Below are 103,389 nucleotides of genomic sequence, written 5' to 3'. Positions count from 1 at the left end.
CTTGAAGGATCACGCGGTGGCCATCTCCTTTCCGGCTACGACACGCCGGTCACACCGGACGATCCGGCTGATACACCACCCTGCCGGACGCAACCGAATTCCTCGGGTGCCTTCGGGTACCCTATGAGGATTTCAGTCCGTTTGTGCGGCTATTCGGTGGACAGGAAGGGACCCCCTGGGGGGCTGCCCCCTCCCCCGGCCTAGCGGCCTAGCTCTCGGCATTCAGGCCCGTACCTCCCTGGTATCAGGGGTGGGGGTAAGGGGGCATCGGAAACGAATCATTCGGCCCTTGGCGTGGCAGCTAGGGGCCTTTTTCAGGCCAACGGCGGCGCGGAAGCCCGCCTAGCCACGGCCCGGCTGTGGCGTATAGGAAGGGGCAGGGATGCCACTAGAAGATCATGGCGAACGACTTGCCCAGTTGAGGCAGCTCAAGTCTGAAACCATCGAGCGATTCAATCAGGCGTCGCCCGGAGTCACGCCACAGTACGTCCGGGTGATTGCGGATCTCGCGCGGGAAATCGAGGAACTCGAAGAACCGGCCCGGCCTGCGTCGGATACGCCGTTGGATGAGTTCCGGCGGAGGGTCGACGCTCGCAGGGAAGGGCAAGGCATGGCACCGCGACAGCGAGACTCTCAAGCGAGCCTGCACGGTAGGTCCTCACTGGATTAGAAACAACGAACCCCCGACAGGCCCGAGCCTGCCGGGGGTTTAGCTGTTTGATCAGTGCCGGTGGAAGCCGCTGCACTCCTCGCACTGGTCCGGCTCGGTCATGTGGTGAACAGTATCCGTGTCGTGGAAGTGATCGCACAACGCGCAGGGTTCGAATATGTCGGCGTGCAATTCAAGCGTGAGCCACTCGGCTCGAAAATCGGGCCTGGTGTACAGCTCAGAGATGACCGCGCCACCCATCCATTCGTCGTCCTCGAATGTATCGGATGCTGCAAGAACCAGTCCGTGTTCGGCGATGTATTCCGACACTGGGTTGAACAAAGAGTGACGTGCCTTAACGAGCGGAGAACGGTAAACGTTCAGCCGGTCGGCGTGTGCTTCGGCAACTATGAAGCACGGACTCGCGATAATCGTCTTCATTCTTGGTCCTCCCCGTATCGTTCGGCGGTACGCACCGCATCCCACTCGGGATGCGGGTTTTGGGTCTGCGCTTCTTCCTCGGGCGTCGGCGGTCGGTTCAAATAGTCTGTTCGGAGCTGGCTCAAGTCGGCCTCCGGAATATCCAAAGCCTTGCTCATCGCATCTTCGGGGATGTGAATCCGCCACGACGGCGGGGCCATGCTGTGGATATACAGGCGAATCCCGGCGTTGAGTAGGAGTGTCCGGCGTTCCTCCTGGTCCATCCGTTCGTACGCCTGTGCGTAGGTCTCGCCGGTCGGCTCATCGATATATTGCGCCTCACGATGGGGGAGCGACTGGAGTATTTTCCGCTTCTCCACTAGCGCTGTCAGGCGCTCCATGTATTCATCGTGTCCACCTTCGTAGTCGTACAACCCGGTGTCGCGCTCGTCCCGGATTCCTGTCATCGCGCGGTCAACCGCTTGTAGCTCGTCGGTGTGGTCTTCGCCGGGTATGAACTTGCGTTCGGTTACCGGCAATGCGGCGAGTTCTTCGAATACCAGCGCATCCAACAGTTCTTGCACGGCAGATTCCGAGAAGGATGCTCCCTCGCATCGGGGCTTGCCGGTTTTGGGTACGCATCGGTAGTAGGAATATTTGCGGCCGTTCGGGTTCGAGGTAATTACGCGGTACAGCCGGTCTCCGCACCGTTCGCAATATACGACTCCGAGAAGGGGCGCGGCACCGTGCGACCGCTCCCTAGTGCGTGAGCGGTTCCGTAGCTTTTCCTGTATCTGGGTCCATTCTTCGTCCGAGAAGATGCCGGTAGGTGTGTATCGAATCGGCATCCCGTCCGAGCCGCGTGCAAGCCTGCGTTCTTTCTTGGATGCACCAATGAGCTTGTAACCCTGGGTCGCGGGCGAGCCAAGGATCTTTCCCACGCTGGATTGATTCCATACATCAGAAACCGGAGTCTTACGCTTGGCCCCCTCTTTGTGGTAGTACCGCGCGGGGGTCGGGAGGCCATCGGCGGTGAGCCGTGCCGCAATCTCCCACTGAGACTTACCGGCTAGGGTCATCTCACCCATGATCCGGACGGCTTTGGACGAGACCGGGTCAATCTCCAGAGTCTTACCGGCTCGCTCGTGTTCAACGATCCGGTACCCGTACGGTGGTTGCCCGCCGGACCACCGGTCCATCTTCCTCAGCGCGTTGTGTGAATCCTTCACGCGGGTCGACAGCGTTCCGGCCTCCAGCTCACCAAGGGCGGCAATGATCGTCGCCATTGCCTTTCCGAACGGGGTGGAAAGGTCGAACCCCTCGGTTGCCGACACCAGCGACTTCCCGTTTTCACCACACCAGTGGATGAGGTCCGCGAGGTCCTTGGACGACCGGACCAGACGGTCAAGCCTCCACACCACGATGACATCGAACTCGTGGCTTCGGTTCTTCAACCAGTTGCCCAGCTCCGGCCGGTCGAACGGTGAGTACTTGGTGGCGGATACGTCTAGGTCTACTGCGGTGCCCGCTTCGGACCATCCACGAGCAGTCAGGACGTTTCGACCGTGCTCAAGCTGACGCGTCGGTGACGTAGATTCGTCTGTCATGACTGATAGCCGCGCTACCAGCAAGGCGCGTAGTTGGGGTTCCATCCCGGTTCCTTCCCTGGTCAAGGGTGATTCTCATTGTAGAACCGAGTCGATCTGGTGGCGCATCGATTACCACCTGGCGCGCGGTGCGATCGCGGACCGGGCCAAGCAGGCGGTGGTGGAGCGGGCCGCCTCCTACGATCAGCGCTGGTCCGACCACGCGCCCGTCACGGTGCAGTACCGATGAGCCCGAAGACCTGGCGGCTGGTGTCCGCCCTCGGCGTCCTGGTGGTGGCGGTGGTCGCCGGGCTGCTGTTCGGCCGCGGGGACTCCGGCACGGACACGGCCGCGCCGACTACCGCGAAACCGGCCGCCACCTCTGCGCCCCGCCCCGCCGACAGTCCCGCCGCCACCCCGACCAAGGTCGCGGGCGTACCCGATCGCGCCTGGGCCACGCTCGCCGAGATCGATGCGGGCCGCTGGCCGGATTCGGCGAACTCGCCGGGCACCAAGGGTGGTGAGCGCTGGATGAACCGCGACGGCGACCTGCCGCGCACCGACAGCTCCGGCAGGCAGATCACCTATCAGGAGTGGGACGTCAATCCCAAGCAGCGCAACCGCTCCCGCGACGCCGAACGCATCGTCACCGGCAGCGACGGCTCGGCTTGGTACACCGGCGACCACTACGAGACCTTCACGAGGATGCGCTGATGACCCGCACGGTTCCGCTCTCGCAGTTCTTGGCCCGCGAAACGGCGCCGGAGGCGCCCGCCGCCCCGGCCGACGCCGTCGTCGGCGCGCTGCCGGTCGCCGCGCCGGAGCTGAGCGAGGTGCGTTACCGTGCGCCCACCGGGTACGTGGTGCGGGAATTGCGCGGGCCGAAGATGCGCGACACCGCGGGGGTCTTCGACGAATGGGCCGCCGCCTTCCAGTTCCCGTACTACTTCGGCGCGAACAAGGACGCGTTCGACGAATGCCTGCGCGACCTGGACGATTTCGTCGGCGACGCGGCCGGATACGTGGCGGTGATCCGTGATTCGGCGGATCTGCTCACCGAACAGCCAGACGAGCGCGGCTGGTTCACCGAAGCCATGCGCGACTGCGCGGACTACTGGCGCCGCCGCGACGTGCTGTTCCGCGTGGTCTGCCAGGGGCCCGCGGCCTCGCCGCATGTGGTGCCGCTGAGCCTGGACTGAGCCCTTCGCGACCGCGGCCGAGCTGGTCAGCATCCACGGCAGGCGGCGTGACCGGCTTCGCGCGCGACGACGCGCTGGGCGACCACGCCCTGGACGGTCGCCGCGAATGTCTACGCCCTCGCGCATGGGCCGAGAGGGCTCCGACTCCACTCCACGAGGCGACCCTGCACCGGTCCTGCTCCAAGCACTGGGAACTCGCCCGCCACCTCAGCCCAGCCGGCGCGCCAGATCCTCGCCCAGCAGCACGAAGACGTCCGTCGTGTGCTCGACCAGTTCGTCTCGCGTGAGCGGTAATTCGCCCTGGACCCAGCTGGTGAGGGTCTGGACGAGGCCGCCCACCAGGTAGGTGGCGCGGAAGTCGATGGCGGGATCGGGCTGCTCGTCGGTGATGCCGTAGAAGTCGATGCCCTCGGCGGCGACCATGCGTGCGAAGGCGCGGATGGTGTCGGTGGTGCGGGTGCGCAGTTCCGGCGTCGCCATGCCCGCGACGAGCGCGACCTTCGCCTTGCGCGGATCGTCGGTGAGCACGTGGATGCCCGCGGAGATGGCGGCGTGCGCCATGCCCCGGGAATCGGCGGGCGCGGTGCGCAGCGCGTCGACGATGGCGGCCGCCAGTTCCTCGGCGATCCGGTCGACCAGCCCGGCGAGCACCGCCTCCCGGCTGTCGAAACTCTCGTAGTAGTAGCGCTCGTTGAGTCCCGCCGCCGCGCACAGCCCGGAGACGGTGAGCTTGGGCAGGCCGTCGGTGCCGATGATGTCCAGCGCGGCGTCCAGCAGCGCGGTCCGGCGCTGCGCCTTGCGTTCGTCGGCGGAGATGCCGCCGTAGGTCCGCTGCGCTGTCACACCGACGATTCTGGCACGGTCTGAATTCTGGCATGGGGTGTTGCCAGAAAGAAGAATCTGGTGGATGCTGTTGCCAGATGATCCGAACCGGTCGCGACCGGCCCGTGAGCAGGGAGACAACGATGTCCGGATACTTCGCCGACGACTCCGTCGTGCGGCGCGTGATGCGCAAGCGGGCGGTGGGAGTCACCTACGGTCAGCGCGCGCTGGTCATAGGCACCGTGCATCCGCGCCTCTATGTCGGGACCGCCGAGAACACCGAACACCGGGCGACGCCATACACCCGGCTCGCGCTCACCGGAAAGCTCTTCGAAGCCGTCTTCCTCGGCACCAAAGAAGAAGCCGATCGGGCGTTGGCGTTCACCGCGAAGAAGCACGCGACGGTTCGCGGCGCGCTCCCGGAGGACGCCGGGCCGCACCACCCCGCGGGCACGCCGTACTCTGCGTTCGATCCGCACCTGATGTTCATGACCATGGCCTTCACCTTCGATTCCGCCGAGGTCATGCACGACTTGCTCGTTCGTCCGCTCACCGCGGGGGAGCGTGCGGGCCTGTACGGCGACTACGTCCGCTGGGCTGAGCTGTTCGGCATGCCGCGCGAGGCCGCGCCCGCCGATTACCCCGCCTTCCGTGCGTATTTCGACGCCTACCTCGGCTCGGACGAACTGTTCCTCACCGACGAGGCGAAGCTGGTGGGCTCCTACCTCGCCGGACAGCGCGTGCCCTATCCGCAGCGGATGCCCCTGCGGCATGTCACTTCGGCGTACTACCTGCTCATCCAGGGCAGCCTGCCGCCGAGGATCCGCGAGATGTACGGAATCCGCTGGGGCGCGGCCGAAGAACTCGCCTTCCGCACTCTGGCGCGCGGCGTGCGCACCGCCCACCTCGCGCCGCCGCTGGCGCCCCGTGTCCTGCGCGACAAGCTCGCCGGGCCCAGCGCGCCGCTGTACCGGCTGGTCTCCGACCGCGAACGCGCCCTCGCGCGCACCGGCCGGCCCAGCATGCCCGGTGTGGACACCCGGGCGCGGGCGGCACGGAAATCCGTTTGAACGGCATGGAAAGATCGGGGGCATGTCGAGCCCCGCACCAGCCCCGGCCGCCGAACGCAAGCAGCGCGTGCTGTCCGGGATCCAGCCCACCAGCTCCTCGTTCCACCTCGGCAATTACCTGGGGGCGCTGCAGTACTGGGTGACGATGCAGGACGACTACGACGCCCTCTATTTCATCCCCGACATGCACGCCATCACCGTGTCGCAGGACCCCAAGCAACTGCGCCAGCGCACCAAGGCGGCCGCTGCCCAGTTGCTGGCGCTGGGCATAGACCCGAAGAAGTCGACGCTGTTCGTGCAGAGCCAGGTGCCCGAACACGCGGAGCTGGCGTGGGTGCTCAGCTGCATCACCGGCTTCGGCGAGGCGAGCCGGATGACGCAGTTCAAGGACAAGTCCGCCAAGCAGGGCGCGGAGAACGCGACCGTCGGCCTGTTCACCTACCCGGTGCTGATGGCCGCCGACATCCTGCTCTACCGCCCGCACCAGGTGCCGGTCGGCGAGGATCAGCGCCAGCACCTCGAGCTCACGCGAAACCTGGCGCAGCGCTTCAACACCCGCTTCAAGAAGACCTTCGTGGTGCCCGAGCCGCACATTGTGAAGGGCACCGCCAAGATCTACGACCTGCAGGATCCGACCGCGAAGATGAGCAAGTCCGCGTCCACCGACGCGGGCCTGATCAACCTGCTCGACGATCCGAAGATCACGGCGAAGAAGATCCGCTCGGCGGTCACCGACACCGAGCGCGAGATCCGCTACGACCCGGAGGCCAAACCGGGCATCAGCAACCTTCTGGTGATCCTCAGCTCGCTGACCGGCACGCCGATCGTCACGCTCGAGCGGGATTACGCCGGTAAGGGCTACGGCGACCTGAAAGCCGATGTGGCCGACGCGCTGGTGGAATTTGTCACGCCTTTGCGCACGAAGGTGGAAGAGTATCTCGCGGATCAAGGCGAACTCGACCGCATCCTCGCCGCCGGGGCCGAGCGTGCGCGGGAGATCGCCGGCAACACTCTCGCACAGGTTTACGACCGGGTGGGTTTCCTGACCCGCTAGGCCGGGTACGACGCGTGCGGGGGCAGGCGTCGAAGGGGCGAGCGGGTGCAGGTGATCGACAACATCAAAGCGGCGGTCGAGCGGCGGGTGCAGGCCCGCCCGTGGCTGGATCACCTGGTCCGCGCCGGCGGGCGCTACCAGAGTCAGCGCGGTGACTACTACGCGGCGGGCATCACGTATTTCACCGTGCTCTCCCTGTTCCCGCTGCTCATGGTGGCCTTCGCGATCGCGGGTTTCGTGCTGGCCGGTAACCCCGAGCTGTTCCGGGAGTTGCAGGACAAGATCGTCGAGCTCATCCCGGGCGAGTTCGGCGATCAGGTCAACCAGCTCGTGGACCAGGCCGTCAGTTCTCGCGGCACGGTCGGCGTGCTGGGCCTGCTCGGCGGCCTCTACACCGGGCTCGGGTGGATGGCGAACCTGCGGGCCGCCCTCACCGAACAGTGGGAGCAGAAGACCGAGGACGGCAACTGGTTCGTCACCAAGCTCTCCGACCTCGGCGCGCTCCTCGGTCTCGGCGTGGCGTTCGTGGTGTCGTTCGGGCTCTCGGCGGTGGGCTCGAGCACCTTGGGCGCGCGGCTGCTCGTCTCCCTCGGACTGTCGGGCATGCCCGGCGCGCGCGTGCTGCTGACGGTGCTGTCCATCGTGCTCGCGGTGATCGCGACCTGGGCGGTGTTCGCGTGGATCATCGCGCGGCTGCCCCGCGAACCCGTCACGCTGGCCAGCGCCGCGAAGGCCGCGCTGCTGGCGGCGGTGGCGTTCGAGGTGTTCAAGTACCTCGCGTCGTTCTATTTGCAGACGGTGCTGCGCAGCCCGGCGGGCGCCACCTTCGGCTCCATCATCGGCCTGATGGTGTTCAGCTACATCACCTATCGGATCCTGCTGTTCGCGACGGCGTGGGCGGCGACGGCGTCGGACAACCTGCGCGCGGCCGAGGTCGAGCCGCCCCCGCCCGCCGTCATCCAGCCGCGCGTGGTGACGCAGGCGGCGTCGTTCGGTTCGGCGGCCACGTACTTCGGCGCGGGCGCATTGGCGGCGCTGGGGCTGGGCCTGTTCCGCCGCCGGCACTGACAGGCCGGAAGACTCGCCGAACTTCGTGGAACCGGAGCGCACCTCGCCGCGTCCTATATGTTGACGCGACATCACCGCTGGGTGCGGGTGTCGGGTCGGGGATCGCGACGCGATCCATCGTGGCGGCCGCCCGGTGCCCAGCGAGGGGTGGGCACCGGCGTCGCGTCAGCGCTTGCGCCGGTTGACCGAGCGCGCGCCCAGCAGGAGAACCAGGATCGCGATGATGCCGCCCACCACCAGCATGGTGCGCAGGCCCGCGTGCTCGCGCTCCCGCGGCGGGCCGGCCAGGATGTCGGCGGTGTCCTTCGGCGGGGGAGAGGCCAGCACCACGTCGGCCTCGGTGGGTGCGTCGGGCCCCGGCAGGGTCCCCACCGAGGTCGCCGCCGGGAGGGCAAAGGCGTAGTCGAGGAGGTCGGCGGCCTGGCGCCACGGGCGCGACGGCTCCACCTCGGCCTGCAACAGGGTGACCACCAGCCTGCGCCCGTCGCGCTGCGCGGCGGCCACGAAGGTCTGTCTGGCGTCGTCGGTGAACCCGGTCTTGCCGCCCAGCGCGCCCTCGTAGTTGTACAGCAGCTGGTTGTCGTTGCCGATGGGAAAACCCGGGTGGTCGGTGTCGTCGAGGATGGTGGGGTTCTTCGGATAGCCGGGGAAGTCGACCTGCTCGGTGCGGATCAGTTCGGCGAACAGCGGCAGGGTCATGGCGTCGCGGAACAGCACCGCCAGGTCGTAGGCCGAGGTGCTCATGCCGGGCCCGTCCAGTCCCGACGGGGTCGCGGCGCGGGTGTCCAGCGCCGACAGCGACTTCGCCCGCTCGTTCATCAGCCGCACGGTCGCCTCGTCGCCGCCGAGCTGCGCGGCGATCGCGTGCGCGGCGTCGTTGCCCGACGCCATGATCAGGGCCTGCATGAGCTGGCGATTCGTGTAGCGCCCGCCGGGGCCGATGCCCACCCGGGTGCCCTCCATATCGGCGTCGGCCTGGGTGCCGACGACCTCGGTATTCATATCGAGTTCCCGCAAGGCCACCGCCGCCAGCAGCACCTTGATCGTGCTCGCCGGGCGGTAGCGCCCGTGCGGGTCCTTGGCCGCGAGCACTTCGCCGGTGTCCAGATCGGCCACCAGCCACGCGGTCGCGGACAGGTCGCGCGGCGCGGACGGCGCGCCGTCGGGCAGCACCACGCCGCACTCGCCCATCCGCGGGCCGCCGATCGGCGTGGCCGGAACGGGCAGCGGACTCGGCGTCGGCTGCCCGGGGCGCGGCACCTCGGAGGAGTCGACCGGCGCGGGTGGCTGGGTGCGCTGCGGGCACGCGTCGGTGTTCGGCGTGGTGAACGGCGTCGTGGTGGTGGTCGACGGCGTCGCGAAGGCGGGCGCGGCGCCGCCGAGCACGGCGACGACGGCGAGCACGCTCGCGAGGCGGCGCGCCGTGCGGCGGTGCGTGGGCGGGATCGTCATCACCGGCGAGCCTAACGGGCGCGCCGTTGTATCACGCTGTGAGTCAAGCGATCTTGGTGTCGCGCAGCGCACGCAAGGGGGTGTCGTCGTCCATGGACTCGAAGAATCCGCCGATCACGTCCTCGATCTGGGCGATCGACTCCGCGCAGTACAGCACCGGTTGATAGTGGGTGATGTCGTAGACGGCGGTGCCCATCGCGACCACGTCCAGCGGGCGCAGCTCCGCGTGGCGGAACTCCTCGATCTCGCCGTAGGAGGACAGCAGGCCCGCGCCGTAGCAGCGGACCTCACCGCCCTCGCGCACCACACCGAACTCCAAGGAGAACCAGAAGACGTCGGCGAGGAACTTCAACGCCGTCTCCGTGGTGAGCCGGGTGACGGCGTTGCCCACCGTCTCGTAGAGGGCGGCGAAGCGCGGGCTGGCGATCTGGTTCGCGTGGCCCACAATCTCGTGGATGGCATCCGGCTCCGGGGTGTACAGCGGCGCGGAGTGGTGCCGGATGTATTGGGTGGAGTGGAACACCCGCTCGGCGAACGAACCGAAGAACTCGCGCAGCGGCACCAGGCCGGCGGCGGGCACGTAGCGGAAGCCGGTCAGCGGGGCCAGCGCCGCCGACACCTCGTCCAGCTGCGGGATGCGGTCGGCGGGCAGGGCGAGCCGCTCGGCGGCCGCCAGCACCTCGGCACACGCGTACTCGCGATGTTTGCGGGCGAGTTCGGCGGACGCGATGCGCCACACCCGCTGTTCGTCGTCGGTGTAGGCGATCCTCGGCGCGGGTTCGCCCGGCGTGTAGGCCAGCGCCATGGCGGCGATCGCGTTGCGGCGAGCGCGGTACGCGGAGTCGTGCACGCCGGGATGCTCGTCGCTCAGGTGCACCGTCACGTCGCCGTCGACGCGGCGGGTCACCGGCGAATACAACTGCGCCTCGGTGAACATACTTCGATGCAAGCACCGCCGGTCCGATTCGACAACGAAGGCGCGCCCAGCTGCGCAAACTGCCTAGCTGACCGGCCGGCTCCGGCCCTCATCCGGCGCCGTGGCCGGAAACCCGGGCACGGCCGCGCGAGTGCCGAGAACGCGATTTGCCGGACATGAGCCAGGGTCATGACGCAAGATGGCGAAAGCGTGAAGGAGGACGCATGCGAACCGTGCGGATCGATCTCGACCAGAAACTGCTGGCGGCCGCCGCCGCGATCATGGGGACGTCCACCAGCAACGCCACCGTGAACGAGGCGCTGCGCCGCATCGTCGTGCACGAGCGGCAGCTGCACCACATCGAGAAACTGGCCGCGGGCGCCCTGGTCGGGCTGCCCGCCCCGGTCATCGACGCCGACCGCTGACCGGCCTAGCGATCACGGTGTCGCGCAGCGGGTGTCGGACGGCAGGGTGAGCTCGACCAGGTAGTCGAGTACCGGTTCGTCCACGCAGGTGAGCCCCAGGAACGACACACCGTGCTGGGTGCCCTCCACGGTGATCAGCGGGGAGTCGAACGACCGGGCCAGCCGCACCCCGCCCTCGTACGGTGTGGCGGGATCGCCCGTCGAGGCGACGACCACGACCTTCGGCAGACCGGGCGTCTCGGGCACGTGCGGCTGCCAGTTGGGCGGCACCGGCCAGAACGCGCACTCGTCGAGCGCCTTGGTGTCGAACTCCGGGCCGGGATCGAAGATCGGCGCCGCCTCCCGGCCGCGGCGTTCCCGCGCGGCGGCCACGGCCCGGTCGGTGACGCGCGTGTCTTCCAGACAGCGCACCGCCTGGTACACATCCCAGCTCACGCCCTCGTCGTAGTCGTCGGACAGCGTGGTCACCCCGGCCATGCCCGTGGCGCCGCCGTCGCGCAACGTGGTGAGCGCCGCGGTGAGGTCGGGCCAGTAGAGCGGGGAGTACAGCGCGGCCGTCACGGCCGACGTCACGGTGGCGTAGTCGGCGAGGCCACGCGCGGGGTCGCGCAGGATCGGCCGCACCAGCGCCAGGTAGTTCTCGGTGGCGCGGGACGGGTCGGTGCCGAGCGGGCAGTCCGGCGCGCGGGCGCAGTCGGTGGCGTACTCCTCGAACGCGCGCTGGAACGCGGCGTTGCTCGCCACCGGGTCGTCGATGTCGGAGGCGGGGTCGATCGGGCCGTCGAGCACCATGGCGCGCACCCGGTCGGGGAACATCTGGGCGAAGGTGGAGCCGAGCCGGGTGCCGTAGGAGAAGCCCAGGTAAGTCAGCTTCTCGTCGCCCAGCACCGCGCGGATGACGTCGAAATCCCTGGCCACGTCGACGGTGCCGATATTGGCGAGCAGCGTGCGCCCGGACCCGTGCACGCAGGACATGGCGTAGTCCTCGCTCTCCTCCTCGAGCTGGTCGACCTCCCCGAACACCCAGGTGGAGCTCGCGCCGATCGCGTCCTCGCGCATCTGCTCCTCCGACCGGCACACCAGGCGCGGCGAGGAGGCGCCGACACCGCGCACGTCCACGCCGATCACGTCGAAGTGCCGCGGCAGCGGGGTGTCCTTCAGCGTGCTCGGCAGCGACAGCCCGGCGCCGCCGGGGCCGCCGGGATTGGTGAGCAGCGAGCCGAGGCGCGCGCCCTCGGCGGGCAGCCGCGAGATCGCGATGCGCGCGACCTCGCCGTCGGGGTCGGCGTAGTCGAGCGGGACGTCGATCCGCGCGCAGTCCAGACCCTCGGCCGACAGTCCCTCGCCGCCGGCGTAGTCGTCGCAGCTCTCCCACGTGACCTGCTGCGCGTAGAACCGGTCGAGCGTGGGCGCGGGCGGGGCGGCGGGTTCCGCGCCGCCGCACCCCGCGATCGCCAGCAGTAGCGCGGCAATCGCCGCGCCCCTCCCGCGCCGGCCGTCGATTCTCCTGCGCTCCAGCACCATTCGCCTCCCCGTGATCCGGCTCGCGACCAGTCTGCCCGATGGCCCCGTCGCGGCGCGCGCCGGTGGGTCGCGTTCGTCCGGTTCACCCGGCCTGTCGGTGGCCACTGGCATGATTCGGGGACCACACCGCACGCGAGGGGGACTGATGCCGGTATCGATCGCCGAGCTGCCCGTCGGCCAGCGTCCGAGGGAGCGGCTGCTCTCCCTCGGACCGCACGCGTTGAGCGACAGCGAGCTGCTCGCGTTGCTGTTGCGGCATGGGCGGCGCGGCACCAGCGCGCTGGACGTGGCCGCCGAACTGCTCGCCGAACACGGCGGTGTCGCGGGGCTGGCGGCGGCGCGCCCCGAGGAACTGTCGCGCTGGGCCGGGGTGGGTGTGGCCAAGGCGGCCGCCATCATCGCGGCCTTCCAGCTGGCCAGCCGGGCCGACAGCGTGCGCGACGCGCCGCCGCTGCTGTCCCGCTCCGCCGATGTGGCGCGGGTGGCGCGGCCCCTGTTCGCGGGCGCGCGGTCCGAACGGCTGCTGGTGCTGGTGTGCGATGCGGGAAACCGGGTGCGCCGCAGCGTCTTCGTGGCCGAGGGCGCGGTGGACCGGGTGGCGGTCCCGGTGCGGGAGATCCTCAACACCGTGCTGCGCCACGACGGCCGCGCCTTCGCCCTGGTGCACAACCACCCGTCCGGCGGTGCCGACCCGAGTCCGGCCGACCGGGCGGCCACCGCCCTGGTGCGCGCCGCGGCCGACACCGTGGGCCTGCGGTTCCTCGACCATGTCGTCGTCGCGGGCGCGCGGTGGTCGGTCGCCGACCCATACGACTGAGCGGCGTGAACGACGCAGGCCGCCCGCGTCTTTCGACGGGGCGGCCTGCGCGGGAACCGGGTGGGTCAGCGGGTGAAGAGCAGGGCCCGCTTGACTTCCTGGATGGCCTTGGTGACCTCGATGCCACGGGGGCACGCGTCGGTGCAGTTGAAGGTGGTGCGGCAGCGCCACACGCCCTCCATGTCGTTGAGGATGTCCAGGCGCTCCCTGGCGCCCTCGTCGCGGCTGTCGAAGATGAAGCGGTGCGCGTTCACGATCGCGGCCGGGCCGAAGTAGCTGCCGTCGGCCCAGTACACCGGGCACGAGGTGGTGCAGCAGGCGCACAGGATGCACTTGGTGGTGTCGTCGAACCGCGCGCGGTCGGACTGGCTCTGGATGCGCTCGCGGGTCGGTTCGTTGCCGGAGGTGATCAGGTACGGCTTCACCGCGCGGAACGCGTCGAAGAACGGCTCCATGTTCACCACGAGGTCCTTCTCCACGGGCAGGCCGCGGATCGGCTCGACGGTGACGGTGAGCTCCTTGTCGCCCTTGGGCAGCATGTCCTTCATCAGGAGCTTGCAGGCCAGCCGGTTCACACCGTTGATGCGCATCGCGTCCGACCCACACACGCCGTGTGCGCAGGACCGGCGGAAGGTGAGCGTGCCGTCCAGGTAGGACTTGATGTACATCAGCACGTTCAGGAACCGGTCGGTGGGCAGCACGGGCACCTGGAACGACTCCCAGTGCTGGCCCAGCTCGTCCTCCGGGTTGAACCGCGCGATCTTGACCGTGATCATGGTCGAGCCCTCGGGGACCGGTGCGGCCTTCTGGGGCGTTTCGGCAACGGCAGTCATCAGTACTTACGCTCCATCGGCTCGTAACGGGTCTGCACGACCGGCTTGTAGTCGAGGCGGATGTCGGAGTTGAGCTCCGGTCCCGTCTTGTACGCCATGGTGTGGCGCATGTAGTTGACGTCGTCGCGGTCCGGGTAGTCCTCGCGGGCGTGGCCGCCGCGCGATTCCTTCCGGTTCAGCGCGCCCGCCACCGTGACCTCCGCCAGCTCCAGCAGGAAGCCGAGCTCGACGGCCTCGAGCAGATCGCTGTTGTAGCGACGGCCCTTGTCCTGCACCGTGATCCGCGAGTACCGCTCCTTGAGCACGTGGATCTCGGTGAGCATCTCCTTGAGGCTGTCCTCGGTGCGGTACACACCGGCCTTGTCGTCCATCGCGGCCTGCAGCTCGGTGCGGATGTCGGCGACGCGCTCGTTGCCGTGATCCGACAGGATCAGCGCCAGCCAGTCCTGCACCATCCGCGCCGGGTTCTCCGGCATCTCCACGAACTCGGCGCGCTGCGCGTACTCGGCGGCGGCGATGCCCGCGCGGCGGCCGAACACGTTGATGTCGAGCAGCGAGTTGGTGCCGAGGCGGTTCGCGCCGTGCACCGACACGCACGCGCACTCGCCCGCGGCGTACAGACCGGGGACGATGTCGGTGTTGTTGCGCAGCACCTCACCGCGGATGCGGGTCGGGATGCCACCCATGACGTAGTGACAGGTCGGCATCACCGGCACCGGCTCCACCACCGGGTCCACGCCCAGGTAGGTGCGGGAGAACTCGGTGATGTCGGGCAGCTTCTCTTCGAGCACGTCCTCGCCGAGGTGGGTCACGTCGATGAGCACGTAGTCCTTGTTCGGACCGGCGCCGCGGCCCTCGCGCACCTCCTGGACCATCGAGCGGGCGACGATGTCGCGCGGCGCGAGGTCCTTGATGGTGGGGGCGTAGCGCTCCATGAACCGCTCGCCGTCGGCGTTGCGCAGGATGCCGCCCTCGCCGCGGACCGCCTCGGAGATGAGGATGCCCAGGCCGGCCAGGCCCGTCGGATGGAACTGGTGGAACTCCATGTCCTCGAGCGGCAGGCCCTTGCGGAACACGATGGCCATGCCGTCACCGGTCAGGGTGTGGGCGTTGGAGGTGGTCTTGTACATCCGGCCCGAGCCGCCCGTCGCGAAGACGATCGACTTGGCGTGGAAGACGTGCAGCTCACCGGTGGCCAGCTCGTAGGCGACCACGCCGGTGGCGACCGGACCGCGCTCGGTCTCGGTGAGCACCAGGTCCAGGACGTAGAACTCGTTGAAGAACTCCACGTCGTGCTTGACGCAGTTCTGGTACAGCGTCTGCAGGATCATGTGGCCGGTGCGGTCGGCGGCGTAGCACGCGCGCCGGACCGGGGCCTTGCCGTGGTCGCGGGTGTGGCCGCCGAAGCGCCGCTGGTCGATGCGGCCCTCGGGCGTGCGGTTGAACGGCAGACCCATCTTCTCCAGGTCGAGCACCGCGTCGATGGCCTCCTTGGCCATGATCTCGGCGGCGTCCTGGTCGACGATGTAGTCACCACCCTTGACGGTGTCGAAGGTGTGCCACTCCCAGTTGTCCTCTTCCACGTTCGCCAGCGCGGCGCACATGCCGCCCTGGGCCGCGCCGGTGTGGCTGCGGGTGGGGTAGAGCTTGGTCAGCACGGCGGTTCGCACCCGGGGACCCGCCTCGATCGCGGCGCGCATCCCCGCGCCGCCGGCACCGACGATCACGACGTCGTAGCGATGCTCTTGAATCGGTCGAGAGTCACTCATCGAGGTCGCCTGTTCCTAACTGATGTTGGGGTCGAAGGTGAAGATGACGTAGGTGCCGACGCCCATGACCAGGATCATCGAGATGACCAGCGCGGTCTTGAGCCAGAACCGGGTCGAGTCCTTGCGGGAGTAGTCATCGATGATGGTGCGCAGGCCGTTGCCGCCGTGCAGCTGGGCCAGCCACAGCATGGTGAGGTCCCAGATCTGCCAGAAGGGGCTGGCCCAGCGACCGGCCACGAAGGCGAAGTTGAGGCGCTTCACGCCGCCGTCGAGCAGCAGCATGATCGTCATGTGGCCGAGCACGAGCACGATCAGCAGCAGGCCGGAGAAGCGCATGAACAGCCACGCGTACTTCTCGAAGTTGTTATTGGACCTGGCGCGCGGAGTGCGGGGCAGATCCAGGCTGGCGGGCCGATCGTAGGACTTGCCGAGAACGGGTGCAGACATAGGGATCAGTGCTCCGTCAGCAGGTAGAAGAACATGCGGCCGATGGCGCCCGCGGCGACGACCGCGGTGATGGCGAGGACGATCCACAGCATCAGGCGCTGGTGGCGCGGGCCCTCGGACCAGAAGTCGACGAGGATCACGCGGACGCCGTTGAGCGCGTGGAACAGGACGGCGACGACCAGGCCCATCTCCATCAGCGCGACGACGGGGGTCTTGTAGACCTCGATGACCTGGTCGTACATGTCCGGACTGACGCGGACCAGCGCGGTGTCCAGAACGTGCACGAAAAGGAAGAAGAAGAGGGTGGCGCCGGTGATCCGGTGCAGGGCCCAGGACCACATTCCGGGGTCGCCTCGGTACAGCGTCTTCCGCTTCGGCTGGGCCGGAGCTTCGATCGTGGTCATAGAGTGCGGTGCCTCCAACGTCGTTGATGGACCCGGTGTCAGGTCCTGGGCCGACCGCATGGAGGTGGCGAATGCCCAGGTGGCTGTGCTGAGCTGTTCCATCGACCCGCCGCCGGGAACCTGAACCGATCTGTTGTGGACTCTAATCCCCTCGCATTCGCGGAACTAATTCGGCGTGCCGTGCGTTGCGCGACAATGGGCCGGGTTAGGTTTACCTTTCTCGACGCGAAAAGGGGCGTGCGGTGGGTTCCGCACGGCCCGGTGACGGTGCTGGCGCGGAAGGTGCGCGATGTCGGAAATTGATTGGAAAGACCTGCGCGACAACGCTATTCGTGTTATGCGCAATGCCTATGCTCCGTACTCGCGCTTCCCGGTGGGCGCCGCTGCTCTCACCGCGGAAGGCGCCATTGTGAGCGGGTGCAATGTGGAGAATGTCTCACTCGGATTAGGCCTCTGCGCCGAAACTGTACTCGTCGGTAACCTATTCGCGCGTGGTGGCGGGCGTCTGCTCGCGGTCTCCGTCAGCGATTCCCGCGGCGAAATCCTGATGCCCTGCGGCCGCTGTCGCCAGGTCCTCTACGAACACGGCGGACCCGGACTCCTCGTCGACCACCGGTCGGGCCCCACCACCCTGAGCGCACTGCTGCCCGACGCCTTCGGCCCCGACGACCTCGCCGCCGGGCAGCGGTAGGGCCTCAGCAGTCGGCTTCGAACGACTCGTCGATCTCGGCCTCGGTGGGCATCGCGACGGCGCCGACCGTGATGGGTGGTAGTCCCAGGTGCCGCATGATCTGAGCGATGCCATAGCCGAGGGTCGTGTTCTGCTCGGCCAGGCGGGTGGTGAAGATCGTGACCCGCCTGATGTCGCGGAGCACGGTCTCTTCGAAATCGGACACCGGGTGCTCGAGTTTCGTGAGGTGGCGGTCGAGGCCGGTGACGCGATGGTCGATGCCGAGGTAGCTCATGATTCCCTCTTGCTTCGAATGATGCCGCGAGGCTATCGGAAGGTTCCGACAGGAACCAGGGACGACGGAGTGTCGTGACAGACTTGCCGATGTGACGGCACTGGACGCGGTTTCGATCATCAGGGCCAAGCGTGACGGCGGGGAGCTGTCGGACGCGCAGATCGACTGGGTGGTGGACGCGTTCACCCGCGGCGCGGTGGCCGACGAGCAGATGGCGGCGCTGGCCATGGCGGTGGTGTGGCGGGGGATGTCGCGGCGCGAGACGGCCCGGTGGACGGCGGCCATGATCGCCTCGGGGCGGCGGATGGACTTCACCGATCTGCCGCGGCCGACGGTGGACAAGCATTCGACGGGCGGGGTGGGCGACAAGATCACCTTGCCGCTCGCGCCGCTGGTGGCGGCGTGCGGCGCGGCGGTGCCGCAGCTGTCCGGGCGCGGGCTCGGCCACACCGGCGGCACCCTGGACAAGCTGGAGTCCCTGGCGGGCTGGCGGGCCGACGTGCCGGTGGACCGGATGCGCGAGATCCTGGCCGACCCCGCGATCGGCGCGGTGGTGTGCGCGGCGGGCGCCGACCTCGCGCCCGCCGACAAGCGGCTCTACGCGCTGCGCGATGTGACCGGGACGGTCGAATCGATCCCGCTCATCGCCAGTTCGATCATGAGCAAGAAGATCGCCGAGGGCACGGCGGCGCTGGTGCTGGACGTGAAGGTGGGTGCGGGCGCGTTCATGAAGGACGCGGCCGCGGCGCGCGAACTGGCCGCCGCCATGGTCGATCTGGGCGCCGACGCGGGGGTGCGCACCGTCGCGCTGCTCACCGCGATGGACACCCCGCTCGGGCGCACCGCGGGCAACGCGCTCGAGGTGGCGGAGTCGGTGGAGGTGCTGGCCGGCGGCGGCCCGGCCGACGTCGTGGAGCTCACGCTCGCGCTGGCGCGGGAGATGGTGGCGCTGGCGGGCGTGGACGCCGACCCAGCGCGGGTGCTGGCCGACGGGCGCGCCATGGACCACTGGCGCGCGATGGTCCGGGCGCAGGGCGGCGATCCGGACGCACCGCTGCCGCGCGCCGAGCACACCGAGATCGTTCGCGCTTCCGCCGACGGTGTGGTCACCCGCCTCGACGCGATGGGCGTGGGCCTGGCGGCCTGGCGCCTCGGTGCCGGTCGCGCCCGCCAAGGCGACCCGGTGCAGGCCGGGGCGGGCGTCGAGATGCACGCCAAACCCGGCGATCCGGTCCGCGCGGGCGAACCGCTGCTCACCCTGCACACCGACACCCCGGGGGCCTTCGCGCCCGCGCTCGCCGCGCTGGAGGACGCGGTGGAGATCGGCGCCGTGGCGCCACCGCCCGCGCCGCTGATTCTCGACCGCATCGGCTGAGCGACCTGGGAACCACACGGCGGGCGGGCGTGCCACACGCACGCCCCGAGGAGGCGGCGGTCACTCGCACGGTGCGGAGGACGAAGGGGCCGCGGTGACCACGCCCGGATAGAAGTTCGGCCATTTCCGACGGGAGAACCGCGCGAACCGGGTGATCAATGAGGGCGTATTTCTTTGCATCGCAGTGTATTTCGCTGAATGCGCCCGATGCACCGCGCCACCCCGAGTGACTCGCCCGCGACGGATTCTGGACCGTTCGGTGGTGGTTCGGCAACGAGATGGTTGCCACGGGGAGAGTCCCCTGCCGATTCGGCGCGGCGCGGCTAACGTGTGGTCATGACAGGACCGATGCCCCTCACTCTCGCCTCGATCCGCCAGGCTCCCAAGGCGCTGCTGCACGACCACCTCGACGGTGGCCTGCGGCCCGCGACCGTGCTGGAGCTAGCCGCCGACTGCGGTTACGACGACCTACCCGCCGCCGACGAGGCCGCGCTGGCGGCGTGGTTCCGCGACGCCGCCGACAGCGGATCGCTGGAGCTCTACCTGGAGACCTTCGCCCACACCGTCGCCGTCATGCAGACGCCGGAGGGGCTGCGCCGGGTGGCGCGCGAATGCGCCGAGGACCTCGCCGCCGACGGTGTGGTCTACGCCGAGGTGCGCTTCGCGCCGGAACAGCACCTCGAGCGCGGGCTCACGCTGGACGAGGTGGTCGAGCACACCCTCGCCGGTTTCCGGGAGGGCGAGGCCGCCGCCGCGGCGGCAGGGCACCCGATCCTGGTGACCTGCCTGCTCACCGCCATGCGGCACGCCGCGCGCTCGCGCGAGATCGCCGAACTCGCGGTGCGCTGGCGCGACCGCGGCGTCGGCGGCTTCGACATCGCGGGCGCCGAGGCGGGCTTCCCGCCCAGCAGGCACTTGGACGCCTTCGAATACATGCGCGCCAGCAGCGCCCACTTCACCATCCACGCGGGGGAGGCGTTCGGGCTGCCGTCGATCCACGAGGCGCTGGCCTTCTGCGGCGCCGACCGCCTCGGCCACGGCGTGCGCATCACCGACGACATCGTGGTGCCCGGCGCGGTGGAGGATGCCCAGCTCGGCTTGGTCGCGAACTACGTGCGGGACATGCGGATCCCGCTGGAGCTGTGTCCGTCGTCGAACGTGCAGACCGGCGCGGTGCCCTCGCTGGACAAACATCCGTTCGACCTGCTGGCCCGGCTGCGCTTCCGCGTCACCGTCAACACCGACAACCGCCTGATGAGCGACACCTCCATGAGCGAGGAGATGCTCAAGCTGGTGGAGACCTTCGGGTACGGGTGGAGCGATCTGGAGCGTTTCACCATCAACGCGATGAAGTCGGCGTTCATCCCGTTCCCCGACCGGCTGCGCATCATCGACGACATCATCAAGCCGGGCTACGCCGTGCTGCTCGGCTGACCGGCCGGATTATCGTGGGATCTTGTGACGATTGTGCAGATCCCCGCCCGCTTCAACGGCCCGCCCGACTCCGGCAACGGAGGTTACGTGGCGGGCCGCGTCGCGGCAGCGCGAGACGAACCCGAGGTCACCGTGATGCTGCGCAGCCCGGTGCCGTTGGAGACGTCGCTGCGGTTACACGAGGGGCGACTTTTCGACGGTGAGCGCCTGATCGCGGAGTCGCGACCCGGCACGTTCGAGCGGGAGGCGCCGAAGCCGGTCGCGCTCGACGTCGCGAAACGCGCGGCGGGCACCTACGAGACCAACGACATGTTCGCGCACTGCTTCGTGTGCGGCGACGCCCGCCCCGACGGACTGCGCATCGAACCGGGACGCGTCGCCGAAGGTGTGGTGGCCTCGCCGTGGACCCCGGACGCCTCGCTGCCGGTGGACGCCACGCTGCTCTGGGCGGCGCTGGACTGCCCCGGCGGCTGGGCCGTGCCCGGGATGCTGGAGTCGCCCGCGCTGCTCGGGTCGATCACCGGCGCCGTCTACGCGCTGCCGGAGGTGGGGGAGACCTGCGTCGTGGTGGGCGAGAGTCACGGCACGCAGGGGCGTAAGCGCTACTCGTCGACCGCGGTGTACGGCGCGGACGAGCGGCTGCTGGGGCGCGCCGAGCACATCTGGATCCAGCTGCGCTGAAAAGCCTTGGGGCCGTGCGGAACACGGCCCCAAGGGGAATCGCTACTGCGGAGTGAGCCGCGCTTCGAAGGCGCGTTCCAGTTCCCGCCAGGACTGGGCCTCCGCCTGGAACGGCGGGTTCGGCGCCATCCGCGCCGGGTCCGGCTCCAGCAGGTAGGAGACGTACCAGCCGAGCGGGGTGGACTTGGCCAGCGCCACCTCCACACCGTCGTCCTCGGCGTAGTCGGCGGCGTCGGTGAACAGCTCGACCGCCAGGTCCAGCTGTTCGGTGTCCACCGCCTCGGGGCCCTCGGCCAAGTCGTCGGCGAGGCCGGGCAGCACGTAGACGTTCTCGTCGTCGACCTCGATCTCGAGCGAACCGTCCACGGCGGCGGTCTGCACCTCGCCGTAGGTGCTCACCCGGGCCAGGTCGTGGTCGTGATCGTCGGCCAGGTAGCGGGCCAGCGCGCGCTCGGAGGTGAACACCGTGATCTCGCCGTCGGAGCCGAGGAAGACCGGCTCGTCGTCGAGGTAGCAGCGCAGCGTGAAGAAGGTGCCGTCGGAGGTGATGATCTTGACGGGGTCGATGCCGACCTCGTGCCAGAACGACTCGTCCTCTTCCTCCTCGTCGTCCTCGTCCAGGTCGACGGGCTCGAACTCGTCCTCGTCGCTCTCGGCCGCGTCGTCGGCGTCGACCACGTTCTCCTCGGCCGCCAGCAGCTCGGCCTCGGCCACCGAGACGGCCGCCGCGTCCACCTCGGGCGTGGCGACCACGCCGTCGATGGCGTCGATGACGGCGTCCCAGTCCTTGGCGATGGCCGCGCCGATCTGGTCCCACAGCTCCTCGCCGTCCCGGCCGACGAACGCGCTCACCCCGCCGGGCAGCGCGCCGAGCACCGGATGCGAGCCGAAAAACTTGGTGACGACCTCCAGCTCGCACACCTCGCCGATATTGCGCACCATGCCGAGGGTGTCCTCGAGCTCGGCGATGGTGTCGACATCGGGATCGCCCGCCGCCAGCTCGGGCACGCCGATCAGGTCGAAGGTGAAGTTCTCCTCCGGCTCCAGCTCCACCGCCGACAGACCCACGACGACCTTCCACGCGGGGTGGTCGATCAGATCGTTGTCGGAGTCGGTCCGGATGAACGCGGCCAGCTCGGCGACGGTCTCGAAACCATAGAGCGAATCCTCGTGTCCGAGGAACGCCATCCACTCGTCGTCACCGTCGCGCCAGCGCGGTGCCCACAGGGTGACGAGATCGCCGTCGGTCAGGCCGAGCTCGATCGGGACGATGTCTCCAGAAGCCATGTGCGGAAGCCTATCGACCTTCCGCGTCGGGCACTATCCGGCCCCGCCGGGCGCGGTCTTCGCCTCCGGGGCGAACGACTCGTTCAGTGTCGCAACGACCTTCGAGCGCTGTGCGCCCGCGTCCTCGGAGGCCTGACGGCAGGCCCACACGATGAGCTGACTCACCTCGGCGGGCGCCATCGATGTGACCGACTCCGCCAAGGTCAGACCCACCAGCGCGCCCTCGCTGTTCACCTCGACGGTGACGGACTCGTCCTCGGTGGTGAACCGCCCGCGGACCTGCTTGAGCCCGAACAGCGCGGCCTCCAGGGCCTCCAGTTTCTGGGTCGCGTTCGCGACGAGCGCGTCCATCTCCGCACTCATGCCTGTGCCCTCCGCTCGCTCATACCGGCTTCATCCAGCTCGTCGGACCCGTATCCGCGTCGTCGATACGGTCCAGCTCGTCGACCGCCTGCTGCCGGGTGGGCAGCCCGAGCCGGTCCAGGATGTCGGCGGGCATCCCGGATTCGGCGAGGATCTCGCGGCGGCGGGCCCGCGCGGCGATCGCGGAGCGCTGCGTGAGGCGCAGGATCTCGTTCGCGAGAGCCTGTGCGCCGTAACGGTATTCGCTGCGCTCGAACTTGATCTCGACGGGCATGCCCTGGTCGGTGGCGCGCACCGCGATGGTGCCCGACCGGTTCTGGCTGACCGCGAGGGTGACGTTGGGGATCTGGCCGTTGGATTGTTCGGTCATGACGTCGGCCTGTAGAACCCGTAGAACTCCATACCCATGTTCTCCGTTCGGATGGAACTGACCGAGACCGGGTCGCCGGCCTCGACGAGCTGCCCGTTGCCGACGACCATGGCGACGTGGCCATCCCAGACGACCAGGTCGCCGGGCATCAGGTCACCCGGCGACACCTGTTGGTGGCCGATGTGCTGTTCCTGGGCCAGGCGCGGCAGTTCGACGCCCGCCTCGCCGTAGGCCCACTTGGTCAGGCCGGAGCAGTCGATGCCCTGGCCGGGGGTGTTGCCGCCCCACACGTACGGCGTGCCGACCGCGCTGAGCGCCTTCTCGACGGCGGTGGCGGCCTGTTCGTTCGGGGCCTCCACGACGCTGCCGTCGGGCAGCGTGACCTTGACGCCGTCCTTGGTGACGCCGGACGAGTTGTTGTCGCTCTTGAGTTTCGAGCTGGGGGAACTCTGGTTGCCGCTCGGGGTGCTGGTCTTGGACGCGCTCTGCACCGCCGTGCTGCCCACGGACGAGAGCAGTGAACCGGCCTGACCGACCATGCCCGTGAGGCCTTGCAGGCCCGAGTTGCCGAGGTTGGTGACCGCGCCGGGAAGCGAGGAGACCGCCGGCGTGGACGGTGCCGGGGTGAGCTGGTTCATCGAGGCCGTGTGGGTGTCCAGCTCGCTGCGCACCCGGCCGACCACGCCGAGGCCCTGGTTCAGGTGGTCGATGGCGCTGCCGACCAGGACCGTGAATCCGGCGGGCGTCGCGATGGTGGGCCCGAGCGCGGTCGCCTGGCTCACGAACGACTGCACGATGGTGTTCAGGTCCTTCTGGCCGGTCTCCACCTCGGCGGCGGCCGCGTCGACCACGGTGGCCATCTCGTTGCCGCGGTCGGAGATGGTGGCCGAGGAGGTCTGCACGCGTAGCGCCTTGGAGGTGGCCGAGTCGGCGGCGACGCCGTCCCACGCGGAGTTCATCTGGTTGATGCTGTTCTTGCCCAGCTGGTGCAACTGGTCGAGCACCGAGGAGGTGGAGGTGAGCGAGGCCGAGGGACCGTCGCTGGGCATCACGCCCGTCCCGAAGCTGCTCAACAGGTCCAGCAAGGGTTTGACGAGGAGGTTGACGTCGATCACGCCGATCACCCGTCCACGTCGGCGGAACGCAGGGCGGCCGCGTTGTTCAGGTCGGTCTCGGTGAGGACCGTCGCGGCGCCCGCCGCCGCCCCGCCCATGCTGGACAGCACCGCCGACAGCTGCGCGATCGAGGCCACGTGGCCGGCGTGCGCGGCCGAGTAGGCGGCCAGGAAATCCCCGCCGATGAGCCCCATGATCGGGCCGAGCAGCGCGGGAGAGGCGCCCGCGGCGTTCGCGGCGGCGCCGGCCATCTCACCGGCCATCGTCCCGGCGGTAGCGGCATAGGCGGCGATACCTTCGGTATCGGCCGAAAACTTCACCATTGTGCTTCCCCCATCTGTTCGTTCCCAGGCAGAGTACGTCATCCAACTGATTCGACGCGCGGCCTTCCCGTTCGGTTCCCTCGCATCGGAAAAATTCTGCGGTGGTCCGGCATCCGGCTCGCCGACGACCTTATCGTTCCCTCATGCGCACGCACACCGTGGACCATCCGCTCGCCGCCGCCCTGCTGACGACGATGCGCGACGCCCGCACACCGAATCCGGTCTTCCGCTCCGCCCTGCGCGACCTGACCGGCCTGCTCGTCTACGAGGCCTTGCGGGACGCCCCGATCACCCGCTACGAGATCGCCACCCCGGTCGCCGTGACCGAGGGTGTGCGCCTGGCGCAACCGCCGCTGCTGGTCCCGGTGCTGCGCGCCGGGCTCGGCATGGTGGACGCGGCGGCCGAACTCGTGCCCAACGCCCAGGTCGGCTTCGTCGGCATCGCCCGCGACGAGACCACCCACCAGCCCGTGCCGTACCTGGAGTCGCTGCCCGCCGACCTCGCGGGCATCCCCGTCTACGTGCTCGACCCGATGCTCGCCACGGGCGGCTCCATGCGCCACACGCTGGAACTGCTCGCGGCCCGCGGCGCCACCGACATCACCGCCGTCTGCGTGGTCGCCGCGCCGGAAGGCATTGCCGCGCTGGAGAACTCGGGGCTGCCGGTGCGCCTGGTGACGGCGGCCGTGGACGCGGGACTCAACGAGAACGCCTACATCGTGCCCGGACTGGGCGACGCGGGGGACCGTCAGTTCGGTCCGCGCTGAGTGCGCGCTACAGCGCCCGGCAGAACTCCGCGAGCGCCGAGAGGCGTTGGGCGGCGGCTCGTCTCGCCTCGGGGAGCGCCGCGTGGCCGTCGACCGGGACCACGACCTCCAGGTAGCACTTGAGCTTCGGTTCGGTGCCCGAGGGACGGATCACCACGCGCGAGGTGTCGCCCTCGAAGATCAGCGCGTCGGTGCGCATCCGGCCGCGCACGGTGAGCAGATCGGTGCACTTCATCGGCTCGCCCGCGATATCGGCGGGCGGGTCGGTACGCAGGCGGGCCACCACGGCGGCGGCCGCGTCGGCGTCGGCCAGGCGCAGGGAGACCTGGTCGCCCGCGTGCAGGCCGAACTCGACCGCGTAGTCGGCGAGGTCGTCGTGGAGCGTGCGGCCGCGCGCCTTCAGCCGGGCGACCAGGTCGACCGCCAGCACGGCGGCGGAGATGCCGTCCTTGTCGCGCACCGTCGCCGGATCGACGCAGTGGCCGATCGCTTCCTCATAGGCGTAGACCAGGCCGTCACCCGCGCGGGCCAGCCACTTGAACCCGGTCAGCGTCTCGGCATAGCGAGCGCCACGGGCAGGGGCCAGCTTCGATAGCAGTCGCGAGGACACGACTGTGGTCGCAACCAGCGAGTCCGGCGGCGCTGTGCGCAAGACATAGTCGCCGAGCAGGACGCCCGTATCGTCGCCCCGCAACATGCGCCAGCCGTCGGGGCCGCGCACACCGACCGCACAACGGTCCGCGTCGGGATCGAGGGCGATGGCGATATCCGCGTCCACCCGATCCGCAAGGGCCAGAAGCAGATCCGCCGCGCCCGGCTCCTCGGGATTCGGGAAAGCGACCGTCGGGAAGTCCGGGTCCGGCGCGAACTGCTCGTCCACCACGTGCACATCGGTGAACCCGGCCGCTACGAGCGCGCCCACCGCGAGCTCGCCGCCGACCCCGTGCAGCGGGGTGAGCGCGACACGGACCTCGGCCCGCTCGCCGGGACCACCGATCGCGGCGGGCAGTCCCGCCACGCGGTCGAGATAGCGCGCCGCGAGGCCGTCACCGGCGGGTTCGACCGGCGCGCGGTCGATCGGCTCGGCGACGGCCTCGATGCACCGCTCGATCTCGGTGTCGGCGGGCGCGATCAGCTGCGAGCCGCCGTCCAAGTACAGCTTGTAGCCGTTGTCGGCGGGCGGGTTGTGCGAGGCCGTGATCTGCACCCCCGCCACCGCGCCCAGCTCGCGCACCGCGAACGCCACCACCGGCGTGGGCAGCGGACGCGGCAGCAGCGTCACGTCGAAACCGGCCGCCGCGAAGATCTCCGCGGTGGCCGTGGCGAAATCGTGCGAACCGTGCCGGGCGTCGCGGCCCACCACCACGCGGCCACCGCCCAGGCAGCGCCCGCGCAGCCACTCGACCACACCGGCCGTCGCGCGCGACACGGTGGTGACGTTCATCCCGTCGGGGCCCTCGCGCAACGGGCCGCGCAGGCCCGCCGTCCCGAACCGCAGCATCTACAGCCGTTCCAGCACGCCGCGCAGCAGCTTGCCCAGGCGCGGCGCCGCCGCCTGGCCCTCGGCCAGCACCTCCGCGTGCGACAGGTGCTCACCCGTCACGCCCGCGGCCAGATTCGTCACCAGCGAGATGCCGAGCACCCGGGCGCCCAGCGCGCGGCACGCGATGGCCTCCAGCACCGTCGACATGCCGACCAGATCGGCGCCGACGGTGCGCAGCATGCGGATCTCGGCGGGCGTCTCGTACTGCGGACCGATGAGACCCGCGTACACACCCTCGGTCAAGCTCGGATCGACCTCGCGGGCCAGGGCGCGCAGCTCCGGATCCCAGGCGTCGACCAGGTCCACGAACGTCGCGCCGGTCAGCGGGGAGCGCGCCGTGAGGTTCAGGTGATCGTTGATCAGCACGGCCTCGCCGACCCGCAGGCCGGGACGGATACCGCCCGCCGCGTTCGTCAGCACCACGACCTCCGCGCCCGCGGCCACCGCTGCCGCCACCGGGTGCACCACCTGCGCGGGCTCGTAGCCCTCGTACAGGTGCTGGCGGCCCATCAGCAGCAGCACCGGGGTGGCGCCGACCGCGACCGAATGCACCACGCCCACATGGCCTTGCGCGCTCGGCGTCCCGAACCCGGGCAGCTCCGGCATCGGCACCGACGCGGTGGGCGCGCCGATCTCCGCCGCCGCCTCCTGCCACCCCGACCCCAGCACCACCGCGACCCGGTGACGCGGCACTCCAGTACGTTCGGCGATCGCCTCCGCGGCCTGTTCGGCAAGCATGCCGCCACACTACTGCGTTGGTGCCCCCGGCGGCTGCGTTGGTGCCCCCGGCGGCGGGTGGACGGCGATGGGCGGGGCAAGCCTCTGCGCACGGGTGACGCGGACGGTAGGGCGAGCCCGGGGGCGGGTGTGCCCGGTGTTTTTGGCGCGAGACGGCCGCGAACGGTCGGTCGTCGGGCTCCCTCCCCGGGGTGGCGGGGAGAGCGCGGATCTTGCGTTTTCGCAGCAGGTCGGGGCGCGTCCGGGGTTGCTGTGCCGAGGTGTTGCCGAGTGCCGCCCGGCCGGGGCTACCCGCGAGTAGGGGTTGGTCCGGCGGGGTTATACGCTGCACGCATGCCGTATCTGGATCGTCAGGGAGATGTGTTCGTGCTGCACCTCGGGAACGAGGGGCAGACCGACAGCGAGAACCGTTTCCACCCGGACTGGATCGACGAACTGCACGGGCTGCTCGACACCGTGGAGGCCTCCGAGGGGCCCGCGGCGCTGGTGACGACGGCGACCGGCAAGTTCTACAGCAACGGCCTCGACACCGACTGGCTGTTCGGCAACCTCGGCGAGATGCACGGCTACCTGGACAAGGTGCACTCGGTCTACACGCGGCTGCTGACCTTCCCGCTGCCCACCGTCGCCGCCGTCAACGGGCACGCGTTCGGCGCGGGCGCCATGCTCGCCACCTCGCACGACTTCCGCGTGATGCGCGCCGACCGCGGCTTCTGGTGCCTGCCGGAGGTGCACCTCGGGATGCCGTTCACCGTCGGCATGAACGCCCTGCTCACCCATCGCCTGAGCAACCAGGTGTGTGTGCAGGCCATGACCACCGGCCACCGCTTCCCGGCCGATCAGGCCATCGCGGCGGGCATCGTGGACGAGGCCGCCGACGCCGAGGCGTTGCTGCCCGCCGCCGTCGCGCGGGCCGCGGCACTGGTGGGCAACCGCAAGCCGAACCTGCCCATCATCAAGCGCGCGCTGCACGCCGACGCGCTCGCCGGACTCGCGGTGCCGACCAGCCCGGAGAACCTGGCGTTCGCCGTGGGCTGAGCCCGGCCACGCCCGCGCCGGGCGACACCGATGCGACGGGCGCGCGGCGCAGTGCCAGACTGTGTGCCATGCCACCACCGCGCAGCGGGCCACCGGAGACGAGCGGCGCGACGCGCGCCGTCCGCGCCGACGACGCCGCCGCGACCTCGGACGCCGCCGTGTGGGCGGCGCGTGACCGGCTCGTCGACCTGTCGCACGCCATCCACGCCGAACCGGAGCTGGCTTTCGAGGAGACGCGCAGCGTCGCCAAGACCATCGCGCCGCTGGCCGAACGCGGCTTCGAGATCGAGACCGGTGTCGCCGAGCTGCCCACGGCGTTTCGAGCACGCTTCGGCAGCGGCGCGCTGACCGTCGGGATCTGCGCCGAATACGACGCGCTGCCCGAGATCGGCCACGCCTGCGGGCACAACATCATCGCGGCGTCGGCGGTGGGCGCGGCGCTCGGCCTGGCCGAGGTGGCCGACGCGCTGGGACTCACCGTCGTGGTGCTGGGCACGCCCGCCGAGGAGAGCGGCGGCGGCAAGGTGCTCATGCTCGAGCGCGGCGCGTTCGACGACATCGCCATGGCGATGATGGTGCACCCCGGTCCCTACGACATCGCGGGCGCGCGATCGCTGGCGCTGGCCGATCTGGGCGTGGTCTTCCACGGGCGCGAGGCGCATGCCAGCGCGGCGCCGGAGATGGGCCGCAATGCGGGCGACGCCGTCACCGTCGCGCAGGTGGCGCTGGGTTTGCTGCGTCAACACCTCCAGCCCGGCCAGCAACTTCACGGTATAGTCGGCGACGGCGGCGTAGCCCCCAACATCGTGCCCGGCCGTGCGGAACTGCTCTACTACCTGCGCGCAGTCGACTCCGCGGCCCTCGACGATCTGATGCGACGCGCATCGGCTTGTTTCGAGGCGGGTGCGCTCGCGACCGGATGCACCCACGAAATCCGGACGCTGGCGCCCACATATACCGAGCTGACGCCCGATCCGGCACTACTGTGTGCCTATCGCGAGCAGATCGCCGGCCTGGGACGGGTGCCGATCGCACCGGAACTCGAGGCGCGGCGCCCGCTCGGCAGCACCGATATGGGCAACGTCACCAACGTCATCCCGGGCATCCATCCGGTCATCGGCATCGACGCCGGTGCAGCGGTGACGCATCAGCCCGAGTTCGCCGCGGCGAGCGTCAACGCCTCGGCGGATCGTGCGGTCATCGATGGGGCGATCGCGCTCGCGCGTACCGCCGTGGCCGTCGCCCGCGATGAAGAACACAGAGACAGGTTGTTGCAACGACTGCTCCAACGACAGGAGGACATTCGGTGAGCACTTCCGGCCGATCGGGGGCGCGAGGCATGGGCCCCGAGGCGTCGGCACGCGGTATCGCGGAGGGTCCCGCGAGCGCCGCGCTGTCGAACGCCTCGGCACGGGCGACGGGACCCAAGGCCGCGGCCTGTCTCGTCCCCGACGCTCCCGGCAGGGCCGACTCCGCGACGACGGCGCGCCGCCTGGTGGACGGCTGGCTGGTCGAGCACGCCGACGACCTGGTGCAGTGGCGCAGGCACATCCACGCCAACCCGGAACTGTCGCGCACCGAGTTCGCCACCACCGAGTTCGTCGCCACCTGGCTCACCAAGGCCGGCCTGAACCCGCAGCGCATGCCGGGCGGCACCGGCCTGATCTGCGATATCGGCCCGGAGGGTCCGCGCATCGGCCTGCGCGCCGATATGGACGCGCTGCCGTTGCAGGAGTTCACCGGGCTCAGCTTCGCCTCGACCGTGCCCGGCGTCTCGCACGCGTGCGGCCACGACGCGCACACCACCATCCTGCTCGGCACCGCGCTGGCGCTGGCGGAGGTGCCCGACCTGCCCGTCGGCGTGCGGCTGGTGTTCCAGCCCGCCGAGGAGGTCATGCCTGGCGGCGCCATCGATATGGTCGCCGCGGGTGCGATGGAGGGTGTGGAGCGGATCTTCGCGCTGCACTGCGATCCGCGCCTCGAGGTGGGCCGGGTGGGCGTGCGGGTCGGTGCGATCACCTCGGCCGCCGACACGGTGGAACTCGTGCTGGACTCGCCGGGCGGCCACACCTCGCGCCCGCACCTGACCAGCGATCTGGTGTACGCGATCGGCACCGTGATCACCGGGCTGCCCGGCTTGCTGAGTCGCCGCATCGACCCGCGCACCAGCACGGTGATGGTGTGGGGTGCGGTGTCGGCGGGCAAGGCGCCCAACGCGATTCCGCAGACCGGCATGCTCACCGGTACGGTGCGCACCGGCGATCACGCGACGTGGTCGCTGCTGGAGCCGATGGTGCACGAGATCGTCGACGGCCTGCTCGCCCCCACCGGCGTGCGCTACCAGCTCAACTACCGCCGCGGCGTGCCGCCGGTGGTCAACGACGAGCACTCGACCCGCGTGTTCGAGGACGCCATCCGCGCCCTCGGCCCCGACGCGCTGGCCGACACTCCGCAGTCCGGCGGCGGCGAGGACTTCTCCTGGTACCTGGAGGAGGTCCCCGGCGCCATGGCGCGCCTGGGCGTCTGGTCCGGCCACGGCGACCAGCTCGACCTGCACCAGCCGACTTTCGACATCGACGAACGCGCCCTCGCGGTAGGCGTACGAGTCCTGACGAACATCGTGCTGCAACAGCCGCCGCGCTAGCCGGTTTGCCGCTCCCCGGGCTCGTCCCGGGGAGCGCCCCTACCCCGAGAAGTTCCCCGGTCCCACGTTCCGGCTGTTGCGCGTGCGCAAACCGTGCACGTATTCCTCTGGCGCGCCTGCCTTTTCGGCGGCGTCGGCGATCACGCCGAGGTAGCGGGCCGAGGGGTGCCCGCCCTCGTAGGCGTCCAGGACGTAGAGCCAGGCCAGGCGGGGTTCGGTGCCGCTGCCGGGGCTGGGGGTGACGCGCAGGCGGATCTTCTTGTGGATGCCGAAATCCGAACCCTCCCAGCGGTCCAGACGCTGTTCGTCCTCGGGGGACACGTCGTAGAGCACCACGAACACGCGCGAGCCCGGGTCCTCGACGACCGTGGCCAGCGGCCCTTCCCACCCGATGTCGTCGCCGGCGAAGGTGAGTCGCCAGCCCTCCAGCCATCCGGTCCCGTTCATGGGGGAGTGCGGGCAGCGCTCGAGCATCTGGGACGGATCCATGTTGGACCCGTAGGCGGCGTAGATCGGCACGTGCAAGAGCGTAGCCAATAACCGCGCGGGATCTTCCGTATCCCGCCCATATGACGCCGTGTTCGCCGGGCACGGTGCGGCTCACGACGCCGCGACCACTAACGTTGTGCCCGGTACCGGAGATCCCGGTCGACAGCCCGAGCGGAGGTATCCATGACCCGCATTGCGATCATCGGCGGCGGACCGGCCGGTTACGAAGCGGCTCTCGTCGCGGCCCAGCACGGCGCGGAGGTGACGCTGATCGACCGCGACGGCATCGGTGGCGCGTGTGTGCTGTGGGACTGCGTCCCCTCCAAGACCTTCATCGCCTCGACCGGAGTGCGCACGGATCTGCGCCGGGCCAAGGATCTGGGCATCACGCTCGACCCGAGCCAGGCCGCGGTGCGGCTGCCCGAGGTGAACGCCCGCGTGAAGGCGCTGGCGCTGGCCCAGTCCTCCGACATCCGGTCCAAGCTGCAGTCGGCCGGGGTGACGGTGGTGTCGGGCCGGGCCGAGTTCACCGGCGCCGCGCAGGGCCGTGGCCCGCACCGCCTGCTGGTGCGCGCCGATGGCGGCGCGGAACGCGAGCGGGTGCTCGAGGCCGAGGTGGTGCTGATCGCGACGGGCGCGAGCCCGCGGGTGCTGCCGGGCGCGGAGCCCGACGGTGAGCGCATCCTGACCTGGCGCCAGCTCTACGACCTGCGCGAACTGCCGGAGACCCTGGTGGTGGTCGGTTCCGGTGTCACGGGCGCCGAATTCGTCTCGGCCTACACGGAATTGGGCGTGCGGGTGAAGCTGGTGTCCAGCCGCGACCGGGTGCTGCCCGGCGAGGACGCCGACGCGGCGCTGGTGCTGGAGGAGGCGCTGGCCGAGCGCGGCGTGGAACTGGTCAAGCACGCGCGCGCCGACGCGGTGGAGCGCACCGCCGAGGGCATCGTGGTGAAACTGTCCGACGGCCGCACGGTGAGCGGCACGCACGCGCTGATGACGGTCGGCTCCACTCCCAATACGAGTGATCTCGGTCTCGCGGAAGTGGGCATCGAACTCGACCGCGGCGGCTATCTGCGGGTGGACCGCGTCTCGCGCACTTCGGTGTCGGGCGTCTACGCCGCGGGCGACTGCACGGGCCTGCTGCCGCTGGCCTCGGTGGCCGCCATGCAGGGCCGCATCGCGATGTATCACGCGCTGGGCGAGGGCGTGAGCCCGATCCGTCTGAAGACGGTGGCCTCGGCGGTGTTCACCCGCCCGGAGATCGCGACCGTCGGCGTGAGCCAGACCGCGATCGACAACGGTGAGGTGCCCGCGCGCACTGTCATGCTGCCGCTGAACACCAATCCGCGGGCCAAGATGTCGGGGCTGCGGCGCGGCTTCGTCAAGATCTTCTGCCGCCCCGCGACCGGCGTGGTGATCGGTGGTGTGGTGGTCGCGCCGATCGCCTCGGAGCTGATCCTGCCCATCGCGCTGGCGGTGCAGAACAACCTCACGGTCAACGACTTGGCGCAGACGTTCTCGGTGTACCCGTCGCTGACCGGATCGGTGACCGAGGCGGCGCGCCTGCTCATGCGCCACGACGACCTCGATTGAGTGATGTTGCCTGCACGGGGATTTCACCGCGTTGCCCCGGGGGCGTAGTTGTGGTTGACTCCCCGGCAGAGATGCGATCGGCGGGCGGTCGCGTGTACTGGTGTGGGGGATGTTTTCTTTCCCGAACCGGACAGCGGACGACCCAGGGTCGTCCGGCGATCGAGTGCCGTCTCGCAGGGACAGGCTGAGTGTGACCGCCACGGTCGCACCCGGGAAGGAATTGGCGGAAAAGTGAAACATCGTAAGCCGAGTCGGGCGCAGCGAGCGATGGCTAGCACCTCGTTGCCACTGGCCGCAGCGGCCGCGGTGGCGACGCTGCTGGCGGCGCCGGCGGGGGCGGTTCCGAACGATCCGACCACGCCGACCACTCCCGCTCCGGCCCAGCCGGGCACCGGCGAGAGTGACGAGAACACCCCGGGTGACGAGCGCGAGCGGCCCGGACAGGGCGGGCAGAACAACCCGACCCCGAGCCAGCCGGGAGTGAGCACCCCGGACCCCAACCAGGTCATGCCGGAGCAGCCGCAGGATCCGCGACTGGCCACGCCGACGCAGCCGGGTGTCACCCCGCCGCGCGTCGCGCCGCTGCCGGTACCGGGCCAGCCGGCCGCGAACACCGAGAACGAGGGCGCCGAGCCCACGCCGGTGCAGCCGGGCACCACCTCGCCGGACGCGCCGGAGGGCGGGCAGGCCGAGAACCCGGACGCCCCCGCCGCGGGTGCCGACGAGGACGACGAGGCGAGCGCCGCGCAGCCGGAGCAGCCGTCGGGCGCCGACACTCTGGTACAGGAGCCGCGCTGGGAGGCCCCGCGCCACGAGGCCGCCCCCGCCGCGCCGGTCGTCGAGATGACCGGTCCGCACCAGGAGATCGGCGCGAGCGTCGACGGCGGCACACTGCTGCCGGGCCACGTCGCCAACACCCACCACTTCAGCAACGAAGCGGGCTACGTCGGCACCATCGGCTACAGCACCCCCACCGGTCGCGGTGAGGCGGGCGTCTCGGTCGAGTTCGTCGACGTCAACACCATCAAGGTCGCCAGCTTCACCGGTGGCGAGGGCCTGCCCGACAACCAGAGCTCCTTCGTGGTCGACACCACCCAGGTGAATCTGGCGAAGGCCGCGGTCGAGCAGTGGATCGCCCAGCAGCCGGGCGGAGCGGCCGCGCTGGAGGCCGCCTCGCAGGTTAAACTGCCGACGATCGTGCCCGCGGGTGATCTGGCGCCGCAGACGGTCAACGTCGCTGGTGTGACCACCCAGTGGGGTGGTTCGTTCCAGTACTGAGATGAGCTGTCGGCGGGTGGGGCGGTCGTTCGCGACCGCCCCACCCGTGTGTTCAGGGGAAAGGATTGGCAGTGGGCTCCGAGGACGACGCCAGGGACAAAGACGCCGGGTCGGCGTTCGGCCCGCCGGTGAACGACTTCGGGCCGCCGGTGCGCGATTTCGGCGGTCCCGAGTTGGGCGAGGCCGGTGCGCAGTGGCCCGGTGATCACCCGGAGGTGGGCTGGCGTCCCGCCGACGGTGGCGCTCCGCCGGTGCCCCCGCCTCCGCCGCAGTACCGCGCGCCCGAGACCACGGTCTTCCCCGACAATCCACCGCCGCGACCGGCACCGCCGCCCGCGCCCGAGGCGGACAACGCCACCGACGCCACGGTGCGCTACTCCACGGGCACGCCCCCGCCTCCGACGCCCCCGGCCGGTGGTGGTTCGGAGCGCTGGTGGAGCCCCACCGATTCGGGCGACGTACCGAAGCCGCCCGCGGAGTCGCGTGCCGCCGGCTCCGGTCTCTCCTGGGTCGACGACCCGATCGCCAAGCGTCTCGCGCCGAGCGCGCCCGTCGCGCCGCCGAGCAGCGGGTCGAACGGCAATATGCGCTGGATCGTGACCGGTGTGGCGGCCGCGCTGGCCGTGGTGATCGCGCTCGTCGTGATCGTGGTCGCCCTCGGCGGCGGTGACGACGAGCCGGGCGACGCCACGGCCGCGCCCCCGCCCCCGTCGACCACCGCGGCTGCGCTGAGCTGCCCCGCCAGCCGGGAGGGCAACGTCGTGGTCGGCAACGGCAAGGGCGGCACCAGCAACGGGCCGGACGCGATCTTGGGCTTCCAGTATGCGTTCTACGTGGACCGCAGTGGTGAGCGGGTGCGCCAGTTCGTGGCTCCGGACGGGCGTTTCTCCCCGGCCGCCGAGATCCAGAAGGCGATCGACGAGAGCATCCCGCAGGGCACCACGCACTGCCTGCGCATCACGGAGACCGCGCCCGACACCTACGACGTCGCGCTCACCCAGCACAACCCCGACGGCATCACCACGGTGTACCCGCAGATCGTGACCACGGTGACCAGGGACGGACAGACGCTGCTCACCGCCATTCTCACCAAGAGCGCCAGCTAGTCTCATATCGTGGGAATGTAATTTCATATCGTGGTCACACTGTGCGACAGTGGGGTATCGCTGACCGAGGCGTACCCCCGGAGGTTTCCCATGTCGCCGACCCTGCCGCCGCTGGCGGGCAAACTCGCCACGCTGAAGAGCTCGGCGATCCGCGACCTGCTGAAGCTGACCACCCGCGCCGAGGTGGTCAGCCTGGCGGGCGGGCTGCCCGATGCGGCGCTCATGCCGCGCGAGCGCATCGCCGCGGCCGCCGACGCGGCGCTCGCCGGGGCCGGGTGCCTCCAGTACACCGAGTCGCCCGGCTGGGGTCCGCTGCGCGACGTGCTGGCCGCCCGCGAATCCGCGCGGCTCGGGCGGCCGGTGCCGGTCTCGGAGGTGTTCGTCACGCACGGGTCGCAGCAGGCGCTCTCGCTGCTCGCCGAGGTGCTGCTCGATCCCGGCGCGCTGGCCGTGGTGGAGGACCCGGCGTATGTCGGTGCGCTGCAAGTGTTCCGGGCGGCGGGCGCGCGGATCGTCGCGGTGCCGCTGGACGGTGAGGGCATGCGCGTGGACGCGCTGCGCGAGCTGCTGGCGCGTGGGGAACGTCCCGCGGTGGTTCACACGGTGAGCAATTTCCACAACCCGGGCGGGGTCACCATGAGCCCGCGCCGCCGCCGCGAACTCGCGGAACTGGCTGTCGCCCATGGTTTCTGGGTGATCGAGGACGACCCGTACGGCGAGCTGTGGTTCGACGAACCCACACCGGAACCGGTGGCGATGTTCTCGCCCACCGTGATTCGCCTCTCCAGCGTGTCCAAGATCCTCGCGCCCACCCTGCGCGTGGGCTGGATGGTGGCGCCCGATGCGGTGTGCCGCGCGGTCGAGTTGCTGAAACAGGGTGCGGACCTGTGCGGTTCGGCGCTCACCCAGCAGATCGCCACCGAATTGCTCTCGGACGACGCGTGGTTGAGCGCGCACGTCGATCGCGTGCGCGCCGCCTACGGCGAGCGGGCCAAGGCGCTCGTGCACGCGGTGCGCACCCGTTTCGGCGACCGGATCACCTGCACCGACGCCACCGGCGGCATGTTCGTGTGGGCCGACTTCACCGACGGCACCGATACCGGCGCCCTGCTGCCCCGAGCGCTGGAGGCGGGCGTCGCGTTCGTGCCCGGTTCGGCGTTCGCGGTCGGCGAGGGCTACCGGCACTCGCTGCGCATGTGCTTCACGACCTCCGACGCACAGACGCTGGAGACGGCGATCGACCGCCTCGCCCAGGCGCACGCGGGGTAGCGCGGTCCCAGCGGTCCATACGCCTCGGCGCTGGACGAATCAGCGGCACGTGCCTGGACTCGGCGGTTCGCGCGTGGGTTGGGTGGTGGCAGGCACCTGGGTTGAGCGGTCGGCGCGTGGGTTGAGCGGTAGGCGTGTGGGTTGGGCGGCAGCGGCTGTGGGTTGGGCGGCGCGCACTCCAGGTTGGGCGGAAGGCGCGTGCGTTGGGCGGCGGGCGTGTGGGTTGAGCGGCAGGCACGTGAGTTGGGCCGCAGGCGCTTGGGTTGAGCGGCGCGCACTCCGGGTTCGGCGGCAGGCGCTCGGACAGCGCAACGCGTCCGCGGATCGGCCGCTTGAACGCCGGTGCGCGGCGAGTGCGGCCGCACGCCGTCTCGGCCCTGCGCTCAGTCCACCCAGTCGTACGTGCGCTCCACCGCCTTGTTCCACGCCGCGATGCGGCGCGCGCGGTCCTCGGCCGCCATGGTCGGCCGCCACGTGGTGTCGGCGGCCCAGTTGGCGCGGATCTCGTCGGTGCTCGGCCAGTAGCCCACGGCCAGGCCCGCGGCGTAGGCGGCGCCGAGTGCGGTGGTCTCGGTGACGACCGGGCGCACCACGGGCACGTCGAGCACGTCGGACTGGAACTGCATGAGCAGGTCGTTGCCGGTCATGCCGCCGTCCACCTTCAGCGTGGTCAGTTCCAGGTCCAGGTGCTGGGATTCGGCGTCGGCGCGCATCGCGTCCACCACCTCCAGGGTCTGGAAGGCGGTGGATTCCAGCACGGCGCGGGCCAGGTGCGCGCGGTTGACGAAACGGGTGAGCCCCGCGATGACGCCGCGCGCGTCCGGGCGCCAGCGCGGCGCGAACAGCCCGGAGAAGGCGGGCACGATATAGGCGCCGCCGTTGTCCTCGACGCTGCGGGCGAGCGGTTCGATCTCGTCGGCGGAGGCGATGATGCCCAGGTTGTCGCGCAACCATTGCACCAGCGAGCCGGTCACCGCGATGGAGCCTTCCAGCGCGTACACCGCGGGCTGGTCGCCGAGCCGATAGCAGACGGTGGTGAGCAGGCCGTGCTTGCTGAACACCGGCGTGGTGCCGGTGTTGAGCAGCATGAAATTGCCTGTGCCGTACGTGTTCTTGGCCTCGCCGGGCAACAGGCAGGCCTGCCCGAAGGTGGCGGCCTGTTGATCGCCGAGGATGCCGGCCACCGGAACGCCCGCCAGCGGGCCGGAGGTGATCTCCCCGTACACCTCGGAGGAACTGCGGATCTCGGGGAGCATCGCCTCCGGGATGCCGAACTCGGCGCAGATCCGCGGATCCCAGCTCGAGGTGCGCAGATCCATCAGCATGGTGCGCGAGGCGTTGGTGACGTCGGTGACGTGCAGGCCGGTGAGGTTCCACAGCACCCACGAGTCGATGGTGCCGAAGCACAGTTCCCCGGCCTCGGCCCGTTCCCGCGAGCCGGGCACGTGATCGAGGATCCACCGCAGCTTGGGGCCCGCGAAGTAGGTGGACAGCGGCAGTCCGGTGCGGTCGGCGTAGCGGGTGGGGCCGTGCTCGCCGCCGAGTTCGCCGACGAGCCGGTCGGTGCGGGTGTCCTGCCAGACGATGGCGTTGTGGATCGGCTCGCCGGTCGCGCGCTCCCACACCACGGTGGTCTCGCGCTGGTTGGTGATGCCGACGGCGGCGATGTCGGCCGCGCTCAGCGACTGCCGGCCGAGCACCTCGCCGAGGACGAGTTCGGTGTTGCGCCAGAGGGTTTCGGGGTCGTGCTCGACCCAGCCGGGCTTCGGGAAGAGCTGCTCGTGTTCGCGCTGGGCCACCCCGATCACGCGGCCGCCCTGGTCGAAGACGATGCACCTGCTCGATGTCGTGCCCTGATCGATGGCGGCCACATAGCGACGCATTGCAGCAGGTTACTAAACGCCGCCCCGACCGTGGGCCGCATCGCGCGCGGTGACCACCGCGACACACCTGGACCCGCCGACGGGGACGAGACCCGGCGGTTCGCATAGCCTGTAACCCGAGCACGTGCCAGGCGATACCCGCGACATGAGGGCGCTGGGTGTGGAGGTGTCGAGCATGACCAAGAAACCGGATTCGCAGTTCCTCGGCCCCGAGCAGCGGCGCGCGGCCTGGGAACGGCTCGGCAAGGAGCACTTCGACGTGCTCGTCATAGGCGGCGGCGTGGTGGGCGCCGGTGTCGCGCTGGACGCGGCGACCCGTGGCCTGTCGGTGGCCCTGGTGGAGGCGCGCGATCTCGCGTCGGGCACCTCGAGCAGGTCGTCGAAGATGTTCCACGGCGGCCTGCGCTACCTCGAACAGCTGGAGTTCGGGCTGGTCCGCGAGGCCCTGCGCGAACGGGAGCTGGCGCTCTCGACGCTCTCGCCGCACCTGGTGAAACCGCTGCGGTTCCTCTACCCGCTCACCCGCCGGGTCTGGGAGCGGCCGTACGTGGCCTCGGGCCTGGTGCTCTACGACACCATGGGCGGCGCGAAATCCGTTCCGGGACAGCATCATCTGACCAGGGCGGGCGCGCTGCGACTGGCGCCCGGCATGCGCAGGGATTCGCTGGTCGGCGGCGTGAGCTACTACGACACCGTGGTCGACGACGCCCGCCACACCATGACGGTGGCGCGCACGGCCGCCCACTACGGCGCGGTGATCCGCACGTCCACGCAGGTCGTGGGATTCCTGCGGGAGGCCGACCGCATCGTGGGCGCCAAGCTGCGCGACAGCGAGGACGGTCGTTCGGGCGAGGTGCGCGCGCACGTGGTGATCAACGCGACCGGTGTGTGGACCGACGAGGTGCAGGCGCTCTCGCACAATCGCGGCCGCTTCCACGTGCGCGCGTCCAAGGGCGTGCACATCGTGGTGCCGCGCGACCGGATCGTCAGCGACGCCGCGATCATCCTGCGTACCGCGACGTCGGTCCTGTTCGTCATCCCGTGGGGCGCGCACTGGATCGTCGGGACCACCGACACCGACTGGAACCTCGACCTCGCGCACCCGGCCGCCACCAAAGCCGATATCGACTACCTGCTGGAACGGGTGAACGAGGTGCTGGTCACCCCGCTCACCCCCGCCGACATCACCGGCGTGTACGCGGGGCTGCGGCCGCTGCTGGCGGGGGAGAGCGATTCGACCTCGAAGCTCTCGCGGGAGCACGCCGTCGCGCGGATCGCGCCCGGCTTGGTCGCCATCGCGGGCGGCAAGTACACCACCTACCGGGTGATGGCCTACGACGCCGTCGATGAAGCGGCGCAGGACATTCCGGCGCGGGTGTCGCCGTCGATCACCGAGAAGGTGCCGCTGCTCGGCGCGGACGGGTACTTCGCGCTGGTGAACCAGACCGTGCAGCTGGCCGAGTCCTACGGCGTGCACCCGTACCGCGTGAAGCATCTGCTGGACCGCTACGGCTCGCTCATCGACGAGGTGATGGCGATGGCGCAGGGCAAACCCGAACTGCTGCAACCGATCACCGACGCGCCGTCCTACCTCCAGGTGGAGGCGGTGTACGCGGCGGCGGCCGAGGGCGCGCTGCACCTGGACGACATCCTGGCCCGGCGCACCCGCATCTCCATCGAGTACTCGCACCGGGGTGCGGACTGCGCCGAACAGGTGGCGCGGCTGGTCGCCCCGGTGCTCGGCTGGGACGAGGCCGAGATCGACCGCGAGATCAGCACCTACCGCGCCCGCGTGGACGCCGAGATCCGCTCCCAGACCCAGCCTGACGACGCCTCCGCCGACGCCCTGCGCGTGGCGGCACCGGAACCCCGCCCCGAGATTCTGGAGCCGGTGCCCGCCGACGGGTAGGGGCGCGCTGGCCCACGCGGTGTGATGGGCTACGGACACGTCGGAGAGAGGCTGTCACCGCGCTCCCCGGCGGTCCAATGCTGTGTTGTCCTGTGCGCCAACGTAATGCCTCACATTGATGTGAAAGTCGAGTCGGGATCCTGAGATCGGCTCGCGCGGCGGGGATCATGAGGTGGCCGGAGCGGTCTGGAAGGCGTGGAATTCGGCGGCGTTGTGGGCGGAGAAGATTCGCACCTCGTCCCCGTGGTCGCGGACGAGTTCGCGTAGGCGGTGCTGGTTTGCGCGGCGCGGGCCCGGCAGGGTTTCCACGCCGCGCTCGAACAGGGTGATGCCGAGGGGCTGGCGCGGGGTGGGGAGCAGTTGTCCGGGGTGGAAGTAGGCGTCGCCCGCGTTGAACAGCCAGCCCGCACCGGTGTCGACGGCGATGCCCGTGTGCCCGCGCGTGTGGCCGGCGAGCGGGACCAGCAGCACACCGGGCAGGCTCTCGAGGTCGCGCACGGCCTCGAATCCGAACCATTCGGTGCCGGTGTCGGCGTAGGAACGCCAGCGCGGCCCGTGCTCGAATTGTGCCGCGCGGTAACGGAATCGCTCCTGCGCGGTGTGCGCGCCCTGGAACGCGCGCAGTTCCTCGTCGTAGACGTGCACGGTGGCGCGCGGGAAGTCGGCCAGCCCGCCCGCGTGGTCGAGGTCGAGGTGGGTGAGCACGATGTCGCGCACGTCCTCGCGGCGGTAGCCCAGCGCTTCGATCTGCCGCACGAGGGTGCGGTCCGGGTCCAGCACGGGCCTGGTCAGCGTCACGAACCGGCGGCCGAGCCAGTCCGCCGGACGGTGCACGCTCTGCTCGCCCATGCCCGTCTCGAGCAGCGCGAGCCGGTCGTCGAATTCGAGAAGCAGGCAGTGGCACACCATTGCGGCCCGCCGCAGCAGACCGGGCGCGCCGTCGAGCAGGCCGCCGCCGAAGGGACGCATGGTGCCGCCGTCGAGATGATGGATACGCATCAGGGCTGCTCGCTTTCCAAGGTGGTGCGCAGGTGTTCGGCGACGACCCGCAACGGTGTGAGATCGCGCTGGGTCCTGGCCAGCAGCAGCGCGCCTTCGATCATGCTGAGCGCGAGCACGGACAGGGCATCGGCGCGGGCGGCCTCGATGCCCTTGCGGCGCACGAACTCCGCGATCGCCAGGCGCCAGGATTCGAATCCCTCGGCGCACGCCTGCCGGATGGGTTCGCTCGCCGACGAGGCGTCCAGTGCGACGGTGGCCAGCGGGCAGCCGCGCTGGAAGTCGGAGGCGCGCAGGTTCTCGGCCAGCGCCTCGACCACCGCGTCGGTGTCGCCCGCGGCGAGCGCGTCGGCCAGCAGGTCGCGCAACTGTTCGCTCGATCTGGCGAGCGCTTCGGCGGCGAGTTGTTCCTTGCCGCCGGGGAAGTGGAAGTAGAGCGAGCCCTTGGGCGCGCCGCCGGCGCTGACCAGTTGGTTCAGTCCGGTGGCGTGATAGCCCTGGGTGTGGAAGAGGTCGGCGGCGGCGTCGATGAACCGCTGCCGCGAGTCGGTACGAGGAGGCACCGGCCCACCGTACCTCGGATTATGACGACCGGTCTAGTTATCGTGCGGGCTGGTGCCCGACGATGATCCCCGGCCTGGGCGATTCCGGCGTGCCCGCGTAGGGCGGCTGATGCAGGAGCAGATAGCTGAAGGCGAGAGTCGCCGCCGTCGCGGTCAGTGCCGCGCACACGCGCGCCGCAACCGCGAACCGGGGACGCGGGCGCGCCGCCGCCGGGCTCGTCATCGTCGCTGCTCCTGTCGGGTGATCATCGTTCCGCCGCTCAGCCTGTCGTCCCGCGGCGCGCGATTGTTAGCAACTGATCGGCAACTGGCAGTGCGACCGCCCGCACGCAGAGATTTCCGGCCGTCGTGCACGATCGGCGACGGCGTGAACGAGAAACGCGCGCAACAGCTTCGGCGGGCGAACCTCGTGGATCCGGCCGAGGCGGCGGACGTCAGCGGCTGGGGGTTCGGCTGGCTGGACTGGCGCGTGACGGAGGAACGCCCGCCATGGGGCTTCGCGCGTCTGCTGCCGGCCCGGCTGAGTGGGGTGCGCTCGGTGCTGGATCTCGACACCGGCGGGGGTGAGGTCGTCGCCGCGGCTGCGACGCTGCCGGGAGGTATACGGCAGGCGCACCCTGACGTCGCTGTCAGGGTGCGCCCGGTTGGAGTGAGTAACGACTTGTCAGCCGGGCTGGTCGGTGATCGCGCGCACCTGCTGTTCGTACTCGGTGCGGACCTTCGCGTCGGCCGGGTGCAGGGCGCGGTCGCCGTCGAAGAGGCGGCGGACGAGGTGGACGGCGCGTTCGGGTGCGGCGGCCAGGGCGATGTCGAGCGGGGCGAGATAGTTGGGCACGGCGGTCTCGGCGGCGCGGGTCTGGCAGGTGCGCAGGATGGCGGCGGCCACGTCCTCGGGGTCGACGGTGGGCAGGCCCTTGCCGAGCGTCAGCCCCGACGAGAGCCGGGTGCGCACGGCCGAGGGCAGCACGCAGCTCACGCTCACCCCGCCGCCCGCGAATTCCAGGCGCGTGGCGGCCGAGAGCCCCACGGCCGCGAACTTGCTCGCGTTGTAGACGGCGAGGCCGGGGATCGGGACCTTGCCCGCCAGCGACGCGACGTTCACGATGTGCCCGAATCCGCGCTGGAGCATCCCCGGCGCGACGGCGCGCATCCCGTGGATGAGCCCCCACACGTTGATGTCCACGGTCGCGCGACCGACCGCGTCGGGCTCGTCCAGGAACGCGCCCGCCGGCATCACGCCCGCGTTATTGACCAGCACGTCCACCCGCCCGAGGTCGGCGACCACCGCGTCCCAGCGCTCGCGCTCGCGCACGTCGAGGGCGTAGGCGCGCCCGCCGATCGCGGCGGCCGCGGTCTCGGCGGCGGCGGCGTCCACGTCGGCGATCGCCACCGCGGCGCCCGCGTTCGCGAAGCGCTCGGCGGTGGCGAAGCCGATGCCGCGCCCGCCGCCGGTGATCAGCACGGTGGCCGCGCGCAGGTCGATATCGGGATAACCGTGACCGAGGATTCTCACGCGAACACTCCTTGTTCGAGGGCGCGGCGGGTGCTGCGCAGACTGTGGCGGAAGGTGTCGCGCGCGCGACGGCCGTCCATGAAGTTGGGGCCCATCACCGCGAGATCCTCGGCGGTCGCGCCGAGCACGAGGGTGCGCACGCCCGCCGCGCGCAGCACGGTGAGTTCCTGGTCGAGCCGGGCGCTCATACGGTCGCGCAGTTGGCGTTCCAGGAAGTGGCCGGGGCCGGTGGCGGGGACGGGTTCGGTCGAGGCCATCGGCACCAGCACCACGACCTCGTCGAGTCCGGCCGTGGCGAGCAGGTCGGCCGAGGCGGTGGAGCCCGCGCCGCCGTCCACGTAGTGCCGGTCGCCGATCCGGACGGGCGGGAACCAGCCGGGGATCGCCCACGACGCGCGCAGGGCCGCGCCGAGGGTCGCGGGCGGCGCCCAGGACGCGCCGAACGGCACCCGTTCGCCGGACGCGTTGTCCATGCTCACGAGCCAGGTCGCCGGATGCGGCACCCACTCCCGCCCGGGGTTCAGCGCTTCGGCGAGCCGCTGCAACCAGCTCGCGTCACCGCGGCCGGTCGGCAGCAGCCCGCTGCCCGCGGTGAGCACCCGCTGCGCCGAGCCGGCTCCGCGCAGGCTCAGGAGGGGAGACGCGGGCCAGGGGCGCGGCAGCGGCGGGAAGCGGCCTGGTGCGTCGCGCAGGTGCGCGAGCAGCGAGGGACGCGTGGTGCGGCCTTCCTGCATCGCGACGAGTTCGTCCACGGAGATTCCGCTGCCGAGCATGGTGACCAGCTCCGCGCCCGCCGAGGTGCCCAGCAGCACCTCGGCCTCGCGCGGATCCCAGTCGAGCACGTCGCGCACGGCGGCCAGCGCCGCCACGATCCACGCCGCGCCCACCGTGCCGCCGCAGCCGATGGCGAGACCACGCCGCTGTGGCCCATTCTTGTTACCCATGGTTCCGCACACTAGCAGAATTCAAATTCTCCCGGTATTTGAAATCTGGCGGTACGTAGAATGTCCGGCATGGCACGACTGACCAGGTCGCAGAGTCAGGCCCGCACCCGGGCCGACCTGCTCGCGACCGCCCGCGACCTGTTCCTCGCCGAGGGCTACGCCAAAACCTCCATGGAGCGCGTCGCCGAGGAGGCCGGCTACTCCAAGGGCGCGGTCTACTCCAACTTCCGCACCAAGAAGGAGCTGTGCCTCGAGGTGCTCGCGCTCATCCACGCCACCAAGTTCGCCGAGGTGACCGACCTGCTCGCCGGGTCCGACGACCTCGAGGCCCGGCTCGCCCGCTTCCAGTCCTGGGCCGAGCGGACGCTGGGCGACGTGGGCTGGACCATGCTCGAATTCGAGTTCGCCACCGTCGCGCGCGACGATCCGGAGCTGCGGGCCGCGCTGGTCTCGGCGCTGGACGTGGTGCGCGGCACGGTCGCGGCCCAATTGCAGACGCTCGCGGACGATCTCGGCCTGTCGTTGCCCCTGTCGCCCGAGGATGCCGCGGCCACGGTGCTGAGTCTCGGGCTCGGCGTCGGCATCCAGCGCGCGATCGACCCCACCGTGTCGGCGCGGGTGGTCACCGACGCGGTGCGGTTGCTGTTGAGCGCGGTGCGCGAACCGGCGCGCTGAGTCAGGGCGTGAAGTGCAGCGTCCACTCGCCGCGATAGTGCAGGCGGGTGACGTGCCCCGGCGGCACATCGATCCGCCAGAACGACTTCGGCGGCGAGTCCAGCGTCACCAGCAGCGCCGCCCGGACCACCGCGGGGTGGGTGACGGCGACGGTGGACATGCCCTCGGAGGCGATCTCGGCCATCCAGTACCTGGTCCGCTCGATCAGCTCGGTCACCGATTCGCCGCCGTGGCCCTTGTAGGACGGGTCGGTGAGCCACCGGTAGAGCTCGTCCTGCGGCACCGTCATCAGGTCGCCGCCCCGCCACGCGCCCGCGTCCAGATCGCGCAGCCGGGCGTCGCGCTCACCCGTCAGCCCCAGCTGCGCGGCGGTCTCGACGGCGCGGCGCTCCGGTCCGGTGAGGACGCGGGCGGCGCCGAGGGGAGCGCACGACGAGAGGGCGCGCCGGCCCGCCTCCGTGAGGGACTCGTCGACCGGGAACCGTGCCTTGCGCGTCGCCTCGGTCATGCCATGGCTGACCAGATCGAGTCTGAGCACCTTCCGCACGCAGGGAAGCGTACGACGCTGCGCGGGCCGAAGGATGGAATTCCGCAGGTGAACAGGGCTGTGCGGGGTGCGGTGTCGGTGGGCGGGTGCACACTGATCCCATGCCCTCGTTCACCACCGCCGAGTTCTCCCGCGCGACGCGCGAGTGGTTCGACGGTGCGTTCCCGGCCCCCACCTCGGCCCAGCTGGGGGCGTGGCGGGCCATCGCGGCGGGGGAGCACACCCTGGTGGTGGCTCCGACCGGGTCGGGCAAGACGCTCTCGGCGTTCCTGTGGGCGATCGACCGGCTCGCCGCGCGGAGTCCGGAGGAGATCGCCGACGGCACCACCGTGCTGTATGTGTCGCCCCTGAAGGCGCTGGCCGTGGACGTGGAACGCAATCTGCGCGCGCCGCTGGTGGGAGTCACACAGACGGCCAAGCGCCTGGGTCTCGAACCGCCCGAGATCACCGTGGGTGTGCGGTCGGGCGACACCGGTCCGGCCGAGCGCCGCGCCATGCAGCGCAAGCCGCCCGACATCCTCATCACCACGCCCGAATCGCTGTTCCTGCTGCTCACCTCGGCCGCGCGGAAGACCTTGCGCACGGTGCGCACCGTGATCGTCGACGAGGTGCACGCCATCGCGGGGTCCAAACGCGGGTCGCACCTGGCGCTCTCGCTGGCCCGGCTGGACGGGCTCACCGAGCGGCCCGCCCAGCGCGTCGGGCTCTCGGCCACCGTGCGGCCGCCGGAGGAGGTGGGCCGGTTCCTGGTGGGGCGCGCACCGATCACCATCGTGTCGCCGCCCGCGCCCAAGACCTTCGACCTGTCGGTGCGCGTGCCGGTGCCCGATATGACCGAGCCCGGCGAGTCCGACCAGCCCGGCTCGATCTGGCCGCACGTGGACGAGGCCATCGTCGATCTGGTGCTGGCGCACCGGTCCTCGATCGTGTTCGCGAACTCGCGCCGGCTCGCCGAGCGGCTCACCGCCCGGCTCAACGAGGAGTACGCCACCCGCCTGGAAACCGACCCCGAGCCGCGCGGCCCGGTCGCGCCGCCCGCGCAGCTCGGTTCCACCACCGAGGTGAATCGCGGGGCCGAGCAGTTGCTGGCTCGCGCGCACCACGGGTCGGTGAGCAAGGAGCAGCGCGCCGTCATCGAGGACGATCTCAAGAGCGGGCGGCTGCGGTGTGTGGTCGCCACCAGCAGTCTCGAGCTCGGCATCGATATGGGCGCGGTGGATCTGGTGGTGCAGGTCGAGGCGCCGCCGTCGGTGGCGAGCGGGTTGCAGCGGATCGGGCGCGCCGGGCACCAGGTCGGCGAGATCTCGCGCGGGGTGCTGTTCCCGAAGCATCGCACCGACGTGATCCACTGCGCGGTGGCGGCGCAGCGGATGGTGTCGGGGCAGATCGAGGAGTTGCGAATTCCCGCGCACCCGTTGGACATTCTGGCCCAGCAGACGGTGGCGGCCTGCGCGCTGGAACCCCTCGACGTCGACGCCTGGTTCACCGTGGTGCGCGGCACGGGCAGTTACGCGGAACTGCCGCGCTCGGCGTACGAATCGGTGCTGGATCTGCTGGCGGGGCGCTACCCGTCCGACGAGTTCGCCGAGCTGCGTCCCCGGCTCGTCTGGGACCGCGACGCGGGCACCCTCACTGGACGCCCCGGCGCGCAGCGGCTGGCCGTCACCTCGGGCGGCGCGATCCCCGACCGCGGCATGTTCGCGGTGTACATGGTGGGCGAACGGCAGTCGCGGGTGGGCGAACTCGACGAGGAGATGGTGTACGAGTCGCGTGTCGGCGACGTGTTCGCTTTGGGCGCGACGAGTTGGCGCATCGAGGAGATCACCTTCGACCGGGTGCTCGTCACCCCGGCGTTCGGACAGCCCGGCCGATTGCCCTTCTGGCACGGGGACGGTCTCGGCCGCCCGGCCGAATTGGGCGCCGCGCTGGGGGAATTCGTGCGGGTGGCGGGGCGGGAGTCGGCGGCGTTCGCGGCGGAGCTGGAGCGCGGCGGAAGTGCGCGGGAGGCAACGGATTCCGGTGGGGTTGAAGAACTGCGGTCCGCCGGTGTTCGGCAGGGTCGGTCGGCGAGTGCTGCTGGGGGCGTGCGCGGTGGGGGCGGGCAGGCGGAGACTGGCGTCAGTGCGGGTGCGGGTGATGCCGGTGGTGCGGGCCGGCCGCCTGGCAAGTCTGGAAAGCGAAGTGGTGCAGGGGGTTCCGCCAAGGGGCTGGCCGGAATCGTCGCGCGGGCGGGGCTGGATGGGAACGCGACCGCGAATCTGGTGACGTTGCTGGAGGATCAGCGCGCCGCGACCGGGCAGCTGCCCACGGATCGGACGCTGCTGGTGGAGCGGTTCCGCGATGAGCTGGGGGATTGGCGGCTGGTGCTGCACTCGCCGTACGGGTTGCCGGTGCACGCGCCGTGGGCGCTGGCGGTGGGGTCGCGGTTGCGGGAACGGTTCGGGGTGGACGCCGCGCCGACCGCCTCCGACGACGGGATCGTGGTGCGCCTGCCCGACACCACCGACGACCCGCCCGGCGCCGAACTGTTCGTCTTCGAGCCCGACGAGATCGACGACGTGGTCACCGAACAGGTCGGCGGCTCCGCGCTGTTCGCGTCGCGGTTCCGGGAGTGCGCGGCGCGGGCGTTGCTGTTGCCGCGCCGCGATCCGGGCAAGCGCGCCCCGCTGTGGCAGCAGCGGCAGCGGTCGGCGCAGCTGCTGGATGTGGCGCGCAAGTTCCCCGACTTCCCGATCCTGCTGGAGACGGTCCGCGAATGCCTGCGCGACGTCTACGACCTGCCGAGCCTGCGCGATCTGCTGGGCCGGGTGGCGCGGCGGCAGGTGCGACTGATCGAAGTGGAGACCGCCACGCCGTCGCCGTTCGCCGGCGCCCTGCTCTTCGACTACATCGGCCAGTTCATGTACGAGGGCGACAGTCCGCTGGCCGAGCGCCGCGCCGCCGCCCTCTCCCTGGACTCGAGCCTGCTCGCCGAACTCCTGGGTCGCGTGGAACTGCGCGAACTGCTCGACCCCGCGGTGCTGGACCAGACCGAACGCGAACTCCAGCGCCTCACCCCCGAACGCCACGCCCGCGACGCCGAAGGTCTGGCCGACCTGCTGCGCCTGCTCGGGCCGCTGACGCCGGAGGAGGCCGCGGCCCGCTGCGTCGTGTCGGGTGCGGCCGCGTGGGCCGACGAAGACCACGCCGGGGTTCAGGTTCATCCTGAATCCGGCTCCGCGACAGGGGAATCCGCGAGGGCGGCTGGTTTTGCCGAGCGGGCCGCTCTCGACGCGGCGCACGAGTGGTTCGCGGAACTGGCGAAAGCGAAACGCGCGCTGGAGGTTTCATTCGCCGGGCGCGCCTGGTGGGCGGCGGTGGAGGACGCGTCGCGATTGCGGGATGCGCTCGGCGTGCCGCTGCCGATCGGCACGCCCGCCGCGTTCATCGAGCCGGTGGCCGATCCACTCGGTGACCTGGTGGGCCGATACGCGCGCACGCACGGGCCGTTCACCACCGAGGCGGTGGCGGCGCGGTTCGGGATCGGGCCCGCCGTGGCGGCGACCGCGTTGCTCCGGTTGGTGGCCGAGAAACGCGTCGTGGAGGGCGAATTCACGCCCGGCACGAGCGGTGGGGAGTGGTGCGACGCGCAGGTGCTGCGCCGGTTGCGCCGCCGGTCGCTGGCCGCCGCGCGGCATGAAGTGGAGCCGGTGCCGACGGCGGCGCTGGGCCGGTTCCTGCCCGCCTGGCAGCACGTCGGGACCGGCGAACTGCGCGGCGTGGACGGTGTCGCGGCCGTGGTGGAACAGCTCGCGGGCGTGCCGATTCCGGCGTCGGCCTGGGAGTCGCTGGTGCTGCCCGCGCGGGTCACCGACTACAGCCCCGCCATGCTGGACGAACTCACCGCGACGGGCGAGGTGCTGTGGTCGGGGCACGGGGCGATCACCGCGAAGGACGGGTGGATCGCGCTGCACCTGGCCGACCAGGCCGGGTTCACCCTCCCGCCGCCCGACGAGATCGAACTCTCCGAAACTCACCTGCGCCTGCTGGAGGCGCTGGGCGCCTCGCTCGCGCCGAGCGCCGAAACGGCAAGTCTTCCACCGGTTCTGCACGGCGGCGGCGCGTACTTCTTCCGTCAGCTGTCCGACGCCACCGGCGTGCTGGACGACACCGCCGTGGCCGCCGCGCTATGGGAACTGGTGTGGGCCGGTGTGGTGTCCGGCGACACGTTCGCCCCGGTGCGCGCGCTGCTGTCCGGAACGGCGCGCACCACCACCGCGCACCGCTCACCGCGCCGCACCCCGCGCGGACGCGCGTACCTGCCGCGCCCGAGCATGCCGACCCGCACCGGACCGCCCGCCGTCGCGGGCCGCTGGTCGCTGCTGCCGGACCGCGTCGCCGACAACACGATTCGCGCCCACGCCACCGCCGACACCCTGCTCGAACGCTACGGCGTGCTCACCAGGGGGTCGGTGCAGAGCGAGGGTGTGGCGGGCGGTTTCGCGCTCATATATCGCGTGCTCACCGAGTTCGAGGACCGGGGCCGTTGTCGCCGTGGGTATTTCATCGACTCACTCGGCGGCGCGCAATTCTCCACCACCGATGTGGTCGACCGGTTGCGCTCCTTCGACGACCGCGCCGACGCGCACCGCGCCCCGAAAGCGGTGGCGCTGGCGGCGTGCGATCCGGCCAACCCCTACGGCGCGGCCCTGCCCTGGCCCAAGGGCGACGCCGAGGGCGGGCACCGCCCGGGGCGCAAGGCGGGCGCGCTGGTCGTCCTGGTGGACGGCGACCTGGCGCTGTACCTGGAGCGCGGCGGCAAGACCCTGCTCACCTTCACCGAGGACCCCGACGTGCGCACCGCGGCCGCCGCCGCATTGGCCGGGCTGGTGCGCCACCGCAAGGTGGATTCGCTGGTGATCGATCGCGTCGACGGAGAATCCGTGCATGGCAACACCTTCGCCACATTCCTCACCGAGGCGGGGTTCGCGGCGACACCGCGTGGGTTGCGTTTGCGCAGGCAGGTGTGAGCGGGATGGCGGGGCACGCGAAAGGGGTGAGTGGTGCCCGAAGGTGACACCGTATTCCTGACCGCCGATCGGCTGCGGCTCGCGCTGGCCGGGAAGACGTTGGTGCGCAGTGATTTCCGGGTGCCGAAGTACGCCACGGTGGATCTGGCCGGTGATCTGGTGGAGGAGGTGGGCAGTTACGGCAAGCACCTGTTCATCCGCACCTCCACCGCCAGCATTCATACCCACTTGAAGATGGAGGGCGAGTGGCGCACGTACTGCACCGGGGAGCGCTGGACCAGGCCGCGCGTCACCGCCCGGGTGGTGCTGGGCACCGATGACACCGAGGCCGTCGGCTTCTCGCTCGGCACCGTGGAGGTGCTGCGCCGCGCCGACGAGCACACGGCGGTCGATCACCTCGGCCCGGATCTGCTGGGCCCGAATTGGGATGCGGCCGAGGCGGTCCGGCGGCTGTCGGCCCATCCGGCGCAACCCATCGGCCTGGCCCTGCTCGACCAGCGCAACCTGGCCGGCATCGGCAACATCTACCGCAGCGAGATCTGTTTCCTGCGCAAGGTCCACCCCGCCACCCCCGTCGAGCGGGTCCCGGATCTATTGGCGCTCACGGAGGAAGCCCACCGCGTGCTCAGCAAGGCCGCCCACCAGCCCCCGTGGCGCCCGCTCGTGTACGGCCGCCAGCGCCGCCCCTGCCAACGCTGCGGCACCCGCATCCAGGTCCGCCCCCTCGGCGACACCACCCCGCCCTCGGACCGCATCACCCAACGCGAACGCGGCATCTACTTCTGCCCCCGCTGCCAACCGGAACCGCAGTAGAAGCACTACGGCAGCGAGCCTGGCAGCTTCGGCCCGAACGGTGGACGAGTGCGGCGGCTCGTCTCCCTACGCCGCGCACTCGGCCGACCGGCGTGCGAGCATCCGTTCCACGAACACGCGGATCTCCGCACCGTTCCATAGACGAAACTACGGTCCGGCGGGGATCACAGCGACTGGATGCCCTTGAGGACGGCGCGGAGCATGTCCATCTGCTGGGAGCCGGCGGCGGGGGTGGGGTCGGGATCGCGGTGGTCGAGGACGCCGTCGTCGATGAGGTCGCCCACGAGGATCTTGGTGGCGGTGAGGGGCAGGCCGAGGCGGGCGGAGATCTCGGCGACGGACTGCGGCGTGCGGCTGAGGCGGACGATCTCGGCGTACTCGGGTTCGGTGCGCCGCAGCGCGCGCGACCCCGAATGCGCCACCAGCGTGAGCATGTTCAACTCGTGGCGGACGCCGCCGGACCGGCCGCGCGTGACCGCGTAGAGGCGGACGAGGGGGCCGGCCTCCTCGTCGAACCAGGACTCACGCTCCTCGCTCATGGCCTCGGGAAGCCGGACCCGTCGAGCGAGTGTGGTCGCGGATCGACCGAGAGGTGGGCGCCGACGCGCTGCACCGTCTGGTTCATCTCGTAGGCGACCATGCCCATATTGGCGGTCTCCGCGGTGAGCAGCGCCAGGCACGCGTTATCGCCCGCCGCGGTGATGAACAGCACGGCGCGGTCCAGTTCCACCACGGTCTGGCAGACGCCACCCGCCTCGAAGTGGTTGCCCGCGCTGCGCGCGACCCCGTGCAGGGTGGAGGCCATGGCGCAGAACCGTTCGGCGTCGGCCCGGTCCATGGCCGAGCCGTGGCCGAGCAGCAGGCCGTCGGTGGAGAGCACGACGGCGTAGCGAACGTCGGGCAGCCGTTCGATGAGGTCGTCGAGCAGCCAGTCGAGACTACGGGGCTTGGAGGTCGTCACCGGCGCCTTCCTGCGGGTTGTGTTCGGTTTCGGTCGGATTCACGTCCACGCGCTTGCGGCGGCCCTGGCGGGTGCCGATCTCGATGGCCGCCATGAGATCCCGGGCCTGCTCGGCCGTGCGCCCCCGCACGCCACCGGGCGCGGTATAGCTCGAGCCGGGTCCGGCCGTCGGGGTCACCGGCACCGCCGGGCCGAACGCGCCACTGCCGCCGATGTTTCCGGCGCGGTGGCGCACCCAGCCCGATTGCGCGGTGGTCTCCCCGGGCTGCGCCAACGTCCAGCCGTCGTCGGTCGTCGCGGCGCCGGAGGGGGCGTCGAGTTGTGCCGGGCCGGATTCGTGATCGGCTGCCGGCGCACCGGAATCCGGGCCGTCGTCCGTCGCGTCCGGGTCGGCGAGCGCCCAGCCGGACCGGAACCCGTCGGCGGCGCCGGTGCCCGGGGCCGACGCGCTGCGCGCCGAATCACTCCCGGCAGGGGCGGATTCACCGACAGCGCGGGCCTCTCGCCCGACCGTGCCAGCCGGATCAGCGGATTCGTGCTCCGGGGTGGTCGTGTTGCCCGTGCCAGCCGGATCGGCGAACCTGCGCGTTGGGGCGATCGCGTCGCCGATGTTCGCTGGATCAGCGGACCCGAGCGCCGAGGCGGCCGTGTTACCGGTGTCAGCCGGATCGGCGGATTCGCGCGTCGCGTTGGTGCCGGAACGCGCCGGCTCACCCTCGTTGCCGGCGTCTACTCCGGATCCGGCTACAGCACCGTGGCTTTCACCCTCGGCTCCGCTGTGTGTCTCGGACCCGTCCGGTCGGCCGGTGGTCGCGCCGGGCAGGTCGAGGGTGCCGCCGCCGTGGACCGCCGAGGCGGCATCCGTGGTCGAAGCGCCCGATGCGAGCTGGTCGTCCACCTGCGCGGTCTGACGACCGGCGGTCGACGTGGATTCGCCCGTTACCGCCGCGCCGGCCGACGGCCCCGACCCTTCCGAGCCGGCGTCGTCAGCACCGGATACGGAATCGCCCTCGCGGGCCGGAGTGGCCTTCGGATCAGACTCGGCGGCAGACGATTTCGCGTTCCTCCGGGGCAGTGCGGGTCGCGCATCGCCCATCGCGGTGTCCTGGTCGGTCGGCTCGGCCGAGGTACCCGGAGTCGGGGGGATCTGGGCGACCGACTCGATCGACGCGCCTCGGTCCTCCGAACTCACCGAGCCCTGCGCGGTCGAATCACCGGCGACGGTCGGCGCGTTGGAACCCGAATCTGCCTTCGGCGCAGACGTTTCCGCATACGCCGCCCCGTACGGTGCGGGCTCCGCCCCCGGCGCACCCTGCCGACGACGGCGGGGCAGTGCGGGCCGCCCGTCCGACGGCGGCGCGGCCTCGACGCGCACTTCGGTCCGCGGCTCCGCGACCGCCGTCGCGGTCCCCGCACCCGACCCCGGACCGTAGCCTCCCGCACCGCCGGGCGGCGTGAGCGGTTCGTCGGGCGTCGACTCGGTGGTGAGCAGCGCCGTCGGCACCAGCACGATCGCCTTCACCCCGCCGTAGTCGGACTCGGTGAGCCGCACCGAGATCCCGTGCCGCACAGCGAGTTTCGCGACCACGAACAGCCCGAGGCGCGCGTCGCCCGACAGGGTCGCGACGCTGAAGTCCGGCGGGTCACCCAGCAGGGCGTTGCGTTCGGCCAGCTCGGCCTCCGACATGCCGAGCCCCTGGTCGATGATCTCCAGCGCGATCCCCTTGCCGACCGGGACACCCGCCACTTCGACCCGCGACTCCGGCGGGGAGAACGCGGTGGCGTTGTCGGTGAGCTCGGCGATGAGGTGGATGAGGTCGGTCACGGCGACGCCGGAGACGCGCACGTCGGGCAGCTTGCCGGTGTGAATCCTGGTGTAGTCCAAGCTTTCCGCCACCGCGCTGCGCACCACGTCGATCAGCGGCACCGGGTTGCGGTAGCGCCTGCCGGGCTGTTCGCCGCCGAGGATGACGAGGTTCTCCGCGTTGCGCCGGGCGCGGGTGGCCAGGTGGTCGAGCTGGAACAGCAGGTCCAGTCGCTCCGGGTTCTCCTCCTGACGCTCGGCCTTGTCCAGCAGCACCAGCTGGCGATGCACCATCACCTGGCTGCGGTGCGCGATATTGAGGAACACCGACGCCACACCCGCGCGGGTCTTGGACTCCGCCACCGCCGCCGCGACGGCCGCGCGGTGGGCGCGGTTGAACGCGTCGGCGACCTGCCCGATCTCGTCGCGCCCGAATTCGAGGCGCGCGATCTCGACGTCCCCCTCGGCCGCGCCGCCCTCACCGAGCTTGCGGATGGTCTCGGGCAGTTGTTCGTCGGCCAGCTCGAGGGTGTCGCGGCGCAGCTTCTGCATGCGGCCGACGAAGCGGTTGGCCAGCAGCAGTGCCGCCAGGAACGCCAGCAGCGCGATCAGCAGCACCACGGCACCGCCCCACAGCGCTTCGCGCTCCAACTCGGCGCCCTCGGCCGCGGCGATCCGGTGCTGGTCGCGGCTCTGGTCCTCCCACAGCTTCAGCAGTTCGGACCGCACGGTGGTGGCGGCCTGCTGCCACTCGGCCGCGCCGAGGGGCAGCGGCTCGGTCTCGGTGCTCTGCGTGGTGCGCGACTGCCTGCCCGCACCCGAGGTGTCGTCGGACTCGACGTCGATGCCGCGCAGCATGATCGCGTCCTCCATCGCGACCAGCTGTCCCCACGCCGGGCTCGCGAGGGTGGCCTGCAACTGTTCCTGCCGGGCGCCGACGAGCACCGATCGCGCGTAGGCGATCTCGCCGCGGCTGTCGCCGATATAGCCGTCGAACTGGACGCGCTCGGCCTCGGTGAAACCGTCGGTGAGCAGCGCGGCCGCGCCGAGCGTGCTGGCGCGCGAGATCGCCTCGGCGGCGCGCAGCGGGTGCATGGCCTTGTACAGCTCGACGGCGAGGTCGGCGTCGGGCGCGACGCCGGAGGCCATCAGCGTGATGTGCACCAGCGTGTCGACGGTCTCGCTGAACAGGGCGAACACCTGGTCGGCGGGCACGGCGCCGCCGTCGATCCCCCCGCGCAGGGCGGGCAACTGGGCGTATTGCGTTTGGTAGCCGACGATTTCGGCTTCCAGATCGGGGCGCAGCGCGGCGGCGACGTCGCCGCGGGCAGTGAGCGCGGCCAGCGCGCGGTCGGTGTTCTGCCGGATCACGGGCAGCGCCGCCGTGGCCTCGGGGTCGCCGGCGAGGTGCAGGACGGTGGCGCGCCGCTCGTCCTGGACGGCCTCCACCATGCGGATGGCCGGGGTGGTGGTGGCGCCCGCCATCTCGGCCCAGTCCTTGGCGGTGCGGCTGTCGGTCACCGACTGCCACGCGGTGACGACGCCGATGGACATGAGCGCGAGGCTGGGGATGAGAACGATCGCCAGCAATCGGGTGCGCACGCCCAGTGGCGCGCGCAGCAATGCCCGTATCCCACCTTCCCGTGCGCCGCTCGGTAATAGCCGTTGGATTCTCTTGCTGATCACCGAAGATCTTGCCTACTTCTGGGCATTGCTGCCCCCCTTGCGAATAACGGCCGGGAAAGGCCGACGACGGCGCCGCACCGGTCGTCGGAAAGCCACCCTAGCCAGTGGAAGATCAGCCACGCAATACAACGGGAACGGTCGCCGACCGGCGGGAAACCGCCGCGGCACCATAGAGCCCCGTATGCACGAGTTATTCGCGTGTGCTACCGAAACCGGAAACAGGTTCCGGTTCGCGCGGCACCGGTTCCGGGTGTTTCGCGTGATTCCAGCGCGGCCGTCGGGGGTCGGCCCGGGCCCGGGGAGTGGTCGCGGTCACAGCGATGTCACATCCTGCGCAGTGAGTGCCCAGTTGGTCTCGTCGAAACAGTGCACATTGCGCAAGTTCAAATCCAACTATTGTTCATCTCGCTTACTCGGGACAGGATATCGGCACCAGATGCTCAACGATGTCGGGCGCCCACCGGCGCCGGAATCCAGGAGTGACCGATGACCGAACTCGCCGACCGCGATCTGAGCACCGCGCCCTACGACCTCGCCGACCGCTACCGCGTCGGCTCGGGCACCGTCGTGCTCACCGGCGTGCAGGCGATCGCCCGCCAGCTGGTGGAACAGCACGTGCGCGACCTGCGCGCCGGACGGCGCGTCGGCACCTTCGTGTCCGGCTACCAGGGCAGCCCGCTGGGCGGGGTGGACCGGATGCTGTCGGGGATGCCGAAGGTGCTCGCCGAACACGACATCTCCTTCGTGCCCGGCCTGAACGAGGAATTGGCCGCCACCTCGGTGTGGGGAAGCCAAGGCCGGCTCCCCGCGGGCAATTCGACGCACGACGGCGTGGTCGGCGTGTGGTACGGCAAGGGGCCCGGCCTGGACCGGGCGACCGACGCGCTACGGCACGCGAACATGTACGGCGCCAACGCGGGTGGCGGGGTGCTGCTGCTGGTGGGTGACGATCCCGCGTCGAAGTCCTCGACCGTGCCCGCGGTGAGCGAACGGTCGCTGGCCGCGATGAACATCCCGGTCCTGTTCCCGCGCAACGCCCGCGAGATCATCACCATGGGTCTGCACGGTGTCGCGCTGTCGCGGGCCTCGGGGTGCCTGGTGGCGCTGAAGATCGTGGCCGATGTCGCCGACGGCGCCTGGACCGTGGACGGTTCGGTCGGCGAATTCGACATCGTGGTGCCCGAGATCGAATGGGAGGGAAAGCCGTTCGTCTACCGGCAGCGTCCGATGGCCGCACCGACGGACAGCGTGATCGCCGAGGCCGACCTCTACGGGCCGCGCTGGGAGCTGGTCAAGGCCTACAGCACCCGCAACGAACTCGACGTGATCGAGGTCGATCCGCCGCGCGCGGTGGTGGGCGTCGCCGCCACCGGCACCACCTTCGACGCGGTGCGCCAGGCGCTCACCGACCTCGGGGTGACCGACGACGACCTGATGCGCGCGGGTGTCCGGCTGTTGCGCATCGGCATGCCGTATCCCATTGCCCCGGACTGTGTCCGGCGTTTCGCGCAGGGGCTCGAGCGGCTCGTCGTGGTGGAGGACAAGACCGCGTTCGTGGAAACGCAGATCCGCGAAATCCTTTACGGCACCGCCGACGCGCCCGCCATCCTGGGTAAGCGGGACGCGCGCGGGCGCGAATTGTTCAGCCCGAACGGTGAACTCACCTCCGGCCGGATCGCGGCACCGCTGCGCCGCGTGCTCGGCGATTACCTGGAATTGAAACGCCCGCTGCCGCAACCATTGTCGCTGTCGGTGCTGTCCACGAAACGGGCCGCGTATTTCTGTAGCGGATGCCCTCACAACCGGTCGACCGCCGTGCCGGAGGGTTCGCTCGCGGGCGGCGGCATCGGCTGCCACACCATGGTGACGATGTCGGGACGCACCGACAGCGCCGTCACCGGGCTGACCCAGATGGGCGGCGAGGGCGCGCAGTGGATCGGGCAGGCGCCGTTCACCGACGTGCCGCACCTGTTCCAGAACATCGGCGACGGAACGTATTTCCACTCCGGGCAGCTCGCGGTGCAGGCGTGCGTCGCGGCCGGGGTGAACATCACCTTCAAACTCCTGCACAACGACGTGGTCGCCATGACCGGCGCGCAGGACGCCGAAGGCGCGATCGGCGTGCCGAAGCTGACCCACAAACTGCATCTCGAAGGGGTGCGGCGGATCGTGGTCTGCGCCGACGAGCCCGGCCGCTACCGCAAGCGCGATCTGGCCCCCGGCACGCTGCTGTGGCACCGCGACCGGCTCGACGAGGCGCAGCGCATGCTGCGCGAGATCCCCGGCGTGACCGTGCTCATCTACGACCAGCACTGCGCGGCCGACGCGCGGCGCCAGCGCAAGCGCGGCACCCTGCCCACGCGGCGCACCCGGGTGGTCATCAACGAGGCCGTGTGCGAGGGGTGCGGCGACTGCGGTGTGAAGTCGAACTGCCTGTCGGTACAGCCGGTGGAGACCGAGTTCGGGCGCAAGACCCGCATCGACCAGACCTCCTGCAACACCGATTACAGCTGCTTGGACGGCGACTGCCCGTCGTTCGTCACGGTGGAACTGCCCGAGCAGCCGCGCAAGCGCAAGAGCGCCCGCCGCGCCGAGCCGCCGCGCCTGCCCGAACTCGCGCTCGCGCCGCCGACCGGCACGCAGAACGTCTTCCTCGCCGGCATCGGCGGCACCGGCATCGTGACGGTGAACCAGGTGCTGGCCACCGCCGCCATGCGCGCCGGGTACGAGGTGGCGAGCCTGGACCAGATCGGGTTGAGCCAGAAGGCCGGTCCGGTGGTGTCGCACCTGCGGTTCGCCGGGGGTGCGCTCGAACCCGCGAACCGGCTCGCGCCCGCCTCGGCGGACTGCGTGATCGCGTTCGACCTGCTCGCCGCCACCGACAACAAGAACCTCGCCTATGGCAACGCGGACTCGACCATCGCGGTGGCGTCCACCAGCCGCACCCCGACGGGCGCGATGGTCTACGACAAGTCGGTGGCGCACCCCGACGAGTCGCTGCTGCTGGCGCGGCTGGCGAAGGTGTCGCGCTCGCTGCACTCCTTCGACGCGCTCGCCGCGGCCGAGACGCTGTTCGGCAACACCGCCGCCGCCAACCTGATGCTGGTCGGCGCGGCCTACCAGGTGGGCGGGCTGCGGCTGCCCGCCTCGGCGATCGAGGAGGCCATCGAGATCAACGGTGTCGCCGTGGCGGCCAATATCGAGGCGTTCCGCTGGGGACGGCTGGCGATCGCGCGGCCCGAGGAGTTCGCGGCGGCCACCCGTCCTGAGCGGCCGGAGCCGACGCCGATTCCGTTGCCCGCGAACCTGTTCGACGGACTCACCGCCACGGGCGAGACCCGACGGCTGGTCGAGCTGCGCGCGGCGGAACTGGTCGGCTACCAGAACGCGGCCGTCGCGCGGGAATACGTGCGCACCGTGCAGCGGGTGTGGGAGGCCGAGCGCGCGGTGACCGAGCGCACCGAGTTCAGCGAGCAGGTGGCGCGCGGGCTCTACAAGTTCACCGCCTACAAGGACGAGTACGAGGTGGCGCGCCGGCTCACCGACCCGGCCTTCCTGGCCGAGGTGGCGGCGCAGGTGCCCGACGGCGCCAACCTCACCTACCGTCTGCACCCGCCGGTGCTGCGGGCGATGGGGCGCACCAAGAAGATCGGCATGGCGCCGCGCAGCCACTTCACGCTGCGGCTGCTGGCGATGGGGAAGCGCCTGCGCGGCACCAAGTTCGACCCCTTCGGCTACGCCCACGTGCGCCGCGTGGAGCGAGAACTGCTGTCCCACTACACCGCGACGATCGAGGATCTGGCCGCGCGTCTCGACACCGCCGGGTACGACCGGGCCGTCGAGGTGGCCGGGCTGCCCGACATGGTGCGCGGGTACGAGGACGTGAAGCTCGCCAACGTGGCGCAGTACCGGGATCGCCTGCGCGAGTTGGGAATCGACCCGCCCGCCTGCTGACCTCAGGACCCGGCTCGGGATCGTGACGCCGCCGAGCCGAGCAAGGAAACGGCCCGGACCTGCATGGTCCGGGCCGTTTCGGGTTGGGTGGGAAGTGCCGCGTCGGCACCCTCAGCGTGCGGTGGCGCGCTCCCTGCGGCGCAATGTGCGCGCGTAGTCCTCGAAGCGGGCCTTGGCGATGACCGAGCGGTCCTCGGTGCGCAGGACGATGCCCTCGGGGTGGCCGCCCGCGGACTGGTCGAGGCCGCAGCGGGTGACCGGCAGGCGGTCGGCCAGCAGTTCGTGGGTCGCCGCGACGTCGCGGGGGAGGTCGGCGGCGTCCACGGTGAACAGCCGGGGCGTGAGTTCGAGGCCCGCCTGTTCCGCGGCCGCGGCGAGGCGGGTTTCGTCCAGGAACGGCTGCCCGCCGGCGTCGCGCCACGCGGAGATGTCGGCGAGCAGGCGGCGCAGCACCGATGCGTAGTCGGCCAGCTCGACCACGTCGAACAGCCGGTAGCCGATCGCCCGGGTGCCGGTGTATTGCTTGCTCGCCGCAGTGACCTTGCCGCCGTACAACTCCAGGTAGTACACGCGCACGAGGTCACCGGCCGGGGCCGCCGCATCGGCGAAGTCCCGAAGCGCCGCAACGATGCCTTGCGCTGAGTTGCTGTCCCGCCTCTCCGCGTATAAGGCGGCTGCGCCAGGTGTGGGGTGACTCGAGCTGCCGTCTCTCGGAGGGAAGTGGGTTGGGTCAGCCCGCCCCCGATGAGTTACCCATGTTCTCTCGAGATCACGGGGGAGTCGGCGATCCAGTTCGTTTGGTCGCCCCCCCCGAATCGGCCGTGCGCACATCGAAATTCGCCAACCCATCGTCGGCGATTCCCGAAATCCGGGTTCACCGAAATCCTCTCGGACGGAGCCGAAGCGCGCACGTGCGGTCCGGCGACGGCTGCGTCCGGCCTCGAGCGGGCCGACGATTACCGCCGTTCGGTGGCCGAGTTGCCGGTCGGCTCGCGCGCGGCCCGTCGGACGGCGACGTTCGGGCGCTCATCGACGGGTACGCCGACGCCGTAGATCGCTCCTTGGCCGACGGCCTGACCACGGCATACGGACCGAAACCGCCCGAGAGCGAGCATGACTCAACAAGGTGACGAGAACCGCGCCGGTGTTGTCCTTACGCAGGGGTTTTCACCTGCGGAGCGACCTCCGGGTTCAGCGGCCGAGTTCCCCGTCCGTCGACTCGCGCGTGGTGCGCGGGCGGTTGGGGCTGCTGAAGGTGGGGCGGAAGTCGATGTCCGCGGCGGGGGTGGGGTATTGCTCGGCGGCAGCGGGCACGTGGCTGAAAAGGCTCGGCTGACTGTCGTTCATCTCGATACTCCTTTTGTTCCTTAGAGCATTCGTTCGTGAGCGCGGGGGGCGTCCACGGCCGGAGCGGGTGCTCGACGGGCTGGACGCGGCCGTACCGTTCGGGTTTCGGGGGGTGGCAGGCGGCTCGAATTCGCGACGGTCGGTATCAATCTTTCGTGAGTTGCCGAGAACCACAGTACACGTCCGCGTGCGGTTGGGCCCGGCAAATCTCACGCGGACCCACCGCCCGCGCGCGTACGGCAGCCCGGCGCGGGGCGGACCGGCGGCCGGCGACCGTGCGACGCCCGCGCGTGATCGCCGGCACCCGCTCGGCCGCCGCTGCCGGGCGACCATGCCACGTCCGCGCGTGATCGCCCCCGCATCGCTCGGACGCCGCTGCCGAGCGCCGGTGAATCCGCCTCGGCGCCAAACCAATTAGCGTTGCTCAGTTCCTGAAACGGGCGCGCGGGTCCCCGCGATGTGAGGAGTATCTTTTGCCGGTGCGGCCCCTGGAGGTGGGCATGTTCGACGCGGCAGCGATCGCCGGGTATCTCGCGGCGGCGCTCGGGGGAGCGGGATCCCGGTGGGTGGACGAGAATCTGGATCGGGCGTTCGGCGCGCTCACCGAACTGGTCACCGCGAAGCTCGGGGGCCGGGCGGTCGCCGACCTCGCGCGCAACACCGACAGCGTCAGCGCGCGGGCGCGGGTCGCCGCGGCGCTCGAGGAAGCGGCCGAGGACGATCCGGATTTCGCCCGTGACATCTCCGAATTGCGCACCCGGCTGGACGAATTGACCGGCCAGGTCACGATCGAGGGGCAGAACACCTTCGGGCAGCTCGTCATCGGTTCGGGTACCAATGTCGGCCGCGACAACACCGTCACGACCATCACCACGAACGGTGCCCCGCATCCCGACGATTTCAGCGCGGCCCCGATGTGGACCAAAGCCTGCCTCTGGGTAGGCGGTTTCATCGCCGCGGTCGGCTGGTTCATAGGGTTCGCCGCGATCTCCACCCAGAGCTCGCACCAGGACTTCACCAGCGGTTTCGTGGTCTTCGCGATCGGCGGCGTGGTGATGGCCGTCGGTGAACTCGGCGCTCGGACGACTCGCCGCTGAGGATCGGGGCGGTCGGCCGGTCATGCGGTCGGCCGGTCGGGGCGACGATGCCGGTGCCGAGAGCCCCTCGGGCACAAGCAATCGACGAGGGGAATGCTCTTTCGAGGTTCGCGGTTCGCGGTTAGCAGCGCACCCCCTCTCACCCCGCGCGGCGCAACTCGTCCACGTACCGATGCGCCTCGCGCGCGATATCGCGCCAGAGCGCCAGGGTCGCGTCGCGGTCGGGGCGGGGCGGGAACTCGATCCATTCGCGCATGGTGCGTTTGCCCATCACCACGCGACGGGCGACGCCGGATGCCACCAGTTCCTCCGTGCGCTCGCGGGGAAGCTTGGCGATGAGTTCGCCCTCGAATCCCAGGAACGCGAAGATCTTTCCACCGACGCGCAGGCCGGGGCTGCGGAACATGGTGCCGGTGGCGACTTCCGGATCGTCCGCGAAGTCCGCGGCGATCCGGTCCAGCAAATCGACATGGGGCACGTCATCTCGGGCGGGCACGGCGTTCACCTCTCTCGGGTAGGACGCGTTCGAGCGCGTCGACGGAACCGCTGACCGTCAGCCCTTCGGCCTGGGCCTTGCGCACCGAGATCTGCCCGGTGAACAGCCGGATCAATACCTGCGGCGGGGCGGTAACGGTGGCGTCGGGCTGCCGGTCGGTCGAGCAGGGGCGCACGTCGACGCGGCCGCCGCCCGCGAGGACATCGCACCCGTCGGACAGATCGCCCAGCCGGACCGTGACCGGGGGTTCGTCCGGGGCCCCGTCGCGGGCGAAATGGCGTAGCGGCAGGGCGAACCAGTGCACCCGGAACTCGTCGTCCTCGGGCGGCGTGGCCATGAGCGGCGCGCCCCACCTGGTCAGCTCGCCGACCACGCCGCCCAGGTCCCGGCCGCGCGCGGTGAGGCGGATCAGCGTCGCCGCGACCGGCGGCGGTTCCTCGGTGCGCACGAGCAGACCGGTCGCCTCCATCTCGCGGAGCCGGTCGGCGAGCAGATTGCTGGCGATGCCGGGCAGGCCGCGCCGCAGATCGGCGAAACGGCACGGGCCCTGGGTGAGCAGTTCCCGCACGATCAACAGGGTCCACCGGTCCCCGACCAGGTCCAGGGCGCGGGCCATCGAGCAGTACTGGTTGTACGAACGCACCCTCCGAGTCTAGCAAGTTGGTTGAGAAAATCTACCAATAGGTTTAAATTCTAAACTATCAACCGGACGGCGAGATCCGAGGAGAAGGTCATGGCTGTTGTCAGCGAGCACGCACCCGAGGTGTTGCGGGACTACTACGACGTCCTGACGGGCGGCATCGAAAAGTACGGCGACGGTGCGCAACTCGCGCCGTTGCTCATCGGTGACCTCGTCTTCGAGGGACCGATCGCCGGGACGGTGGCGGGTGTGGAGCCGTTCCTGCGAGGAGTGAAGGGATTCATCGCGAACGTCGAGAGGATCGACCTGCTCCAGGAAGTCCTCACCCACGACGGCGCCGCGACCCTCTACGACGCGCACATGCCGGGCGGCCCGACCCGCCTCGCCGAGTTCTTCACTTTCGAGGGCGGCCGGATCGCGCGGCTGCGCCTTCAGTACGACCCGGCCGACTATTTGGCCAAGGGTGGCGCCTGACTTTCTGGAAGGCAGGCGCATCGTGGAGGACGGAACGGTCCGGGATCCGCTGGCCGCGTCGGGCCGATTCGCCGAGTTCTGGGCCCGCCGGCACGACGCCGCTGGGTGGCGGATCGGCACGGGGCAAACCTCGATGAGCGCCGGCTGAACGATCGGGATGCCGGGCGCGAGCGGCGGTTGTTCCTTTCGGCGGTTCCGGTATTCCCGCGCGGAGCGGTCCCGGGTGACCGGCTGGTTAGTGTAGCCTAAGCTTGCCTGAGGCTCAATTCGAGAGCGGCGGTTGTTTGTCACAGCGCAGCGCGCTTGTCCCGTAGTCGCGATTGGCTATGCTCGGATGGCCAGTTAGTGCACCCTAATTTTTTAGGGTGCACTAATCAGGTGATGGTCCTGATCTGCGAGAGGCGTTCTGATGGTGGTTACTCGTCCCGAGGCGAGTACGGAGATTGATCTCCGGGCGGACATCGGTGCGGTCCTGGGGATTGCGCCCGACGCCGTGGACCCCGAGGGCGACCTGATCGGACAGGGCCTGGACTCGCTGCGCATGATGCGGCTGGTGGGCCGTTGGCGCAGCCTCGGTTACGACATCGATCTGGCGCGCCTGTCGGCCGCGCCGACCCTCGCCGCCTGGGCGGCGCTGCTGGCCGAGCGCCGGATCGCCGAAAGCGACGCCGCCGCAGTCGAATTCGACGACGCCGACCTGGCCGCCGCGTTCCCGGTCGCGACCACCCAGCACGCCTACTGGACCGGACGCTCCCGCGACCACGGTCTGGGTGGCGGCGCGGCGCACCTCTACGTCGAATTCGACGGCCCGGCCCTCGATCCCGAGCGTTTCCGCGCGGCCGTGACCGCGCTGCTGGAGCGCCACCCGATGCTGCGCGTCCGCCCGCCGCACGACAGCACCCAGGTCGCCGAAGCCGGTGCGGTGAGTGTGCACGATCTGCGCGAACAGTCGCCCACGGCGGTCGCCGAGGCCCTCGAAGAGCGCCGTCAGCGGGGCACCGACCGCAGCCTGCCGGTCGAGGACAGCGCCGTGCTGCGCGCCGAGCTGACCCTGTTGCCCGAAGGTCGCGGACGGGTCCATCTGGCCGTCGACATGACCGCCGCCGACGCCATGAGCTACCGCGTGCTGGTGGACGACCTGGCCCGGCTCTACCTGGGCGAGCACCTGCCGGAGCTGGGCGTCACCTTCCCGGCGCTCTCGGCCGAACGCCGTGCGCGCGAGGCCGATGTGGCCTGGTGGAAGGCCCGGATCGCCGATCTGCCCGGCCCGCCCGAACTTCCCGTGAACGCAGCGGCCGCCGACGCCGCGCCCGCGATCCTGCGCCTGCACCACCTGATCGACGCCGACGCCCGGCAGCGCCTGGAAGAGGGCGCCCGCCGGCGCGGCGTGACGCCCGCCGCCGCGATGGCGGCCGCGTTCGCCGAGGCGGTGGGCGCGTTCTCGGCCAGCAGCCGCTTCCACCTCACGGTGCCGCTGTTCGACCGCGACGCGGTGACCCCCGACGTGGACGAGGTCGTCGGCACCTTCACCTCCACGATCGTGGTGGACGTGGACCTCGCCGAGGAGCAGCCGCTGGCCGAGCGCGCGAGCGGGATGCGCGCCGCCATGCACGAGGCGGCCGGTCGCGGCACCGCCGGTGGCCTGGATGTGCTGCGCGAACTCGGCGAACCGGTGGTGTCGCCGGTGGTGTTCACCAGCGCGCTCGGGCTCGGCGAACTGTTCTCGCCGGTGGTGGCCGAGGTGCTGGGAGAGCCGTCCTGGATCGTCTCGCAGGCCCCGCAGATGCTGCTCGACGCGAAGGTCGTCGAGGTGTCCGGCGGTTTGCTGGTCAACTGGGGCGTGCGCACGCCCGACCTGGCGCCCAAGACCGCGCGGTCGATGTTCGACTACTACGTGCGCCTGCTGGACCTGCTCGTGGCGGGCGAATGGGACACCCCCGCGCCCGGTCCGCAGAGCGTGACGGCGCCGGTGTACCACTTCGAGTCCCGGCCGATGGATGTCGACCGCGACGCCGTGGTGGCCCACGGCTGGCTGAACCACCCGAAGTCGGCCTACTGGGGCATGCTCAACAGCAGTGTGGCCGACGTCCAGGAGCTGATCCGGGAGGCGGGCGCCGATCCGGACCCGCGCTTCGGCATGCGCATCGGGTACTTCGAAGGCGAACCGCAGTTCCTCTTCGAGCTCTACAACCCCGCGACCAGTGACCTGGCCGAACCGGGCACCGGGTACGTGCACGAGCCGGGTGACATCGGCATGCACCTGCTGGTCGCCAGCACCGATCGACGGCTCCCGGCTTTCACCGGGAACGTGATGCTGCACATCATGCGGACCGCGTTCTTCGAACTCGGCGCCGAGCGCGTCGTGGTCGAACCGGATGTGCGCAACCTGGACGTGCAGGCGCTCAACGCCGCCGTCGGCTTCGTGGTCGCCGGGGACTACCCGGTGGCGGACAAGGTGGCTCGACTCAGCTACTGCACCCGCGCGAATTTCATTCGCGTGACGGACAACGGGCGCTCGCTCGCAACCGTCGATCAGCGTTCCGATTCCTGAGAAGGCAGCGTTTTGAGTAGTACCGAGGCCAACGCCCGTTCGTTCTGGCAGATCTACAACGCCAGAATCGCGAAGAAGATCCTGTCCGAGTTCTGCCACGAGCGTTTCGTGCATCCCGCCGAACTGTCGCCCGGCCTGTTCGTGGTGTATTCCGACGACGGCCGCACCGAGTACCGATTCCGCGCCGAGATCCTCGCGCTGGACAGCTGGAGCATCGATGAATCGTCGCTGCGGCGGATCCGCGACGGTGTGGAACTGCGCGTCGACTCCCTCGCCCTGATCGTCGATCTCGCGGGCTCCCTGGGCATTCCGGCGGAGTCGCTGCCGGAATATCTCGAGGAATTCACCAACACCCTGACCATCAGCACCAACCGCTCGGACGCGCGGCGGATCGCGGCGGCCGAACTGGCCGAAGCCGATTTCCAGACGATCGAGCGCACGATGACCGAGGGTCACCCCTGCATCGTCGCCAACGCCGGGCGGCTCGGTTTCAGCGCCGACGACGTGGAGCGCTACGCCCCCGAATCGGGCGGGCGGTTCCCGCTCACCTGGGTGGCGGTCCTGCGCGAGAACACCGAGTTCGCCGCCGTGTCGGGCGTCGACTACGACAGCCTGGTGCGCGGCGAACTGGGCGCGGACACGCTCGCCGGTTTCGACGCCGTGCTCACCGAACGCGGCCTGGACCCGGCGGCCTACTACTACATGCCGGTGCACCCCTGGCAGTGGGTGCACAAGATCGCGCGCATCTACGCCGTCGACATCGCCGAGCGCAAGATCGTGAAGGTCGGCGACGCGCCGGACCTGTACCAGCCGCAGCAGTCCATCCGGACCCTGTTCAACGTGTCGAATCCGGCCCGCCACTACGTGAAGATGGCGCTGTCGATCGTGAACATGGGCTTCACCCGGGGCATGTCGGCCGACTACATGCGCACCACCCCGCTGATCAACGACTGGGTCCGCAGCCAGGTGAGCGGGGACCCGTACCTGAAGTCGCTGGGCTTCGAGCTGATCTACGAGGTCGCGGCGATCGGCTACCGCAGCACCACCTACAACGCCCTCACCCAGCCGGGTTCGGAGTACCGCAAGCTGCTCTCGGCGCTGTGGCGCGAGAGCCCGGTGCCGCGTGTGGCCGAGCACGAGCAGCTCACCACGATGGCGGCACTGCTGCACGTCGACCATCTCGGCACGCCGCTGGTCGAGGCGATCATCCGCCGCTCGGGCCTGCCCGCCGGGGAATGGCTGGCCCGTTATCTGCGCTGCTATCTCCAGCCGATCATGTACCTGCTGTACAAGTATGAGTTCAAATTCTCCCCGCACGGCGAGAATCTGATCCTGGTGCTCGACGGCGGCGTCCCGGTGCGCGGCATCCTGAAGGACATCGGCGAAGAGGTCTCCATTTTCGCCGCGCCGGACGGCATTCCGGACACCTGCCGCCGCGCGGTGACCGAAGAGGCCGACGAGATCCGCAACATGGGCGTGCTCTCGGACGTGTTCGACGATTACCTGCGCCACCTCGCGCTGATCCTGCACGCGCGCGGATTGCTCGCCGACGCCGACTTCTGGTCGGTCGTCGCGCGCGCCGTCGTGGAATTCCAGGAGCAGCACCCCGATATGTCGGAAAAATTCCGGAAATGGGACCTGTTCGCGCCGACCTTCAAAGCCATTCACATGAATCGCCTTCAGCTGTCCAACAACCGGCGCATGGTGAACCTCGGTGACTCCTACTCGACCTTGGTCGACGCCGACCACGAACTGGTGAATCCGATCGCGGCCCATCGCCCCGCGCCCGCGCGGGCGCGCGCCGAGGAGGTGGCGGTCTCGTGACCACCGCCGGACTGGAGGTCATCCGGGACGCCCAGGGCGTCCCGCACATCGTCGCGGATTCGGCCGAGGGCGCGCTGTTCGGGCAGGGGTACGCGAGCGGCGTCGACCGCGCCTGGCAGCTGGAGTTCCTGCGCCTGCGGGCCGAGGGACGCACCGCCGAGGTGTTCGGCGTCGACGGCGTGGGCTGGGACGAGTTCGTCCGCCGCGCGCAGCTGGACCGCGCCGCCCGCCGCGTCCACGACGCGTCCTCGGAGCGCACGCGGCGATTGCTGGCCGCCTTCGCCGAGGGGGTCAGCGCCACGGTGGAGACCGCCGACGCGCTCGAGCTGACCGAGTTCGGGCACCGCCCGACGCCGTGGCAACCGTGGACCCCGATCTCGGTGTTCCTGTTGCACCACATCCTCTTCGGGCGTTTCACCACGAAGCTGTGGCGGCTGCACGCCGCCCGCGCGCTCGGCCCCGACGCGCTGCGCCAGTTCGACTGCGAAGGCGTCGACGTCGCGCTGCCGACCGTGCCCGACTACCCCGACGACGCGTTCCTCACCGACCTGCTGGCCCAGTTCACCGGGACGGGCACCGAGACGCCCGGCGAATCGTTCGGCGAACCGCTGTCGGGCAGCAACGCGTGGGGCGTCGCGTCGGCGCGCACCGCGACCGGTGCGCCGCTGATCGCGGGCGACCCGCACCGCTTCCTGGAGCTGCCCGGCATCTACCAGCAGATCCACCTGGCCTGCCCCGAATTCGACGTGGTCGGCTTCTCCTTCGCGGGCGTGGCCGGGGTGCCGCACTTCTGCCACGCGGGCACGGTCGCCTGGGGCATCACCAACGCGATGGCCGACTATCAGGACCTCTACGTCGAACGGTTGACCCGCTCGGGCGACGGCGTGCTCGTCGAATCGGCCGAGGGCGTGGGCCCCGCAGAGGTCCGGCGCGAGCGGATCCTGGTGCGCGACGGGGACCCGGTCGAGCTCGAGATCGTCGTCACCGGCAACGGCCCCGTGCTGTTCGGCGGGCCGGAGGCCGCGTTCGCGGTGAGCCTGCGCTCGCCCATGCTGAACGACCCCGAGGTCACCTTCGACGCCGCGCTGGACGTGCTGTTCGCCAAGACGGTGGGCGATGTCGAGCAGGCCATGGCGGGGTGGGTCGAACCGGTCAACCGGATCGTCATCGGCGACACCAGCGGCCGGGTGACCCACCACGTGGTCGGCAAGATCCCGGTGCGGGCGCACGAGAACTACTGGCTGCCAGTGCCGGGCTGGGACGCGCGCTACCGGTGGCGCGGTTACGTCACGCCGTCGGTGCACGACGACGGGTTCGACGCGAGCGTGCCGGGCTACTCGGTGATCGCCAACCAGCGCATCCCCGATTCGCTTCCGCTGCAACCGGTCACCACCGAATGCGCGGCCGCCGCGCGCGGCGCGCGGATCGGCGCGCTGCTCGACGCCGATTCCGCCGTCACCGTGGACGCGTGCGAGCGCATCCACGGCGACGTCGCCAACGAACAGGCCGACGTGCTCGTCGGGCGGCTGCCCGCGCTCACCGGCCTGAGCCCGGCCGCCGAGGAACTGCGCCGCGCGCTGCTCGCCTGGCACGGCGAGATGCGGGCCGACAGCACCGACGCGTACGCGTTCGCCGAGGTGCGCACCCGCCTGGTCCGCGCCATCGCCCGCCACGAAGCGCTCGCGGGCCTGTCCGAGCCGCACCTGTTCTCGCCGGTGCTCAACCCGTGGTTCGTGGTGGAGACGCGCCTGGCCGCGGCGCTGGATTCGGTGCTGCGCCTGGCGCCCGAAGTCGGCGTGGACATCGAGCGGCTGCTCACCGAGGCCCTCGAGGCGGTCGCCGCGCACCTCGCCGAGCAGGAGACGGTCCCGACCTGGGGCAGCGTCCACGTGCTCACTCCGCTGCACGGCCTGGATCTGGCCGGCCTCTCGCCGAAGCTGCCCGAGCTGTCCGCGCGGATCCGGCCGGACCGGCTGCCGCTGGGCGGTGACGCCGAATGCGTCTTCGCGAACGGCAGCGCCGTCGGGTTCTCGCACGCGTGCAGCCTGGGTTCGGCCGCCCGCTACGTCTGGGATCTGGCCGACCGCGACGCGAGCCGCTGGATCGTGCCGCTGGGCGTCAGTGGCGATCCGCGCTCGCCCTGGTTCCAGGACCAGGCGCCGCGGTGGGCGCGCGGGGAACTCGTGCCCCTCGTGAGCGACTGGGCGCGCCTGCGCGAATCCGGCCACCCCCGTGCGGTTTTCGAGCGGGCCTCCGGGTCCGCGGGCTACCGGCTCGCTCGCACGGGATCCGCGCACGACCCGGCGCGAGGAGAGACGTGACGGTCTCGACGCCGGGGTAGCCACGCCCGATCGCCGCGGGCCGACCACCTCGGCCGAAACAAGTTCGTTCTCGATGCAATCCGACGTAATAGTGGGGCTTTCCGTGTCACATGAATCCACCTCCCCCTGGGGAAGGCCATCCAAGTTCGCCGACCCGGGCGACGGCTGGACGGCCGCAGGCAGCGGACTGGCGCAGCTGGCCGCCGCGGTCTCCGACCATCGCCACCACAGGGCGCCGCTGCCGCCCGGCGATCCCGCCGAGGTGCTCACCGTGGTCGCGGAGGCGCTGGGGCCCGAGCGCATCCCGGACAGCGGTCTCGGCGAACCGGCCGCGCTGGCGCGCCTGGCCGATCTGATCGCCGCCTACGGCCTGGACCTGACCCACACGCTGTGCGCGGCGCATTTGCAGCCGCCGCCGCTGACCGTGGCCGTGGTGGCCGACGCGCTCGCCAGCGCCACCAACGCCTCGCTGGACACCTATGACTCCGGCCCCGCAACCCTGGCCATCGAGAAGTGGGCCGTCAGCGCGCTGGCCCGGCTGGCCGGCCTGCCCGAGTCCGCCGGCGGCGTGTTCGGGCCGGGCGGGTCCTACTCGAACCTGCTGGCGATGCTGATCGCCCGCGACTACAGCGCCGCGCAGCTCGGCATCGACATCCGGCAGAACGGCGTGAGCGCCCTGCCCCGGCCCGTGGTGCTCTGCTCGCGGGTGGCGCACTTCTCGGTGCACCGCGCGTGCGCCGCGCTGGGCCTGGGTGAGGCGGCGGCGATCCCGGTGCCGGTCGACTCCGAGCACCGGATGATCCCGGAGGCCCTCGAGCAGATCCTCACCGAGCTCGCCGAGAGCCACACCCCCGTCGCGGTGGTCGCGACCGCGGGCACCACCGACTTCGGCTCGGTCGACCCGCTGCCCGAGATCGCCGAGATCACCGCCCGGCACAATGTGTGGTTCCACGTCGACGCCGCCTACGGCTTCGGTTCGCTGTTCTCCGACAACCTGGCCGGACTGCTGACGGGCATCGAGCGCGCCGACTCGGTCACCCTGGACCTGCACAAGGTCGGCTGGCAGCCCGCCGCCGCCAGCGTGCTGCTGCTCGCCGACCAGGAGCGCTTCGCCTCGCTGAGCCGCTCGGTCGCCTACCTGAACCCCGACGACGACGTGGAGGCCGGTTTCGGCGGCCTGCTCGGCCAGACCTTGCAGACCACCCGCCGCCCCGACGTGCTGAAAGTGGCCGCGACCTTCCTGGCCTACGGCCGCGAGGGCCTGGGCGAGATGCTCGACACCTGCCACGAGCTGGCCCGCTTCGCCGAGCGCCGCATCGGCACCGAGCTCCAGCTGGAGCTGGTCGCGCCGGTCACCATGACCACGGTGGTGTTCCGCTACCGCTGCGAGGACCTGGACCTGGACCAGGTGAACGCCGAACTGCGCCGCCGCCTGATCAGCTCCGGCAAGGCCCTGATCGGACGCACCCAGGTGCGCATCCACGGCGAGGGTGAACCGCGCACCTGCCTGAAGCTCACCTTGCTCAACCCCGAATCCAGTGAGCAAGATATCGATTCGCTGTTCGACGAACTGCTGCGCGTGGGCCTGGAAGTGGAGTCCGAAGGCCTGAACACCGAGCGCGACGAGATGGTGAAGATCCATGAGTGAAGTCCAGAAGGTCGACATCCTGGCGATCGGGTGCGGCCCGTTCAATATCGGCCTGGCGGCCATGGCCTCGACGGTCGAGGACGTCGAGGTGTTGGTGGTCGACTCGGTCGAGGAGTTCCGCTGGCACCCCGGCCTGATGTTCGACGAGGCCAAGCTCCAGGTCAGCTTCCTGTCCGACCTGGTCTCGCTGGTGGACCCGACGCATCCGATGTCGTTCCTGGCCTACCTGGCCGACGTCGACCGCCTGTACCCGTTCCTGGTGCGCGAGGACTTCTTCCCGACCCGGCGCGAGTACGAGGCGTACCTGCTGTGGGCGGTCGGCAAGCTCACCTCGCTGCGGTTCTCCACGACCGTCGAGGCGGTCCGGTGGGACGAGGCCGCCGGGCACTTCGAGGTGTCGGTGACCAGCGGCGGCGAGGCGTCGGTGATCCACGCCGGCCACGTCGTGGTGGGTGTGGGCACCGAGCCCGCGATCCCGGCGGCGCTGTCCACCGACTCGCCCGCGCTGGTGCACAGCTCGCAGTACCTGTTCCAGCAGGAGGCCGCGCACCGCGCCGACGCGGTCACCGTCATCGGGTCCGGCCAGTCGGGCGCGGAGATCGTCATCGACCTGCTCGAGGCGAACCTGCGCGGCGGCCCGGCCGTGCGGTGGTGGACCCGCACGCCGTGGTTCGCGCCGCTGGACTTCACCAAGCTGTCGCTGGAGATGACCACGCCCGCGTACATGGACTACTTCCACAGCCTGCCGGAGGAGACCCGCGACCGGGTGCGCGCGGGCCACTGGCAGTTCCACAAGGGCATCTCCTCCGACACCCTGGAGCGGCTGCACGACCTGCTCTACCGCCGTCAGCTGCTGGAGAAGCTCCCGCCGGTGCAACTGCGCAACGGCGTCGCGGTCGAGGGCCTCGACACCCTCGGTGACGGCAGGCTGCGCATCCGCGGCAAGCACCTCGACACCGGCGCGCGCCTCGCGCACACCGCGGATCTCGTCATCGCGGCCACCGGCTACCGGCCGCGCAAGACCGACTTCCTGGCCCCGGTCGCCGACCGGCTGCGCCGGGATTCGCGCGGGCGCCCGGTGGTCGAGGCGAATCACGCCGTGGCCGCCGACGAGGCGCTGTCCGGCCGGATCTTCGTGGCCAACGCCGAGGCGCACGCCGTCGGCGTCTCGGCGCCGAACCTCGACATCGGCGCGGTCCGCAACGCCAAGATCCTCAACTCCGTGCTCGGCCGCGAGGTGTACCGGTTGCCGCGCAACACGGCCTTCACCAGCTTCGGCGTGACGGACGAGGAGATCGTCAAGTAGAGCGCAGCCCGCTCACCCGTGACCACGCACCTCCGGTGGTGCACCTGCCGGGCCAGTCCCGGCAGCAGACAACAAGGAGTACCTATGTCCGACGACCACATTCGCGACGCGCTGAACAGCATCCTGGAAGAAGACCTCGACCTCTCGCTCACCGACGTCTCCCGGTCCTCGCTGCTCGTCGAGGACCTGGGCATCGACTCGGTGGCCTTCGCCATCGGCGTGGTCGCCATCGAGGAGCGGCTCGGCGTGCAGCTGACCGAGAAGGAGATGTCGGAGGCCGCTTCGGTGGGTGATCTGGAAGACCTCATCCGCGCGAAGGCGACCGTCACCGGGTAGTTCCGCCGGACCCGATGCCGATGTCGCGACAGTGACATCGGCGTCGTCGCGTCGGCACCCGCGTGCCCGAGTCTTGCGAATCGAGTTTGCCTGACAACGTAATTCGCGGGGCCGGGGCCGGGGCTCGCGGGAATTCGCCGGGCACCGCCATGCGGTCGACGCCGTGCTTGTGAGAGCCCTTACATACCGGAGGCCGGGCGGACCTGAGGCTTGATCACCGAAGCGCGGCTAATTAGGATTGACTGGCCTAACTTACGCGGCTACCGGGTGCGGGTGATCTCGACGAGTTCGCTCCCCGGTAGCTCGCACGGGCGGGCTCGGCGGATGTCGCGGGTGGTCGCCAGGTGGCGGACCTCGTCCCCGGCCGGTTCTGTTTCTACTGGTCAATGAAGGTTGCCATGTCAAAACTCATCAAGGTCGCTGTCGTTTCGATTCTGGCCGCCCTGCTCGGCCTGGGCGTGGCCCAGCCCGCCTCGGCGGACGTGCTGATCCGCGATGCGAAGGCCGCCGATCTCTACATCCGCGACGATGTCCCCTCGCTGCAGCAGCTCGAGCGGATGTACGCCGCGTTCTACAACCCCAACGTCTCCATCAACGACAAGGTGGCGGTCACCCTCGGCGGTGAGAAGGCCCGTCCGATCGTCGAGCAGAACATGTCGTTCAGCCAGGCCTACGACTTCTTCTCCATCCAGGGCCGTGCCGTCGGGCCGGTCAATATCAACGGCGACTCGCTCAGCGTGGTGGGCGAGGGCCTGATCGCCGGCTTCCCGGCCACCTCGGCGACCTTCTACCTGCAGCGCGAGGGCGGTCTGTGGAAGTTCGACTTCAAGAAGTTCTGCGAGAACGTCGCCTGCGCGGGCAACCCGCAGTTCGACTACTGAGCCGACCCACGGCCCGCGGCCGGAAGTGAATCTCGACCGCGGTCACCGGTTCTCTCCGATCGGGTGGTTCGCACGCCTCCACGGGTGTGCGGGCCACCCGATCGTCGTTCCGGCGGTCGCGGCGGGTTTTTCCTCACACTCGAGCCTCTTGCTCCCCGGTCGGGATGGTCTATGCTCGACGGGTGCGGTTAGTGCACCCTAACTTCCGGGTGCGCCGACCCGCGATCACGATCCGCGCGCAGGGCGGACCCCGCCCGTGGACGACCGGATTCGGAGACCGCCGAACGGCCCTCGGCGTGGGTCGTCGACCGTGCCGCCGTCCGGCGGCCGGTACGACCGGCCCCCACCCTCCACGGCTAGGAGAAGCATGAACGTACTGACCGACGCGCAGCGCGAGCTGATGCGGCAGCGGCTCGCCGACGCGGGCCTCGCGGCCGGCCGGGGCGCGACCGCCGAGCGGGCGCGCCCGGAGCAGTCGGACGGCGGCATGGGCATCGCCGAGCGCCGGATGTGGAAGATCTACGAGCTGGACCCCGATTCCATCTCGCACAACTACGGCGTGCTGCTGGAGTTCGACGACTCCTACACCCTCGACGAGGTCGTCGCCGCCTATGAGCGGCTGGTGAACGCCTCGGAGGTGCTCAGCTCGGTCGTCACCGTCGGCGACGACGGCGTGGCGCGGCGCGAGCCGAGGCGCTGGGACGGGCGCTGGGTCGTGCCGGGCCGGGTGTGGGAGTGGGGCTCGATGCCCGAGTCCGAACCGAACACCGAGGGCCGGTCGTTCGAGGAGATCGTGCGGGCCGCCGCCGTGGCGCTGTCGACGGCGTCGTTCCGGCTGCGGGAGGACCCGCCGATCCGCGCGCGGGCCTACGCGGGCGAGAACGGCGGCGTGTCCATGGTTCTCGTGCTGCACCACCTGGCCGGTGACGAGACCGCGCTGCCCCCGATCCTCAGCAAGCTGGTGGCGCGCCCCGGCGCGGCCGAGGCCCCCGCGCCCCAGGCCCCGCCGCGCCCGGTCGCCACGCTGGACCGCGCGGTGCAGCACGCGGTGCGCACCTGGGCGGCCGAAGGCATTCGCTATCCGCTCTCGGGCGAGCTGCCCACCACCACTCCAGAGGAGAGCTGGTTCTCGGTGATGGGGGAGGGGCCCGGCGCCTACCTCACCCACCCGATCGAGCGGGCCGGGGTCACCGCGCTGGCCGGCGTCGCCCGCGAGATCGGCGCGACGCCCAACGCGCTGTTCATCGTCGTGTCCGCGCTGAGCATCGCCGCGCTGACCGGCGCCGACGACTATGTGCTGCTGGTGCCCGCCGACAACCGGCAGCCCGGCGAGGCGGCCGACAAGGTCGGCTACTGCGGCAACGTGGTGCCGATGCGCTTCACCTTCGATCCGGCGGCGAGCACGAAAGACGCGCTGCGCGAAGCGGTGTCGACGGTCTACGGCGCGATGGAGTTCTCCTCGGTCGACTACGGGCCGATCCTCACCGCGCTGCGCGGCGGCGGCGGGCGCTTCCCGGTGGCCGAGGTGATGGCGCTGGTGAAGAACACCCCGCTGCGCGGTGTGCCGATCCCGGAGGGCGCGCGGGTGAGCTGCGAGACCGTCTTCAAGGGCGTCGTGCACTACCCGCTGGCGCTGGCGTTCGAGATCACCGAGGACGACCAGGTGCGCCTCGAGGTCGAGTACCGGACCGACGTCCTGGACGACGCCTACGCGCGCCGCGCCGCGGCGGTGGTGACCGACCTCGTCGTGCGGGTGCCCGCGGCGCTGGACCGGCCGCTGCGAGACCTGTTCGGGGATGTCCGCGCGGCGGCGAGCGCCTGAGTCGTCGCGGGGCTGCCCGGGCCGTGCCGGGCCCAGGTTTCAGCATGTTAGGCTAGGCAAGCCTAGCCTAAGTATCAGGTTTTGATCCGAGGAGTCACGTGTTTTCGAAAGACCAGCTACGTGCTGATGTCGCGGCCTTGCTGGGTGTTCCCGGTGATTCCATTGGCGACAGTGACGATCTGGTCCGCCTGGGCCTGCACTCCATGCTGCTGATGAAACTGTCCGGCACGTGGCGTCGCCAGGGCTACCGGGTGCAGAGTTCGCAGCTGGCGCTGGAGCCGACGATCGAGGCGTGGGCCGCCCTGCTGGGCGCGGGCTCCGCGCCCGCCGAGTCCGCTCCGTCCCCGTCCCCGTCCCCGGCCCCGGCTCCGGCCGAATCCGACCCTGCCGACCCTGCCGCCGAGGCCGAGGACGAGGAATTCGCGCTGGCCACCATGCAGCACGCCTACTGGGTCGGACGTCAGTCCGGGCAGGCCCTCGGTGGCGTGGCGGCGCACCTGTACGTCGAGTTCGACGGCGCGGGCGCCGATCCCGATCGCCTGGAACGCGCCGTCGCGCAGGTTGTTTCGCGCCACGACCAGCTGCGCTCCGCCTTCGGCGAGGCGGGCAAACAGCGCATCCTGGCCCAGCCGCCGGAGTCCTTCTTCCGCGTGGTGGACCTGCGCGAGGCCGCCGACGCCGACGCCGAACTCGAGACCATGCGCGACCGCATGAGCCACCAGCTCCTCGACGTGGCCGCGGGCCGGGTGGTCGAGTTCGTGCTCACCCTGCTGCCCGAGGGCAAGCACCGCCTGCACCTGGACGTCGACATGCTCGCCGCTGACGCCATGAGCTACCGGCGCATCCTGGACGACCTGGCCGCCGCCTACGAATCCGACGGCGCCCTGCCGCCGGTCGGCTACAGCTTCCGGCAGTACCTGGCCGAGCGCGGCGACCGGATCCCGGCCGACGAGCACGAGGCCGCCCGGCGGTGGTGGACCGAGAAGTTGCCGAGCCTGCCCGAGACCGCCGAACTGCCGACCATCGCGGAGGCCCGCCGCGCCGACCCGTCGCGCAGCGTGCGCTTCCACCACCGGCTCGAGCCCGAGGACAAGACCCGCCTGTACGCGCTGGCCCACGGCCACGGCCTCACCCCGGCGGTGACGCTGGCCTCGGTGTTCTCCGAGGTGATCGCGCGCTGGTCGGCGCGCCAGCGCTTCCTGCTGAACCTGCCGCTGTTCAACCGGGAGCCGGTGCACGACGAGATCGACCAGGTGGTCGGCGATTTCACCAACTCGGTGCTGGTCGACGTCGACGCCCGCGCGAGCGAATCGCTGGTCGCGCGCGCCCGCCGCCTCCAGCGCGAACTGCACAGCTGCGCCGCGCACGCCACCTACGAGGGCCTGGACGTGCTGCGCGATCTGGGCAAGCTGCGCGGGTCGGCGGTCACGCCGTCGGTGGTGTTCACCTCCGGCCTGGGCCTGGGCGAGCTGTTCTCCGAACGCGTGACGCGCCTGTTCGGCAGCCCGGTGTGGATTCTGTCGCAGGGCCCGCAGGTCGATCTGGACGCCCAGGTGGCCGAGGTCGGCGGCGGACTGCTGGTGAACTGGGACACCCGCCGCGACGCGCTGCCCGCGGGCGTCATGGCGTCGATGTTCGCCGAGTTCCGTGCCCTGCTCGACAGCCTGCTGGCGCCCGAGGCCGACTGGAATGCCCCGCTGTCCATTGCGTTGCCCGCCGAGCAGCGCGCCGCGCGGGAGGCCGCCGAGACCACCTCGGCGTCCATCGCGCCGCGCACCTTGCACGCGGAGTTCTTCGAGCGCGCGGCCCGGCACCCCGAGCGCGTCGCGCTCGTAACCTCGCAGGGCGAGGAACTGACCTACGGCGCGGTCGCCGAACAGGCGCTCTCGCTGGCGAATTCGCTGATCACCGCGGGTGTGAACACCGGCGACACCGTCGCCGTGATCGTGCCCAAGGGCCACCGCCAGGTGATCTCGGTGCTCGGCGTGCTCGCCGCGGGCGCGGTGTACCTGCCGGTCGGCACCGATCAGCCGGTCGCGCGCCGCGACCGCATCCTCTCCCGCGGCCTGGTGCGCGCCGTGGTCACCGGCGCGGATGTCGAGGTGCCCGAAGGCATCTCGCGGATCGTCTTCGAGGAGTCGATCAGCGGTCCGCGCGCCGACCAGGCCGTGGTGCCCGATCCCGACGCGCTGGCCTACGTGCTGTTCACCTCCGGTTCCACCGGTGAACCCAAGGGTGTAGAGGTCAGCCATCGCGCGGCCGCCAACACCCTCGACGCCATCGCCGAGGAATTCGGCCTGACCGCCGAGGACCGCACCATCGGCCTCTCGGCGCTGGAGTTCGACCTCTCGGTGTTCGACATGTTCAGCCCGCTCGCACTCGGCGGCGCGCTGGTCTGCATCGACGCCGACAAGGTGCGCGACGCCGCCGCCTGGGCCGAACTCGTGGCGGCGCACCGGATTTCGGTGCTCAACTGCGCGCCCGGCCTGATCGGCATGCTGCTCGACGCGGCCTCGGCCGACCAGCTGCGCAGCCTGCGGGTGGTGATCACCGGCGGCGACCGCGTGGACGCGGGCATGGCCGCCCGCATGCGGGCCCGGGTCCCCGGACTGCGCTTCGCCGGTCTGGGCGGCACCACCGAGACCGCGATCCACTCCACCGTGTACGAGGTCACCGACGAGTTCCCCGCCGAGTGGACCGCCGTGCCGTACGGGCGCCCGCTCTCGGGCGTGCGCTGCCGCGTGGTGAACGAGCGCGGCGAGGACGCCCCCGACTGGGTCACCGGCGAGCTGTGGATCGGCGGCGTCAGCGTGGCCGACGGCTACCGCGGCGATCCCGAGCGCACCGCCGACCGGTTCGTCACCGCGCAGGGCACCCGCTGGTACCGCACCGGCGATCTGGCCCGCTACCTGCCGGGCGGCACCATCGACTTCCTCGGTCGCGCCGACCACCAGGTGAAGATCCGCGGCTACCGCGTCGAACTGGGTGAGGTGGAGGCCGCGGCCAAGACCCGGCCCGAGGTCGGCGAGGCGGTGGCGGCGGTCGTCGCCGGACGGCTGAGCCTGGCCGTGGTCGGCGCCGAGGCGGGCCGGGTGGTCGACACCGTCGCGGTGGCCGCCGCCCTGGCCGAACTGCTGCCGGAGTACATGGTGCCCGACGTGCTGCACTTCCTGGAGCAGGTGCCGCTCACCAGCAACGGCAAGATCGACCGCGCCGCCATCCGCGCGGTGCTGGAGCGGGAAGCCGAGGGCCGCACCGTCGCCGAGTACGTGGCGCCGGAGACCGCGCTGGAGGCGGCGATCGCCTACATCGCCGCCCAGGTGCTCGGCATCGACCGGATCGGGGTGACCACCGACTTCTTCGACGCGGGCGCCAACTCGATCCTGGCCACCACGTTCGTCGCGAACGTGCGCGGCCTGCTCGCCATCGACGGCGTGGGCGTGACCGACGTGTTCAGCGCGAAGACGGTGCGGGGCTTCGCGGCCCGGCTCGTCGAGCGCGAGGAGGTGCCCGGCCAGCTCACCCAGGTGGCGCGAATCCTGTTGGAGGTCGCCGGAGTTCCCGATCCGTCGGCCGACCTGGCCGCGGCGCGAGCCTGATCGGGCAAGGAACGAACCAGTGCCGTCACTAGAGGACCTTCAGGCCGCGATGCGGGCCCGGCTCAGCGATGCCGGCATCGCGGCCGCGCCGGGCGTCACGGCCCGGCGCGATCCGGGCCGGGCGCCGCTGTCGTTCGCGCAGCGCGCCGTGTGGGCGTACCAGGTCCAGGCGCCGGACAGCTCGGCCCACAACCTCTGCCTCGCTTTCACTTTCACCGGTGCGGTGGACGAGGACGCGCTGCGGCGCGCCTTCCTCGCGCTGGTCCGCAAGCATGAGGTGCTGCGCACGACCTATCACGCCGACGCCGACGGCACGCCGTATCAGCGCATCCACGACGACCTTCCGCCGCGCGTGACCGCGCTGGACCTGCGCGGCGAAGCCGACGCCGACGCGCGCTTGCGCGCGGTGATGGCCGCCGCGGGCACCGAACCGTTCGACTTGGTGACCGAGTCCTCGCTGCGGTTGACCTTCGTGGAATTGCCGCCCGACGACGCGGGACAGCCCAGGACGGCCGTGGTGATGGCGTTGCAGCACATCGCCTGGGACGGCATGACGCTGCCCGTCCTCTCTCGCGATCTGGAGAGCGCCTACGTGCGCGCGAAAGAAGCGCCGGGCTCCGAACTCGACTTCACGCCGCTGTCGTTGCAGATCGCGGATTTCGCGGAGTGGGAACAGAATCGGTTCGCCGACCGCGACCACGCCGACGACATCCGTTTCTGGGAGCGGCAATTCGAGGGCGTCGAACCGCTGCGCCTGCCTTACGACCGGCAGCCCGCCACGGTCTCCGAACGCGGCGCCCGCTCGGATCGCACGCTGAGCGCGGCGGCCGACAAGAACCTGCGCGCGCTGAGCACCGCGCTGCGCACGCCGGCGTTCTCGGTGTTCCTCGCCGCGTACTACCGCACCCTGCGGCAGCTCACCGGTCAGCGCGACATCGTCATCGGCACCGCGGTCGCCAACCGCGAGGAATCCGGAATGGGTTCGCTGATCGGCAATTTCAGCAACGCGATCGCGTTGCGCGTGGGCGCCGACACCGACTCCTTCGCCGATCTGGTCGCCCACGTGCGCGCCGTCACCGACACCGCGTTCGGCCACCGGAACCACCCCTACGACCACATCGCCGAGGCGGCGCGGCGCGTCCAGGGTGGCGCGCGGCCGTACGAATCGCTGGTGCTGTTCCTCGAACAGAAGATCGACGGACCCCAGCTGCCCGGCTGCACCACCACCTGGGAACTCGCGGAGAAGGGCTACGCCCTGCTCCCTTTGACCGTGGAGGCGTTCCTGCACGCCGACCACACCGATGTGCAGATCGCCTATCAGGTCGATCTTTTCGACGAGCAGTCCGTCGCGCGCATCCACGAGGAACTCGACCGGGTCCTCGCGAACGCGTCGGCGGACCGGCCGGATCAGAGGGCTCACCAGTGACAGACACTTCCTACGACGACGTGCTCGCCAAGGCGTTCGACGACCGCGTGGTCGCCTGGACCGAACAGGCCGAGCTGGACAAGAAGTTCCCGCGCGCACTGCTCGAACATCTCGGCGCCGCCGGGGTTTTCGCGCGCAAGTGGGAGGACCGCAAGCTCACCGATCTCGGGCACCACTTCGCGCTGGCCCACCAGCTGGGCGCGCTCGGCTCGGCGGCCATCGGCGTCGGTGTGAGCCTGCACGATTCGGCCATCGCGATCCTGCGCCGCTTCGGGCGCAACGACTTCCTGCGCGAGCTGGCCGAGCAGGCCATCGCCACGGAGAAGGTGCTGTGCATCGGCGCCTCCGAGGAGTCGGGCGGCTCGGATCTGCAGAACGCGCGGACCATGATCGAGCCCGAGGGCGACGGCTACCGGGTGGTGGGGCACAAGAAGTTCGTCTCGCTCTCGCCGATCGCGGACTACATCTTCGTCGTCGGCCGTAGCGCCACCAGCGGCTCGTCGGGCGATGCGGGCAACGTCGCGCTGGCCGCGGTGCCCATCTCACAGGTCCAGGTCGGCACCCCCTACGAGAAGCTGGGCGCGGGTCCGCTGGACACCGCCCCGGTGACCATCGATACCTGGATCCCCGAGGAAGCGCTCATCGCGCGCCCGGCGACCGGCCTGGCCGTGATCAGCTGGGGCCTTGCCCACGAGCGCTATTCGGTGGCGGGCCAGATCGCCGCGGCCTGCGAGGTGATGCTCGGCGTCAGCCTGGCCCGGATGTACGACCGTGTCCAGTTCGGCAAGCGCCTCTACGACCACCAGGCCCTGCGCCTGCGCGTCGCGGATCTGCAAGCGCGCGTCGACCTGCTGCGCTACGCACTGAAAGGCGTTGCCGCCGAAGGCCGTATCAACCTGCGCACGGCCGCCTCGCTGAAAGCTTCCGCCGCGAGCCTGGGCGAGGAGGTCGCCTCGGAGTGCCTGCACATCTTCGGCGGCATCGGCTACCTGCAGACCGGCCTGCCGCTGGAACGCTGGTACCGCGATATGAAACTGGCCCGCGTCGGCGGCGGCACCGACGAGGTGCTGTGGGAGCTGGTGGCGGCGGCCATGAAGCCCGACAACGAGCGCTACGCGCAGATGTTCGCGAAGGTGGAACAGTCATGAGCACCCCGGTGAATACCGAAACCACGTCCGCCGTCACGGAATTGACGCCCTCGGACCACACCTACCTGCACCTGGACACCAAGAGCCGTCCGATGCACTGGTCGATGGCGCTGGAGCTGGCGGCCGACGGCCCGCACCTGTCCGTCGCCGACGTGCGCGAGCGAGTGCGCGAGCGCAGCGAGCTGTTCGACCTGTTCCGCATGGGCATCCGCGACGGCCGCTGGCGGGAGCCGCAGGTGGTGCTGGCCGAAAAGGTCGACGTGGAACGGCATCTCACGGCCGTCGAGTACGCGGACGGGGCCGATCTGCGCGCGCGGGTCGCCGCGCTGCTGGAGACGCCGTTGCCCCGGCCCGAACCGCTGTGGCACATCACCATGTTCACCCCGCGCGGTGACGGCGCGCAGTTCTTCCTGCTGCGCGTGCACCACGCCGTGTCCGACGGCATCGCGGGCGCCGCGTTCGCCGCGCTGCTGGCCGACGGCACTCCCGAAGAGCTCACGGAATTCGAGCGATTCGCGACCACGCCGCGTTTCCGCAGCCCGGAAGTCGAGCCGGAGGTGCTGAAAGAGGCGAAGGCCGCGTTCAACGAGCAGTGGGCGGCGGGCCGCAAGGGCCGCGGCTGGCCCAAGCTCACCAAGTCCGGCAAGCGCGAGTACGCCCTGTACAGCGCGTCCACTCGCGAGCTGCGCCGCGCCGCCAAGCGCAACGGCGCCACCGTGCACGAATTCCTGCTGGCCGCGATCGGCCGCACCGTGAGCATCGCGCCGCCCGCCGCGTCGAACCAGGCCGAGGTCATCCGGGTCACGCTGCCCGTCACCAACGATCCGGCCTTCCGCCACACCGGCAACGCGGTCGTGGTCACGCCGCTCAACCTGCTGGGCAACGAGACCGACCTGGCCCGCCACGTCGACCGGTGCCGCACGCAGCTGGCCACCATCGACAAGCGCCGCCCGGAACTCACGACGGCCGCTCCCGCCACCGCGCCCGGCCTGCCGTGGGCCGTGCGGCGGGCGATCGCGGCCGCCGGCCTGGCGCATATGAGCCCCGATATCCATATCGGTATCAATCCCGGATTCTCGCGGATTCGTTCCGTGCTCGGAAAGCCGATCGCGGAATTGACGCCGCTGTCGCCGCTGGCGGGTTATTCGCTCTCGGTGACCGCGCTGATCCTGGGCAACAAGACGTCGTTCGGCATCGTGATCGACCCCGCCGCACTGCCGGCAGGATACACCGACATCTTTGTGGAGCATTTCGACCGGGTGCTTCGCGAAGCAGGTACATCGGAATAAATCCGGCCGCATCCCGGCGTCCCGGAAAGTAATTCCGGAAACACAACCCATTCGACGCCGGGGTGTCCTCTGCGCAGAAGCGCCGTGCGGGAAGAGATGGAAACCCCAATGAGCAGAATTACCGAGTTGCTTTTCGAGCAGCCTGCTTCCGAGGTGAACGGCCTGTGGAGCGGTGTGGACGCGTCGGATCTGACGTTCCGGTCCTGGGATCAGGTGCGCGCGACGGCACGCCGGGTCGCGGGCGGTCTGGCCGAGGCCGGGGTGCAGCCAGGCGATTCCGTCGCCATTCTCGCGGGCACCCCGGGTGACGTGGCCGTCACCGTCCAGGCCACCTGGATGCGCGGCGCGGCCTTCACGATGCTGCATCAGCCCACCCCGCGCACGAATCTCGAGACCTGGGTGGCGGATACGCGCGCGGTGATCGAGATGCTGGGCGCCCGCGTGGTGGTGGTCGGCGCGCCGTTCACCGAGGCCGTGCAGGGTGTGGATATCGGCGTGCCTTTCGTCTCGATCGACGAATTGACCGCTCGCACCGAGGAATTGGCGCACGTTCCCACCGCCGAGGACGACGTCGCCGTCCTGCAGCTCACCTCCGGCACCACCGGCGTGCCGAAGGCCGTCGCGATCACCTACGCGAACCTGCACCAGAACCAGCTGGCCATGGTCGCCGCCGCCGGATTCCGCGCCGACGACGTGGTCGTCAGCTGGCTGCCGCTCTATCACGACATGGGCATGATCGGCACCTTCATGACCCCGCTGTTCGCCGGGGCCACCACGGTGATGATCACCCCGCTCGGCTTCCTCCAGAATCCGCTCTCCTGGGCCGAACTCATCACGCGCTTCGGTGGAACATTCACCGCCGCACCGAATTTCGCCTACGCCGTGCTCGCCCGCCGCCTGCGCCGCGCCGCCGACGGGGCCTACGACCTGTCGACCATGCGGGTCGCGGTCAACGGCGCGGAGGCCATCGACGAGTCCACGCTGCTCGAATTCCTCGGCGAGGCTTCGCGTTTCGGCTTCAAGGCCGAAGCGTTGATGCCCGCCTACGGCATGGCGGAGACCACGCTGGCGGTGTCGTTCACCGCCGCCGCCGAGCGCTACACGGTGGACGTCATCGACGCCGACTCGGCCGAGGCCGACAGCGTCGTGCGCCGCGACGAGGTGACGCGCCCGCGCACCCTCCTGCGGCTCGGCGTCCCGGTGCCCGGCCTCGAACTGAAGATCGCCGACGACAACGGCGACACCCTGCCCGCCGACCGCGTGGGCAACATCCTGGTGCGCGGCGACGCCGTCACCAGGCGCTACCTCGGCCCCGAGGGGTACGTCTCGGCGCTCGACGCCGAGGGCTGGCTGTCCACCGGCGACCTCGGCTACGTCGTCGACGGCACCGGCGAGGTGGTGGTGACCGGCCGCAAGAAGGACGTCATCATCGTCGCGGGCCGCAACATCTCGCCGACCGTGGTGGAGCGCGCGGCGGTCGGCGTCTCCGGTGTGCGTCCCGGCAGCGTCGCGGCGCTGGCCGTCCGGTTGCCCAGCATGGCGCGCGAGGGCATCGCCGTGATCGCCGAATCCGATTTCGCGGCCGACGCCGACGAGAGCGAGCGCATCCGCAAGGAAGTGGCCCGCGCGGTCTACGCCGACGTGGGCATCGCGCCCGCCGTGGTCACGATCGTGCACAAGGGCGCGCTGCCCAAGACGCCGTCGGGCAAGCTGCGCCGGTCCTCGGCGGCGAGCCTGATCCCCGCCTGATATCGCGCGATCGCGCTCGGCTTAGGATCGACTGTCCTAACCTGCCGCACGGAGCGTCGCTCCGTCGTGTGGTGTGGCACCCCGACCCGTAACCCAGGATTTCCTTCATGATCAGCGTTCGCGGCGTTACCAAACGCTTCGGTGAGAACGTCGCCGTAGACGATGTCAGCTTCGAGGCCGAGGCGGGCTCGATCACCTACCTGCTCGGGCCCAACGGCGCGGGCAAGACCACGGTCATGCGCATGATCGCCGGTCTCACCCGCCCCACCTCCGGCGCGATCGCGATCAACGACAAGGGGCTGCTGGAGTTCCGCGACACGATCCGCGAGATCGGGTTCAGCCTCGGCGCGTTCTCCCGCAACCCCAAGCACACCGCCGAACAGCACCTGCTCTGGCAGGCGCGCCTGGGCGGTGTGCCCGCCGCGAACGTCGGTCGGGTGCTCGAGCGCGTCGGGCTCGCGGCGGTCGCGCGCCGCTCGGTCGGCAGGTTCTCCTACGGCATGTTGCAGCGGCTGGGCATCGCCTCGGCCCTGCTCGGTGATCCGCGCACCCTGGTGCTGGACGAGCCGGCCAACGGTCTCGACGTCGAGGGCACGCTCTGGTTGCGCGAGCTGGTCGTCGGCCTGGCCGCCGAGGGCAAGTGCCTGCTGGTGGCCTCGCACAATCTCACCGAAGTAGAGATCACGGGTGACCGGATCGTCGTCATGGGCAAGGGAAAAGTGCTGTCCGATACGAGCAAGGACGAACTGGTGGCCAAGGGGACCGGTCCCCGGCGGTTGGAGTCGGCCTACGTCGACCTCACCCGCGGCAGCGTCGAATACGCCGCGGGCGGGGGTGAGCGCTGATGCTCGCCACCTATCTCGCGCGGTCCGTGCGCAGCGAGCTCACGAAGCTCTCCTGGCGGAACTCGTTCTGGTACACCGTGGTTCCGCTGGCGATCCTGATCCCGGTGCTGATCAACTTCGGCATCGCGAAGGCCACCCAGGAGCAGGCGTTCAACGGCTCCGGCGGCATGGAGACCAATAACTCCACCTACTGGATCCTCATCTTCGCCACCTTCATCCTGATGTCGGGCGGCGTCACGTCGCTGTGCGCGGAGTTCAAGGACAAGACGGTCGAGACGGCGTTCGGCATCCAGGCGCGGCGCTGGCTGCTGCCGGTGTCGAAGCTGATCGTGTTCGGCGCGATCTCCGGTGTGACCTCGCTGCTCACCACGTTCATCCTGGTCGGCGGATTCCCGCGCCTGTTCCCGGACGTGTGGGGCAAGGTCGACGCGTTCTCGTCGGTGGGCGTGCGCCTGCTGATCTGCGTGCCGATCTTCACGATGCTGATCTGCGCGCTCGGCCTGGGGCTCTCGGCGCTGCTGCCCAAACCGGGCCTGGTGGTCATGATCGTGCTGCTGTGGAAGTTCGGCGTCGAAGTGTTCGTCACCTTCGTGCCCGGCGACCTCGGCATCATGCTCCAGCGGCTGTCCCCGTTCAAGAACGGAGAACTCGGGGTGGGCCAGATGTCGACCATCAAGACCCTGTTCGGCGGGCCGACCGGCTCGCTGCTCTACTTCGCGGCGCTGTGCCTGGCGATCTTCGTGATCGGGACGGTGCGGTTGTCGACAGGGGATACGAAGACCGACTAGCGCGGATCAGGTTTCGCCGAGGAAGTCCGGGTTCGCCAGTCCGGCGCGGTAGGCGATCACGACGAGCTGGGCGCGGTCGCGGGCGTGCAGCTTGGTCATCGCGCGGCTGACGTGGGTGCGGACGGTGCCGTTGCTCACGACCCAGCGGCGGGCGATGTCCTCGTTGGAAAGCCCTGCGCGACAAGGGCGACCGCTTCGCGTTCGCGTTCGGTGAGCGATCGGGTCGCGGGCCTGCTCGCCGAGGCCGGACCGTTGGCGGGGCCGAATCGCGTGATCAGCCGCTGCACCAACTTCGGTGTGAGCAGGGCGTCGCCCTGCGCCACCGTGTGGATGGCGTCCACGAGCGCGTCCGCCGAGGCATGTTTGACGAGGAACCCGCTGGCGCCCGCGCTGAGCGCCTCGTACACGTACTCGTCGAGCAGACGGGTTCGTTCCACGGCGGTGAGCCCGTTGTCGGCCTCCCCGACGACGGTGATGCCATCCTCGAGATCGAGCACCGTGCGGAATCCGGTCCGCACGAGGTGCTGGTCGTCCACGACGAGCACGGTGATCACGACCGCGCGCCTCGCGCGTCGCGGGGGTACGCCCACTCGGCGACCACCTCGAATCCGGGTCGGTCGGCGCGGAATCCGGCGCGCAGTGACCCGCCGATCGTCTCCACCATCGCGCTGATCGCGGCGGTCTGGTTGTCGGTGGCCAAACCATGGGGCCGCGTCCGCCCTTCGACCGCAACTCCCGTCCGGGAACGGACCCGGGTGAGTCGGGTGTAGGGGTCGGGTGAGCGCCTCCGGTTCGCGGCACATGTCGCGGGCCGGAGGCGTTTCGCCGTGGTCCACATCCGTGACCGAACCTCCGGCCACCGCAACGCCCGAATCAGCGGGGGCTCACCGACTGGAGCCTCACCGGCATGCCGAGGATCCGGGGCTCCTCAGTACCGCTCGCCGTCCCGTAGCTCCCGCAGCGCGGCGTTCACTCGGCCGGCGTCGATCGGCTCGTTGGCGATCCGGCGGCGAACCTCCGTGAGCAGGTCCGGCCGACCTCCGAACGCCGGCCGCCGGTGCCCTACGGCGGCCGATCGGACCCGTCGGTCGTGCGTCGGGTCCACCGGCACGATCCGTGCGACGACCTCGCCGCGCTCGATGATGTCGACAGTCTCACCGGACTCGACCAACGCCTTCGCCCGCGCGGCGTGGTGTGCGAGCTCCCCGATCGGAATGGCCGTCATGGATCAAGCGTGTCATACAGTGCGGCCCATCCCGGCTCAATTATCGAACGGCGTCGCGGTCGATCACCCGCCCTTTCGCCGACCGCTCGAGCTCGGGCCCAGCACTCGCCGATCGTGTACCAATTTTCCAAGCCGACCCGCATCGCGCGCGGCAATACTCACGACCATGGCTATCGACAGGATCGCTCCGAAACTGGTCGTCAGCGACGCCGCCGCGGCGATCGAGTACTACACCACCGTCTTCGACGCCACCGTCCTCGAACGCCACAACGATTCCGGCCGTGTGGTCTTCGCCGAACTCGCCCTACCCGACGGCCCGACGTTCCAACTCAAGGACTCCGACGAATACGACCGCGACCCCCACCAACTCGGCAGCCCTGGCCTCCTCCTCACTCTCACCACCGACACCCCCGATACCCTCGCCGCCCGCATGACCACCGCCGGTGGCCACACCGTCTTCCCCGTCGCCGACCAGCCCTACGGCGCCCGCCAAGGCCGCATCCGCGACCCCTTCGGCCACGAATGGATCGTGGGCACAGCGATTCCCGCGGAGTCCGACTGACCCGGTTCGATCGTTGCTCACGCTCGTCCGGGTACCTACTGAATCAGTATCGATGTTCTGATTCAGGAGGTGTGGGCATGACTGGCGAGCTGTCGATCGGCGACCGCATCGATCGCGCCCGCGCCGCCGCCGGACTGAGTCAGCGCGAGATGGCCGCCAGGACCGGTATCACCCAGCCGACGCTGTCGCGGACCATCGCCGGCGATCGCGTGGCGAAGATGAACGAACTCGTCGCCATCGCGCACGCCACGGGTGTGCTCCTGCGCGAACTCACCGGAACCTCCGCCGTGGCCGGGGAGGTGCAGTGCGCGGCGCGCGCCGCGAACGGGTCCGCGATGGATTCCATGTACGAGCAGATGCTGCGTTTCCTGGAACTCGACGCCTATCTCGATGAACAAGGCATCCCGGTGGCCGAATGACCGCCGAATCGGAGGGCCGCGACGCAGCGGAGCGGTTCCGCGCGCGGCACCATCTCGGTGCGCAGCCGCTCGGTGACCTGGTCACGCTGATCTAGCAGACGGTGGGCGCCGATGTCGTGATCCTCGACACCGAACCGGACCAGCACGGTATGACCATGCGTCGTGGACCTCGGGGGCGAGTATTCATCGCGGTGGCGCGGACCCGGCACCCGATGCGGCAACGCAGCACCCTCGCCCACGAACTCGCCCACGTCGTGTTCGCGGATTGGTCGGCCGCGCCCATCGTCGATTCCGCGAGCCCGACGGAGATCAGGGCCAACGTCTTCGCTCGGCATCTGTTGATCCCGCCGGCTGGTCTCGCGGACCTCATCGATGGCCGAGCCGTCGACCTGGCGGTGCTGTCGAAGGTCGTCCAGTGGTTCCAGGTCTCACCCAAGATCGCAGCGATCGCCTTGGAGCAGTCGGGTCATATCGACCCGACCACCAAGACACGGTTCATGAGCGAAACCGCACCGCGGCTGGCCACGAGATTCGGCTGGTCGGACCAATACCAGGCCATGCAACGGGAATCCGACCAGCGGCGCGCCCCGCAGCGCTTGCTGGCGCGGGCCATCGCCGGGTGGATGCGAAACACGGTCTCGATCCAGACGATCGCCACGCTCCGGGGCCTCGATGTCGCCTCCGTCGAACGGGAATTGACCGCAGCGGGCCTCACTCCGCGGACACTCGTCCCGGAGTGGAGCGACCCCGACGACCTACCCGACGCCGACCTCGACCTCCACGAACTCGAAGACGCCGATCTGGGTGACGGCGGCGAAGTATGAACGCCAGACCCGTCATAGATGCCGGGCCCGCGTTGAACTTCTTGGCCACCAATAGGCAACGCCAGCTGATCAAGGTGCTGGGCAAGCTCAGCACCCCGGAGACGGTGGAGGCCGAGGTGCTTCGGAAAGCCCGAGTCGATCCTCGCTTCAAGGGCGTGGAGTTGATCTGGTCGAAGCTGACGCCGAACTGGATCGAGATCTCGGCGAACGCGCACGCCGTCGCAGCCGCCGAGCGCACAGGCGCGGCGGTCACCGTCGTCATCGATGTTCACGCCGGTGCCGTCATGGCCACGGCGGAAGCGCAACGACTCGAACGTCTCCGGGCGCAGGGGCGCTCGGTGGGCGGTCTGCGGGTCGTCAATACGGTCGGCATCCTGCGGCGAGCGGCCTCCGAGGGCTTCATCGAGAGCCGCGGCGAGATGCGGACCATCGACGAGCGGTTGCGCGAATGCGACGACGGCCTGCTCCCACTCGACCGGACGTCGCTACTCGCCCCTGGCCTGTGGAGCCGGCCCACCGGCACGAGAATCTGAAGGGTGCCAAAGATTTTCGTGCCGCACCCGGGGGCATCGACGCTACGCTCGGAACATGTCTGGGGGCCGGGTCGCAACTGTCACGCCGATCGGTCCGCGTCCGGGATTCGTCTCGAAGGAGCGGGTGGTTGCCGCCTTTGCCGGGGCTCCCGTGCTGGATGACCGGAAGTTCCGAGTGGATACTCGCGGCTTGTTCGAGGATGGGGAGTGCGACCCGTTCGGGCGGGCACGTGCGGCGGGGCGCGACGGGGAACCCGATGACAGGTAGGTCATCGCTCGGGAATCTCCGGGCGGACGCCGGGCCTGTCGACCTTCATTCTCCGAGCCCGCCACATCAGAGGTGGCTTCCGTCGTATCGGGGTCAGTCGTGGGAGCCGTTCTCGGGCAACGACTTCCGTGCCGCATGGTGTTTGTGCGAGACCGTGTACTCGTCGCGGCGGGCGAGCATGGCGGCGAGCATGAAGAGGAGCATGAGGATGTGGCCGCCCATCATCAGGCCCATCTCATCGAGGTGTCCGGTCCACAGGGGCGGGAACAGGACGACGAAGCCGGCGGACATGGCCAGGCACATCTCCACGATCGGGCGGGCCCGGTGCCCGCGGAACCACATCCAGGCCGCCATGGTGACCGACATGCTGGCGGCCATCAGCAGGCTGTCGATCTCCGGCCGGTCCGGGAGGCCGCCGGTCGCGAGTTCGAGGGCCGGTAGGACGAGCAGCATCCCGACCGTCATGGCCAGCACCATTTCCAGGTAGTGCCACGCGAACCGTGCGAACGGGCCGGTCATGCGTTGCCGTCGGGGGTTCGCGTGAGCCATCGTCCCGCCCGGCGTCCGTTCGGTCTCGTCGCCGACCATCACATGTGCCCTCCGCTCGGTCATACCGCACCTCCCACTTAAGTCGAACAGCAGTGTTCGAGTTCAATGATGCTACGGTAACTCGTACACCGGTGTTCGACAAGAGTGAAGGCGAGGGCGAATGTCCGCACGGGCGGGTCAGATCAGCAGACCGCAGGCGCCGAATCAGCGCGCCGACGCGCGCCGCAACCGCGAGGCGATCCTCGACGCCGCCATCACCTGCCTCGGCCGCGATCCGGACACCAGCGTCGCGGCGATCGCCCGGGAGGCGCGGGTCGGCCGGGTCACCCTGTACGGGCATTTCCCGACCAGGGCCGACCTGGTGGACGCCGCGCTGGTCGCCGCCCTCGAACAGGGCGACGCCGCCCTCACCGGCGTGGACCTGTCCGGTGACCCGCAGCGGGCGCTGGAACGGCTGATCGAGTCGAGCTGGCAGCTCGTCGAACGCTCACGCGCCCTGCTCGTCGCCGCGCAGAAGACGTTGCCGCCCGGCCGAATTCGCGCCCTGCACGCCAAACCGGCCGAACGCGTCCTCGGCCTGCTCATCCGCGGCCAAGCCGAGGGCGTGTTCCGCACCGACCTCCCCGCCACCTGGCTGGTCGGCACCCTGCACAGCGTCATGCACGGCGCGGCCGAGGAAGTCAACGCCGGCCGCGTCGCGAGTGCCGACGCCGCGCACTACATCACCGCCACGGTCCTGCCGGCCTTCAGCGCCGCCGCGCGCGGCTGAGCGCGTTCACCGCCGTATGACGGCGACAGCGACTCCTGGGACCGCCGGACGGTCTCCGGATCGATCTCCTGGATCTGGAGGACGACACCGTCCGGGTCGGTGATGCGGATGCTGCGGGGTCACCGAGGCGCTGTCCACCCACACCGAGGTCGCGTTCGCCGCGACCACCACGGGCGCGACCAACGTGCTCGCCCTCAACGAGCCGGCCCGCCCCTACTACCCCGCGCGTGACGCGGTCCACGCATACGAAAAACGGCCCGGAACAAGTGTTCCGGGCCGCTTTCCCTAGTAGCGGGGACAGGATTTGAACCTGCGACCTCTGGGTTATGAGCCCAGCGAGCTACCGAGCTGCTCCACCCCGCGTCGGTAAGTACAACCCTACACAGGGGGCGGAGGAAGTTCCTAATCGCCTGGTCAGGGGCGGTTTCAGGTGAACTTGATGCCCTGGGCCAGGGGGAGGTCGGGGGAGTAGTTGACGGTGTTGGTGGCGCGGCGCATGTATGCCTTCCAGGAGTCGGAGCCGGATTCGCGGCCGCCGCCGGTGTGCTTCTCGCCGCCGAACGCGCCGCCGATCTCGGCGCCGGAGGTGCCGATATTGACGTTGGCGATCCCGCAGTCGGATCCGTCGGCGGCGAGGAAGCGCTCGGCTTCGCGCTGGTCGGCGGTGAAGATCGCGGACGAGAGTCCCTGGGGGACGCCGTTGTGCAGGGCGATGGCGTGGTCGAAATCGCGGTAGGTGAGCACGTAGAGGATGGGGGCGAAGGTCTCGTCGCGCACGACGCCGGTCTGGGTGGGCATGCGCACGATGGCCGGGCGCACGTAGAAAGCGTTGTCGCCGTGGACATCCACGCGCTCGCCGCCGCAGACGAGTTCACCACCGTCGGAGAGCGCACGGTCCAGCGCGGAACGCATGGCGGTGTAGGCGGATTCGTTGATCAGCGGTCCCACCAGCATGCCTTCGTGCAGCGGATTGCCCACGGGCAGTTGGCCGTACGCGTTCTCCAGTTGGCGCAGCAGCGGGCCGACGATGTCGGCGTGCGCGATCAACCGGCGCAGCGTGGTGCACCGCTGCCCGGCGGTGCCGGCGGCCGCGAACACGATTGCGCGCGAGGCCAATTCCAGATCGGCGGTGGGCGTCACGATGGCCCCGTTGTTCCCGCCGAGCTCGAGCAGACATCGCCCGAACCGCGCCGCCACCTTCGGCGCGACGGTCCGGCCCATCCGCACCGATCCGGTGGCGCTGAGCAGCGCGACGCGTTCGTCGTCGACGAGCCGGGCGCCCACCTCGGCGCCGCCCTGAATCAGTTGGTGCACTTCGGGATCCGCGCCCACATCGACGGCCGCCCGCCGCAGCAGGGAGTGACACGCCAACGCCGTCAGCGGCGTCGTCTCCGACGGCTTCCACACCACCGTGTCGCCACACACCAGCGCGATGGCGGTGTTCCACGCCCACACGGCCACGGGGAAGTTGAACGCGGAGATCACGCCGACTACGCCGAGCGGATGCCACGTCTCCATGAGCCGGTGACCGGGCCGCTCGGAGGGCATCGTGCGCCCGTACAACTGCCGCGAGAGGCCGATGGCGAACTCGCAGACGTCGATCATCTCCTGCACCTCGCCGACGGCCTCGGGCCCGATCTTGCCCGCCTCCAGCGTGACCAGCTCGCCCAGTTCGGTCTTGTGCGCGGTGAGCAGTTCGGCGAGCCTGCGCACCACGGCGGCCCGCACGGGCGCGGGCACGGTGCGCCAGCCACGGAACGCCTCGGCAGCGCGGCCGATCGCGGCGTCCGCGTCGGCGGGCATGGTGGCGGGGAGGGTGGTGAGCAAGCCGCCGGTGATCGGGGTGCGAGCTGGGAGTTCGCCGGGTGGCGGCAGTTCGGCACCGAGCGCGCGCAGGATGTTGGTGGCGCGTCCGGACAGGTCGCGGGTCAGACGGTCGTTCAGGGTGTTCGTCATCGATTGCTCCACATCGGCTTTGGGTCGGCACTCGGTGCTAGCGGGTTGCCGGAAGTGAACGAGTCGAAGTTTCCTCCACGAGTCGCTGTTGCTGGGTTAGCCTTCGCTGATGGCGGATACACCGGCAAAACCCGTACTCGACGACATTGATCGCCTGTTGATTCGTGAACTGATGGCCGATGGTCGCGCCACCTTATCGAACCTGGCCGAGAAGGCGAGCCTCTCGGTGTCGGCGGTTCAGTCGCGTGTACGCAGGTTGGAGGCGCGCGGTGTGATCCGCGGCTACACGGCGAACGTGGATCCCGAGGCGCTCGGACAACTGCTGTCGGCATTCGTCGCGATCACTCCTCTCGATCCGTCGCAGCCGGATGATGCCCCCGCTGTCCTGCAACATATCCCGGGAATCGAGGCATGCCACTCCGTGGCGGGCGACGAGAGCTACGTGTTGCTGGTCCGGGTGGCCTCGCCGCGCCACCTGGAACAACTGCTCCAGGAGATCCGGGCGACCGCCAACGTCCGCACGCGCAGCACCATCATCCTGCAGACATTCTATGACAGATAGCGATTGAGCGTACTTCCTCCAGTTATCCGTGGAGATTTCGTAAAAATTTCCGTACCCTACGGGTGTGACCTTAGAACTGGAACGCACCCGATCGGGTGGTGACAAGGCACCGGTCACCCCCGCGACCCGGGTACACGAGATCCTGTCGGCGCACATCCTGGCCGACGGGTTCGATCTGGTGCTGGATCTGGAGAACTCCCGCGGCTGCCGTCTCGTCGACGAACGCGACGGCAGCACCTACCTCGACATGTTCGGGTTCTTCGCCTCGAACGCGCTGGGCATGAACCATCCCGCCCTGGCCGACGACGCCGCGTTCCGCGCGGAACTGGCCACGGCGGCGGTGAACAAGCCCTCCAACTCCGACATCTACACCGTCGAGATGGCGCGCTTCGTCGAGACCTTCGCGCGGGTACTGGGCGATCCGCGCCTGCCGCACCTGTTCTTCATCGACGGCGGCGGGCTGGCCGTGGAGAACGCGCTCAAGGTCGCGTTCGACTGGAAGAGCAGGCACAACGAGGCGCACGGCCGCCCGGCCGAACTCGGCACCAGGGTGCTGCACCTCACCGGCGCGTTCCACGGGCGCACCGGCTACACCATGTCGCTCACCAACACCGACCCGGTGAAGACGGCCAGGTTCCCCAAGTTCGACTGGCCGCGCATCGACGCCCCGTACCTGGCCGACGGTCGCGACATCGAGGCCGCCGAGGCGCACGCGCTGGACCGGGCGCGGCGCGCGTTCGCCGAGAATCCGCACGATATCGCCTGTTTCATCGCCGAACCCATTCAAGGCGAGGGCGGCGACCGGCACCTGCGCCCGGAGTTTCTGCGCGCGATGGCCGAACTGTGCCGCGTGAACGACGCGCTGTTCGTGCTGGACGAGGTGCAGACCGGCGTCGGCATGACCGGAACCACCTGGGCCTACCGGCAACTCGGCCTCGAACCCGATGTGGTGGCGTTCGGCAAGCGCACCCAGGTGTGCGGGATCATGGCCGGCGGGCGCGTCGACGAGGTCGCCGACAACGTGTTCGCCGTGAGTTCCCGGCTCAATTCCACCTGGGGCGGCAACCTCACCGATATGGTGCGCGCCCGGCGAATCCTCGAGGTCATCGAGCGCGATCGCCTCATCGAGGGCTCCCGGCCGCTCGGTGAACACCTGCTGCGCAGGCTGACCGGGCTGGCCGCCGACCATCCGCGCGTCACCGAACCCCGCGGGCGCGGGCTGATGTGCGCGATCACGCTGGCCACGCCGGAACTGCGGGACGCGGTGGTGACCGCGCTGCGCGAGCGCGAGCACGTGCTCATCCTCGGGACCGGGGAGCGCGGGATCCGTTTCCGCCCGCCGCTCACCGTGAGTGCTGCGGAACTGGACGCGGCGGTGGACGCGCTGGATCGGGTGCTGCGCTCGGTGGAATGAGGGCGGGCGCGGCTCAGTTCCGCGGGAGTCGCAGTCCCAGTCCGCCGGTGACGAAGCGGCTCACGGCGGTGCTGCCCGCTTCGAGGGCGGGTTCGTAGCCGGAGCGCGACCACCCGGTGAGGTCGGCGGTGCCGTCGGCGGCCGGGGTGACGACGATCTCGGCGACCATCTCCGCCGTGGTGGGTTCGCAGACCGCCCACGAATAGTGGGTTTCGGCGTCCCAGCCCGCGGTGCGCCGCGCGACGTACTCGGGGTCGGTGATGCCGCCGTCGGCCAGGGCCGGGCGGTCGTCGATGCGCTCGTCGGCGCGCAGCGCGCGCAAATACCAGGTGCCCGCGTTGATCTCGACGGGTTCCATCAGTGCCCTCCGTGTCGCTTGCCGAACAGCAGGGCACCGGCCAGCGGGATCGCCAGGAACCACAGCCAGCTGCCCGTGACGAAGAACAGTATGACCGCGACGATCGGGATCGCCGCCATCACCCGCTCCGGCCAATCGCCCAGCAGCGCCGGATCGCGGCGAGCGGGGGCCTTGTCCTGACTCGGCTCCGGCGGGAGGTCGGAGAACACCGGTTCCAGCTCACCGCGGGTGCGCGCGTTGGCGATGACGGCACTGCGCTCGTCGAACTCCGCGACGCTCAACCGTCCGGCGGCGAAGTTGTCCGAGAGCCGCCGCATCGCCCGCTCCCGCTCCTCGGTGCCGATCCGGATGTCGGGTGGCTGGTCCATACGCCCAGGTTAGTGGACGGGCGAGGGCGCGGGAGTCGGGCGGCTCACAGCCCGGCGGGCCCGCGCGCGGGTACGCTCCAGGCAGGACTCGCGGGTCGGGTGGCCGCGGGTCCGGTACGTCGACGGTGACCGGGAGGTGCGCGATGGAAGCGGCGCGATTCGGTCGCTATCGGCTGGAACGGTTGCTCGGTCGCGGCGGCATGGGCCAGGTGTGGCTGGCGCACGACACCGAATCCGGGCGGGCGGTCGCGCTGAAACTGCTGCCCGCCGAACTCGCCGTCGACGCGGACTACCGCAAGCGCTTCGCGCGCGAGGCCGAAGTGGCGGCGGCGCTGCGCGATCCGCACATCGTCGCGATCCACCGGCACGGCGCGATCGACGGACGGCTGTTCATCGAGATGGACTACATCGAGGGGACCGATCTGGCGGCCCGGCTCGCCGCGCACGGCACCCTCGATCCGCGCGCCGCGCTCGCGATACTCGGGCAGGTGGCGGGAGCGCTGGATGCCGCGCATCGGGCCGGGCTCGTGCACCGCGACGTCAAACCGTCCAACATCCTCGTGCGCCCCGACGGGTTCACCTACCTCATCGATTTCGGTATCGCCCGGGTGACCGGCCAAACCTCCGTGACCACCACGGGTCTGGCGATCGGCACGTGGGCATATATGGCGCCGGAACGGTTCTCCGGGGACGCCGACGCCCGCTCGGATGTGTATTCGCTGGCCTGCGTGCTCTACGAATGTCTCACCGGCAGAAGACCTTACGGCGACACCGACCCCGCCCGTCAGATGCACGGGCACCTGATGACCGAGCCGCCCCGCGCCTCCGCGCACAACCCGGACGTGCCCGCCGCGCTGGACGACGTGATCGCGCGGGGGATGTCGAAAGAGCCTGCCGAACGGCCCGCGCGCGCAGGGGAATTCGTGCGGGCGGCAGTGTATGCGGTGGTCGGGGGTCGGGCGGATTCGCCTGGAGGATCGTCCGAGCGAGCGGGCTCGGGGACACCTCGCCCCGCCGAGCCGGGCGGTGCGAATCCGGCTCCGCTGAGCGGTCTTCCGGCTGCGCATTTCGAGTCGGCATCCGGTGCTGCGATGGCGGGCTTTGCGGTGCCGAACCCTTCAGGAGCCCTCGGCCCGCAAGGTACGAAGGTTCATTCCCAGCCGGGACTTCCGCTGACGCGAGTCGGTGGGCCCGATGCGGTGGGTCCGCCCACCCCCGGCTCGGGCAATCGGCCGTCGGTCGCCTCTGCCGGTCCGCAGGGGACGAAAGTTCTTGCGCAGCCGGATCGTCCGGCGACGAGAGTGGAGACGAGGTACACCGCTCCGCCGGCGGTGTCTCGCGGGACCGGCGTGCTCCCGGTGGACCCGCGCGGGAATCCGCCTGTGGGATGGGTGGATTCGCGACCGTACCGCCCGGCGCCCGGATACGGTTGGCCTGCGCCGGTCCCGGCGGGCAAGCGGTGGTACCTGCGGCGTAAGGCGCGGGCGGGGCGGTGGCCGTCGCGCGGCCCTGCGTACTTGGTGCCCCGCAGACCGCAGCCGCCGCCGCGCCGCAAGCGTGGGGGAGTGTTGAAGAAGGCGCTCACCGCGTTGCTCGTGATCTTCTTGGCGCCGTTCGTGTTCGCGATCGGGTGCCTGGCGCTGATCGCGGCGGGGAGCGGAGAGTCCGAGCCGGGTACCGCGCCGCCCGCGGCGATTGTCGAGGACACACCGCCCGGCGCACCGGCGCAGGCGGGTGGTCCGGCACGCGACGGCAAGTTCGAATTCGCGGTCACCGGTGTGGATTCCGGCGTGTCGCGGGTCGGATGGCAGACGGCGCGTGGCACCTTCCTGGTCGTCACGCTGAGCGTGCGCAACATCTCCGACGAGGGCCGCTGGTTCGTGCCGTTCGGCCAGAAGCTGCGCGACAGCACCGGCGCCGCCCTCGAGCACGACACCACCGCCACCGCCTGGGAATCCGTGCAACGCGGCTTCGGCTACCCGATCCAGGTCGACCCCGGCAACACCGTGGACGCCGTGCTCGTCTTCGACGTCCCCGCCGGCACCACCCCCACCCACCTCGAACTCCACGACTTCGTCTTCTCCGGCGGCGTCACGATCCCCTTGGTATGAGCGCGGCATCGCCTGCGACACTCACCGTGCCCGGTCGGATGGTCGGTCCCGCAGGCCCACCGGTCGTCATACCCCGAGTCTGCGCCGGCGCCGTGCCCCCCGCCATTACCTGCGGGGTAATGGACGACTCGGAATCCCGTCGGCGACAGTCTCCTTCATGGAGAGCACCAACAAACAACGGATCATCGACGGTTTCCGCGAATTCGCCTCGGGCAACGTGGAGGTCCTACGAACACTCCTGCACGAGGACGTCCTCGAGCACAGCCTCGGAAACCCCAGTGGGCGAGACGCTTTCATCGACTACATCACCCACGCGCCCGTCGCGGGCGCCCGCCTGGAACTCGCGCGCGTGATCGCCGAGGACGACCACGTGGTCGTGCGCTACCGCATGACCCCGCCCGGCGCGGACCACGACGTCACCGTCGTCGACATCTGGCGCCTGGCGGACGGTCTGATCGTCGAGCACTGGGACGTCGTCCAACCTGTCCCCGACGCGACCTCCCTCCCCCACGGGATGTTCGGAACCGGCCGATCAGGACGACGAGTCGGCGCCCGCGACCAGCGCGCCCAACGCGTCGTGGACGGCTCGGCGGCCGTGGTGGAGCGCCGTGGTGAGCAGGGCGGTGTCGCGGGCCGTGCCGTCGACGGTGGGGGAGTCGGCGGGCGGGTGGATCTGGAGGGCGGCGTCGCCGAGGTCGGCCAGCAGGCGCTCCTCGGCCGCTTCCTGTTCGGGGCGGCGCAGCCAGGCGCGGTAGGCGCCGGGGGCGCGCAGACGCAGGTAGTTGCCGCCGACCACCGAGTGCAGGCGGGAGGCGGGCGGGCGCGGTTCGCCCGCGCGGCGGGTGCGCAGCACCAGGCAGTGGGTGGCGCCGGCGCGGACGGCGCTGTGGATGGGGATCGGTTCGGCGATGCCGCCGTCGAAGTAGAGCACGCCGTCGAGGGCAATCGGCCCGCCCGCCAGGATCGGCAGGTTGGCACTGGCCCGCAGCGCGCGCATCAGGCTGCGCTTGTCGTAGATGTGCGGGCGCAGGTCGATGGCGTTCCCGGTGCGCACGTCGGTGCCGATGGGGTGCAGGGTGGTGGGGTTGTCCAGGATCGCGGGGAAGTCCATCGGCTCGAGCCCGTCGTAGACGCGGTGCACGAGATAGCGCACGTCGAAGGCGGCCCCGCCCCGCATCAGCCGCGCCGGATCGATCACCCGCCGCATGATGTCCGGATTCGACCAGGACCGCATGCCCGGCACAGCGCGCCCGCACAGCAGCCACGCCCCGTTGATCGCCCCCGCCGACGTGCCGTACACGGCGTCGAACACCCCGGAAAGCCCCAGCTCCTCGAGGCCCTGCACCATCCCGCTGGAGTACACCCCGCGACTGCCGCCGCCTTCGATCACGAGCATCAGCCGATGCCCGTCGTCGCGCGACCCGGACGCGGCGCGAGCGCGGATGACCTCGGCGGCAGTAGGACTGGTCACCCGACCACGATACGTCGGCCGAGGAGCCGGGGCATGCCGTGATCGGTGGGCGCCGCGTCGCCCCTCCACCGTCGGCCTCTGCGGTCACCTCGACGGGGCAGACTGGGCGACTCGGATACATGCGAGCCGCCGCTCTGGGCATCCGCGCTATGGCCGCCTAGAGCGCGGGCTTGTTGCCCGAATCGGCGGTGTTATGGCAGCCCCGGGTGTCGGCGCAACGCCTGTCACACCGAGCGGAGAAGTCGGCTTGTTCGCGCCTGCCGTGCGTTCGGACCGGACGGTCGGCACGGCCCCCCACAAAAATAGGAGCGGGCGCGGACCTCGTTGTCCGTGCCCGCCCTCGTCGGTGCCGGCCGATCTACTTGATCTCGGCCAGCACCGTGCCCTGGGTGATGGCGGCGCCCGCCTCCACGGCGAGCCCGGTCACCACGCCCGACTTGTGCGCGTTGACGGGGTTCTCCATCTTCATGGCCTCGAGCACCACGATGAGGTCGCCCGCCTCGACGGACTGACCCTCCTCGACGGCGACCTTCACGACCGTGCCCTGCATGGGCGCGGTGACGGCGTCACCGGAGGCCGCGCCGCCGCCCGCGCCGCCACGCTTGCGCGGCTTGGGCTTCTTGCGGATCACACCCGCGCCCGCCGCGGCGCCACCGCCGGAGCCGACGGAGAAGTTGCCGGGCAGCGACACCTCGACGCGGCGGCCGCCGACCTCGACGACGACCTTCTGCCGGGGCAGATCCTCCTCGTCGTCCTCGGCCGGGGCGCCCGCGCCCGCGTACGGCTCGACGGTGTTCTTCCACTCGGTCTCGATCCACTTGGTGTAGACGTCGAACTTCTCACCGTCGCCGATAAAGGCGGGGTCCTCGACGATCGCCCGGTGGAACGGGATGACGGTGGCCAGGCCGTCGACCTCGTACTCGGCCAGCGCGCGGCGCGCCCGCTCCAGCGCCTGGGTGCGGTTCTCGCCGGTGACGATCAGCTTGGCCAGCATGGAGTCGAACTGCCCGCCGATCACGCTGCCCTGCACCACGCCGGAGTCCACGCGCACGCCGGGGCCGGTCGGCTCCTTGTACACCGTGACCGGGCCGGGGGCGGGCAGGAAGCCGCGGCCGGCGTCCTCGCCGTTGATGCGGAACTCGAAGGAGTGACCGCGCGGGGTGGGGTCCTCCTTGATGGACAGCTCGTGGCCCTCGGCGATGCGGAACTGCTGGCGCACCAGGTCGATGCCCGCGGTCTCCTCGGTGACGGGGTGCTCCACCTGCAGGCGGGTGTTCACCTCGAGGAACGACACGGTCTCGCCCTGCACCAGGTACTCGACGGTGCCCGCGCCGTAGTAGCCCGCCTCGCGGCAGATGCGCTTGGCCGACTCGTGGATCTTCGAGCGCACCTCGTCGGACAGGAACGGCGCCGGGGCCTCCTCGACGAGCTTCTGGAAGCGGCGCTGCAGCGAGCAGTCGCGGGTGCCCGCGACCACGACGTTGCCGTGCTTGTCGGCGATGACCTGGGCCTCGACGTGGCGGGCCTTGTCCAGGTACTGCTCGACGAAGCATTCGCCGCGCCCGAACGCCGCGACCGCCTCGCGGGTGGCCGACTCGAACAGTTCGGGGATCTCCTCGATGGTGTGGGCCACCTTCATGCCGCGCCCACCGCCGCCGAACGCGGCCTTGATGGCCACCGGCACGCCGTACTGCTCGGCGAACGCGACGACCTCGTCGGCGTTCTTCACGGGGTCCTTGGTGCCCGCGGCCATCGGCGCGTTCGCGCGCTCGGCGATGTGGCGGGCGGTGACCTTGTCGCCGAGGTCGCGGATGGACTGCGGCGAGGGGCCGATCCAGATCAGCCCGGCGTCGAGGACGGCCTGGGCGAAGTCGGCGTTCTCGGACAGGAAGCCGTAGCCGGGGTGGATCGCGTCGGCGCCCGACTTGGCGGCGGCGTCGAGGATCTTGTCGAACACGAGGTAGGACTCGGCGGAGGTCTGGCCACCGAGGGCGAACGCCTCGTCGGCGAGCTTGACGAACGGGGCGTCGGCGTCGGGCTCGGCGTAGACCGCGACACTGGCGATCCCCGCGTCCTTGGCCGCCCTGATCACGCGCACGGCGATCTCGCCTCGGTTAGCTACGAGTACCTTCGTGATCCGCGCGCTGGCATGGCTGGGCACTGAGCCTCCTGATTGCAATCTTCTGGTCGCTTCGCGGGATGGGGCTGCACGGCCCGGTCCCCGGTGAGGGGCGGCGCGCCGCACAGGCTCCGCGCCCGTTCCACAAATCTACGACGCGTCTCCACGACGCAAATCTGCGACTCGGGCGAGTGTAGGCAG

The 103,389-nt window shown here is 70.4% G+C and carries 90 protein-coding genes, 1 tRNA gene and 5 pseudogenes; 52 read left to right on the top strand and 44 right to left on the bottom strand.

Annotated elements, in window-relative coordinates; genetic code table 11:
• Window positions 1-388: 388 nt before the first annotated feature.
• The 3 genes from DFR74_RS28225 to DFR74_RS28215 form a co-directional block, all read right to left on the bottom strand.
• Window positions 389-649, bottom strand: coding sequence for a hypothetical protein (locus DFR74_RS28225; RefSeq protein WP_113975325.1), 261 nt, complete (start codon window positions 647-649; stop codon window positions 389-391).
• Window positions 650-721: 72 nt separating this feature from the next.
• Window positions 722-1,090, bottom strand: coding sequence for a hypothetical protein (locus DFR74_RS35605; RefSeq protein WP_147265954.1), 369 nt, complete (start codon window positions 1,088-1,090; stop codon window positions 722-724).
• Window positions 1,087-2,676: a recombinase family protein gene (locus DFR74_RS28215; RefSeq protein ID WP_170160807.1), complete on the bottom strand. Its 1,590-nt coding sequence runs from the start codon at window positions 2,674-2,676 to the stop codon at window positions 1,087-1,089. Before DFR74_RS28215 ends, DFR74_RS35605 begins: the two co-directional genes overlap by 4 nt.
• Before the next feature lie 100 nt (window positions 2,677-2,776).
• Between DFR74_RS28215 and DFR74_RS28210 the strand changes: the two are divergent.
• The 3 genes and pseudogenes from DFR74_RS28210 to DFR74_RS28200 form a co-directional block, all read left to right on the top strand.
• A pseudogene (locus tag DFR74_RS28210) lies at window positions 2,777-2,905 on the top strand (exodeoxyribonuclease III); the annotation flags it as partial.
• Window positions 2,902-3,369, top strand: a complete 468-nt coding sequence (locus DFR74_RS28205) for a guanyl-specific ribonuclease (protein WP_067510693.1) — start codon at window positions 2,902-2,904, stop codon at window positions 3,367-3,369. The pseudogene DFR74_RS28210 and the gene DFR74_RS28205, both read left to right, overlap by 4 nt.
• Window positions 3,369-3,854: a barstar family protein gene (locus DFR74_RS28200; RefSeq protein ID WP_067510692.1), complete on the top strand. Its 486-nt coding sequence runs from the start codon at window positions 3,369-3,371 to the stop codon at window positions 3,852-3,854. Before DFR74_RS28205 ends, DFR74_RS28200 begins: the two co-directional genes overlap by 1 nt.
• A 207-nt stretch (window positions 3,855-4,061) precedes the next feature.
• Here the strand turns inward: DFR74_RS28200 and DFR74_RS28195 are convergent, their stop codons facing one another.
• Window positions 4,062-4,697 (bottom strand): TetR/AcrR family transcriptional regulator, encoded by a 636-nt coding sequence (locus tag DFR74_RS28195; RefSeq protein WP_067510691.1) that lies wholly within the window; start codon window positions 4,695-4,697, stop codon window positions 4,062-4,064.
• Window positions 4,698-4,819: 122 nt separating this feature from the next.
• Between DFR74_RS28195 and DFR74_RS28190 the strand changes: the two genes are divergently transcribed.
• The 3 genes from DFR74_RS28190 to yhjD are packed head-to-tail and all read left to right on the top strand — an operon-like array spanning window position 4,820 to window position 7,868.
• Complete coding sequence (locus DFR74_RS28190) at window positions 4,820-5,746, top strand: oxygenase MpaB family protein (RefSeq protein WP_067510690.1); 927 nt, start codon at window positions 4,820-4,822, stop codon at window positions 5,744-5,746.
• 22 nt (window positions 5,747-5,768) lie between these two features.
• Window positions 5,769-6,800, top strand: a complete 1,032-nt coding sequence (gene trpS, locus DFR74_RS28185) for a tryptophan--tRNA ligase (protein WP_067510689.1) — start codon at window positions 5,769-5,771, stop codon at window positions 6,798-6,800.
• A gap of 45 nt (window positions 6,801-6,845) precedes the next feature.
• Window positions 6,846-7,868: an inner membrane protein YhjD gene (gene yhjD, locus DFR74_RS28180; RefSeq protein ID WP_067510688.1), complete on the top strand. Its 1,023-nt coding sequence runs from the start codon at window positions 6,846-6,848 to the stop codon at window positions 7,866-7,868.
• A gap of 165 nt (window positions 7,869-8,033) precedes the next feature.
• Here yhjD and DFR74_RS28175 read toward each other — a convergent pair whose 3' ends face one another.
• Together DFR74_RS28175 and DFR74_RS28170 are read right to left on the bottom strand one after the other, a co-directional pair.
• Complete coding sequence (locus DFR74_RS28175) at window positions 8,034-9,320, bottom strand: D-alanyl-D-alanine carboxypeptidase family protein (RefSeq protein WP_067510687.1); 1,287 nt, start codon at window positions 9,318-9,320, stop codon at window positions 8,034-8,036.
• 43 nt (window positions 9,321-9,363) lie between these two features.
• Window positions 9,364-10,257: a phenylalanine 4-monooxygenase gene (locus DFR74_RS28170; protein WP_067510686.1), complete on the bottom strand. Its 894-nt coding sequence runs from the start codon at window positions 10,255-10,257 to the stop codon at window positions 9,364-9,366.
• A gap of 203 nt (window positions 10,258-10,460) precedes the next feature.
• Between DFR74_RS28170 and DFR74_RS28165 the strand changes: the two genes are divergently transcribed.
• Window positions 10,461-10,661 carry a type II toxin-antitoxin system VapB family antitoxin gene (locus tag DFR74_RS28165; protein ID WP_067510685.1) on the top strand — a complete coding sequence of 67 codons (201 nt, stop codon included), beginning with the start codon at window positions 10,461-10,463 and terminating at the stop codon, window positions 10,659-10,661.
• A gap of 12 nt (window positions 10,662-10,673) precedes the next feature.
• Here the strand turns inward: DFR74_RS28165 and DFR74_RS28160 are convergent, their stop codons facing one another.
• Window positions 10,674-12,185, bottom strand: coding sequence for an alpha/beta hydrolase (locus DFR74_RS28160; protein ID WP_067510684.1), 1,512 nt, complete (start codon window positions 12,183-12,185; stop codon window positions 10,674-10,676).
• A 145-nt stretch (window positions 12,186-12,330) separates the two neighbouring features.
• Between DFR74_RS28160 and DFR74_RS28155 the strand changes: the two genes are divergently transcribed.
• A complete protein-coding gene (locus DFR74_RS28155) occupies window positions 12,331-13,002 on the top strand; it encodes a JAB domain-containing protein (RefSeq protein ID WP_195125483.1) in 672 nt (223 codons plus the stop codon).
• Window positions 13,003-13,067: 65 nt separating this feature from the next.
• Here the strand turns inward: DFR74_RS28155 and DFR74_RS28150 are convergent, their stop codons facing one another.
• The 4 genes from DFR74_RS28150 to sdhC are packed head-to-tail and all read right to left on the bottom strand — an operon-like array spanning window position 13,068 to window position 16,455.
• Window positions 13,068-13,835, bottom strand: a complete 768-nt coding sequence (locus DFR74_RS28150; RefSeq protein WP_067510683.1) for a succinate dehydrogenase iron-sulfur subunit — start codon at window positions 13,833-13,835, stop codon at window positions 13,068-13,070.
• Window positions 13,835-15,604: a succinate dehydrogenase flavoprotein subunit gene (gene sdhA / locus DFR74_RS28145; protein ID WP_113975323.1), complete on the bottom strand. Its 1,770-nt coding sequence runs from the start codon at window positions 15,602-15,604 to the stop codon at window positions 13,835-13,837. The genes DFR74_RS28150 and sdhA overlap by 1 nt, the downstream gene beginning before the upstream one ends.
• Window positions 15,605-15,619: 15 nt before the next feature.
• Window positions 15,620-16,051, bottom strand: a complete 432-nt coding sequence (locus tag DFR74_RS28140; RefSeq protein ID WP_067510682.1) for a succinate dehydrogenase hydrophobic membrane anchor subunit — start codon at window positions 16,049-16,051, stop codon at window positions 15,620-15,622.
• Between the two features lie 5 nt (window positions 16,052-16,056).
• Entirely contained in the window at window positions 16,057-16,455 is a 399-nt protein-coding gene (gene sdhC, locus DFR74_RS28135; RefSeq protein ID WP_084537800.1) for a succinate dehydrogenase, cytochrome b556 subunit, read from the bottom strand.
• 289 nt (window positions 16,456-16,744) lie between these two features.
• Between sdhC and DFR74_RS28130 the strand changes: the two genes are divergently transcribed.
• Window positions 16,745-17,146: a cytidine deaminase gene (locus DFR74_RS28130; RefSeq protein ID WP_067510681.1), complete on the top strand. Its 402-nt coding sequence runs from the start codon at window positions 16,745-16,747 to the stop codon at window positions 17,144-17,146.
• A gap of 4 nt (window positions 17,147-17,150) precedes the next feature.
• Here the strand turns inward: DFR74_RS28130 and DFR74_RS28125 are convergent, their stop codons facing one another.
• Window positions 17,151-17,420: a hypothetical protein gene (locus tag DFR74_RS28125; RefSeq protein WP_067510680.1), complete on the bottom strand. Its 270-nt coding sequence runs from the start codon at window positions 17,418-17,420 to the stop codon at window positions 17,151-17,153.
• A gap of 91 nt (window positions 17,421-17,511) precedes the next feature.
• On the opposite strand from DFR74_RS28125, the gene DFR74_RS28120 reads away from it, so the two are divergent.
• From DFR74_RS28120 to DFR74_RS28110, 3 genes are all read left to right on the top strand, one after another.
• Window positions 17,512-18,795, top strand: coding sequence for a thymidine phosphorylase (locus tag DFR74_RS28120; RefSeq protein ID WP_195125482.1), 1,284 nt, complete (start codon window positions 17,512-17,514; stop codon window positions 18,793-18,795).
• A gap of 336 nt (window positions 18,796-19,131) precedes the next feature.
• On the top strand, window positions 19,132-20,229 hold the full coding sequence (locus tag DFR74_RS28115) for an adenosine deaminase (protein ID WP_067510679.1): 1,098 nt from the start codon (window positions 19,132-19,134) through the stop codon (window positions 20,227-20,229).
• Window positions 20,230-20,253: 24 nt separating this feature from the next.
• Window positions 20,254-20,910, top strand: a complete 657-nt coding sequence (locus DFR74_RS28110) for a hypothetical protein (RefSeq protein WP_170160806.1) — start codon at window positions 20,254-20,256, stop codon at window positions 20,908-20,910.
• Between the two features lie 42 nt (window positions 20,911-20,952).
• On the opposite strand, the gene DFR74_RS28105 is transcribed toward DFR74_RS28110, so the two are convergent.
• From DFR74_RS28105 to DFR74_RS28085, 5 genes are read right to left on the bottom strand one after another with little or no spacing between them, the layout of a single operon-like run.
• On the bottom strand, window positions 20,953-22,197 hold the full coding sequence (locus DFR74_RS28105) for a primosomal protein (RefSeq protein ID WP_067510677.1): 1,245 nt from the start codon (window positions 22,195-22,197) through the stop codon (window positions 20,953-20,955).
• Between the two features lie 33 nt (window positions 22,198-22,230).
• Entirely contained in the window at window positions 22,231-22,560 is a 330-nt protein-coding gene (locus tag DFR74_RS28100; RefSeq protein ID WP_067510676.1) for a YbaB/EbfC family nucleoid-associated protein, read from the bottom strand.
• Between the two features lie 19 nt (window positions 22,561-22,579).
• Window positions 22,580-22,930: a hypothetical protein gene (locus DFR74_RS28095; protein ID WP_067510675.1), complete on the bottom strand. Its 351-nt coding sequence runs from the start codon at window positions 22,928-22,930 to the stop codon at window positions 22,580-22,582.
• The gene (locus DFR74_RS28090; RefSeq protein ID WP_067510703.1) at window positions 22,927-24,045 is read right to left on the bottom strand and encodes a C40 family peptidase; all 1,119 of its coding nucleotides are present in this window, start codon (window positions 24,043-24,045) and stop codon (window positions 22,927-22,929) included. Before DFR74_RS28090 ends, DFR74_RS28095 begins: the two co-directional genes overlap by 4 nt.
• A gap of 5 nt (window positions 24,046-24,050) precedes the next feature.
• Complete coding sequence (locus DFR74_RS28085) at window positions 24,051-24,368, bottom strand: hypothetical protein (protein ID WP_067510674.1); 318 nt, start codon at window positions 24,366-24,368, stop codon at window positions 24,051-24,053.
• 143 nt (window positions 24,369-24,511) lie between these two features.
• On the opposite strand from DFR74_RS28085, the gene upp reads away from it, so the two are divergent.
• Complete coding sequence (gene upp / locus DFR74_RS28080) at window positions 24,512-25,135, top strand: uracil phosphoribosyltransferase (RefSeq protein WP_067510673.1); 624 nt, start codon at window positions 24,512-24,514, stop codon at window positions 25,133-25,135.
• Between the two features lie 7 nt (window positions 25,136-25,142).
• Here upp and DFR74_RS28075 read toward each other — a convergent pair whose 3' ends face one another.
• Both DFR74_RS28075 and DFR74_RS28070 read right to left on the bottom strand, forming a co-directional pair.
• Complete coding sequence (locus tag DFR74_RS28075) at window positions 25,143-26,636, bottom strand: phospho-sugar mutase (protein ID WP_067510672.1); 1,494 nt, start codon at window positions 26,634-26,636, stop codon at window positions 25,143-25,145.
• A complete protein-coding gene (locus DFR74_RS28070) occupies window positions 26,637-27,416 on the bottom strand; it encodes a purine-nucleoside phosphorylase (RefSeq protein ID WP_067510671.1) in 780 nt (259 codons plus the stop codon). It lies immediately after the preceding gene.
• Between the two features lie 333 nt (window positions 27,417-27,749).
• On the opposite strand from DFR74_RS28070, the gene DFR74_RS28065 reads away from it, so the two are divergent.
• The 3 genes from DFR74_RS28065 (at window position 27,750) to DFR74_RS28055 (ending at window position 31,098) form a co-directional block, all read left to right on the top strand.
• Entirely contained in the window at window positions 27,750-28,454 is a 705-nt protein-coding gene (locus tag DFR74_RS28065) for an enoyl-CoA hydratase-related protein (protein WP_067510670.1), read from the top strand.
• 68 nt (window positions 28,455-28,522) lie between these two features.
• Window positions 28,523-29,764 carry a M20 family metallopeptidase gene (locus DFR74_RS28060; RefSeq protein ID WP_084537799.1) on the top strand — a complete coding sequence of 414 codons (1,242 nt, stop codon included), beginning with the start codon at window positions 28,523-28,525 and terminating at the stop codon, window positions 29,762-29,764.
• A 185-nt stretch (window positions 29,765-29,949) separates the two neighbouring features.
• Complete coding sequence (locus tag DFR74_RS28055; RefSeq protein WP_407675226.1) at window positions 29,950-31,098, top strand: M20 family metallopeptidase; 1,149 nt, start codon at window positions 29,950-29,952, stop codon at window positions 31,096-31,098.
• Between the two features lie 39 nt (window positions 31,099-31,137).
• On the opposite strand, the gene DFR74_RS28050 is transcribed toward DFR74_RS28055, so the two are convergent.
• Complete coding sequence (locus DFR74_RS28050; RefSeq protein ID WP_067510669.1) at window positions 31,138-31,617, bottom strand: gamma-glutamylcyclotransferase; 480 nt, start codon at window positions 31,615-31,617, stop codon at window positions 31,138-31,140.
• 153 nt (window positions 31,618-31,770) lie between these two features.
• Here DFR74_RS28050 and DFR74_RS28045 point away from each other — a divergent pair, with 153 nt between their 5' ends.
• From DFR74_RS28045 to DFR74_RS28030, 4 genes are all read left to right on the top strand, one after another.
• A complete protein-coding gene (locus DFR74_RS28045; RefSeq protein ID WP_067510668.1) occupies window positions 31,771-33,180 on the top strand; it encodes an NAD(P)H-quinone dehydrogenase in 1,410 nt (469 codons plus the stop codon).
• A 267-nt stretch (window positions 33,181-33,447) separates the two neighbouring features.
• Window positions 33,448-34,458 carry a hypothetical protein gene (locus tag DFR74_RS28040; RefSeq protein WP_232331790.1) on the top strand — a complete coding sequence of 337 codons (1,011 nt, stop codon included), beginning with the start codon at window positions 33,448-33,450 and terminating at the stop codon, window positions 34,456-34,458.
• 71 nt (window positions 34,459-34,529) lie between these two features.
• Window positions 34,530-35,564 carry a hypothetical protein gene (locus DFR74_RS28035; RefSeq protein WP_232331789.1) on the top strand — a complete coding sequence of 345 codons (1,035 nt, stop codon included), beginning with the start codon at window positions 34,530-34,532 and terminating at the stop codon, window positions 35,562-35,564.
• 90 nt (window positions 35,565-35,654) lie between these two features.
• On the top strand, window positions 35,655-36,833 hold the full coding sequence (locus tag DFR74_RS28030; RefSeq protein WP_067510666.1) for an aminotransferase-like domain-containing protein: 1,179 nt from the start codon (window positions 35,655-35,657) through the stop codon (window positions 36,831-36,833).
• Between the two features lie 383 nt (window positions 36,834-37,216).
• Here the strand turns inward: DFR74_RS28030 and glpK are convergent, their stop codons facing one another.
• The gene (gene glpK / locus DFR74_RS28025; RefSeq protein ID WP_067510665.1) at window positions 37,217-38,716 is read right to left on the bottom strand and encodes a glycerol kinase GlpK; all 1,500 of its coding nucleotides are present in this window, start codon (window positions 38,714-38,716) and stop codon (window positions 37,217-37,219) included.
• A 175-nt stretch (window positions 38,717-38,891) separates the two neighbouring features.
• On the opposite strand from glpK, the gene DFR74_RS28020 reads away from it, so the two are divergent.
• Window positions 38,892-40,625, top strand: a complete 1,734-nt coding sequence (locus tag DFR74_RS28020) for a glycerol-3-phosphate dehydrogenase/oxidase (protein WP_067510699.1) — start codon at window positions 38,892-38,894, stop codon at window positions 40,623-40,625.
• A 165-nt stretch (window positions 40,626-40,790) separates the two neighbouring features.
• On the opposite strand, the gene DFR74_RS28015 is transcribed toward DFR74_RS28020, so the two are convergent.
• The 5 genes from DFR74_RS28015 to DFR74_RS27990 all read right to left on the bottom strand — a co-directional run bounded on the left by DFR74_RS28015 (window position 40,791) and on the right by DFR74_RS27990 (window position 44,644).
• Window positions 40,791-41,624, bottom strand: a complete 834-nt coding sequence (locus DFR74_RS28015; RefSeq protein ID WP_067510664.1) for an MBL fold metallo-hydrolase — start codon at window positions 41,622-41,624, stop codon at window positions 40,791-40,793.
• Window positions 41,624-42,187 (bottom strand): TetR/AcrR family transcriptional regulator, encoded by a 564-nt coding sequence (locus DFR74_RS28010; RefSeq protein WP_067510663.1) that lies wholly within the window; start codon window positions 42,185-42,187, stop codon window positions 41,624-41,626. The genes DFR74_RS28015 and DFR74_RS28010 overlap by 1 nt, the downstream gene beginning before the upstream one ends.
• Window positions 42,188-42,224: 37 nt before the next feature.
• Window positions 42,225-42,410, bottom strand: coding sequence for a hypothetical protein (locus DFR74_RS28005; protein ID WP_067510662.1), 186 nt, complete (start codon window positions 42,408-42,410; stop codon window positions 42,225-42,227).
• A 441-nt stretch (window positions 42,411-42,851) separates the two neighbouring features.
• Window positions 42,852-43,700, bottom strand: a complete 849-nt coding sequence (locus tag DFR74_RS27995; protein WP_067510661.1) for an SDR family NAD(P)-dependent oxidoreductase — start codon at window positions 43,698-43,700, stop codon at window positions 42,852-42,854.
• Window positions 43,697-44,644, bottom strand: a complete 948-nt coding sequence (locus DFR74_RS27990) for a patatin-like phospholipase family protein (RefSeq protein ID WP_067510660.1) — start codon at window positions 44,642-44,644, stop codon at window positions 43,697-43,699. The genes DFR74_RS27995 and DFR74_RS27990 overlap by 4 nt, the downstream gene beginning before the upstream one ends.
• Before the next feature lie 69 nt (window positions 44,645-44,713).
• On the opposite strand from DFR74_RS27990, the gene DFR74_RS27985 reads away from it, so the two are divergent.
• The gene (locus DFR74_RS27985) at window positions 44,714-45,319 is read left to right on the top strand and encodes a TetR/AcrR family transcriptional regulator (protein ID WP_067510698.1); all 606 of its coding nucleotides are present in this window, start codon (window positions 44,714-44,716) and stop codon (window positions 45,317-45,319) included.
• A 1-nt stretch (window position 45,320) separates the two neighbouring features.
• On the opposite strand, the gene DFR74_RS27980 is transcribed toward DFR74_RS27985, so the two are convergent.
• Entirely contained in the window at window positions 45,321-45,866 is a 546-nt protein-coding gene (locus tag DFR74_RS27980) for a histidine phosphatase family protein (RefSeq protein ID WP_067510659.1), read from the bottom strand.
• Between the two features lie 101 nt (window positions 45,867-45,967).
• On the opposite strand from DFR74_RS27980, the pseudogene DFR74_RS38225 reads away from it, so the two are divergent.
• The 3 genes and pseudogenes from DFR74_RS38225 to DFR74_RS27970 all read left to right on the top strand — a co-directional run.
• Window positions 45,968-46,531 (top strand): annotated as a pseudogene (locus DFR74_RS38225) (DEAD/DEAH box helicase); the annotation flags it as partial.
• Between the two features lie 396 nt (window positions 46,532-46,927).
• Window positions 46,928-50,875, top strand: a pseudogene (locus tag DFR74_RS27975) (Lhr family ATP-dependent helicase); the annotation flags it as partial.
• 33 nt (window positions 50,876-50,908) lie between these two features.
• Window positions 50,909-51,688 carry a DNA-formamidopyrimidine glycosylase family protein gene (locus DFR74_RS27970; RefSeq protein ID WP_067510697.1) on the top strand — a complete coding sequence of 260 codons (780 nt, stop codon included), beginning with the start codon at window positions 50,909-50,911 and terminating at the stop codon, window positions 51,686-51,688.
• A gap of 164 nt (window positions 51,689-51,852) precedes the next feature.
• Here the strand turns inward: DFR74_RS27970 and DFR74_RS27965 are convergent, their stop codons facing one another.
• From DFR74_RS27965 to DFR74_RS37375, 3 genes are read right to left on the bottom strand one after another with little or no spacing between them, the layout of a single operon-like run.
• On the bottom strand, window positions 51,853-52,227 hold the full coding sequence (locus DFR74_RS27965) for a DUF742 domain-containing protein (RefSeq protein ID WP_067510657.1): 375 nt from the start codon (window positions 52,225-52,227) through the stop codon (window positions 51,853-51,855).
• On the bottom strand, window positions 52,224-52,649 hold the full coding sequence (locus DFR74_RS27960; protein ID WP_067510656.1) for a roadblock/LC7 domain-containing protein: 426 nt from the start codon (window positions 52,647-52,649) through the stop codon (window positions 52,224-52,226). The genes DFR74_RS27965 and DFR74_RS27960 overlap by 4 nt, the downstream gene beginning before the upstream one ends.
• The gene (locus tag DFR74_RS37375; RefSeq protein WP_067510655.1) at window positions 52,627-56,076 is read right to left on the bottom strand and encodes a sensor histidine kinase; all 3,450 of its coding nucleotides are present in this window, start codon (window positions 56,074-56,076) and stop codon (window positions 52,627-52,629) included. Before DFR74_RS37375 ends, DFR74_RS27960 begins: the two co-directional genes overlap by 23 nt.
• A 549-nt stretch (window positions 56,077-56,625) precedes the next feature.
• On the opposite strand from DFR74_RS37375, the gene DFR74_RS27950 reads away from it, so the two are divergent.
• Window positions 56,626-60,093: an indolepyruvate ferredoxin oxidoreductase family protein gene (locus tag DFR74_RS27950; protein WP_067510654.1), complete on the top strand. Its 3,468-nt coding sequence runs from the start codon at window positions 56,626-56,628 to the stop codon at window positions 60,091-60,093.
• A 111-nt stretch (window positions 60,094-60,204) separates the two neighbouring features.
• Here the strand turns inward: DFR74_RS27950 and DFR74_RS27945 are convergent, their stop codons facing one another.
• A complete protein-coding gene (locus tag DFR74_RS27945; protein ID WP_067510653.1) occupies window positions 60,205-60,669 on the bottom strand; it encodes an RNA ligase family protein in 465 nt (154 codons plus the stop codon).
• A gap of 615 nt (window positions 60,670-61,284) precedes the next feature.
• Window positions 61,285-61,440, bottom strand: coding sequence for a hypothetical protein (locus tag DFR74_RS36275; protein WP_157115843.1), 156 nt, complete (start codon window positions 61,438-61,440; stop codon window positions 61,285-61,287).
• A 473-nt stretch (window positions 61,441-61,913) separates the two neighbouring features.
• Between DFR74_RS36275 and DFR74_RS27940 the strand changes: the two genes are divergently transcribed.
• Window positions 61,914-62,537: a hypothetical protein gene (locus DFR74_RS27940; protein ID WP_067510621.1), complete on the top strand. Its 624-nt coding sequence runs from the start codon at window positions 61,914-61,916 to the stop codon at window positions 62,535-62,537.
• 139 nt (window positions 62,538-62,676) lie between these two features.
• On the opposite strand, the gene DFR74_RS27935 is transcribed toward DFR74_RS27940, so the two are convergent.
• On the bottom strand, window positions 62,677-63,033 hold the full coding sequence (locus DFR74_RS27935) for a hypothetical protein (protein WP_147265952.1): 357 nt from the start codon (window positions 63,031-63,033) through the stop codon (window positions 62,677-62,679).
• Window positions 63,017-63,676, bottom strand: a complete 660-nt coding sequence (locus DFR74_RS27930; RefSeq protein WP_067510619.1) for a winged helix-turn-helix transcriptional regulator — start codon at window positions 63,674-63,676, stop codon at window positions 63,017-63,019. The genes DFR74_RS27935 and DFR74_RS27930 overlap by 17 nt, the downstream gene beginning before the upstream one ends.
• Before the next feature lie 90 nt (window positions 63,677-63,766).
• Here DFR74_RS27930 and DFR74_RS27925 point away from each other — a divergent pair, with 90 nt between their 5' ends.
• The 16 genes from DFR74_RS27925 to DFR74_RS27850 all read left to right on the top strand — a co-directional run bounded on the left by DFR74_RS27925 (window position 63,767) and on the right by DFR74_RS27850 (window position 87,680).
• Complete coding sequence (locus tag DFR74_RS27925) at window positions 63,767-64,147, top strand: nuclear transport factor 2 family protein (RefSeq protein ID WP_067510617.1); 381 nt, start codon at window positions 63,767-63,769, stop codon at window positions 64,145-64,147.
• 409 nt (window positions 64,148-64,556) lie between these two features.
• On the top strand, window positions 64,557-66,698 hold the full coding sequence (locus DFR74_RS27920; RefSeq protein WP_084537793.1) for a GNAT family N-acetyltransferase: 2,142 nt from the start codon (window positions 64,557-64,559) through the stop codon (window positions 66,696-66,698).
• A 12-nt stretch (window positions 66,699-66,710) separates the two neighbouring features.
• A complete protein-coding gene (locus tag DFR74_RS27915) occupies window positions 66,711-68,522 on the top strand; it encodes an IucA/IucC family protein (protein WP_067510607.1) in 1,812 nt (603 codons plus the stop codon).
• Entirely contained in the window at window positions 68,519-70,843 is a 2,325-nt protein-coding gene (locus DFR74_RS27910; RefSeq protein ID WP_067510605.1) for a penicillin acylase family protein, read from the top strand. The genes DFR74_RS27915 and DFR74_RS27910 overlap by 4 nt, the downstream gene beginning before the upstream one ends.
• Before the next feature lie 103 nt (window positions 70,844-70,946).
• Window positions 70,947-72,491, top strand: coding sequence for a pyridoxal phosphate-dependent decarboxylase family protein (locus tag DFR74_RS27905; RefSeq protein ID WP_067510603.1), 1,545 nt, complete (start codon window positions 70,947-70,949; stop codon window positions 72,489-72,491).
• On the top strand, window positions 72,484-73,797 hold the full coding sequence (locus DFR74_RS27900; protein ID WP_067510601.1) for a lysine N(6)-hydroxylase/L-ornithine N(5)-oxygenase family protein: 1,314 nt from the start codon (window positions 72,484-72,486) through the stop codon (window positions 73,795-73,797). Before DFR74_RS27905 ends, DFR74_RS27900 begins: the two co-directional genes overlap by 8 nt.
• Window positions 73,798-73,815: 18 nt before the next feature.
• Window positions 73,816-74,133 carry an acyl carrier protein gene (locus DFR74_RS27895; protein ID WP_267898927.1) on the top strand — a complete coding sequence of 106 codons (318 nt, stop codon included), beginning with the start codon at window positions 73,816-73,818 and terminating at the stop codon, window positions 74,131-74,133.
• A gap of 398 nt (window positions 74,134-74,531) precedes the next feature.
• Window positions 74,532-75,014, top strand: coding sequence for a hypothetical protein (locus DFR74_RS27890; RefSeq protein WP_067510597.1), 483 nt, complete (start codon window positions 74,532-74,534; stop codon window positions 75,012-75,014).
• Window positions 75,015-75,381: 367 nt separating this feature from the next.
• A complete protein-coding gene (locus tag DFR74_RS27885; protein ID WP_067510595.1) occupies window positions 75,382-76,836 on the top strand; it encodes a condensation domain-containing protein in 1,455 nt (484 codons plus the stop codon).
• A gap of 98 nt (window positions 76,837-76,934) precedes the next feature.
• Window positions 76,935-80,435 carry a non-ribosomal peptide synthetase gene (locus DFR74_RS27880; protein WP_067510593.1) on the top strand — a complete coding sequence of 1,167 codons (3,501 nt, stop codon included), beginning with the start codon at window positions 76,935-76,937 and terminating at the stop codon, window positions 80,433-80,435.
• Window positions 80,436-80,454: 19 nt separating this feature from the next.
• Window positions 80,455-81,861: a condensation domain-containing protein gene (locus tag DFR74_RS27875; RefSeq protein WP_232331785.1), complete on the top strand. Its 1,407-nt coding sequence runs from the start codon at window positions 80,455-80,457 to the stop codon at window positions 81,859-81,861.
• On the top strand, window positions 81,858-83,009 hold the full coding sequence (locus tag DFR74_RS27870; RefSeq protein WP_067510589.1) for an acyl-CoA dehydrogenase family protein: 1,152 nt from the start codon (window positions 81,858-81,860) through the stop codon (window positions 83,007-83,009). Before DFR74_RS27875 ends, DFR74_RS27870 begins: the two co-directional genes overlap by 4 nt.
• Entirely contained in the window at window positions 83,006-84,298 is a 1,293-nt protein-coding gene (locus DFR74_RS27865) for a wax ester/triacylglycerol synthase domain-containing protein (RefSeq protein WP_067510587.1), read from the top strand. The genes DFR74_RS27870 and DFR74_RS27865 overlap by 4 nt, the downstream gene beginning before the upstream one ends.
• A gap of 108 nt (window positions 84,299-84,406) precedes the next feature.
• Window positions 84,407-86,047 (top strand): long-chain-fatty-acid--CoA ligase, encoded by a 1,641-nt coding sequence (locus DFR74_RS27860; RefSeq protein ID WP_067510651.1) that lies wholly within the window; start codon window positions 84,407-84,409, stop codon window positions 86,045-86,047.
• Window positions 86,048-86,154: 107 nt separating this feature from the next.
• Window positions 86,155-86,892, top strand: a complete 738-nt coding sequence (locus DFR74_RS27855) for an ABC transporter ATP-binding protein (RefSeq protein WP_067510585.1) — start codon at window positions 86,155-86,157, stop codon at window positions 86,890-86,892.
• Entirely contained in the window at window positions 86,892-87,680 is a 789-nt protein-coding gene (locus DFR74_RS27850) for an ABC transporter permease (protein ID WP_067510583.1), read from the top strand. The genes DFR74_RS27855 and DFR74_RS27850 overlap by 1 nt, the downstream gene beginning before the upstream one ends.
• A gap of 6 nt (window positions 87,681-87,686) precedes the next feature.
• Here the strand turns inward: DFR74_RS27850 and DFR74_RS27845 are convergent.
• From DFR74_RS27845 to DFR74_RS36265, 3 genes and pseudogenes are all read right to left on the bottom strand, one after another.
• Window positions 87,687-88,234: pseudogene (locus tag DFR74_RS27845) on the bottom strand (response regulator transcription factor).
• The gene (locus DFR74_RS37370; RefSeq protein ID WP_170160805.1) at window positions 88,231-88,380 is read right to left on the bottom strand and encodes a hypothetical protein; all 150 of its coding nucleotides are present in this window, start codon (window positions 88,378-88,380) and stop codon (window positions 88,231-88,233) included. Before DFR74_RS37370 ends, DFR74_RS27845 begins: the two are co-directional and overlap by 4 nt.
• Before the next feature lie 228 nt (window positions 88,381-88,608).
• Window positions 88,609-88,905, bottom strand: a complete 297-nt coding sequence (locus DFR74_RS36265; protein WP_067510581.1) for a type II toxin-antitoxin system Phd/YefM family antitoxin — start codon at window positions 88,903-88,905, stop codon at window positions 88,609-88,611.
• Between the two features lie 166 nt (window positions 88,906-89,071).
• On the opposite strand from DFR74_RS36265, the gene DFR74_RS36260 reads away from it, so the two are divergent.
• From DFR74_RS36260 to DFR74_RS27825, 4 genes are all read left to right on the top strand, one after another.
• Window positions 89,072-89,467, top strand: coding sequence for a VOC family protein (locus DFR74_RS36260; RefSeq protein WP_067510579.1), 396 nt, complete (start codon window positions 89,072-89,074; stop codon window positions 89,465-89,467).
• 77 nt (window positions 89,468-89,544) lie between these two features.
• Window positions 89,545-89,886, top strand: coding sequence for a helix-turn-helix domain-containing protein (locus DFR74_RS27835; RefSeq protein WP_067510577.1), 342 nt, complete (start codon window positions 89,545-89,547; stop codon window positions 89,884-89,886).
• A 101-nt stretch (window positions 89,887-89,987) separates the two neighbouring features.
• Window positions 89,988-90,710 (top strand): ImmA/IrrE family metallo-endopeptidase, encoded by a 723-nt coding sequence (locus DFR74_RS27830; protein ID WP_198161765.1) that lies wholly within the window; start codon window positions 89,988-89,990, stop codon window positions 90,708-90,710.
• Window positions 90,707-91,243: a PIN domain-containing protein gene (locus DFR74_RS27825; RefSeq protein ID WP_067510575.1), complete on the top strand. Its 537-nt coding sequence runs from the start codon at window positions 90,707-90,709 to the stop codon at window positions 91,241-91,243. Before DFR74_RS27830 ends, DFR74_RS27825 begins: the two co-directional genes overlap by 4 nt.
• Before the next feature lie 361 nt (window positions 91,244-91,604).
• On the opposite strand, the gene DFR74_RS27820 is transcribed toward DFR74_RS27825, so the two are convergent.
• Entirely contained in the window at window positions 91,605-92,123 is a 519-nt protein-coding gene (locus tag DFR74_RS27820) for a hypothetical protein (RefSeq protein ID WP_198161764.1), read from the bottom strand.
• A 97-nt stretch (window positions 92,124-92,220) separates the two neighbouring features.
• Between DFR74_RS27820 and DFR74_RS27815 the strand changes: the two genes are divergently transcribed.
• On the top strand, window positions 92,221-92,829 hold the full coding sequence (locus DFR74_RS27815) for a TetR/AcrR family transcriptional regulator (RefSeq protein WP_067510573.1): 609 nt from the start codon (window positions 92,221-92,223) through the stop codon (window positions 92,827-92,829).
• Between the two features lie 289 nt (window positions 92,830-93,118).
• On the opposite strand, the gene DFR74_RS27805 is transcribed toward DFR74_RS27815, so the two are convergent.
• Both DFR74_RS27805 and amaB read right to left on the bottom strand, forming a co-directional pair.
• Window positions 93,119-93,192, bottom strand: a tRNA-Met gene (locus tag DFR74_RS27805).
• Between the two features lie 63 nt (window positions 93,193-93,255).
• Window positions 93,256-94,785, bottom strand: coding sequence for an L-piperidine-6-carboxylate dehydrogenase (gene amaB, locus DFR74_RS27800; protein WP_067510648.1), 1,530 nt, complete (start codon window positions 94,783-94,785; stop codon window positions 93,256-93,258).
• Between the two features lie 109 nt (window positions 94,786-94,894).
• Here amaB and DFR74_RS27795 point away from each other — a divergent pair, with 109 nt between their 5' ends.
• Complete coding sequence (locus DFR74_RS27795) at window positions 94,895-95,347, top strand: Lrp/AsnC family transcriptional regulator (protein WP_067510571.1); 453 nt, start codon at window positions 94,895-94,897, stop codon at window positions 95,345-95,347.
• A gap of 64 nt (window positions 95,348-95,411) precedes the next feature.
• Entirely contained in the window at window positions 95,412-96,761 is a 1,350-nt protein-coding gene (gene lat / locus DFR74_RS27790; RefSeq protein ID WP_084537791.1) for an L-lysine 6-transaminase, read from the top strand.
• A gap of 13 nt (window positions 96,762-96,774) precedes the next feature.
• Here the strand turns inward: lat and DFR74_RS27785 are convergent, their stop codons facing one another.
• The gene (locus tag DFR74_RS27785; RefSeq protein WP_067510569.1) at window positions 96,775-97,119 is read right to left on the bottom strand and encodes a hypothetical protein; all 345 of its coding nucleotides are present in this window, start codon (window positions 97,117-97,119) and stop codon (window positions 96,775-96,777) included.
• Entirely contained in the window at window positions 97,119-97,487 is a 369-nt protein-coding gene (locus DFR74_RS27780; RefSeq protein WP_067510567.1) for a DUF1707 SHOCT-like domain-containing protein, read from the bottom strand. Before DFR74_RS27780 ends, DFR74_RS27785 begins: the two co-directional genes overlap by 1 nt.
• A gap of 143 nt (window positions 97,488-97,630) precedes the next feature.
• Between DFR74_RS27780 and DFR74_RS27775 the strand changes: the two genes are divergently transcribed.
• Both DFR74_RS27775 and DFR74_RS38080 read left to right on the top strand, forming a co-directional pair.
• On the top strand, window positions 97,631-99,598 hold the full coding sequence (locus tag DFR74_RS27775; protein ID WP_067510565.1) for a serine/threonine-protein kinase: 1,968 nt from the start codon (window positions 97,631-97,633) through the stop codon (window positions 99,596-99,598).
• A gap of 157 nt (window positions 99,599-99,755) precedes the next feature.
• Window positions 99,756-100,019, top strand: a pseudogene (locus DFR74_RS38080) (nuclear transport factor 2 family protein); the annotation flags it as partial.
• A 111-nt stretch (window positions 100,020-100,130) separates the two neighbouring features.
• Here the strand turns inward: DFR74_RS38080 and DFR74_RS27765 are convergent.
• Both DFR74_RS27765 and DFR74_RS27760 read right to left on the bottom strand, forming a co-directional pair.
• A complete protein-coding gene (locus DFR74_RS27765) occupies window positions 100,131-101,069 on the bottom strand; it encodes a patatin-like phospholipase family protein (RefSeq protein WP_067510561.1) in 939 nt (312 codons plus the stop codon).
• 358 nt (window positions 101,070-101,427) lie between these two features.
• Window positions 101,428-103,230, bottom strand: a complete 1,803-nt coding sequence (locus tag DFR74_RS27760; RefSeq protein WP_067510558.1) for an acetyl/propionyl/methylcrotonyl-CoA carboxylase subunit alpha — start codon at window positions 103,228-103,230, stop codon at window positions 101,428-101,430.
• Between the last annotated feature and the right edge of the window lie 159 nt (window positions 103,231-103,389).

The organism is Nocardia puris (assembly GCF_003315035.1).
In the GTDB taxonomy this organism is placed as follows: Bacteria; Actinomycetota; Actinomycetes; order Mycobacteriales; family Mycobacteriaceae; genus Nocardia; species Nocardia puris.
The sequence above is the reverse complement of the archived record's forward strand: the minus strand, read 5'-3'. Positions and strand labels throughout refer to the sequence as shown.

Bases quoted from the DNA above. Each gene is read 5' to 3' on its own strand.
- DFR74_RS35605 (WP_147265954.1), bottom strand. From the start codon at position 1,090: ATGAAGACGATTATCGCGAGTCCGTGCTTCATAGTTGCCGAAGCACAC.
- DFR74_RS28215 (WP_170160807.1), bottom strand. From the start codon at position 2,676: ATGACAGACGAATCTACGTCACCGACGCGTCAGCTTGAGCACGGTCGA.
- DFR74_RS28205 (WP_067510693.1), top strand. From the start codon at position 2,902: ATGAGCCCGAAGACCTGGCGGCTGGTGTCCGCCCTCGGCGTCCTGGTG.
- DFR74_RS28200 (WP_067510692.1), top strand. From the start codon at position 3,369: ATGACCCGCACGGTTCCGCTCTCGCAGTTCTTGGCCCGCGAAACGGCG.
- DFR74_RS28190 (WP_067510690.1), top strand. From the start codon at position 4,820: ATGTCCGGATACTTCGCCGACGACTCCGTCGTGCGGCGCGTGATGCGC.
- trpS (WP_067510689.1), top strand. From the start codon at position 5,769: ATGTCGAGCCCCGCACCAGCCCCGGCCGCCGAACGCAAGCAGCGCGTG.
- DFR74_RS28175 (WP_067510687.1), bottom strand. From the start codon at position 9,320: ATGACGATCCCGCCCACGCACCGCCGCACGGCGCGCCGCCTCGCGAGC.
- DFR74_RS28170 (WP_067510686.1), bottom strand. From the start codon at position 10,257: ATGTTCACCGAGGCGCAGTTGTATTCGCCGGTGACCCGCCGCGTCGAC.
- DFR74_RS28165 (WP_067510685.1), top strand. From the start codon at position 10,461: ATGCGAACCGTGCGGATCGATCTCGACCAGAAACTGCTGGCGGCCGCC.
- DFR74_RS28160 (WP_067510684.1), bottom strand. From the start codon at position 12,185: ATGGTGCTGGAGCGCAGGAGAATCGACGGCCGGCGCGGGAGGGGCGCG.
- DFR74_RS28155 (WP_195125483.1), top strand. From the start codon at position 12,331: ATGCCGGTATCGATCGCCGAGCTGCCCGTCGGCCAGCGTCCGAGGGAG.
- DFR74_RS28150 (WP_067510683.1), bottom strand. From the start codon at position 13,835: ATGACTGCCGTTGCCGAAACGCCCCAGAAGGCCGCACCGGTCCCCGAG.
- sdhA (WP_113975323.1), bottom strand. From the start codon at position 15,604: ATGAGTGACTCTCGACCGATTCAAGAGCATCGCTACGACGTCGTGATC.
- DFR74_RS28140 (WP_067510682.1), bottom strand. From the start codon at position 16,051: ATGTCTGCACCCGTTCTCGGCAAGTCCTACGATCGGCCCGCCAGCCTG.
- sdhC (WP_084537800.1), bottom strand. From the start codon at position 16,455: ATGACCACGATCGAAGCTCCGGCCCAGCCGAAGCGGAAGACGCTGTAC.
- DFR74_RS28130 (WP_067510681.1), top strand. From the start codon at position 16,745: ATGTCGGAAATTGATTGGAAAGACCTGCGCGACAACGCTATTCGTGTT.
- DFR74_RS28125 (WP_067510680.1), bottom strand. From the start codon at position 17,420: ATGAGCTACCTCGGCATCGACCATCGCGTCACCGGCCTCGACCGCCAC.
- DFR74_RS28115 (WP_067510679.1), top strand. From the start codon at position 19,132: ATGACAGGACCGATGCCCCTCACTCTCGCCTCGATCCGCCAGGCTCCC.
- DFR74_RS28105 (WP_067510677.1), bottom strand. From the start codon at position 22,197: ATGGCTTCTGGAGACATCGTCCCGATCGAGCTCGGCCTGACCGACGGC.
- DFR74_RS28100 (WP_067510676.1), bottom strand. From the start codon at position 22,560: ATGAGTGCGGAGATGGACGCGCTCGTCGCGAACGCGACCCAGAAACTG.
- DFR74_RS28095 (WP_067510675.1), bottom strand. From the start codon at position 22,930: ATGACCGAACAATCCAACGGCCAGATCCCCAACGTCACCCTCGCGGTC.
- DFR74_RS28085 (WP_067510674.1), bottom strand. From the start codon at position 24,368: ATGGTGAAGTTTTCGGCCGATACCGAAGGTATCGCCGCCTATGCCGCT.
- upp (WP_067510673.1), top strand. From the start codon at position 24,512: ATGCGCACGCACACCGTGGACCATCCGCTCGCCGCCGCCCTGCTGACG.
- DFR74_RS28075 (WP_067510672.1), bottom strand. From the start codon at position 26,636: ATGCTGCGGTTCGGGACGGCGGGCCTGCGCGGCCCGTTGCGCGAGGGC.
- DFR74_RS28070 (WP_067510671.1), bottom strand. From the start codon at position 27,416: ATGCTTGCCGAACAGGCCGCGGAGGCGATCGCCGAACGTACTGGAGTG.
- DFR74_RS28065 (WP_067510670.1), top strand. From the start codon at position 27,750: ATGCCGTATCTGGATCGTCAGGGAGATGTGTTCGTGCTGCACCTCGGG.
- DFR74_RS28060 (WP_084537799.1), top strand. From the start codon at position 28,523: ATGCCACCACCGCGCAGCGGGCCACCGGAGACGAGCGGCGCGACGCGC.
- DFR74_RS28045 (WP_067510668.1), top strand. From the start codon at position 31,771: ATGACCCGCATTGCGATCATCGGCGGCGGACCGGCCGGTTACGAAGCG.
- DFR74_RS28040 (WP_232331790.1), top strand. From the start codon at position 33,448: ATGGCTAGCACCTCGTTGCCACTGGCCGCAGCGGCCGCGGTGGCGACG.
- DFR74_RS28030 (WP_067510666.1), top strand. From the start codon at position 35,655: ATGTCGCCGACCCTGCCGCCGCTGGCGGGCAAACTCGCCACGCTGAAG.
- glpK (WP_067510665.1), bottom strand. From the start codon at position 38,716: ATGCGTCGCTATGTGGCCGCCATCGATCAGGGCACGACATCGAGCAGG.
- DFR74_RS28020 (WP_067510699.1), top strand. From the start codon at position 38,892: ATGACCAAGAAACCGGATTCGCAGTTCCTCGGCCCCGAGCAGCGGCGC.
- DFR74_RS28015 (WP_067510664.1), bottom strand. From the start codon at position 41,624: ATGCGTATCCATCATCTCGACGGCGGCACCATGCGTCCCTTCGGCGGC.
- DFR74_RS28005 (WP_067510662.1), bottom strand. From the start codon at position 42,410: ATGACGAGCCCGGCGGCGGCGCGCCCGCGTCCCCGGTTCGCGGTTGCG.
- DFR74_RS27990 (WP_067510660.1), bottom strand. From the start codon at position 44,644: ATGGGTAACAAGAATGGGCCACAGCGGCGTGGTCTCGCCATCGGCTGC.
- DFR74_RS27985 (WP_067510698.1), top strand. From the start codon at position 44,714: ATGGCACGACTGACCAGGTCGCAGAGTCAGGCCCGCACCCGGGCCGAC.
- DFR74_RS27965 (WP_067510657.1), bottom strand. From the start codon at position 52,227: ATGAGCGAGGAGCGTGAGTCCTGGTTCGACGAGGAGGCCGGCCCCCTC.
- DFR74_RS27950 (WP_067510654.1), top strand. From the start codon at position 56,626: ATGACCGAACTCGCCGACCGCGATCTGAGCACCGCGCCCTACGACCTC.
- DFR74_RS36275 (WP_157115843.1), bottom strand. From the start codon at position 61,440: ATGAACGACAGTCAGCCGAGCCTTTTCAGCCACGTGCCCGCTGCCGCC.
- DFR74_RS27925 (WP_067510617.1), top strand. From the start codon at position 63,767: ATGGCTGTTGTCAGCGAGCACGCACCCGAGGTGTTGCGGGACTACTAC.
- DFR74_RS27920 (WP_084537793.1), top strand. From the start codon at position 64,557: ATGGTGGTTACTCGTCCCGAGGCGAGTACGGAGATTGATCTCCGGGCG.
- DFR74_RS27900 (WP_067510601.1), top strand. From the start codon at position 72,484: ATGAGTGAAGTCCAGAAGGTCGACATCCTGGCGATCGGGTGCGGCCCG.
- DFR74_RS27890 (WP_067510597.1), top strand. From the start codon at position 74,532: ATGTCAAAACTCATCAAGGTCGCTGTCGTTTCGATTCTGGCCGCCCTG.
- DFR74_RS27885 (WP_067510595.1), top strand. From the start codon at position 75,382: ATGAACGTACTGACCGACGCGCAGCGCGAGCTGATGCGGCAGCGGCTC.
- DFR74_RS27865 (WP_067510587.1), top strand. From the start codon at position 83,006: ATGAGCACCCCGGTGAATACCGAAACCACGTCCGCCGTCACGGAATTG.
- DFR74_RS27860 (WP_067510651.1), top strand. From the start codon at position 84,407: ATGAGCAGAATTACCGAGTTGCTTTTCGAGCAGCCTGCTTCCGAGGTG.
- DFR74_RS27855 (WP_067510585.1), top strand. From the start codon at position 86,155: ATGATCAGCGTTCGCGGCGTTACCAAACGCTTCGGTGAGAACGTCGCC.
- DFR74_RS27850 (WP_067510583.1), top strand. From the start codon at position 86,892: ATGCTCGCCACCTATCTCGCGCGGTCCGTGCGCAGCGAGCTCACGAAG.
- DFR74_RS36265 (WP_067510581.1), bottom strand. From the start codon at position 88,905: ATGACGGCCATTCCGATCGGGGAGCTCGCACACCACGCCGCGCGGGCG.
- DFR74_RS36260 (WP_067510579.1), top strand. From the start codon at position 89,072: ATGGCTATCGACAGGATCGCTCCGAAACTGGTCGTCAGCGACGCCGCC.
- DFR74_RS27835 (WP_067510577.1), top strand. From the start codon at position 89,545: ATGACTGGCGAGCTGTCGATCGGCGACCGCATCGATCGCGCCCGCGCC.
- DFR74_RS27825 (WP_067510575.1), top strand. From the start codon at position 90,707: ATGAACGCCAGACCCGTCATAGATGCCGGGCCCGCGTTGAACTTCTTG.
- DFR74_RS27820 (WP_198161764.1), bottom strand. From the start codon at position 92,123: ATGACCGAGCGGAGGGCACATGTGATGGTCGGCGACGAGACCGAACGG.
- DFR74_RS27815 (WP_067510573.1), top strand. From the start codon at position 92,221: ATGTCCGCACGGGCGGGTCAGATCAGCAGACCGCAGGCGCCGAATCAG.
- amaB (WP_067510648.1), bottom strand. From the start codon at position 94,785: ATGACGAACACCCTGAACGACCGTCTGACCCGCGACCTGTCCGGACGC.
- DFR74_RS27795 (WP_067510571.1), top strand. From the start codon at position 94,895: ATGGCGGATACACCGGCAAAACCCGTACTCGACGACATTGATCGCCTG.
- DFR74_RS27785 (WP_067510569.1), bottom strand. From the start codon at position 97,119: ATGGAACCCGTCGAGATCAACGCGGGCACCTGGTATTTGCGCGCGCTG.
- DFR74_RS27780 (WP_067510567.1), bottom strand. From the start codon at position 97,487: ATGGACCAGCCACCCGACATCCGGATCGGCACCGAGGAGCGGGAGCGG.
- DFR74_RS27775 (WP_067510565.1), top strand. From the start codon at position 97,631: ATGGAAGCGGCGCGATTCGGTCGCTATCGGCTGGAACGGTTGCTCGGT.